Source organism: Nocardia sp. NPDC005745 (assembly GCF_040630775.1).
In the GTDB taxonomy this organism is placed as follows: Bacteria; Actinomycetota; Actinomycetes; order Mycobacteriales; family Mycobacteriaceae; genus Nocardia.
Genome location: NZ_JBEXYF010000003.1, coordinates 173015 through 287070, shown reverse-complemented (window position 1 = coordinate 287070; position 114056 = coordinate 173015). Strand labels below are relative to the sequence as shown.

At 68.2% G+C, this 114056-nt stretch carries 112 protein-coding genes and 2 tRNA genes (2 of these 114 running past the window's edge); 46 read left to right on the top strand and 68 right to left on the bottom strand.

Annotated features, from left to right (window positions below):
- Positions 1-444, top strand: the end of a protein-coding gene (locus ABZ420_RS05675) for a potassium transporter Kup (protein WP_357117437.1). Its footprint begins 1428 nt before the window's first position; the window shows 444 of its 1872 coding nt (coding positions 1429-1872); its start codon lies beyond the left edge, outside the window; it ends in the stop codon at positions 442-444.
- A 186-nt stretch (positions 445-630) separates the two neighbouring features.
- Positions 631-2487, top strand: a complete 1857-nt coding sequence (locus ABZ420_RS05670; protein WP_357117392.1) for a DNA/RNA non-specific endonuclease — start codon at positions 631-633, stop codon at positions 2485-2487.
- A gap of 26 nt (positions 2488-2513) precedes the next feature.
- Here the strand turns inward: ABZ420_RS05670 and ABZ420_RS05665 are convergent, their stop codons facing one another.
- From ABZ420_RS05665 to ABZ420_RS05655, 3 genes are all read right to left on the bottom strand, one after another.
- The gene (locus ABZ420_RS05665) at positions 2514-2972 is read right to left on the bottom strand and encodes an SRPBCC family protein (RefSeq protein ID WP_357117390.1); all 459 of its coding nucleotides are present in this window, start codon (positions 2970-2972) and stop codon (positions 2514-2516) included.
- A 285-nt stretch (positions 2973-3257) separates the two neighbouring features.
- Positions 3258-4484 (bottom strand): cytochrome P450, encoded by a 1227-nt coding sequence (locus ABZ420_RS05660; protein WP_357117388.1) that lies wholly within the window; start codon positions 4482-4484, stop codon positions 3258-3260.
- 40 nt (positions 4485-4524) lie between these two features.
- Positions 4525-4725: a ferredoxin gene (locus ABZ420_RS05655; protein WP_357117386.1), complete on the bottom strand. Its 201-nt coding sequence runs from the start codon at positions 4723-4725 to the stop codon at positions 4525-4527.
- A 233-nt stretch (positions 4726-4958) separates the two neighbouring features.
- Between ABZ420_RS05655 and ABZ420_RS05650 the strand changes: the two genes are divergently transcribed.
- Positions 4959-8132 (top strand): BTAD domain-containing putative transcriptional regulator, encoded by a 3174-nt coding sequence (locus ABZ420_RS05650; protein ID WP_357117384.1) that lies wholly within the window; start codon positions 4959-4961, stop codon positions 8130-8132.
- A 129-nt stretch (positions 8133-8261) separates the two neighbouring features.
- On the opposite strand, the gene ABZ420_RS05645 is transcribed toward ABZ420_RS05650, so the two are convergent.
- The 3 genes from ABZ420_RS05645 to ABZ420_RS05635 all read right to left on the bottom strand — a co-directional run bounded on the left by ABZ420_RS05645 (position 8262) and on the right by ABZ420_RS05635 (position 10719).
- Entirely contained in the window at positions 8262-8906 is a 645-nt protein-coding gene (locus ABZ420_RS05645; protein ID WP_357117381.1) for a DUF4097 family beta strand repeat-containing protein, read from the bottom strand.
- A 110-nt stretch (positions 8907-9016) separates the two neighbouring features.
- Positions 9017-9778 carry an ABC transporter permease gene (locus tag ABZ420_RS05640; RefSeq protein WP_357117379.1) on the bottom strand — a complete coding sequence of 254 codons (762 nt, stop codon included), beginning with the start codon at positions 9776-9778 and terminating at the stop codon, positions 9017-9019.
- Positions 9775-10719, bottom strand: a complete 945-nt coding sequence (locus tag ABZ420_RS05635; RefSeq protein ID WP_357117377.1) for an ATP-binding cassette domain-containing protein — start codon at positions 10717-10719, stop codon at positions 9775-9777. The genes ABZ420_RS05640 and ABZ420_RS05635 overlap by 4 nt, the downstream gene beginning before the upstream one ends.
- Before the next feature lie 300 nt (positions 10720-11019).
- Between ABZ420_RS05635 and ABZ420_RS05630 the strand changes: the two genes are divergently transcribed.
- Positions 11020-11826, top strand: a complete 807-nt coding sequence (locus ABZ420_RS05630) for an LLM class flavin-dependent oxidoreductase (RefSeq protein ID WP_357117375.1) — start codon at positions 11020-11022, stop codon at positions 11824-11826.
- Between the two features lie 128 nt (positions 11827-11954).
- Entirely contained in the window at positions 11955-12179 is a 225-nt protein-coding gene (locus tag ABZ420_RS05625) for a DUF6374 family protein (protein ID WP_357117373.1), read from the top strand.
- A 97-nt stretch (positions 12180-12276) separates the two neighbouring features.
- On the opposite strand, the gene ABZ420_RS05620 is transcribed toward ABZ420_RS05625, so the two are convergent.
- Complete coding sequence (locus tag ABZ420_RS05620; RefSeq protein ID WP_357117371.1) at positions 12277-12570, bottom strand: hypothetical protein; 294 nt, start codon at positions 12568-12570, stop codon at positions 12277-12279.
- A gap of 162 nt (positions 12571-12732) precedes the next feature.
- Here ABZ420_RS05620 and ABZ420_RS05615 point away from each other — a divergent pair, with 162 nt between their 5' ends.
- Positions 12733-13659 (top strand): helix-turn-helix transcriptional regulator, encoded by a 927-nt coding sequence (locus tag ABZ420_RS05615; protein ID WP_357117369.1) that lies wholly within the window; start codon positions 12733-12735, stop codon positions 13657-13659.
- A gap of 116 nt (positions 13660-13775) precedes the next feature.
- Here the strand turns inward: ABZ420_RS05615 and ABZ420_RS05610 are convergent, their stop codons facing one another.
- Positions 13776-14093: a hypothetical protein gene (locus tag ABZ420_RS05610; RefSeq protein ID WP_040865686.1), complete on the bottom strand. Its 318-nt coding sequence runs from the start codon at positions 14091-14093 to the stop codon at positions 13776-13778.
- 617 nt (positions 14094-14710) lie between these two features.
- Positions 14711-14784, bottom strand: a tRNA-Ile gene (locus ABZ420_RS05605).
- Between the two features lie 106 nt (positions 14785-14890).
- Here ABZ420_RS05605 and ABZ420_RS05600 point away from each other — a divergent pair.
- Complete coding sequence (locus ABZ420_RS05600) at positions 14891-15340, top strand: nitroreductase/quinone reductase family protein (protein WP_357117367.1); 450 nt, start codon at positions 14891-14893, stop codon at positions 15338-15340.
- Here the strand turns inward: ABZ420_RS05600 and ABZ420_RS05595 are convergent.
- Positions 15325-15489, bottom strand: coding sequence for a hypothetical protein (locus ABZ420_RS05595; RefSeq protein ID WP_357117365.1), 165 nt, complete (start codon positions 15487-15489; stop codon positions 15325-15327). The two genes, ABZ420_RS05600 and ABZ420_RS05595, sit on opposite strands and share 16 nt — an antisense overlap.
- A 64-nt stretch (positions 15490-15553) precedes the next feature.
- Positions 15554-16549: a zinc-binding dehydrogenase gene (locus tag ABZ420_RS05590; protein ID WP_357117363.1), complete on the bottom strand. Its 996-nt coding sequence runs from the start codon at positions 16547-16549 to the stop codon at positions 15554-15556.
- A 76-nt stretch (positions 16550-16625) separates the two neighbouring features.
- On the opposite strand from ABZ420_RS05590, the gene ABZ420_RS05585 reads away from it, so the two are divergent.
- Both ABZ420_RS05585 and ABZ420_RS05580 read left to right on the top strand, forming a co-directional pair.
- A complete protein-coding gene (locus ABZ420_RS05585) occupies positions 16626-16787 on the top strand; it encodes a hypothetical protein (protein ID WP_357117361.1) in 162 nt (53 codons plus the stop codon).
- Between the two features lie 357 nt (positions 16788-17144).
- On the top strand, positions 17145-17615 hold the full coding sequence (locus tag ABZ420_RS05580) for a hypothetical protein (protein ID WP_357117435.1): 471 nt from the start codon (positions 17145-17147) through the stop codon (positions 17613-17615).
- Here ABZ420_RS05580 and ABZ420_RS05575 read toward each other — a convergent pair whose 3' ends face one another.
- From ABZ420_RS05575 to ABZ420_RS05565, 3 genes are read right to left on the bottom strand one after another with little or no spacing between them, the layout of a single operon-like run.
- Positions 17616-19394 carry an SDR family oxidoreductase gene (locus tag ABZ420_RS05575; protein ID WP_357117359.1) on the bottom strand — a complete coding sequence of 593 codons (1779 nt, stop codon included), beginning with the start codon at positions 19392-19394 and terminating at the stop codon, positions 17616-17618.
- Positions 19395-19423: 29 nt separating this feature from the next.
- A complete protein-coding gene (locus ABZ420_RS05570) occupies positions 19424-20521 on the bottom strand; it encodes a PDR/VanB family oxidoreductase (protein ID WP_357117357.1) in 1098 nt (365 codons plus the stop codon).
- Positions 20518-21420 carry a metal-dependent hydrolase gene (locus ABZ420_RS05565; protein ID WP_357117355.1) on the bottom strand — a complete coding sequence of 301 codons (903 nt, stop codon included), beginning with the start codon at positions 21418-21420 and terminating at the stop codon, positions 20518-20520. Before ABZ420_RS05565 ends, ABZ420_RS05570 begins: the two co-directional genes overlap by 4 nt.
- Positions 21421-21617: 197 nt before the next feature.
- Here ABZ420_RS05565 and ABZ420_RS05560 point away from each other — a divergent pair, with 197 nt between their 5' ends.
- Positions 21618-23009: a wax ester/triacylglycerol synthase family O-acyltransferase gene (locus ABZ420_RS05560; RefSeq protein WP_357117353.1), complete on the top strand. Its 1392-nt coding sequence runs from the start codon at positions 21618-21620 to the stop codon at positions 23007-23009.
- A gap of 47 nt (positions 23010-23056) precedes the next feature.
- Here the strand turns inward: ABZ420_RS05560 and ABZ420_RS05555 are convergent, their stop codons facing one another.
- Positions 23057-23953 (bottom strand): alpha/beta hydrolase, encoded by an 897-nt coding sequence (locus ABZ420_RS05555; protein ID WP_357117351.1) that lies wholly within the window; start codon positions 23951-23953, stop codon positions 23057-23059.
- 174 nt (positions 23954-24127) lie between these two features.
- Here ABZ420_RS05555 and ABZ420_RS05550 point away from each other — a divergent pair, with 174 nt between their 5' ends.
- Positions 24128-24871 carry a glucose 1-dehydrogenase gene (locus ABZ420_RS05550; protein ID WP_357117349.1) on the top strand — a complete coding sequence of 248 codons (744 nt, stop codon included), beginning with the start codon at positions 24128-24130 and terminating at the stop codon, positions 24869-24871.
- Between the two features lies 1 nt (position 24872).
- Here ABZ420_RS05550 and ABZ420_RS05545 read toward each other — a convergent pair whose 3' ends face one another.
- Positions 24873-25871 carry a YdcF family protein gene (locus ABZ420_RS05545; protein WP_357117347.1) on the bottom strand — a complete coding sequence of 333 codons (999 nt, stop codon included), beginning with the start codon at positions 25869-25871 and terminating at the stop codon, positions 24873-24875.
- Between the two features lie 197 nt (positions 25872-26068).
- On the opposite strand from ABZ420_RS05545, the gene ABZ420_RS05540 reads away from it, so the two are divergent.
- The gene (locus ABZ420_RS05540; RefSeq protein WP_357117345.1) at positions 26069-27259 is read left to right on the top strand and encodes a lipase family protein; all 1191 of its coding nucleotides are present in this window, start codon (positions 26069-26071) and stop codon (positions 27257-27259) included.
- A gap of 75 nt (positions 27260-27334) precedes the next feature.
- On the opposite strand, the gene ABZ420_RS05535 is transcribed toward ABZ420_RS05540, so the two are convergent.
- Positions 27335-27586 (bottom strand): CsbD family protein, encoded by a 252-nt coding sequence (locus tag ABZ420_RS05535; RefSeq protein ID WP_062969707.1) that lies wholly within the window; start codon positions 27584-27586, stop codon positions 27335-27337.
- A gap of 242 nt (positions 27587-27828) precedes the next feature.
- On the opposite strand from ABZ420_RS05535, the gene ABZ420_RS05530 reads away from it, so the two are divergent.
- The 3 genes from ABZ420_RS05530 (at position 27829) to ABZ420_RS05520 (ending at position 30952) form a co-directional block, all read left to right on the top strand.
- Positions 27829-28224, top strand: a complete 396-nt coding sequence (locus ABZ420_RS05530) for a DUF6010 family protein (RefSeq protein WP_357117343.1) — start codon at positions 27829-27831, stop codon at positions 28222-28224.
- A gap of 552 nt (positions 28225-28776) precedes the next feature.
- Entirely contained in the window at positions 28777-29685 is a 909-nt protein-coding gene (locus ABZ420_RS05525; RefSeq protein WP_357117341.1) for an SGNH/GDSL hydrolase family protein, read from the top strand.
- A 13-nt stretch (positions 29686-29698) separates the two neighbouring features.
- A complete protein-coding gene (locus ABZ420_RS05520; RefSeq protein ID WP_357117339.1) occupies positions 29699-30952 on the top strand; it encodes an acyltransferase in 1254 nt (417 codons plus the stop codon).
- Here ABZ420_RS05520 and ABZ420_RS05515 read toward each other — a convergent pair.
- The 13 genes from ABZ420_RS05515 to ABZ420_RS05455 all read right to left on the bottom strand — a co-directional run bounded on the left by ABZ420_RS05515 (position 30919) and on the right by ABZ420_RS05455 (position 46191).
- Positions 30919-32160: a serine hydrolase domain-containing protein gene (locus ABZ420_RS05515; protein ID WP_357117337.1), complete on the bottom strand. Its 1242-nt coding sequence runs from the start codon at positions 32158-32160 to the stop codon at positions 30919-30921. The genes ABZ420_RS05520 and ABZ420_RS05515 overlap by 34 nt on opposite strands.
- Positions 32160-34217, bottom strand: a complete 2058-nt coding sequence (locus tag ABZ420_RS05510) for a hypothetical protein (protein ID WP_357117335.1) — start codon at positions 34215-34217, stop codon at positions 32160-32162. Before ABZ420_RS05510 ends, ABZ420_RS05515 begins: the two co-directional genes overlap by 1 nt.
- Before the next feature lie 11 nt (positions 34218-34228).
- The gene (locus ABZ420_RS05505) at positions 34229-35227 is read right to left on the bottom strand and encodes a protein phosphatase 2C domain-containing protein (RefSeq protein WP_357117433.1); all 999 of its coding nucleotides are present in this window, start codon (positions 35225-35227) and stop codon (positions 34229-34231) included.
- The gene (locus ABZ420_RS05500) at positions 35227-35898 is read right to left on the bottom strand and encodes a VWA domain-containing protein (protein WP_040865669.1); all 672 of its coding nucleotides are present in this window, start codon (positions 35896-35898) and stop codon (positions 35227-35229) included. The genes ABZ420_RS05505 and ABZ420_RS05500 overlap by 1 nt, the downstream gene beginning before the upstream one ends.
- 127 nt (positions 35899-36025) lie before the next feature.
- The gene (locus tag ABZ420_RS05495) at positions 36026-36340 is read right to left on the bottom strand and encodes a hypothetical protein (protein ID WP_357117333.1); all 315 of its coding nucleotides are present in this window, start codon (positions 36338-36340) and stop codon (positions 36026-36028) included.
- Between the two features lie 9 nt (positions 36341-36349).
- Positions 36350-37510: a hypothetical protein gene (locus ABZ420_RS05490; protein WP_357117331.1), complete on the bottom strand. Its 1161-nt coding sequence runs from the start codon at positions 37508-37510 to the stop codon at positions 36350-36352.
- 173 nt (positions 37511-37683) lie between these two features.
- A complete protein-coding gene (locus ABZ420_RS05485) occupies positions 37684-39633 on the bottom strand; it encodes a vWA domain-containing protein (RefSeq protein WP_357117329.1) in 1950 nt (649 codons plus the stop codon).
- Positions 39630-40883 carry a KH domain-containing protein gene (locus ABZ420_RS05480; protein WP_357117326.1) on the bottom strand — a complete coding sequence of 418 codons (1254 nt, stop codon included), beginning with the start codon at positions 40881-40883 and terminating at the stop codon, positions 39630-39632. Before ABZ420_RS05480 ends, ABZ420_RS05485 begins: the two co-directional genes overlap by 4 nt.
- Positions 40880-42454 carry a hypothetical protein gene (locus ABZ420_RS05475; RefSeq protein ID WP_357117324.1) on the bottom strand — a complete coding sequence of 525 codons (1575 nt, stop codon included), beginning with the start codon at positions 42452-42454 and terminating at the stop codon, positions 40880-40882. The genes ABZ420_RS05480 and ABZ420_RS05475 overlap by 4 nt, the downstream gene beginning before the upstream one ends.
- Positions 42455-42975: 521 nt before the next feature.
- Positions 42976-43260, bottom strand: a complete 285-nt coding sequence (locus ABZ420_RS05470) for a helix-turn-helix transcriptional regulator (protein WP_357037490.1) — start codon at positions 43258-43260, stop codon at positions 42976-42978.
- 146 nt (positions 43261-43406) lie between these two features.
- Positions 43407-43733: a hypothetical protein gene (locus ABZ420_RS05465; protein WP_357117322.1), complete on the bottom strand. Its 327-nt coding sequence runs from the start codon at positions 43731-43733 to the stop codon at positions 43407-43409.
- A gap of 2 nt (positions 43734-43735) precedes the next feature.
- Positions 43736-44335 (bottom strand): toll/interleukin-1 receptor domain-containing protein, encoded by a 600-nt coding sequence (locus ABZ420_RS05460; protein ID WP_357117320.1) that lies wholly within the window; start codon positions 44333-44335, stop codon positions 43736-43738.
- 605 nt (positions 44336-44940) lie between these two features.
- On the bottom strand, positions 44941-46191 hold the full coding sequence (locus tag ABZ420_RS05455; protein WP_357117318.1) for a helix-turn-helix domain-containing protein: 1251 nt from the start codon (positions 46189-46191) through the stop codon (positions 44941-44943).
- 279 nt (positions 46192-46470) lie between these two features.
- Here ABZ420_RS05455 and ABZ420_RS05450 point away from each other — a divergent pair, with 279 nt between their 5' ends.
- Complete coding sequence (locus tag ABZ420_RS05450) at positions 46471-46902, top strand: hypothetical protein (RefSeq protein ID WP_357117317.1); 432 nt, start codon at positions 46471-46473, stop codon at positions 46900-46902.
- Between the two features lie 106 nt (positions 46903-47008).
- Here the strand turns inward: ABZ420_RS05450 and ABZ420_RS05445 are convergent, their stop codons facing one another.
- From ABZ420_RS05445 to ABZ420_RS05435, 3 genes are all read right to left on the bottom strand, one after another.
- The gene (locus ABZ420_RS05445) at positions 47009-48472 is read right to left on the bottom strand and encodes an MDR family MFS transporter (RefSeq protein ID WP_357117316.1); all 1464 of its coding nucleotides are present in this window, start codon (positions 48470-48472) and stop codon (positions 47009-47011) included.
- 291 nt (positions 48473-48763) lie between these two features.
- The gene (locus ABZ420_RS05440) at positions 48764-48979 is read right to left on the bottom strand and encodes a hypothetical protein (protein ID WP_357117314.1); all 216 of its coding nucleotides are present in this window, start codon (positions 48977-48979) and stop codon (positions 48764-48766) included.
- Positions 48980-49353: 374 nt separating this feature from the next.
- A tRNA-Asn gene (locus tag ABZ420_RS05435) sits at positions 49354-49426 on the bottom strand.
- A gap of 203 nt (positions 49427-49629) precedes the next feature.
- Between ABZ420_RS05435 and ABZ420_RS05430 the strand changes: the two genes are divergently transcribed.
- Complete coding sequence (locus ABZ420_RS05430) at positions 49630-49875, top strand: hypothetical protein (protein ID WP_040865658.1); 246 nt, start codon at positions 49630-49632, stop codon at positions 49873-49875.
- Positions 49876-49945: 70 nt separating this feature from the next.
- Here ABZ420_RS05430 and dnaG read toward each other — a convergent pair whose 3' ends face one another.
- From dnaG to ABZ420_RS05415, 3 genes are all read right to left on the bottom strand, one after another.
- Positions 49946-51865, bottom strand: a complete 1920-nt coding sequence (gene dnaG, locus ABZ420_RS05425; protein WP_357117312.1) for a DNA primase — start codon at positions 51863-51865, stop codon at positions 49946-49948.
- 176 nt (positions 51866-52041) lie between these two features.
- Positions 52042-52791, bottom strand: a complete 750-nt coding sequence (locus tag ABZ420_RS05420; RefSeq protein ID WP_357117310.1) for a Mut7-C RNAse domain-containing protein — start codon at positions 52789-52791, stop codon at positions 52042-52044.
- The gene (locus ABZ420_RS05415) at positions 52788-53942 is read right to left on the bottom strand and encodes an FIST N-terminal domain-containing protein (protein ID WP_357117308.1); all 1155 of its coding nucleotides are present in this window, start codon (positions 53940-53942) and stop codon (positions 52788-52790) included. The genes ABZ420_RS05420 and ABZ420_RS05415 overlap by 4 nt, the downstream gene beginning before the upstream one ends.
- Positions 53943-56834: 2892 nt before the next feature.
- Here ABZ420_RS05415 and ABZ420_RS05410 point away from each other — a divergent pair.
- A complete protein-coding gene (locus tag ABZ420_RS05410; protein WP_357117306.1) occupies positions 56835-57407 on the top strand; it encodes a hypothetical protein in 573 nt (190 codons plus the stop codon).
- A gap of 12 nt (positions 57408-57419) precedes the next feature.
- On the opposite strand, the gene ABZ420_RS05405 is transcribed toward ABZ420_RS05410, so the two are convergent.
- From ABZ420_RS05405 to ABZ420_RS05395, 3 genes are all read right to left on the bottom strand, one after another.
- Positions 57420-58679 carry a deoxyguanosinetriphosphate triphosphohydrolase gene (locus ABZ420_RS05405; RefSeq protein WP_357117304.1) on the bottom strand — a complete coding sequence of 420 codons (1260 nt, stop codon included), beginning with the start codon at positions 58677-58679 and terminating at the stop codon, positions 57420-57422.
- A 4-nt stretch (positions 58680-58683) separates the two neighbouring features.
- A complete protein-coding gene (locus tag ABZ420_RS05400) occupies positions 58684-59364 on the bottom strand; it encodes a YdcF family protein (RefSeq protein ID WP_357117431.1) in 681 nt (226 codons plus the stop codon).
- A 70-nt stretch (positions 59365-59434) separates the two neighbouring features.
- Positions 59435-60112 (bottom strand): MBL fold metallo-hydrolase, encoded by a 678-nt coding sequence (locus tag ABZ420_RS05395; RefSeq protein WP_357117302.1) that lies wholly within the window; start codon positions 60110-60112, stop codon positions 59435-59437.
- A 30-nt stretch (positions 60113-60142) separates the two neighbouring features.
- On the opposite strand from ABZ420_RS05395, the gene ABZ420_RS05390 reads away from it, so the two are divergent.
- Positions 60143-62116 (top strand): TPM domain-containing protein, encoded by a 1974-nt coding sequence (locus ABZ420_RS05390; RefSeq protein WP_357117301.1) that lies wholly within the window; start codon positions 60143-60145, stop codon positions 62114-62116.
- A 196-nt stretch (positions 62117-62312) separates the two neighbouring features.
- On the opposite strand, the gene ABZ420_RS05385 is transcribed toward ABZ420_RS05390, so the two are convergent.
- Positions 62313-63545: an acyltransferase gene (locus tag ABZ420_RS05385; protein ID WP_357117299.1), complete on the bottom strand. Its 1233-nt coding sequence runs from the start codon at positions 63543-63545 to the stop codon at positions 62313-62315.
- A gap of 100 nt (positions 63546-63645) precedes the next feature.
- Here ABZ420_RS05385 and ABZ420_RS05380 point away from each other — a divergent pair, with 100 nt between their 5' ends.
- Positions 63646-64272 (top strand): transcriptional regulator, encoded by a 627-nt coding sequence (locus tag ABZ420_RS05380; protein ID WP_357117297.1) that lies wholly within the window; start codon positions 63646-63648, stop codon positions 64270-64272.
- An 18-nt stretch (positions 64273-64290) separates the two neighbouring features.
- Positions 64291-64680, top strand: coding sequence for a DUF1707 domain-containing protein (locus ABZ420_RS05375; protein WP_357117295.1), 390 nt, complete (start codon positions 64291-64293; stop codon positions 64678-64680).
- Between the two features lie 48 nt (positions 64681-64728).
- Here ABZ420_RS05375 and ABZ420_RS05370 read toward each other — a convergent pair whose 3' ends face one another.
- Positions 64729-66120, bottom strand: a complete 1392-nt coding sequence (locus ABZ420_RS05370; RefSeq protein WP_357117293.1) for a glycine--tRNA ligase — start codon at positions 66118-66120, stop codon at positions 64729-64731.
- Between the two features lie 195 nt (positions 66121-66315).
- Here ABZ420_RS05370 and ABZ420_RS05365 point away from each other — a divergent pair, with 195 nt between their 5' ends.
- The 3 genes from ABZ420_RS05365 (at position 66316) to ABZ420_RS05355 (ending at position 68197) form a co-directional block, all read left to right on the top strand.
- Positions 66316-66666, top strand: coding sequence for a metalloregulator ArsR/SmtB family transcription factor (locus ABZ420_RS05365; protein ID WP_040865632.1), 351 nt, complete (start codon positions 66316-66318; stop codon positions 66664-66666).
- A 3-nt stretch (positions 66667-66669) separates the two neighbouring features.
- The gene (locus tag ABZ420_RS05360; RefSeq protein WP_357117291.1) at positions 66670-67104 is read left to right on the top strand and encodes a Fur family transcriptional regulator; all 435 of its coding nucleotides are present in this window, start codon (positions 66670-66672) and stop codon (positions 67102-67104) included.
- A 127-nt stretch (positions 67105-67231) separates the two neighbouring features.
- Positions 67232-68197, top strand: a complete 966-nt coding sequence (locus ABZ420_RS05355; protein WP_357117289.1) for a hypothetical protein — start codon at positions 67232-67234, stop codon at positions 68195-68197.
- A gap of 325 nt (positions 68198-68522) precedes the next feature.
- Here the strand turns inward: ABZ420_RS05355 and ABZ420_RS05350 are convergent, their stop codons facing one another.
- Positions 68523-69494, bottom strand: a complete 972-nt coding sequence (locus tag ABZ420_RS05350; protein WP_357117287.1) for a hypothetical protein — start codon at positions 69492-69494, stop codon at positions 68523-68525.
- 103 nt (positions 69495-69597) lie between these two features.
- Between ABZ420_RS05350 and ABZ420_RS05345 the strand changes: the two genes are divergently transcribed.
- Positions 69598-70215, top strand: a complete 618-nt coding sequence (locus tag ABZ420_RS05345) for a TetR/AcrR family transcriptional regulator (RefSeq protein WP_357117285.1) — start codon at positions 69598-69600, stop codon at positions 70213-70215.
- A gap of 17 nt (positions 70216-70232) precedes the next feature.
- Here the strand turns inward: ABZ420_RS05345 and ABZ420_RS05340 are convergent, their stop codons facing one another.
- Together ABZ420_RS05340 and ABZ420_RS05335 are read right to left on the bottom strand one after the other, a co-directional pair.
- The gene (locus ABZ420_RS05340) at positions 70233-70643 is read right to left on the bottom strand and encodes a hypothetical protein (RefSeq protein ID WP_062969797.1); all 411 of its coding nucleotides are present in this window, start codon (positions 70641-70643) and stop codon (positions 70233-70235) included.
- Positions 70644-70657: 14 nt separating this feature from the next.
- Positions 70658-71476 carry an isoprenyl transferase gene (locus ABZ420_RS05335; protein WP_357117283.1) on the bottom strand — a complete coding sequence of 273 codons (819 nt, stop codon included), beginning with the start codon at positions 71474-71476 and terminating at the stop codon, positions 70658-70660.
- A 121-nt stretch (positions 71477-71597) separates the two neighbouring features.
- Here ABZ420_RS05335 and ABZ420_RS05330 point away from each other — a divergent pair, with 121 nt between their 5' ends.
- Positions 71598-71978, top strand: a complete 381-nt coding sequence (locus tag ABZ420_RS05330) for a DUF1870 family protein (protein ID WP_051174996.1) — start codon at positions 71598-71600, stop codon at positions 71976-71978.
- On the opposite strand, the gene recO is transcribed toward ABZ420_RS05330, so the two are convergent.
- The 8 genes from recO to ABZ420_RS05290 form a co-directional block, all read right to left on the bottom strand.
- Positions 71935-72705 (bottom strand): DNA repair protein RecO, encoded by a 771-nt coding sequence (gene recO, locus ABZ420_RS05325; protein ID WP_040865627.1) that lies wholly within the window; start codon positions 72703-72705, stop codon positions 71935-71937. The genes ABZ420_RS05330 and recO overlap by 44 nt on opposite strands.
- A 250-nt stretch (positions 72706-72955) precedes the next feature.
- Positions 72956-73156 carry a DUF6186 family protein gene (locus tag ABZ420_RS05320; protein WP_357117281.1) on the bottom strand — a complete coding sequence of 67 codons (201 nt, stop codon included), beginning with the start codon at positions 73154-73156 and terminating at the stop codon, positions 72956-72958.
- Positions 73153-73566 carry a hypothetical protein gene (locus ABZ420_RS05315; RefSeq protein ID WP_357117279.1) on the bottom strand — a complete coding sequence of 138 codons (414 nt, stop codon included), beginning with the start codon at positions 73564-73566 and terminating at the stop codon, positions 73153-73155. The genes ABZ420_RS05320 and ABZ420_RS05315 overlap by 4 nt, the downstream gene beginning before the upstream one ends.
- 50 nt (positions 73567-73616) lie before the next feature.
- On the bottom strand, positions 73617-74222 hold the full coding sequence (locus tag ABZ420_RS05310; protein WP_357117277.1) for a TetR/AcrR family transcriptional regulator: 606 nt from the start codon (positions 74220-74222) through the stop codon (positions 73617-73619).
- The gene (locus tag ABZ420_RS05305) at positions 74209-75075 is read right to left on the bottom strand and encodes an alpha/beta hydrolase (RefSeq protein WP_357117275.1); all 867 of its coding nucleotides are present in this window, start codon (positions 75073-75075) and stop codon (positions 74209-74211) included. The genes ABZ420_RS05310 and ABZ420_RS05305 overlap by 14 nt, the downstream gene beginning before the upstream one ends.
- Positions 75076-75150: 75 nt before the next feature.
- Complete coding sequence (locus ABZ420_RS05300) at positions 75151-75453, bottom strand: hypothetical protein (RefSeq protein WP_357117274.1); 303 nt, start codon at positions 75451-75453, stop codon at positions 75151-75153.
- A 197-nt stretch (positions 75454-75650) separates the two neighbouring features.
- Positions 75651-76781, bottom strand: a complete 1131-nt coding sequence (locus tag ABZ420_RS05295) for a ThiF family adenylyltransferase (RefSeq protein WP_357117272.1) — start codon at positions 76779-76781, stop codon at positions 75651-75653.
- Positions 76778-78217: a phenylacetate--CoA ligase family protein gene (locus ABZ420_RS05290; RefSeq protein ID WP_357117270.1), complete on the bottom strand. Its 1440-nt coding sequence runs from the start codon at positions 78215-78217 to the stop codon at positions 76778-76780. Before ABZ420_RS05290 ends, ABZ420_RS05295 begins: the two co-directional genes overlap by 4 nt.
- Before the next feature lie 160 nt (positions 78218-78377).
- Between ABZ420_RS05290 and ABZ420_RS05285 the strand changes: the two genes are divergently transcribed.
- A complete protein-coding gene (locus ABZ420_RS05285; protein WP_357117268.1) occupies positions 78378-82148 on the top strand; it encodes a hypothetical protein in 3771 nt (1256 codons plus the stop codon).
- A 215-nt stretch (positions 82149-82363) separates the two neighbouring features.
- Positions 82364-83095 carry a response regulator gene (locus tag ABZ420_RS05280; RefSeq protein ID WP_357117266.1) on the top strand — a complete coding sequence of 244 codons (732 nt, stop codon included), beginning with the start codon at positions 82364-82366 and terminating at the stop codon, positions 83093-83095.
- 34 nt (positions 83096-83129) lie between these two features.
- Here the strand turns inward: ABZ420_RS05280 and ABZ420_RS05275 are convergent, their stop codons facing one another.
- Entirely contained in the window at positions 83130-83906 is a 777-nt protein-coding gene (locus ABZ420_RS05275; RefSeq protein ID WP_357117265.1) for a response regulator, read from the bottom strand.
- A 301-nt stretch (positions 83907-84207) separates the two neighbouring features.
- Here ABZ420_RS05275 and ABZ420_RS05270 point away from each other — a divergent pair, with 301 nt between their 5' ends.
- The 8 genes from ABZ420_RS05270 (at position 84208) to ABZ420_RS05235 (ending at position 90787) form a co-directional block, all read left to right on the top strand.
- Entirely contained in the window at positions 84208-84333 is a 126-nt protein-coding gene (locus ABZ420_RS05270) for a hypothetical protein (protein WP_357117263.1), read from the top strand.
- 135 nt (positions 84334-84468) lie between these two features.
- Positions 84469-85983, top strand: coding sequence for an Hsp70 family protein (locus tag ABZ420_RS05265; RefSeq protein WP_357117261.1), 1515 nt, complete (start codon positions 84469-84471; stop codon positions 85981-85983).
- 2 nt (positions 85984-85985) lie between these two features.
- On the top strand, positions 85986-87080 hold the full coding sequence (locus tag ABZ420_RS05260; RefSeq protein WP_357117259.1) for a tetratricopeptide repeat protein: 1095 nt from the start codon (positions 85986-85988) through the stop codon (positions 87078-87080).
- Positions 87077-87301 carry a hypothetical protein gene (locus ABZ420_RS05255; RefSeq protein ID WP_357117257.1) on the top strand — a complete coding sequence of 75 codons (225 nt, stop codon included), beginning with the start codon at positions 87077-87079 and terminating at the stop codon, positions 87299-87301. The genes ABZ420_RS05260 and ABZ420_RS05255 overlap by 4 nt, the downstream gene beginning before the upstream one ends.
- Positions 87274-87588: a nucleotide exchange factor GrpE gene (gene grpE, locus ABZ420_RS05250; RefSeq protein WP_357117255.1), complete on the top strand. Its 315-nt coding sequence runs from the start codon at positions 87274-87276 to the stop codon at positions 87586-87588. The genes ABZ420_RS05255 and grpE overlap by 28 nt, the downstream gene beginning before the upstream one ends.
- Positions 87588-88049: a hypothetical protein gene (locus tag ABZ420_RS05245; protein WP_357117253.1), complete on the top strand. Its 462-nt coding sequence runs from the start codon at positions 87588-87590 to the stop codon at positions 88047-88049. Before grpE ends, ABZ420_RS05245 begins: the two co-directional genes overlap by 1 nt.
- 138 nt (positions 88050-88187) lie before the next feature.
- A complete protein-coding gene (locus ABZ420_RS05240) occupies positions 88188-89609 on the top strand; it encodes an amidase (protein WP_357117251.1) in 1422 nt (473 codons plus the stop codon).
- Between the two features lie 734 nt (positions 89610-90343).
- Positions 90344-90787 (top strand): hypothetical protein, encoded by a 444-nt coding sequence (locus ABZ420_RS05235; protein WP_357117249.1) that lies wholly within the window; start codon positions 90344-90346, stop codon positions 90785-90787.
- Between the two features lie 66 nt (positions 90788-90853).
- Here ABZ420_RS05235 and era read toward each other — a convergent pair whose 3' ends face one another.
- From era to ABZ420_RS05205, 6 genes are all read right to left on the bottom strand, one after another.
- Positions 90854-91762 (bottom strand): GTPase Era, encoded by a 909-nt coding sequence (gene era, locus ABZ420_RS05230; protein ID WP_357117247.1) that lies wholly within the window; start codon positions 91760-91762, stop codon positions 90854-90856.
- On the bottom strand, positions 91755-92141 hold the full coding sequence (locus tag ABZ420_RS05225) for a hypothetical protein (protein WP_040865610.1): 387 nt from the start codon (positions 92139-92141) through the stop codon (positions 91755-91757). The genes era and ABZ420_RS05225 overlap by 8 nt, the downstream gene beginning before the upstream one ends.
- A complete protein-coding gene (locus tag ABZ420_RS05220) occupies positions 92138-93502 on the bottom strand; it encodes a hemolysin family protein (protein WP_357117245.1) in 1365 nt (454 codons plus the stop codon). The genes ABZ420_RS05225 and ABZ420_RS05220 overlap by 4 nt, the downstream gene beginning before the upstream one ends.
- Entirely contained in the window at positions 93499-94053 is a 555-nt protein-coding gene (gene ybeY, locus ABZ420_RS05215; RefSeq protein WP_040865608.1) for an rRNA maturation RNase YbeY, read from the bottom strand. Before ybeY ends, ABZ420_RS05220 begins: the two co-directional genes overlap by 4 nt.
- Before the next feature lie 62 nt (positions 94054-94115).
- The gene (locus ABZ420_RS05210; protein ID WP_357038113.1) at positions 94116-95177 is read right to left on the bottom strand and encodes a PhoH family protein; all 1062 of its coding nucleotides are present in this window, start codon (positions 95175-95177) and stop codon (positions 94116-94118) included.
- 152 nt (positions 95178-95329) lie between these two features.
- Positions 95330-96232, bottom strand: coding sequence for a LysR family transcriptional regulator (locus ABZ420_RS05205; RefSeq protein ID WP_357117242.1), 903 nt, complete (start codon positions 96230-96232; stop codon positions 95330-95332).
- A 100-nt stretch (positions 96233-96332) separates the two neighbouring features.
- Between ABZ420_RS05205 and ABZ420_RS05200 the strand changes: the two genes are divergently transcribed.
- Positions 96333-97574 (top strand): MFS transporter, encoded by a 1242-nt coding sequence (locus ABZ420_RS05200; protein WP_357117240.1) that lies wholly within the window; start codon positions 96333-96335, stop codon positions 97572-97574.
- A 40-nt stretch (positions 97575-97614) separates the two neighbouring features.
- Here the strand turns inward: ABZ420_RS05200 and ABZ420_RS05195 are convergent, their stop codons facing one another.
- The 5 genes from ABZ420_RS05195 to ABZ420_RS05175 all read right to left on the bottom strand — a co-directional run bounded on the left by ABZ420_RS05195 (position 97615) and on the right by ABZ420_RS05175 (position 102480).
- Positions 97615-98355: a 16S rRNA (uracil(1498)-N(3))-methyltransferase gene (locus ABZ420_RS05195; RefSeq protein WP_357117238.1), complete on the bottom strand. Its 741-nt coding sequence runs from the start codon at positions 98353-98355 to the stop codon at positions 97615-97617.
- Positions 98356-99507 carry a molecular chaperone DnaJ gene (gene dnaJ / locus ABZ420_RS05190; protein ID WP_040865605.1) on the bottom strand — a complete coding sequence of 384 codons (1152 nt, stop codon included), beginning with the start codon at positions 99505-99507 and terminating at the stop codon, positions 98356-98358.
- 151 nt (positions 99508-99658) lie between these two features.
- On the bottom strand, positions 99659-100690 hold the full coding sequence (hrcA, locus tag ABZ420_RS05185) for a heat-inducible transcriptional repressor HrcA (protein WP_062969765.1): 1032 nt from the start codon (positions 100688-100690) through the stop codon (positions 99659-99661).
- 150 nt (positions 100691-100840) lie between these two features.
- Complete coding sequence (locus ABZ420_RS05180) at positions 100841-101644, bottom strand: alpha/beta hydrolase (protein WP_357117236.1); 804 nt, start codon at positions 101642-101644, stop codon at positions 100841-100843.
- 14 nt (positions 101645-101658) lie between these two features.
- On the bottom strand, positions 101659-102480 hold the full coding sequence (locus ABZ420_RS05175; protein ID WP_357117234.1) for an alpha/beta hydrolase: 822 nt from the start codon (positions 102478-102480) through the stop codon (positions 101659-101661).
- 242 nt (positions 102481-102722) lie between these two features.
- On the opposite strand from ABZ420_RS05175, the gene ABZ420_RS05170 reads away from it, so the two are divergent.
- Entirely contained in the window at positions 102723-103688 is a 966-nt protein-coding gene (locus tag ABZ420_RS05170; RefSeq protein WP_357117232.1) for a helix-turn-helix domain-containing protein, read from the top strand.
- 3 nt (positions 103689-103691) lie between these two features.
- On the opposite strand, the gene ABZ420_RS05165 is transcribed toward ABZ420_RS05170, so the two are convergent.
- The 3 genes from ABZ420_RS05165 to ABZ420_RS05155 form a co-directional block, all read right to left on the bottom strand.
- On the bottom strand, positions 103692-103907 hold the full coding sequence (locus ABZ420_RS05165) for a hypothetical protein (RefSeq protein WP_357117230.1): 216 nt from the start codon (positions 103905-103907) through the stop codon (positions 103692-103694).
- 107 nt (positions 103908-104014) lie between these two features.
- Positions 104015-105178 carry a radical SAM family heme chaperone HemW gene (gene hemW / locus ABZ420_RS05160; RefSeq protein ID WP_357117429.1) on the bottom strand — a complete coding sequence of 388 codons (1164 nt, stop codon included), beginning with the start codon at positions 105176-105178 and terminating at the stop codon, positions 104015-104017.
- Between the two features lie 249 nt (positions 105179-105427).
- On the bottom strand, positions 105428-105835 hold the full coding sequence (locus ABZ420_RS05155) for an SgcJ/EcaC family oxidoreductase (RefSeq protein WP_357117228.1): 408 nt from the start codon (positions 105833-105835) through the stop codon (positions 105428-105430).
- Positions 105836-106046: 211 nt separating this feature from the next.
- Between ABZ420_RS05155 and ABZ420_RS05150 the strand changes: the two genes are divergently transcribed.
- The 7 genes from ABZ420_RS05150 to ABZ420_RS05120 all read left to right on the top strand — a co-directional run bounded on the left by ABZ420_RS05150 (position 106047) and on the right by ABZ420_RS05120 (position 112730).
- Positions 106047-106139, top strand: coding sequence for an Ms4527A family Cys-rich leader peptide (locus ABZ420_RS05150; RefSeq protein WP_357037344.1), 93 nt, complete (start codon positions 106047-106049; stop codon positions 106137-106139).
- A 125-nt stretch (positions 106140-106264) separates the two neighbouring features.
- On the top strand, positions 106265-108079 hold the full coding sequence (locus ABZ420_RS05145; protein ID WP_357117226.1) for a nitrite/sulfite reductase: 1815 nt from the start codon (positions 106265-106267) through the stop codon (positions 108077-108079).
- A 20-nt stretch (positions 108080-108099) separates the two neighbouring features.
- Positions 108100-108816 (top strand): phosphoadenylyl-sulfate reductase, encoded by a 717-nt coding sequence (locus tag ABZ420_RS05140; RefSeq protein WP_062969769.1) that lies wholly within the window; start codon positions 108100-108102, stop codon positions 108814-108816.
- A 73-nt stretch (positions 108817-108889) separates the two neighbouring features.
- Positions 108890-109816 (top strand): sulfate adenylyltransferase subunit CysD, encoded by a 927-nt coding sequence (cysD, locus tag ABZ420_RS05135; protein ID WP_357117224.1) that lies wholly within the window; start codon positions 108890-108892, stop codon positions 109814-109816.
- Between the two features lies 1 nt (position 109817).
- Positions 109818-111113, top strand: coding sequence for a GTP-binding protein (locus ABZ420_RS05130; protein ID WP_357117222.1), 1296 nt, complete (start codon positions 109818-109820; stop codon positions 111111-111113).
- A 1-nt stretch (position 111114) separates the two neighbouring features.
- The gene (locus tag ABZ420_RS05125) at positions 111115-111945 is read left to right on the top strand and encodes a sirohydrochlorin chelatase (protein ID WP_357117220.1); all 831 of its coding nucleotides are present in this window, start codon (positions 111115-111117) and stop codon (positions 111943-111945) included.
- Between the two features lie 98 nt (positions 111946-112043).
- Positions 112044-112730 carry a hypothetical protein gene (locus ABZ420_RS05120; protein WP_357117218.1) on the top strand — a complete coding sequence of 229 codons (687 nt, stop codon included), beginning with the start codon at positions 112044-112046 and terminating at the stop codon, positions 112728-112730.
- On the opposite strand, the gene ABZ420_RS05115 is transcribed toward ABZ420_RS05120, so the two are convergent.
- On the bottom strand, positions 112727-113359 hold the full coding sequence (locus ABZ420_RS05115; RefSeq protein WP_357117216.1) for a TetR/AcrR family transcriptional regulator: 633 nt from the start codon (positions 113357-113359) through the stop codon (positions 112727-112729). The two genes, ABZ420_RS05120 and ABZ420_RS05115, sit on opposite strands and share 4 nt — an antisense overlap.
- A gap of 102 nt (positions 113360-113461) precedes the next feature.
- On the opposite strand from ABZ420_RS05115, the gene ABZ420_RS05110 reads away from it, so the two are divergent.
- On the top strand, positions 113462-114056 hold the start of the coding sequence (locus ABZ420_RS05110) for an MFS transporter (RefSeq protein ID WP_357117214.1). Its footprint extends 818 nt past the window's final position; the window shows 595 of its 1413 coding nt (coding positions 1-595); its start codon is at positions 113462-113464; its stop codon lies off the right edge, out of view.

The window sequence follows — 114056 nt, the reverse complement described above, 5'->3', positions numbered from 1 at the left end:
AACCGCGGCAAGCGAACCGCGCCGCTGGCCATGCGGGCCAACGCCGAACACAATCACGTACGCCACGCGCACGTCGTGATCATGTCGATCGAGACCGAGCCCGTGCCCCGCGTTCCGGCCGATCAGCGGATCAGCGTCGACTCCCTGGGCTACACCGAAGACGGGATCATCCACGTCCGCGCCCGGTTCGGCTACATGGAGGCCCAGGACGTGCCCGGCGCGCTGGCGCTGCTCGACCCCGCCGTCACCGAGGGGCCCTTGCAGCTGGACCAGGCGTCCTACTTCCTGTCGAAGATCGAGCTGCGCGCCGGCTCCGAGCCGACGATGGCCGCGTGGCGCAAACGCCTGTTCATCGCCACCTCCTACATCACCGCCGACGCCGCCGAGCAGTTCGGCCTGCCCCGCGAACGCACCGTCATCATGGGCGCGCACATCGAGATATAGGCGCTGCGACTGCCGACAGCGAATTCCGCTACATCGGTTACCCGAAGAAACTTTTCCCCAGCACGACGACCGGTAGTTGCGGGTAGTTCGCTACTCGTGTGCTGCGGGCACCGTGACCCGACGATGGCAACAGCCAGGTGCGACGACGACGTCGTCACCCCGCTCACCTCGAACACGGAGTCCCCGATGCCTGCGAAAAAGAACTCACCTTCCCACCGGTCCCACGCCGAAAACGACGATCTGCTCACCGCCCTGCGCACATTCATCCGCGGCAAAGGGGAAAGCTTCCTCGAAGACCCCAATATCTCCTCGATCGGCGTCGGCTACAAGCAAGTCGACGGAAAACCGACGGACGACATCGCGGTGCAGTTCACGGTGAACGAGAAGGTGTCCGAGCCGGAGGAGCTCGAAGCGCTCGGCACGGCGACGATTCCGGAGACGGTCACCGTCGACGGGTTCGAGGTGCCCACCGATGTCCTGCAGCGCAAGTTCGAGCCCGCCTTCCGGCTGGTCACCGAAGCGGTGGCGCCGCAGCGCAAGACGCGCCTGGATCCGATCGTTCCCGGCATCAGCGTCGGCCATCCCGCCACCACGGCCGGAACGATCGGTTGCGTCGTCTACGACCGAGACGACGGGACGCCGTACGTCCTGAGCAATTGGCACGTCCTGCACACCGCGACGGGCACACTCGGCGACGTGGTCGTGCAGCCCGGCCCGCGCGACGACAATCGAATCGACCGCAATCGGCTCGGCAAGCTCGTCAGGTCTCATCTCGGCACGGCGGGCGACTGCGCCGTCGCCGCCATCGAGGACCGGCGGTTCAGCGCCGAGATCACCGGGTTGGACGTCGTTCCGGACCGTCTCGGTGAACCCGAGCTGGGCGACAAGGTGATCAAGAGCGGCCGGACCACCGCGGTCACCCACGGCATCGTGCGGCGCGTCGACGTGATCGCCCGGATCGATTACCGCGGGGTCGGTCCGAAGAGCATCGGCGGCTTCGAGATCGGACCGGATCCGGCCCATCCCGCGTCCGACGGCGAGATCAGCAGCGGCGGCGACTCCGGGTCGGCGTGGCTGTTCGAATCGGCGGACGGCCAGACCAGCACCGTGCTGGCCGGATTGCATTTCGCGGGTGAGACGGGCGCCGACACCGACGAGCACGCGCTGGCCTGCCTGCCGCAATCGGTGTTCGAGAAGCTCGGCATCAGCTTGACCCCGCCGCCTGCGGAGGAAGTCGCGGTGGTGGCCGGATACGATCCGCGGTTCCTCGCGTCGCCGATACCGCTACCCGAGGTGGACGCTCAGCTGCGCCCCGACGTGGCGACCGCCCTCGACGGCGCCGACGTCCTGCACTACACGCACTTCTCCCTCGCGATGCGCCGCTCGCGCCGCTTCGCCATCTGGGTGGCCTGGAACATCGACGGCGCCTCGATCAAGAAGCTCTCACGCAAGAAGATCGACTTCGTCAAGGACCCGCGACTCGACGCGGACGCGCAGGTCGGCAACGAGTTGTACCGCGACAACCGGCTCGATCGCGGCCATCTCGCGCGACGCGCGGATCTGCTGTGGGGCAGCCTGCCCGAAGCGGCGAAAGCCAACAAGGACTCGTTCTTCTACACCAACATCACACCGCAGATGGACGACTTCAATCAAAGCATGCGCGACGGGGTGTGGGGGCGACTCGAGGACGCCGTCTTCGCCGACGCCACCGTCGACGATCTCAAGGTCAGCGCGTTCGGCGGCCCGGTCTTCACCGCGGACGACCGCGAATTCCGGCAGGTCAAGATTCCCCGCGAGTTCTGGAAGGTCATCGCGTTCGAGGAACACGGTGAACTGAAGGCCCGTGGCTTCCTGTTGAGCCAGAGCCTCGACCAGCTCGAGGCCCTCGACCTCGACGAGTTCCGCGTCTTCCAGGTCCCGTTGAACGAGATCGAGCAGCGCGCAGGCTTCCACTTCCCGCAAGCGCTGCGCGACGCGGATCTCCAGTTGGCGCCGGAGGAAGTGGAGGCCCCGTTGAACTCGGTCGCGGACATCCAGTGGTGAGCCCGGACCGGTTCGTCGCGTGACAGCTATACCGCGCGCGATTGCGGAGGCGCGGCGAATCCCTCGGCGAATCGGATGAAGTTGCGCGCGACGGTTTCGCTCTCCCGGCGCACGCTGCGTTTGAGGAGAAGCCCCGGCAACAGCAGGGAGGACTGCAACTCGGTGTGATACCAGACCTGCGCTCCCGCACGGTCCTCGGACACTTCGAACCATCCGCCGCCGCCGAGGCCGACACAGCTGTCCACGACCTGCCACGACACCCGGTCATCGGTCCACTCGTATTCCAGCACCTGCAGATCGGACCTGCCGAGCAGAGTATCGGCGGTCACGTAAACCCGTTGTGGCCGACCGGATTCGCCGCGGGTGGCCACGCGCGCATCCGAATACGTCGACCATTCGGGGAGCATTTCGATGGCCGCGAGGGCATCGAAGACCTGGGCGGGATCGACAGCGACGTCGAAATGTATATCCGTTTTAACGCGCATAACTCCTCCACCCCCTGTTCCGACCCGGCCGATTCTGCCCGTGGCGGTTCACATCGTCAACACGTTGTCGGCCCGCAATCACCGGCTAAGCGCGAATGCCGATGTCAGAAGCTCCCCAGGGTTGAAAATAAGTAGTCAGCTACCTATGAGCTATTGGGAGTTATAACAGTTACCGGCGAGTATCAAAGTGGGCTCCGCAGGTGGCGACGCCGACGCGTCCAGGAGAAATCTCGACCGGCCCCGGGGGCGGGGATCAACCGAATCCCCGCCCCGAGGTTCTTCCGTTTACCGGGCCGTTTCCGTCCAGGTGACCGGAAGTTCGTGGACGCCGTAGATATTCATGTCGGTCCTGAGTTTCACTTCGCCTGCGGGGATGGCCGGCTCGAGGGTCGGGAAGCGGCGAAGCAGACCGGCGAAACCGGCGCGCATCTCGATGCGGGCCAATTGCTGCCCCAGGCATTGATGGATGCCGTGGCCGAAGGACAAATGCCCGCGGGCCGTGCGGTGGATGTCCAGGGTGTCGGGGTTGTCGAAGCGCTGGGGGTCGTGGTTGGCGGCCAGCAACGAGACGACGACGGTCGAGCCCTCGCCGATCGTCTCGCCGCCGAGTTCGATGTCGTCGGTGGCGTAGCGGTAGAAGATGTCGGCGACGGATAGATAGCGCAGCAATTCCTCGACGGCGCCGGGCACCAGATTCGGGTCGGCGCGCAGTTGCGCCAGCTGTTCGGGATGCTCCAGGAGCGCGAAGGTGCCCAAGGCCAGCATGTTGGCGGTGGTCTCGTGGCCCGCGAGCAGCAGCAGGAAGGCGACGCCGGTCAGCTCCTCGATGGTGAGGTCGTCGTGGCGGGCCAGATCGGACAGTATGTCCTCGCCTGGCTCGGCGCGTTTGCGGGTGACCAGTCCGGCCAGGTACGTGGTCATCGCACCGTAGGCGGCCATCTTCTCTTCCAGCGGCTGTTCCTTGACCAGGAATTTGGCGGAGTTGACCTGGAAGGTCTCCCGATCGGCGTAGGGGACGCCGAGCAGCTCGCAGATCACCAGCGAGGGCACCGGCAGCGCGAACGCCTCGACCAGGTCGACCGGCGGGGTCAGCCGCGCCATCTCGTCCAGTTGCCGTTCGGTGATCTCGATGATGCGCTCTTCGAGCTGCTTCATGCGTTTGACGGTGAAGGCGCCGGTCAACTTGCGCCGCAGCCGGGTGTGGTCCGGCGGGTCCATGGCGACGAACAAGCCCGGCACCTGGGGGGACGGTTCGGTAGCGGCGGGCATGCCGGGGGTCTGGTACGGCACGTGGAGAATGCCGATGTCCTGGCGGGAGCTGAACCGGGTGTCGGCCATGAGTTTGCGGACGGCGTCGTAGCCGGTGACGAGCCAGCCCTCGTGACCGTCGGGGAAGATCAAGGGGCAGACCGGGCGGGTCTCGCGCAGCCGGGTGATTTCGCTGGGCGGGTCGAAGGGGCTGGCGTCGCGCTCCATGGGGAGGCCGTTCGGGATGGGAACTGCTCGAGTCATCAGGTTTCCTTCATTGCGGTTGTTGTGCCGGAGCTGTGGACTAGTCGCCGGAGACGAGGGTGATCGCGCCGGACGGGCACACCTGTGCGGCCTCGCGGACCGAAGATCCCTGGTCGGGCGCGGGCTTGCGGTTCAGCAGCACCACCCGGCCGTCCTCGGTGTCCTGGTCGAACACTTCGGGGGCGGTCAGTGCGCACATGCCCGCGCTGATGCAGCGCTCACGGTCCACGCTCAGTTCCACTGGTAACCCCGGGTGAGGGGCAGGGAGCGCATGCCGCCACCTGCAATCGCTGAACTATTCACAGGGGATACTGTCGGCGACCCGGCTGATACCGCCCTGACACCGACCTGACACGTCCGCTGACACCGTGTCCGACGGTCGGGAAAACTGTCCTGGTCGATGTCATCGGACCGGTTATCAGCCCAGGGACGGGCGGCCCGCTGACTGCCGATCGTCCACGGCAGAATGGGCCGGTGCGAATCGGGATGCTTGGACCGCTCGAGATCCGACTGGACGACGGCGGATCGATCGAGGTACCGGGCGCTCGGTTGCGCGGCCTGTTGATCGCTCTCGCCCTCGAACCCGGTCGTGTGGTCGCCAAAACAACGCTGGTCGACTGGATCTGGGGTGCGCAGCCGCCCTCCGACGCCGCGAATGCCTTGCAGGCACTGGCCTCCCGCCTGCGCAGGGTGCTGCCGGACGGGTTGCTCGACGGGCAGGCGGGCGGCTACCGGCTGACGGTGGAACCCGGCGCTGTCGACGCCGTGCGATTCGAACAGCTTCTCGACCAGGCACGCGGCGGTGCGGACGCGCGGCAGGCCGGGCTGCTGCGCGAGGCCATCGACCTGTGGCGGGGTGCGCCGATCCAGGACATCGGTATCCAGGACAGCGAAGCTTTCGACGCGGTTGTCACCCGGCTCGAGGGGCTGCGCCTGGCCGCCATGGAGGATCTGTACGAAGCGGAGATCCGCCTCGGCCGGGGTCAGGAACTGGTGGCCGAACTGACCGAACTGGTGGCCCGCCACTCGGTGCGGGAACGGCTCGTCGCCGCGCTGATGCGCGCGCTCGGCGCCGCGGGTCGCGGCAACGAGGCACTGGTCGTCTACCAGCAGGCGCGGGAGGCACTCGCCGACGAGTTGGGCGTGGACCCCTCGCCGGAACTCTCCGCACTGCACGTCGCGCTGCTGCGCGGCGAAGTGGGCGCGCGGGAAACCGACCGCAAGACGAACCTGCGGGCCGAATTGACCAGGTTCGTCGGCAAATACGCCGACGTCGCCGTCGTGCGCGAACTCATCGCCGACCATCGGCTCACCACGTTGACCGGGCCCGGCGGTTCCGGCAAGACCAGGCTGGCCCTGGAAACCGCGCGGACCATGCTCGACGACCTACCGGACGGGGCATGGCTGGTGGAGCTGGCGTCGGTCGGCGCGAGTGGGGACGTGTCGCAGTCGGCGCTCGCCGCGCTCGGGCTGCGAGACGCACTGCTCGGCGGCGCACCGAACGCGGAGCCGATGGACCGGCTCGTCGCCGCGATCCGCGAGCGCGAAACGCTGCTGATCCTGGACAACTGCGAGCACGTGATCGAGTCCGCGGCGGCGTTCGCGCACCGGCTGCTCGGCGAGTGTCACCGGCTGCGGATCCTTGCGACGAGCAGAGAACCACTCGGCATCACGGGTGAGGCGATATGGCAGGTCGAGCCGCTGGCGTTGCCCACCGAGAACGCGAGCCCGGACGAGATCGAGTCCTCCCCTGCCGTTCAGCTGTTGCGCGACCGGGCAGGTGCGGTGCGCAAGGATCTCGCGGCCGATGCTCGCGCATTGTCGACCATGGCGCGGGTCTGCCGGGCGCTCGACGGAATACCGCTGGCGATCGAACTGGCCGCGGCCAGGCTGCGCACCATGTCCCTCGATCAGCTCGCCACCCGCCTCGACGATCGGTTCCGGCTGTTGACCGGCGGCAGCCGTACCGCGCTTCCGCAGCATCGGACATTGCGCGCGGTGGTCGACTGGAGCTGGGAGCTGCTCACCGACGCCGAACGGATGGTCCTGCGCAGACTCGCGGTGTTCTCCGGCGGCGCGAGTCTGGAAGCGGCCGAGCAGGTTTGCGCGGGCACGGAGGGCGGGCCCGAAGGGCAGGCGGGCGCGAGGAACGTAATGGTCGAGCAATGGGAGATGCTCGAGCTGCTGACCGCGCTGACCGAGAAATCGCTGCTCACCGCCGGGGACGGCGGACCACGCTATCGGATGCTCGACACGATCAAGCAGTACGCCCTCGACCGGCTCGTGGAGGCGGGGGAATCGGACGCGGTGCGCCGGGCGCATCTGGCGTACTTCACCGGACTCGCCGACAGCGCGGAGCCGCACCTGCGCCGCGCCGAGCAGTTGGAGTGGCTCGCCACGCTGGAAGCCGAGCACGACAACATCGCCGTCGCGATGCGTGGCGCGCTGGCGGCGGGCAACGCGGCCGAGGCGATGCGGCTCGCGGCGGCCACGGGCTGGTACTGGTGGCTCAGCGGGCACAAGGCCGAAGGCATGGAGCTGATCACCGCGGCCGCCGAGCTGCCCGGCGAAGTGGACGACGAGATCCGCGCCAGGGTGTACGGACTGGTCGTGCATTTCATGAACTCCGGGCCGACCGACGAGCACCAAGTGGAGGAATGGATCCACCAGGCATACCGATTCAGCCGGCGCAGCAAGAGCCGATACCCCTTGCTGGGGTTCGTCGGCGCGATGGAACGCATGTTGCAGGGGCCCGACGCGCTGCTGCCCGCGTTCGAACCGCTGCTCGCAGACGACGATCCCTGGGTGCGGGCGCTGGCTCGGCTCCAGCTGGGCAAGGCGCGGATCGCGCTCGGCCAGGAGGGCCGGGAGGCGGATACGTATCTGGAGACGGCGCTCGCCGAGTTCCGGGCCATCGGCGAGCGCTGGGGAATTTCGTTCGCGCTGACCGAATTGGCGAATCGAATCGCTATGCGCGGCGAGTTCGCGGCCGCGTGCGAACACCTCGACCAGGCGATCGCGGTGGTCACCGAGGTCGGCGCGATCGAGGACGTTTTCCTGATGCGGGCCAGGCAGGCTCAGTTGTACTGGCTGCTGGGTGATGCGGAGGCGAGCGCGGCCGCCATCGCCGAGGGGCAGCGGTACGCCGACCGGTCCGCCTGGCAGAACGCACTGGCCGAACTCGCCTTCGCGAAGGCGCAACTGGCCCGTTGGAACGGAGACACCGCGCAGGCGCACCGGGAGATCGACCTCGCGACGACCATGCTGGGCAGCGACGCGGAGCAGGTTTACGTCAAGGCGGTGACACACGACCTGCTCGGTTACCTCGCAGACGGTCTCGACGAAGCGCGCGAACAACGTGCCGCGGCCTTCCAGGCGGCGTCCGCGGCGGGCTACGCACCCCTCATCGCCCAAATCCTTGTCGGCGTAGCGGATCTGGCGCTGCGCGACGACCAGGACGAACAGGCCGCGCGACTGCTCGCGGCGAGTGCCGCGGTGCGCGGACTGCCCGATCGTTCTCACCCGGATGTGGCTCGGATCGAGCAGACAGCACGACATCGCCTCGGAGAAGCACGGTTCACCGAGGCGACGACGGAAGGTGCGCAGGCGAATTGGAGTGAGCTGGTCGCGAAGACGCTCGCTTGTTGAGCACGGCGGAAAACGTCCGCACCCCGGTGCACGACTCGACATGGAGTCGTGCACCAGGGTGCGGTGTTCACCACGCTGACGTGAGGTGCGGGTGTCTGTGGAGATGACCGGGCTGCTGAGCTGGATGAGCTAGGCGGCGGTGGCGTGCCGGATGATGATGTTGCCGTGCGAGTTACGTGCGTACACCTCCACAGTGTCCTCCTCGCCTTGCGGCCGGTCGACCGGTCGCATCAGGTTCTGCACGGCGCCGGAGAGGGCGTTGGCTTCGAGCCGCGCCGCGCTGCCCGGGCTGATGCCCACCTCCAGCTCGCCCATGGATGTCTCCAACCGGAGCACGCCGCGGGAGGCTTCGCCGATGCGGATGTCGCCTTTGGCGGTTTTCGCGGTCACCGAACCGCCCGGGCGCTCGACGGTGATGTCGCCGGCGGATACCTCCAGGTCGCACTCGCCGAGTTCGCCGGTGCCCTGCAATCGGCCCACAGCGGCCGTGCCCTTCAGCCGGGAGCCGGTCGGTACCTCGATGGTCACCTCGATCGACGGGTTGCCGCCGAACGGGCTGTAGGTCCGCCAGTCTTTCGGCGTCTTCACGGTCAATGTGCCTGCGGCGTAGGTGACCTCGGTCTGCTCGGCGGCACGCACGTCACCCTTCCTGGCCCCATCGGCCGGCCGGACCTCGACGACGGTGTCGGAACGGTCGGAGGCGATCACAGTGACGTTGCCGGAGAGCACGTCGACGGTGACGACGATCGGTTTCGGTGTCTCGAACGTGGGCATGGCTGTCTCCTCGAAATTGTTCGGTGTGTGAAATGAGTGGCGGACCCGGCCGGTGACGCCGCCTTCGGCGCATCGCGGACGCGCCCCGATCAGCGTGGTCAGCCGGGCGACTACGCGCGCTTGTTGAACGTGGCCCGTGACCACAGGTATCCGACCAGGGCGAACCCGGCGCACCAGGCGAGCGCGGCCGCGGTGTAGCCGCCGGAAGGATGGCCGCCGAGAAACCCACGCAAGGCTTCGATGATCGGCGTGAAGGGCTGATACCGGGCGAACTGCCGGATACCCTGTCCCATCTGGTCGGCGGGCACGATGGCGCTGCTCACGAACGGCAGCATGATCAGCGGCACCACGGTCATGCCCGCGGATTCCGGAGTCTTCGCGGCCATGCCCAGTGCGACCGTGAGCCAGGAGGCCGCGAACGATGTGGCCGCCATGATGCCGATCGCGCCGAGCCAGTGGAGTGCGGTCGCCGACGACCGGAAGCCCAGCAGGAATGCCACACCGAGCACGGCCGCGATGGCTACCACATTGGTCAGAATGGTGGCCGCGACATGGCCGGTCAGTACGGCGCTGCGGGAGACGTCCATGACCTTGAAACGGTTGATGATGCCCTTCGCCATATCGGAACTCACCGATACCGCGGTGCCCGACAACCCGTAACTGATGGCCAGCAGGATCATGCCCGGTGTCGCGTAGTTGATGTACTGTTCGCCGACATCGAACGCGTTGCCGAATACGTACACGAAGATCAGCATCATCACGACCGGCATGAAAGCCGCGTTGAATATGGTGACCGGACTCCGGGCGATGTGCTTGAAGTTGCGACGCAGCATGATCGACGAATCGGCCAGCGGTGCGGAAATGGTGCTCATTGTGCGACAGCCTCCGTGGTGGCGTGACCGGTCAGGGAAAGGAAAACGTCGTCGAGGTCGGGGGTGTGGACGGAGACCTCGTCGGCGTCGATCGAGTGTTCGGCGAGCCGGTCCAGCAGGTCCCGCAGTGATTTCGTGCCGCCGTCGCCCGGGACCCGCAAGGTCAGGGCCTCGTCGTCGCGGGTGGCGCCGGGCAGGATCCGCGCCGCCGCGTCGAGCGCCGTGACGTCGGCGAACCGGAGCCGGATGTGGCTGCCGGGCACGCGGCGCTTGAGTTCCTCGGGTGTGCCTTCGCCGACGATGCGGCCCTGGTCGAGCACCGCGATCCGGTCGGCCAGCTGATCGGCTTCCTCGAGGTACTGGGTGGTGAGGAAGATCGTGACACCGCCGTCCGTCAACTCCCGGACGATTTCCCACATGGTGCGACGGCTGCGCGGATCCAGTCCGGTCGTCGGCTCGTCCAGGAAAACGATGGCCGGCTTGGTGACCAGCGTCATCGCCAGGTCCAATTTCCGGCGCATGCCCCCGGAATAGGCCGAGGCCGGCTTTCGCGCCGATTCCACCAGATCGAACCGTTCCAGCAATTCGGCGACCACCCGCTTGCCCTCGGCGGCCCGCAGATGATGCAGATCCGCCATCAGCCAGAGGTTCTCCTCCCCGGTCAGCAGATCGTCCACCGCCGCGAACTGGCCGGTGACCCCGATCGCCGCGCGCACCGCTTTGGGTTCGGTCGCGATATCGTGCCCGGCCACCCGCGCCGTGCCGCCATCGGCCTTCAGCAGCGTGGTCAGCACGTTCACCGTCGTCGTCTTACCCGCCCCATTCGGACCGAGCAGCGAGAAAATCGTCCCTGCACCGATATTCAGATCGATGCCATCGAGGATCGTCCTGTCCCCGTATGCCTTCCGCAGCCCGGAAGCCGCGATCGCTGTGCTGTTCATGTGGACAACTGTCGCCAGGATGGCTGACACGGGCCTGATACCGGCCTGACACGTCCACTGACACGGTGTTAGACCTGGTCACAGCGGGGATGTCGGCCGAGCGGACACCCGTGTACCGCCGTCTTGCGTCAACCCGTCCGGAAGGATCTTCCTGGTCACAAAGCTGTCACTCACGACCGCTCGGTAGTGCCGAGTTCACGGCGCTCGCAGAAGCGTGCACACGATCTCGGCTGCACCGATTAATTTCGGATGGATCCGTCGTCGATTCCTCTGGAGAGACCGAATGACAGGAGTCCGGACATGACTAGACCGTTTCGATTCGGGGTCGTTGCCCCGCTCAGAACCGACCTGCCGACGTGGCGAGATCGCGTGCGCCGCATCGCCGACAGCGGCTACTCGACGCTGCTGGTGCCCGACTTCCCGCAGATGCAACCGGCGCCCGGCCCCATGCTGGCCACCGCCGCGGCCCTGACCGACCTGCGCGTGGGCACGTGGGTGTACGCCTCTCCGCTACGCCCGGCCTGGCTGACGGCGTGGGAAGCGCATTCGCTGTCGCTACTGACCGACGGCCGCTTCGAGATGGGCATCGGCACCGGCAGACCGGGAATCGAGGACGAACTCCGCGACAAGGGACTGCCCGCCGTACCACCGCCGAACGAGCGGCTGGCACAGGTACGTGAGACGGTCACGAGGCTGCGAGATCTCGACGGCCCCGACCGTCACACGCCCGTGGCGATGGCCGTATACGGTCCGAAGGCCCGGGCGCTGGCGGCCGAGTTCGCCGACACGGTCACCTTCGCGCTGGGGGATCAGCCTCGGGGCGAAGTCGAGCGGCTGGCACGCGACTTCCGCGCCAACGGGGACGTCGAACTCGCGCTCGCCGTCCCGGTTATCGGTGACGCTGTCGCGCCGCACATGGCGCCGCCCGACACCGACCCAGCGGCACTTCGCGCGGCAGACGCGGTGACCGTACTTCCGGATGATCCGGCGGCCGCCGCCGAGGAAATCCAGCGGCGACGGGAGGAGATAGGCTTCTCCTACTTCGTCTTCGGCGCCGACTTCGCCGACAGGTTCGCTCCGATCGTCGCGGAGCTCGCCGGACGTTAGCCGGGCGGTGTGGGACATGCGAGGCGGAGCCCGCCGGTTTCGAGAGCGCTGTGCCCGGCCAGAAAGTCCGACGCCCCGGACCCCACGTGTATCGAAAACATGTTCGACTCGAGGTAGGGTGCCGGAGCATGCCGGACCTCGAGCCCACCCAGTTCGCCTACTCGCAGATCAACGCCGTACGCAGGCAACTGCTCGATGCCGCCGCCTTCGGGAAGCACCTCCGCCCCGAACACCTGGAGAATCTGGCAGGCAAGCTCGCCGAAGGATTGCGCGCCTACACCGAAGCCATGACACCCACTACCCCACCCACCGACGGCCGTGCCTGCCTCGACTACCGAGGACGCAACCACTGACGGTCCGCCGGTCGTCATAGTCGGATGGCCAAGTTCATTGCGACGACGACCGCGAGCGGCATGCCGATATCGAAGACGCGTCCGACTTCTGCCGCGCTCACCGGCGCATCCCGCCCACCGGTGCCCAGCGCCCGAATGACGCTCGCGGCGTCGCGCATTCGACGTCGGCGATCGCCATCAAGCGGTCCAGCACCACGGCGTCCACATGCGCCGACGACGGCAGCAATATCACTTCGGCCTCCGAAGACTCAGCCTGTTCGACCAGACCGAGCACTGAACCAGGGTCGGCCCAGCACAGCTCGTACCCCAGCCGCCGCGCCAAGCGGCGCACCTGCGCGAAGTCCCATTCCGGTGTCGGTGATGTCGGATCAATCCAGCCGAGTGCGTGCATTCCCCTGCCCTTCGTCCCCTGTCGTTGGTGAGCTGCCGCCGCCGAGGAAACTGTCCACTCGGCAGCGGGGCTGCGATCGACGCTATGAGATACAGCTGTGCCGCATACGATTTCGCTGTTCACAGGCGCCCACAGCCCCTCCCGAACCCTTAGGCTGGAGTTATGGAACCGGGTGCGCTCCTGCGCGCCGCACGCGAGTCAGCGGGTATCTCGCTGCGCGCGATGGCCGAGCGGAGCTACTACAGCAAGGCTTACTTGTCGCTGATCGAGAACGGTCGGCGTCCGGTACCTGCCGGTGTCTCCGCCGCCTACGAGAGGGTGCTGGGCGCGGACCTGGAGCGGCTGACGATGGTGGCGCGAAGACCGGCCAGCGTGGACGCCCACGCGCTCTCCGACGTGGCGGTGATGTTGGCGGCTACGCGCCGCATCGAGGACGCGGCCGGGGCGGTCACGGTACTTCCGGCGGTACGAGGCATGTCAGCCATGACCGAGGCATTCGCCCGTGAGGCACGCACGGCGGAGGTCGAGGCGGCGGCTCTCGCGTCGGAGGTCACGCAGTACCGGGGATGGTTGGAACATGCGATCGGCGCCGACGTCGCCGCACGGCGTAGCGTCGGCACAGCAGTGAGCCTGGCGAAGGAGTCCCGCGATCCGGACCGGCTTGCGCACAGCCTGGGGTTCCTCGGCTACGTGACTGTCAGCGCGGGAAACTTCGGGCAGGTCGTCGCTCTGTCGGACGCCGCATTGGCCGTACAGAATGCGCACCCCATCGTCAGCGCTTACGGGCGAATGCGGCGAGCTGAACTGCTGGCTGCGCATGGAGAGAGGCGCGAAGCACAGCGCGCGCTGTCCATGGCCGACGCGGCGACAGAAGCGGCGGACGGCATCGAACCTCCCGCGTCGATGTATTGGTGGAGTACCGGATTCGGGGCCGTGCAGCGCGGGGGCGTCCTGGCTCTGCTGGGGCAAACGGCCGAAGCGGTGGCGGAGGCGACACACGGACTGGCCGCGATGCCGACAGAGCACCGCGAGAGCGAATGGCTGGCCTCCGCGCTACGCCGAATCGACCCGGATATGAGCGGCACATGATGTGCCGGCCCCACGGGGACCTGCTAGCCCGGTTTGCCCCCACAGACTATTCGTGGGGGCAAACGCGGGCATTTGTCGCGGCCGATCTCGAGCCACGACCTGAGACCTGGTCGCGGTCAGGCGCAGACGCGATTGAGTTCGTCGGTGTAGGGGTTGAGATCGGTGACGTTCTCGTCTACCAGCGCGTAGGCATAGGCGGAGATGACATCCTTCTCCGCGCCCTGGGCCAGATCGGCGAGGCCGCTCAGCCTGCCGGACAGCGCTTCCGCCGTCGCCCCGTCCAGGGTGCCGCCGTTCGTGTCGATCGCGATGTTGATCAACTCGATGGCCTTGGCGCACTGCGGGGACTGGGCATGCGCGGGTGCGGCGGGCAGGAAGAACAGAGCGGCAGCGGCCGCGGAGAACACAGCGGCGAAGGCCGTCGACTTGGTCATGATTTCCTCTCAGAAAGTTAGCGTGATCGTAGCGCCACCGCGTCGAACCGCCCCCAACGAGACATCACCACCTATGGCTACAGGGGCACGTAACCCTCGGCGTCGGAGGTGAACTTGAACCGGGCGACGGCGATGTACACCTGAACAGCACGAGCGAAACTGCGGTGATCGCCCTGTGCGCGTACAGCATTGATTCATTCCCCGTCCGATTTCGGGCGGGACGGCACTCGCCTCGGTACTGGCGAGAGGCGAGCGAAACGGCTTGCCCCAGGCCGTGAATGCTTCACAGCACGCGCATAGCCAGGTCGGGATGCTCCGATATAGCGAAGCTCGGTCCATAGTCCGGTGGGACACCCGGCTACCAACGGGGTGTTGGCGCAGAAGGTGCGGCAGTCAACCGGCCGGTTACCGCAGCGAGCCCTCCGGAGTCGCATGCCGGATGCCGCGGATCTTCCTCCGCAGCTCGGTCGCGAAGTCGTCGGCCGGCTCGCGGGTGTCGTCCAGCGAAGCGGTCCCCATGGCCCCAGCGCTACCGCGATAATCCATTGGTGAACGCGAGCGCTGTCCTGGATCGAAACCTCTCGCGAGAAACAAACTCGCTGATCAGAGCCTATTTGTGGGGCGGGCGGGGCTCGAACCCGCGACCAATGGATTATGAGTCCACGGCTCTAACCGACTGAGCTACCGCCCCGTGCCGCGGGAACCGCGAGCGTTGTGGATGCTACCGGGTCCCAAGGGGTGGAAACCAGTCGCCTGGCTTAGGGTGGAGGCTTCGGAAACTTACTGGAGGGTCAGGTATGGCCGGTCTGTTCACGAAAGTGCTGAAGGCGCATCAGTGGGTGTACGAGAACAGTGGTGGGCTCGTGGGGCATCGGCTGCTGCTGGGGAATCCGACGCTGCTGCTGCGGACGGTGGGGCGTAAGTCCGGTGCGCAGCGGACTTCGGCGCTGACGTACGCGCGCGACGGCGGGGACTATCTGGTGACGGCGTCCAACGGCGGGTCGCCGCGGCCGCCGGGGTGGCTGGCGAATCTGAAGGCGCGGCCGGAGTGCGAGATCCAGGTCGGGCGGCGGAAACTGACGGTGCGGGCCCGGGCGACGTCGCCGGATGATCCCGAGTACGCCCGGCGGTGGGCGCTCGTCGACAAGGTGAACAAGGGTCGCTACAGCGCCTATCAGAAGCTGACCAAGCGGCCCATCGCGGTCGTGGTGCTGACCCCGGCGGAGCGGGGTCAGTCGTCGCGATAGTCCTCGTCCCAGCCGTCCTCGTAGTTGTCGGCGTCGTCCCGGTCGTCCCACAGCTCGGCTTCCTTGGGTGGCCGGCTGGCGAACGCCACGACAGCGACGACGAAGCCGAGGACCACGATGACGATACCGACGACGAGCAGAGTCTCCACCCCGGCACCCTAGCGCCGTCGCCGGGACCTCGCACTACGTCAATTGTCCAGTTCGCCGCTTTGTTCACACTGTTAACAAAGTGCGCCCGACGGCCGCTCGGGACTCGATGGCGGCATGCGCCCGATGGGCTTCGTCGAGCGGGAAGGTCTGGCCGATGACGACCTCCAAGCGCCCCGCGGCGACCTCGTCCTGGGCGCGCCGGGCCAGCGCCTGCCAATCGACATCCGAACCGGTGATGTCGAACAGCCCGTAGACGGTGACACCGCGCGCCGCCGCGTCGTCCCGGTCCAGTGTGGCGAATTCACCTGCGGCAGCGCCGTATCCGAGGAAGCGCCCGCCGTCCGCGGCGACCGAGAGGGCGGCTTCGCCGAGCGCGCCGCCCGCGCCGTCGAGCACCACGTGCGCGCCCGCTCCCCCGGTCGCCGCGCGCGCCTCGGCCGCCCAATCGGGCGCGGAGTAGTCGACCACCGCGGTCGCCCCGAGCCGCGCGGCCAGTTCCAGCTTCGTGGCGCCACGCGCGGCGGCGACGACGTTCGCGCCCGCGGCGCGGGCCAGCTGGATCAACAGGACGCCCAGCCCGCCGGCCGCGGCGGTGATCAGCACCCATTCCCCCGGTTGGACAGCGGCGCGGTCGAACACGGCGAGCGCCGTCCTGCCGTCGTGGGTGAGCGCGACGGCCTGCGCCGGGGTCAGCCCCTCGGGCGAAGTCACCAGCGTGTCCGCCTTGGCCAGTGCTTTCTCGGCGTATCCGCCGATCGGCAGGCCTCCGCCGATGCCGCTGGCCGAGGTGGGCGTCGACACTCGCTTGCCGACCCAGGACGGATCGACGCCTGGACCGACCGACGCCACCACACCGGCGATCGCGCCGCCGGGCACGTAGGGCAGCTCGATCGCGAAGAAGTCGATGCCCCAGCCCGAACGCAGCCGAGTGTCCAGGAACATCACATCCGCGGCGGCTACGTCGACGACCACCTCACCCGGCCCGGCCGTAGGATCCGGCAGCTCCCGCACCACGAGCACCTCTGGCCCACCGAACTCACCGGCTTGTACAACCCTCATGACACACCCTTCGCCGTTCCTTGCCGCCTATCGACGAAGATCAGCATGAAACCTCAAGGTGTGTTGAGGTCAAATCGTGCGTCAGGAACCGCCGCCGCAGCTGGAGCTGCTGCCCCCGCCACAGCTGGAGCTACTGCCGCCGCCACAGCTGGAACTGCTGCCGCCGCTGCAACTGGAACTGCTTCCCCCACCGCAACCACTACTGCTTCCCCCGCCGCAACTGCTGCCGTGGTGGTGATGGTCGTGGTGGTGGTGATGTCCGCCCCCGCAGCCGCTCGGCTGATCGAACCCGCCGATCAAACCGGCGCCGCCGGCCGCCCAGAACGGATCCGTGTAACCCCCCTCGTGATATCCCCCGCTTCGATTCCCGACGCCCCACCCACCATAGGGGGGCGGCGGCAGGTACCGGTTGCGCTGCGAGCGGATGACGACGACCACGATGATGATCGGAACCGCCACGAGGAGCAGCACCATCAAAAGAATGAAAAGAAGGATGAGTGCGCTCATGTCAGAACGGTAGCGGCCCATCGACGCGCACGTACAGTGAACTGTGGTGAACTTCAGGTTCCGTAGATCTCCGGCGCGCGAGTTCGACCTGGCGACCGTGCGCGCCGCCGTCGACGCGCTGGAACTGCCCGAGGCCGTCTACAAGACCTGCCCATGGCAGCCGCGGGAATTGGTGGACAAGGGATTGCGGCAGTGGCTGTTGTGCTGCGGCGCGGCCATGCGGGACGACCAGGTGATCGGCATGCCGTCGCACGCGGTGGACGAGGCATGGCACGGGTTCATCCTGTGCACCAAGCGCTACGCGGAGTTCTGCGCGACGGCCTACGGCCGCTTCCTGCACCACTTCCCGGAAGGCGCCGGGCCGCCGGTCGATTCGCACGGCAGCATGGCGGAGCAGCTCGGCCGCACGGTGGTGGCGTGGTCGTTCGTGGCGGCTCCGGGCGAGGAATGCGTGCTGTGGGATCTGGACCGCCGGGTCGGCGTCGAGCAGCCGTGGGGCGTCGAGCCCGAGCGAGTCGTGGCCGTGGAGGCCGAACTCGCCCGTGCCCTCGCCTCCTGATCAGGTCAGCTTCACCCGCGCCGCCAGGAATCGCACGACGGCGGGCGCGAGCCGCCCGAAGTGGTATTGCAGGTGGGCCTCCGGCGTCACCGGCACGACGCTGCGATCGCCCTCGATGGCGCGCACGATCCGCTCGGCCACCTTCTCCGGGCCGTAACGCCGCATCCGATAGAGGCTGTCGTAACGCTCCTGCTTGCGCTGCTCCTCCTCCGCGCTGACACCGGAGAACCGAGTGCGCCGCACGATGTCGGTGTGCACGATGCCAGGGCAGATGGTGTGCACCGAGATCCCGCGCCCGGCCACTTCGGCCCGTAGACAGTCGGAGAACATGAACACCGCCGACTTGCTGGTGGAATAGGCGCTGAACCCTTGTTGCGGACTGTAGGCGGCCATGCTCGAGAGGTTCACGATGTGCCCGCCGAGGCCGCGCTCGGCCATGACCGGGCCGAACGCGCGACAGCCGTTCAGTACGCCGCCGAGATTGATCCGCATCACCCGGTCGAATTCCGCCGCCGACGTCTCGAAGAATCCCCCGGCCTGTCCGATTCCGGCGTTGTTGATCAGGATGTCCGGCACGCCGTGGGTCTCCAGCACGGTCGCTGCGTGCGTCCGCATCTCGTCTTCGTCGGCGACGTCGAGCGGATAGGCATGCGCCACACCGTGTTCGGCGGTGATCAGCTCGGCGGTCTCCTTCGCGGCCGCGAGATCGATGTCGGACACCACGATCTCGGCCCCGCGACGGGCCAGGGCGAGCGCGGTCGCCCGGCCGATACCGCTGCCCGCGCCCGTGATGACCACCAGCTGATCGTCGAACGGCCGCCCGGTGCGACCCACCTCGGCGCGGCGCAGCGTCCGGGGCGCCGCCGAGCCGCCGAGGGTGTCGATCAGTTCGGTGGTCGCGGTGGCCAGTAATTTCGGATGCGAGAACGGCATCCAGTGTCCGGCGGGCACATCCCGCCGCCACAGCCGCCCGGTCCACTTGTGTTCGTCGTCGAATCCCGCGGGCCGCACGGCGACGTCGCGTCCGGCGACGATCAGCTGCACCGGCACCTCGGTGTGCCGCTCGCGCGGGGCGAGCATGCGCTGCACGATGTTCGCGCGATAGATCAACAGGCCGTCGACGATGTCGGCGCGGAAGGTCGGGCCGAGCCGCACGTTCGACGGCGCGGTCTCGTTCATGATCGAAACCACCCGCTGCCACACGCGTTCGGTCCCGGCTAGGCCGAAGGCGGCGCGCGGCAGCCCGGGAGTCATGAAGAAGAAGGTGTAGGCCGACGACAGCAGCTGGGTGAACGGCTGCCAAACGTTGCGCGGGGTCGGACGGGCGAGCCGGTTGCGGATCCACTTGCCGACGTGGTCCAGGTTCGGCCCCGACACCGAGGTGAACGACGCGACCCGAGTGGCGGCGCGCGGCTCGCACACCGCTTCCCACACCTGCACCGAACCCCAGTCGTGGGCGAGCACATGCACGGGCCGGTCGGGGCTCACCGCGTCGGCGACCGCGTAGAAGTCCACGGCTAGGCGATCGAGCCGGAAGTCGGCGGTGCGCCGGGTGCGGGTGGAACGGCCGTGCCCGCGGGTGTCGTAGGCGACGACGTGGAATCGCCGGGCCAGTAGTGGCACGACCGCGTCCCACAGGTGATGGGTATCCGGCCAGCCGTGCACCAGCACGACGGTCTCTGCGGCCGGGTCGCCGTATTCGTAGACGGCGAGGTCGAATTCGCCGCTGCGCACGGTTCGTTCGATCGCGGGGAGTTCGGCGATTTCGGTGGTGGTCATCATTCTCCTTGGCCGATCGGGAGGCCGGATCACAGATCGAGCACGAGGCGTCCGCCATCGGCGCGCGAGACGCAGACGAGCATCGCGCCCGCCGAGCGTTCGGCGGCGGTGAGCACGCTGTCGCGGTGGTCGGGTTCGCCGGCCAGCACCCGGACCTTGCACGTGCGGCAGAAACCCTGCCTGCACGAGTACGGACGGTCCGGCCGGGACGCGAGGATGGCGTCGAGCGCGGTGCGCGTCGCGCCGACCTCGATGACCTCCCCGGTGGAGGCGAATCGGATTTCGAACGGCTTGCCGTTCACGATCGGCGGTGGCGAGAACCGCTCGGAATGCAGTTCCACGGAAGGCATTTCGCGCACGGCGGCGGCGATCACGGCGATCATCGGCGCCGGACCGCAGCTGTAGATCGCGGTATCGGGACCGACGCCGGGCAGTAGGGCGCCCGCGTCGGGAAGCCCGTGCTCGTCGTCGGTGCGCACCACGACGCGGTCGCCGAAGCCCTCGATCTCGTCGAGGAACGGCAGTGTGGCGCGGCTGCGCCCGGTGTACACCATCGACCACTCGATGCCGAGCCGGTGCGCCAGCCTGGCCATGGGCAGGATCGGCGTGACGCCGATGCCGCCCGCGACGAAATGCAGTCGCCTCGCGGGAGATCCGTAGCCGGGCACGGCGAAGGGGAACGCGTTACGTGGACCGCGCACCACGATCGGCGAGCCCACCGGAAGGGAGTCGTGCACCTCCACCGAGCCACCGCCGCCTTCCGGGATCCGGCGCACCGCCACCCGGTAGGCGCGGACGTCGGCCGGATCGCCGCACAGCGAGTACTGGCGCAGGCGGCCGGATGGCAGTTCGAGGTCGAGGTGGGCGCCGGGGCGCCAAGGCGGCAGCGCGCGTCCGTCGGGGGCGGCCAGCCGCAGGCCGACCACGTCTTGGTCGTGCGCCTCGATCCGGCGTTCGGTGACGACCAGCGCCATCCGCCGGTCGTCCACCTTCGGACGGGGATCGCGCCGGTTGACCAGCGTGGTCCAGCGCAATCGCGCCGAGGCGACCGCGTCGAACACCCGCACGGTGCGATCGACGTCGCGCCTGCCGAACAGATCCGCGGGCAGGTGGTCGGGGATGGTCACGAGGCAATCGCCCGCGCCGCAGGGGATTTGGCCAGGTAGGCCACCGCCTGCGCGGTGGAGCCGACCGTCTCCGGGTGGTAGCCCGGCTCGAAGGTGCTCAGTGCGCTGCGCAGCAGCGAGGGGACGCCGGGCAACGCGCCGCGCCACATCGCGCCGAAGACTCTCGCCAGCAACCGGGGGTAACCGAGATCGGGCAGATCGCGGTCCTGGTGGACCAGGAACTTGGTGCCGCGCACCACCAAGGTCAGGAAGATCGGGAACACCAGCAGCATCAGCCCGGCGCGCCGCAGGTAGCCGGCACCGAAGTAGACGGCCACGTCATGCGCGACGTGCCGGTGCTCGACCTCTTCGGCCCCGTGCCAGCGGAACAGGTCGGCCATGCGCGGGTCTGCGCCGAACCGCTCCAGATCCGCGTTGAGCACCCAATCACCGAGGTAGGCGAAGAAGTGCTCCAGGCAGGCGATGAAAGCCAGCCGCTCGACCAGCACCTGCCGTTCGGCCACGCCGTCCACATCACGCGGCCCGAGCGTCCGGCGGAACAGGTACTCGGCCTGCCGCAGATAGGGCTCCGGATCGATGCCGTGCACGGCGAGCACCTCGTACAGCACCTTGTCGTGCGTCTCGGCGTGCATCGATTCCTGACCGATGAATCCGAGCATCGCCTCGCGCAGCTTCTCGTCCCGCACGTACGGCAGCGCTTCGGCGTACGCGGCGCAGAACATGCGCTCGCCTTCGGGCAGCAGCAGATTGAGCGAGTTGATCAGGTGCGAGGCGATGGGTTCGGTGGGCATCCAGCGCAGCGGCGTGTCCGACCAGTCGAAACGCACGTTGCGGGCGTGCAGCGCCACCGCGCCCGGGTCGGTGTCGGGCCGCCGCCCTGCCCTGCGAAGTAGCTTCATCGATACTCCTCGATCCGCACGCGCCCGCACTCGTCGCGCGTTCCTACAAATCCGTAGCAAGCATCATACACATATATGGAACCTTCGGTAACACACAAAACGGCCGGCCGCCGTTGTACGGTGACATCACTTCGCGACAGTCATCACACCGTCCGCGATCGCCACAAAACTAGAACATGTTCTAGTAGGCTTTTGCTATGGAACGATTGACCGGATTGGATGCCAGCTTTCTCTACTTGGAAACCGGGACCCAGCATCTGCACGTGTGCGCGCTGCTGATCCTCGACCCGTCGTCGGGTGACTACTCGTTCGAGGGCTTCAAAGCCGAACTGGCCCGGCGGATTCCGCTGATTCCGCAGATGCGCCGTCGCGTGTACGAGGTGCCGTTGAATCTCGACCATCCCGTCTGGGTGGAGGACGCGAATTTCGACCTCGACTACCACGTGCGCCGGATCGCGATCGCGCCCCCGGCCGGGCGCCGGGAACTCGCCGAACTCGTCGGGGACATCGCCAGCCGCCCCATGGACCGCGATCGGCCGCTGTGGGAGATGTCGGTGGTGGAAGGCCTCGACGACGGGAGGGTCGCGGTGGTCTGGAAATACCACCACGCCGCCGTGGACGGCATCACCGGCGCCAACCTGATGATGCACCTATGCGATCCGGAACCGGGCGCCGCCAAAGAGGTCCCCGACCAGCAGTGGCGCCCCGACCCGAAACCGAACGACTGGCAACTGCTCGCCGAAGCGGTGGTGAAGTTCCCGGCCCGGGCGGGCATCGTCGGCATGCTGCCGAAAACCGTCGGTATCGTCGCGAGCTTCGCCCAGCGCCGCCGCAAGAACAAGGCGGGCATGGCGGTACCGTTCTCCGCTCCCCGCACGCCCTTCAATCTCGCCATCACCCCGCATCGCGCCGTCGCGTTCACCGACGCCGAACTCGACGCCATCAAGGAGATCCGCTCCGCGTTCGGCGTCAAGGTGAACGACGTGGTGCTGACCGTCGTCGCCGGTGCGCTGCGCACCTATCTGGCCGGACGCGGCGAATTGCCGGATCGCTCGCTCATCGCCTCCGTGCCGGTGTCCGTGCACGAGTCGACCCGGCACACCGCGGGCGTCAACAAGGTTTCCGCGCTGTTCGCGACGCTCGGCACCGACATCGCCGACCCGGTGGAACGCTTGCGCGAGGTGGCCGAGGCCAATCGCGGGGCCAAGGAAGAGCACGAGGTGATAGGTGCGGACTTCCTGCAGGACTGGTCGAAATACGCGCCGCCGAACACCTTCCGCCTCGCGGCCCGGATGTACTCGTCGCTCAAGCTGGCGGAGGTGCACCCCGTGGTGCACAACCTGGTGGTGTCCAACGTGCCCGGTCCCCCGATGCCGCTGTACTTCCTCGGCTTCCGGGTGGACGGGATGTACCCGTTCGGGCCGGTGTTCCACGGCGCGGGCCTGACGGTGACCGTGCTGTCGAACAACGACAAGCTGAACTTCGGTTTCATCGCCTGCAAGGAACTGGTGCCGGACATCGGGGCGCTCACCGACGCCGTTCCCGGCGTGGTCTCCGAATTACTCTCCGCGGCGCGGACATCGGGCTGAGTGCCGGTCGACTGTCCGCCATCGCCGCCGGACAGGACCGAGCACCGTCAGATCTTCGCCGTGACGGCCGCACAAGCTTCGAGCAACACCGGGACGAAACGATCGGCCTCGAGCACGCAACACGCGTGCCCGGCCGCGACACGGTGCGTGCTCGCCCCCGGGATCATGGTCGCCATCTCGACCTGGCGGTAGACCGGGACCGCCCGGTCCCGGGTCGTGACGACCACGGCGGCCGGCATCGTCAGGCTCGGCAGCCACGCGGTCGCGTCGAAGCGTCCGACCGCGGCGAGCACCTGGGTGAGCGCCCAACCACTGGTACTGCGGAACTCGCCCAGTGCCCAGCGATCCAATCGCCCCGCCGTCCAGGTGACCACCGGGAGCTCGGGCAGACGCCCCGCGAGCTTCTCGGCCCGGCGGTAGGAGTAGGGCCCCACGGCGGCGGCGAAGGCCGCGAACGTTCGGTGAAAAGCGTGCTCGCGCCATTTCTCGCGGAACCGATAGGGCGTCGCGCAGAGCACCAGTCCGCTCACCCGATCCGGATGGCGATGCGCCGCCAGCAGGCCGACGATCCCGCCCAGCGAGAACCCCGCGCAGATGGCCCGATCCAGTCGCAGCGCGTCGAGCACGGCCACCACGTCGTCGGCGCAGTCCTCCAGGGTGAACCGCTCGGAGCGGATGCCGCGCCCGTGCCAGCGCTGGTCGAACAGGATCACCCGGTACCGCTGCGCCAACGCCGCCAGCGACGGGAACCAGGTGAGGTACGCGGTGCAGGCCGTGGCGTGCAAAAGCACGAGCGCGGGCGCGTCCTCCGGGCCCGGGATGTCGACCACGTAGGTCCGGCCCCGGCCCGGCAGTTCGACCAGGCGGCCACCGGGCACCTCGGCGATGTCGGGCACCCGGAAACGTCCACCGAACCGCGTCGCGCTTCGGCCGGGGTTCGTCATGACGTACCTCCCGAGCGGTCACACCGTGGCAAGTTTTAGAACACGTTCTATACGATCATGACACATCTGCGCGCGACCCCGGAGCGATCACCTGGGCTACTGTCGCGAGACGCGCCGCCCAAGGCGCACTTCTGTAACGTGTTACAGACGGTTCGAGAGACGGAGGTACCCCGGATGGGGCGGTTGACCGGCAAAGTGGCGTTGATCAGCGGCGGAGCGCGCGGCATGGGCGCGGCGCACGCCAGGGCCCTGGTCGCCGAGGACGCGCGCGTGGTGCTGGGCGACGTGCTCGACGACGAGGGCGCCGCGGTCGCCGCGGAACTCGGCGACAACGCCGCCTACGTCCACCTCGACGTGCGCGAGCCGGGCGACTGGCGCAAGGCCGTCGACGAGGCGGTACAGCGGTTCGGGTCGCTGAGCGTCCTGGTGAACAACGCGGGCATCGTGAACGGCAACCTGCTCGTCGCGTTCGAGCTGGCCGAATGGCAGCGGATCATCGACATCAACCTCACCGGCACGTTCCTCGGCATGCAGGCCGCCACACCCGCGATGATCGAGGCGGGCGGCGGCTCGATCATCAACGTCTCCTCCGTCGAGGGCATGCGCGGCAGCCCGGGCCTGCACGGCTACACGGCCACCAAGTTCGCCGTGCGGGGGCTCACCAAGTCCACCGCGCTCGAGCTGGCGCAGTACAAGATCCGGGTGAATTCCGTACATCCCGGCTTGATCCGCACTCCGATGACAGAGAACATCCCCGAGGACTTCCTCCAGATCCCGCTCGGTCGCGCCGCCGACCCGGCCGAGGTCTCCGCACTGGTGACCTACCTGGCCAGCGACGAGTCGTCGTACTCCACCGGCGCCGAGTTCGTCATCGACGGCGGTCTCACCGTGGGCGTTCCGCACAAGAGCTTCGGCTGAGTCATCGGCCGGTGGCCAGCAGCACGAGGGGCGGCAGCGACACCAACGCGAGGCCCATGAGCACATTGCTCCACTTATAGGCCACCAGCAACGCGGCGAATTCGCGCAGGAAAGCGCTCGGCAGGTAGTAGAAGGCGGTCCTGGCGCCCGTCACCTCGGCATCGAGGCGGAGGCGGCGCGCCAGGATCGCCGTGCGCAGCACGTGGAAATTGCTCGTCACCAGCACCATGCGCGTGGTGGCGCCGCGCTCGCCGAGCAGCCGCTTGGTGAAGAGCAGATTCTCCTCGGTGGTTTCCGAGCGATCCTCCAGCACCACGTGGTCTTCGGGCACCCCGTGGCGGATCAGGTAGTCCGCCATCGCCGACGCCTCGGAAACCTCCTCATCGGAACCCCTACCGCCACTGGCGATCAACAGCGGGGCGCGTCCCGCATCGGCTTCGCCGCGGTAGACCTCGATCGCGCGATCCAGGCGCGCGGCCAGCAACGGCGGCACCTCGCCGTCGACCAACCCGGCGCCGTGCACCACGATCGCGTCCATCTCGGGACGATAGGACAGCAGACCGTAGCAGAGCGAATACAACAGGAACGCCGCGAACAGGAACCCGACGTAGCTGATCGCCATCGTCAGCGAGGCCAGCAGGACTACCAGCCAGCGATTTTCGGTCACCAAGGCGAGAGCCAGCACCAGATAGGGCACCAGCAGCCCGAAGCCGAGCCCGAGCGGCAGCAGATGCGGAAGACGCCACCCCTCTCGACGCACCAATTGCGCGCCGTTGGCGATCGACAACCCGGCGAGCACCAGGACCAGCAGCGGCGACAGGAGCACCAGCAGCGGTGCGAGCACCACCGGCAGATCCCCTTCGGCGACCCGGCCCACCGCCCACGCGCCGACGAACCCCGCCCCGAGAAGCAGCAGCACTCCGTGGCCCAGCCTCCTGCGGTCCCTGCCGAATCGCACCGCGAACACACCGAGCAGGACCACACCGACCAGCAGAAGCACCGGGCTACGGTAGCCCACCGGGGGACGGCGCGCGCCTGCGTCCACAAGCGGCGCGGCTACCTCGGCTTTTTCCGACCGTCCCCTACAGTGTGCAGGTCCGGGCATCGGTCAAAGCGACCGGCGGCCGGGAGCATTCGACTTCAGCACACCAGCGTTACGGAACAGCACGTCGTGATGAATGGGAGTCGTCGAAAACCATGCTTCGATTGGTCATCGCCACCGCCGCGGCCGCGCTCTGCGTGATCACACCGCAAGCCGCAGCGCAGCCGATCTATCCCGCACCCGATCCGGATCCGTTCTACGCCACCCCGGCCGGCCTGGACCGCGCCGCACCCGGCGATGTCCTCGCGGTACGGCAGATGCCCGCACTGCCCGTGTTCCCGGGCTCGACTGTCACGATGATCAAGTTCCGCTCCACCAACTCCGTTGGCGACCCGATCGCGGCCACCACTACCGTGCTGACTCCGCCGAATCCCACCCCCGGTAGGCCGCTGCTGTCCTACCAGCACATCATCAACGCACTCGGCACCCAGTGCTCGGTGTCCCGTGTGCTCTACACCAGCGATCCCAACCTGGCGGTGCGCGAAGCACCCGCGCTCAACGCCCTGCTGCTGCGCGGCTGGTCGGTCGCTCTCCCTGATCATCTGGGCCCGACCAGCGCCTACGGTGCCGCGAAACTCGGCGGCATGATCACCCTCGACGGTCTGCGCGCCGCCCGGCGGGTCGCGGAACTGGGGCTGGTGGACAGCCCGATCGCCCTGCTCGGCTACTCCGGCGGCGGCATGGCGAGTTCGTGGGCGGCCGCGCTGGCGCCGACCTACGCGCCGGAACTGCCGCTGGCCGGGGTGGCGGCGGGCGGGGTGCCGATGAATCTGGTCAAGATGATCGAGGGTCTCGGCTACGCGCCGCACGCGGCATTCGGCCTCGCCTTCGCGGCGGCCCTCGGACTGGAGCGGGAATACCCGGCACGGCTGCCGGTGAGCGAGCAACTGAATTCGGTCGGATTGGCGGTCCGCAACCGGATCGCCGACAGTTGCACGAACGAGATCCTCCTGGCAGGCGCCGGGCGCGGCATCGTGGATGTGGCGGCCTCGAATTCGCTGGCCGACGACCCGCGCGCTCGCGGGGTGCTCGAGGAGAACAGTCTGGAACTCTACGACGGTATTCCGGCCGTGCCGCTCTACCAATGGCGCGCGGAGAACGACGCGCTGATCCCGGTGGAGTCGGTCGATGCCACGCTCGGGCGGTATTGCCGTGCGGGCGTGCGCGTGCAATACGAGAAATTCCACAGCCCGGATCATTTGTCCGCCGCCGTACTCGGAATCCCGTCCGCGCTCGATTGGTTGGACGCGCGCCTGCACGACGTGCCCGCACCGAGTAATTGCTGAGGGCGGCCCGGTCGGCGGCAATTCACCGCCGACCGGGAACGGATCGCACCGCCACATCGGATGTCGCGGCGGGAGCTAGACGTCCTTGCCGCTCTCGTACGCGTTCTGCCGCGCCTCGTCGAGATCCGCGTCCGCACGGGCCTTTTCGGCCTCGGCTTCCTTCTGCGCCGCGTCCCGCTGGGACTCGGCCTTGTCCTGCTGGGCGCGACCCTCTTTCTTCAGGTTCTCGTCACCGGTGACGACGCCAGCGGCTTCCTTCGCCTTCCCCTTGATGTCCTCGACGACACCCTCGACAGCTTCCCGGGGTCCGCTCTGATGCTCCGGCATCACATACCTCCCATTGATTAGTCGGCTGACATCCGCCGCATACCCGTCCCCGACCTCATCAATCGTCCTGTGACTCCCACCACCTGCCACCTCCACAACCGGAGACGCCGTCATCCGACGGAGACGACTGCGCCGTTTGGCGAATTCCCGGTGAGACGTGGCTTGAATGCCACTGGGCGGCAACGAGCCTCGCCGATACATTCGATTCGCCGAAGGCCCTGCTCACAAGGAGTCCACCGATAATGAGTTATGTCGCGCCGATACTGATCGGCGTCCTGTACGCGCTGGCCATGTCGGCGATTCCCGAGCCGCATCGCCGCCGTTTCAACGCCGTCATGGTCGCCGGCGCGGGAGCCGCGTACCTCAGCGGAGGCGGATTCGGCGGCTGGGAATTCGTCTTCACCGCCGCCGTCACCTACTGCGCCTACCGGGGACTGGAGTCCTGGACGTTCATCGGCATCGCCTGGCTCCTGCATACCGCCTGGGACCTGCTGCACCACTTCAAGGGCAATCCCATCATCCCGTTCGCGCACGACTCGTCCCTGGGCTGCGCGATCTGCGATCCGGTGATCGCCGCCTGGTGCCTCTACGGCGGTCCCTCGCTGTTCCGTCTGCGGGGCCAGGCCGCCGTTTCCTGACCGCTGCCCCGCTACTACGCGTAATCGCCGGACGAGCGGCCGATCAATACCCAGAACGCGGCTCGAAGCCGGGGTCGGGGAGAGAGGGCGGCTCGGCCTGCGGCGGCTGCACGGGTATCGGCTGCGGCGCGGGCTGCGGGACCCGTACGACTGGGGCTTCGACCGGCGGCGGCGCAGCGGCTTCCGGTACGGCAGCTTCGGATGCGACGACCTCCGGCACCGCGGCTTCCGGCGCGGCGGCTTCCGGCGGCCGGTTCGCGGCTTCCGAAACGATCGGCGGCGCGGGCTCCGCGACCGGCGCCGGATCCGTAACCGACGTCGGCGAGACAGCGCCGACAGGCGACGGCTCGGACGGCTCGCCGCACCCACCGACCGCGAGGGCGGCGATACCGGTCGCGATCAGCAATCGACGAGATCCGAATCGGCTGGTGCGCACGGTGCCAGGCTAATCGCGCACCCCGTCGAGGGCAGTCCACCGTTCGACCGACAGCGGCGCGCGGCGCGGCGCGGCGATACTGGATCCTCCTGTGCCATCAAAAGATTGGGTGTGTGATGAGGTCGCTCCGAGGGAGGTCGACGGTCACCGCGGTGCTCGCGGCGGTGTCGTTGGCCGTCCTGATCCCTGGCACGACCGCCGTGGCCGATCCGGCCGGCGGGACCGCACTGGTCGTTCTGGGCGATTCGTTCACGGCGACCGCCCCCGTCCTGGGCCACGCCGACGACGGATGCACCCGTTCGCCCTCTTCCTGGCCGAACCAACTCGCGGCGGCGACACAGCTGTCCGGGACGGCCCGATTCCTCGACGTGTCCTGCAACGGTGGCACGATCGACACCGGCAACGGCTGGACGCTTGTGCACCAGGCACGGAAGGCGTTCGCGCAGGGTGCTTTCGGGCCCGACACCCGGGTCGTCCTGATCCAAGCGGGACTGAACGACGTGTGGGGCAACTCGACCGGAACGGCGTTCCCCTCGACCGACTGTCTGCTCAATATCGTGGCCGGGTGCGGGTTCGACGCCGCCGATCAGAACCGGCTGCCCGACTACCGCGCGGTGACCGGCTCCGGTTACGCCGATCGGGTACGCGAGGTCGTCACGTTCGTGCGTTACTACGCACCGAAGGCCCGGGTGGCACTCGTGGGGTATCCGGAAGTGTTCCCGCCGGGACAGTCCACCGCGTGCATGGATCTCGCTGTGGCCGGACGGGTCGTCCAGCCGCGCGCGGAAGGCTATATCGCGTACCTCGATCGAGTCCAGGACGCACAGCGGACGGCCGCAGGGCTGTTGGGGATCGAGTTCGTCGACGTGCGCGCCGTCACCGCGGGGCACGCCAGTTGTTCGGACGATCCGTGGATCAGCGGCCTTGCCGGCGCCGACTCACCGTTCGACGGCGCTCCGGTACATCCCAACGCGCGGGGCAACGGCGTCGTCGCCGACCGGATGCGCCAGCAATTCGGGCTCTGAGCAGGCCTCGCCCATGCTGCCCGACCGCCGTCCAGGCGCTGAACTGCCCTCCCTCACCGGCGCTCGATGGTGGGCGGCGTTCGCGGTATTCGTACTGCACGCACTGGTATTCCTTCCGGTCTACCCCTTCCAGAAGTCGCAGCTGTTCCGCACCATCCACGGCTTCGTTCCCATGCAATCGGGCGCGGCGGGGGTGACCTTCTTCTTCGTGCTGTCCGGCTTCGTCATCTACTGGTCGTCCCGCGACGGTAAGTCGGTCCGGCTGTTCTATCGCCGCCGAATCCTGAAGATCTACCCGACCCACCTGGTCGCCGCACTGGTCTTCGTCGTCGCGGCGGGCGTACCGCTGGCCCGTCCGGTGGTGTGGGCGCCGAACCTTCTGCTGGTGCACACCTGGGTGCCGAAGTGGACCACGCTGGGAGGGCTCAATGTGCCGTCCTGGTCGTTGTGTGCGGAACTACTGTTCTACCTCAGTTTTCCCCTTGTCGCACCGGCTGTCGCCCGGATTCCGCGGCACAGACTGTGGTGGGCGGTGGCGGCGCTGCTCGTCCTGATCCTCGCCTTGCACACCGGCTTCTACCTGGGGGCCGACGGGCCCAAGGGAATCGCCAACACCTTCGCTCCGAGGCTGCTCCGGGGTGAGGTCTCCCCCGAGTTCGAAATCCACGCCTCACCACAATGGTTCGCGCAACGCGATATTCCGATACCGCCGTCGTACTGGCTCAGCTACCTTTTCCCGGCATCACGACTGCCCGAGTTCTACTTGGGAGTCCTCGCCGCTCGCCTGGTCGCCGATGGGCTGTGGCGCAACACCCGGCTGACCATGCCGCTGACCGCGCTCGCGCTCGGCTACGCCGCCACCTGGTTCGTTCCGGTGAACTACAAGATGTCGGCGCTGCTGGTGGGTCCGATGGCGGCGGTGGTGGCCACCCTGGCCGCCCGCGACCTCGCGGGCGTCTCGGGTCTCAACGCCCGCCGCCCACTGATCTGGCTCGGTGACATCTCCTACGCGTTCTACATGATCCAGTTCCCGGTCATGGTGATCATCACCCGGCTGTTCATCGGCGGTCGGCGATACTCGATCGGCGGCTGGGCGATGTGGGCGACGGTCACTCTCGTGGCATCCATCCTTGCCGCGGCAGCGATCTATCACGGCATCGACAAGCCGATCATGAACCGTTTCGCCGGACGATCGGCCCGCGAACGCAGACGCTCGGCCATCACGATTCCGAGTCATCCACCGATCAGCGTGCGGACGAAGCCGTAGGCGATCTCGTTCGCGGGCCTTCCACCGGCGGGCCCGTCGCGCAACGTGCACAGCACGATGATGGTGATGTCCGTGACGGGGTCGTAGCCCATGAACGTCTGAAAACCCGGAATGGCCCCGTCGTGGCCCATCATCGGCCCGAACGACTCCAGCCCGAGACCGTAATGGATGCCCGCCGGATCGCTCCGGCTCAGCGGAGCCGCACTGTCGAGGCGCTGTCGCTGGAGCGGGGACCCGAGCAATTCGTCGCCACCTACCAGCTTCCGGACGTAGGCGGCCAGGTCTTCCGCGGTCGAGATCGCCGCTCCCGCGGCCCCGATCCACGAAGGATCGAGATTCGTCACATCGGTCGGCAGCAAGGTGCCCGCTCGGGCCGCCAGGACTTCGTCGTCCGGCAACCGCGGCGACGCGAGCGCCTCGACGTTGGTGCCGTACAGGTATCCATGCGGTGACGGCGCGGGCAGGGACGCGTCACCGGGGGCCGGAAAGGACGTCTTCGCCAGGCCGAGCGGGCGGAAGATCCGATCCACGAGCAACGAGCGGATATCCTCCCCGGTGATCTGCTCGAGCAGCGACGCCAACAGGATCGTATTCGTATTCGAATAGCGGAACTCCGCGTCGGGTTCGAAATACGGCGGCGACGAGAAACCCAGCCGCAAGAGCTCTTCGGGCTGCCATCTGCGCCCGGGATCCTCGTCCATCGCTCGCGCGAGCCGCGGCGCCTCGTTGTAGCTGAACAACCCGCTGCGCATGTTCAGCAGCTCGGTGATCGTGATCTGCGCGCCGTTCGGAACGCCGGGCCGGTACTTCGACACCGGATCGTCCAGTGCCAGCTTGCCTTCCCGGACCAGTTGCAGTGCGACGGTGCCGACCATCGTCTTCGTAGTCGAACCGACCCGGAAGAAATCGTCCACCGTGATCGGGTCGTCCTGCCCGACGGTCCGCGTCCCGAACGCCTGACGCCAGACGGTGTCCGGTGTGCGCACGTAGACCACCGCGCCGGGAACGAGCATCGAATCGAGAACGCCGCGCACGATCGGCTCCAGCCTCCGGCCGAGAGCAGTCGATTCACTCGGTCCCGCGGGCAACTCGTGCGTGCCCGACTCGGTTCCGCTGCCCGCGACGACAACGGTCGCGTACGCGACGACCACCGCCACACCGAGCCGTGACCAGCGCGTTCTCCCCTTGTGGATGTCGTGTATCGGCATCAGTCACCGATCACGGACAGTGTGCCGTCGGTGAAATTCGTGACATAGACGTTTCTGGTGGCGGAATCGACGACGACACCGTGCGGGCGGGCCCCGACCCGGATCGAATCGCCGGCCTCGCCGGTCCGGGTGTCGATCGAAGAAATGGTGTTGCCGGTGCGCGCGTCATCGAGACCGTGGTTGGTGACGTACACCGTCCGTCCGGGTTGATCCACCGCCACACCGACCGGCCCGAGCCCGACGCGCAGCGTCGCGGTGACCGCGCGGGTTCGGATGTCGATCACCGAGACGGTGCCGTCGGCGTGATTGGTGACGTACGCGGTTCGCGTATCGGCGTCGATCGCCACACCCCACGGCTGGTTACCGACATTGATGGTGGCGACCACCGCCGACGCGACGGGGTCGATGACCGACACCGTGTGATCGACCGCGCCGGGCGGGCCCGCGTTGGCGACGAAGACGCCGCGCGTACCGGGATCCACGGCCACGCCATAGGGATGGCTGCCGACCGGGATCGTCGCGGTGACCACCCTGGATCCGGTGTCGATCACCGACACCGTGTTCGCCTCGAAGTTCGTGACGAAGGCGGTGCGCGCGGCGGAGTCGACGGCGATGCCGTACGGCCCCGCCCCGACCGCGATACTTCCGACCACTGCCCGGCTACGCGTATTGATGACGGATACCGAGCCGCTTCCGGCATTGGTGACATAGGCGATGCCCGCTGCCGCGTCGATCGCGACCGCGGCCGGTTTCACCATGCCCGGCGCGGTGACCGACGCGGCGGCGGACGTCCGGGTATTGATCACCGAGACCGAGTTGCCCGCGCTGTTGGTGACGAACACGCTTTCGGTGTTCGGATCGACCGCGACGCCCCACGGTTGCGCCCCCACCGCGATCGTCGAAGTCACCGTCGCCGGGATCGCCGCCACGGCCGGCGCCCGGTTGCCTGCCGGGCTGGGATTGTTGCCGCCCGACGTCTTGCTGGTCAGCAAACCGACGATGACGAGAACGACGGCTATCCCGGCGATCACTTTCACGCGCGGCGAAACGCGCTGGTAGAACGGGCGGCGGCTAGTGGGCCGAGGCGGAACCGCCGGCGCGGGTGGTAGTACCGGCGCACCGACCCCGGCCGGGCCGGGCCACGGTGGTGTGCGCGTTGTTCGGGGTGGTGGCGACGGCGTTCGGGTCGTCGCGAGGGTGGCCGCGTCGGTGAGCGCCGGAAGCCAGTCCGCCGGGCGGGGCCGCTGCCCCGGAGTGGCGGACAGGGCCGCGTCGACCAGCACCCGGACCGGACTCGGCACGGTTGCGGGCAACCGGTGCGGATCGCGGGTGCTCTGGTCTCCGGCCAGCAGCCGCAGGACGAGCAACCCGAACTTGTAGGCATCCGATTGGGCGGTCGCCAGTTCCTCTCCTGGATTGATCACCCGGACCTCCCAGTCCGGAGTCTCGACCTGCGCGGACACCGACCGGGAGCGCAGTCGCATGGCGTCGCAGTCGATGAAGTACACCTTCCGGTCCGGCTGCAACGAGAAGAGCAGGTTCTTCGGCGACAGGTCACCGACCGCGATGTGGTGGCGATGCAGAATCGTCAGCGCCTCAGCGGCGTCCGCCAGCAATTCGTAACGGTGCCGTTCGGTCAAGGGGATGCCCCGCCTCGCGAGGAAGGCGTCACCGTTGAGCAGGTGCTGGAACTCCGCGGTCTTCGACTGCACCGCCGAGGACATGGTCATCTTGATGAAGAACTCGTCTGGGATCGCGGGCATCACGAACCCGGTCACCTGAATGGAGTTGTCCGCCTCCACCAGCCGGCACGGCCACGCCACCCGGGAGAGCAGATCCATGCCCTCGGCGAAGGGCAGCGATTCCAGATAGGCGGGCATCTCGTCCAGCACGTCGACCGAGACGCTGGGCAGCACAGCGGGTTTGTACTCCTTGTACACCACCGCCTTCGCGTATCTCATCCGCGCACCGGGGGCGCTGTAGACCACCCCTTGACCGCCGGAAGCCAGTTTGGTCAAAGGGCCCAGCTGACCGACCTTCACTCGCTGCTGTGTCACTGCCCGTCCCGTCAGTTCTCCCTCGGCCAGATGGCCACCAATGTGCGGTCGTCGTCGAACGTCTCCCGCGAGAAGTCCAGGGCGTGTGCGAATTCCAGCTGCGACGGCACTCGACCGGCGAGCACCGAGGCGAACAACGCGCCGACTTCGCCGTCGCCGCTTCCGAGCGGATCCCCGAATCCGTCGGTCCCCACCAGCAACACCTGACCCGGCTCGACGACCACCGTTATGGGCTCGACTTCGTTCGGAACCCTGGGCAGTCCGCTCACCGCGGACGACGTCAACCCGGAGCCGGAAGCCGGCTTACCGCCGAGCACCGGAATGAAACTCGCGCCCGAGAGCAACCACACACCGGAGTCACCGACCCCGGCCAGCGTCGCCGACAACCCGCCGTCGGCGTGCTGCTCGCACACCACACACGTCAGCGTCGTCGCCAGCGCTTGCTCGGCTTGCTCGGCATCCGCTTGCGGCAGCGACAGGACGGCAGCCGCCCGCTCGGTCAACATCCACGCGGTGTTCTGGAACAGCGAGTGCCAGCCGATGTCGCCGAGTTCCTGCGCGGGCTGCTCTTCCAGCCACTGCGTGGCGTAGCGCACGGCGGTGGTCGAGCCGATGTGCGAATGCCGCGCCGCCGACACTCCGTCGGCTACGGCCACGATCAGTCGTTCCCGATCCGGCGCGGCGGTGACGGCGAAATCGTCCTGGCGCGGAGCACCGTTGTACCGGTGCAGGTATCCGCGCACCGACGCCGCGCGGATCGTGAACGGGCCGCGCGACCATCCGTCGATCATGGTGTCCGCGCGGTAGGGCGTCCTGCCGTATTCGTCGCCGACGGCTTTCGGCTCGAACGCCGGTGTGGGATCACCGACGATGATCGGCGCGCTCGACAACCGGCTCGGTAGGGCCGAGGCGATTTGCTCACTCGCCGGTTCCGGATTCGCGGCATCGACCGTGTCCGCCGGCGAGGAGTCGTCCGGCACTTGCTTGTCTCGCTTGCTCAGAAAGCGCATCACACCGTGTCCACCGCGAGCGAGACGAAATTGTCCGGCTTCTCCACCTGAAGCGTCGCCTGGCCCGTAGCCAACGCCTGGCCCGAATTGATCACCGATTGCGTCAGCGCGGTGATGAATTTCGAGATCGCGACGCCTGTGTCGGTCCCGGCGGCGGTGATGAACGCGTAGTTCGGGCTCGTGGCGACCCGCCTGATAACGTTGGCGTCGGCCTGCCCGATGCCGAACGCGAGAATGTTGGGACGCGCCGCGAAACTCGTCAAACGCGCGTGCTCGCTCTCCCAGCCATCTCCCGGATTAGGCGCACCGTCGGTGAGGAAGAATACCGCAGGCCGGTTCACCAGATAGCCGTCGGATTTCAGCGCTGCGATATCGCGTGGTATCCGGTCGGTCAATTCGGCGAATGCCGCAGCGAACGACGTCGAACCACGAGCCCGCAGTTCCGGCATGGCGTCCAGATGCCGCAGATCGGTGGGCTCCAGATAGCAGACCGCGGTGTCGGAGAACCCCAGCACACAGAAACGTACCTTCGCCGCGGCCATGGATTCACCCTGCAAGGTGTCGAGCAGGCTGGTCAAGCCCGTGTTCAGATCCGCTACGTCGTCGACCATCGAATACGATTCGTCCGCGACGAAATACACCGGAAGAATCGTCGCCTTCGGTTCACTCATTCGGTGCCACTCCCTTTCACCTGCCACCCGGGCGTGCCAATGCTACCTTTTACCGCGAGAATTCACTGTCGGCCGTTCAACCGACAAACACGTTCCGCCGAGAATTTTTCGCACGCGCCGCCGATCGTCACGGGTCGAGCCATCCGACGAGAATCAGCACCACGACTGCGACGGCTATACCGATACCACCGATCCCCATGACGATGTCGCTATTCGTGAGATACCCGATCGCCAGCGCGAGCAAGCCGATGCCACCCGTATATGAAACAATGACATGACCGTACTCGGCCAGCACCAGAAATGCGACGAGTCCGAGAACGCCCAGGAGTAATACAATTCCGATGACCGTGGCGATGGAGACCAACGTTCCCAGTCGATCGCCGAACGAGGCATCGGCGACCCACACGGTATGCACGGCCCGGCCGTAGCGTCCACCGATCATTTCTCACGATCACCGGTCACGCAGGGCCGAGACGGTGACGAGGACCAGAGACAACCCGATGGCCACGGCGATACTCCAAGCGAAGGCGGTCGCGCTCGGATCGGTGAGCACAGCGGCGCCGCTGAAGGTGACGGCGAAGGGTAGGAGCAGAAACGAGATGACAGCGATAGTGGTCTGATTGCGGCGATCGCGGTCCTCGGACACCCGATGACGCTCCTCGCTGCGGCACCTGCGTGCCTGCGCTTCGGCGATCGCCTCGTCTTCCAGTCGAGCGCGACGGGCTTGCAGATACCGCGAGATGTCGTCCAGGTCCGCCACGACCTGTGCGTAGAGGTCGGTCATCCGATGCTGGTTCTGGAAGGCGCGCAGCACGTCCGCGACCTGCGCCCCACGCTCGGAGATGTTGTTCCACCACAGCTTCGCGCGGGTGTCGAGGATCTCGGCTTCCAGCGACTCGACCGGCCCCGCGCCGGTGCGGTCTACCCGGATATCCGCGATCCGATCCGCGATGCGGTGCAGAGCGTTCAGTTGCAGTGAGCCGAGCAGAACGGCGTCCACATGGATCGACCGCACGTAAGCCCTTGCGACGGTGTGGAATTCGGTGGCGTCGGTCGATGTCAGTGCCGTGTAGGTCACACCGTCGCGCAACACCAACGCGCGCCAATCCCCCGACAGATGGACGACCTCAGCGAAAATCCGGGGGTCGCCGGGGTCGGGCAGGCCGTCCGCCACCGACGTGCCAGACGCCAGAAACCACTGCCATCGCTGCGACGTGGACCAGGAACCGAGTGCCGTCGGATCGGAAATCGGCTCCGGCATAAAATCACCCGTCCAGCAGAGGTGGGTGACGACCCGCGGCCGCGCGGACTCGAACGACACGTCGTCGACAAGGGTGGACAGCCATCGGCGGCCCTCCCCTCGCACCTTGGTGAGTTCGGACAACACGTCGACCGGGTGCTTCGACAGCTCCAGGTGCGCGACGGCGTAACCGCCTTCTTCGCCCGACAGCAATTCCCAGCCATGGACGATCGCACCCCGCCAGTCCGGTGGCTCACCGGTCGGCCGTCTGTGCCAACGGCCGGTGGCCGCCACCGAGTCCACCGCGCCGTACAGCGCGTCGTGCACGCGGGCCGAGAAGTACGCGGTCCGGGCGTTTCGGTCGGCGACCACCGCATCGCCCCCGCGGCCGACCGCAGCACCGGCACGCGGGATCGGCACCGGCAGAGGGCCGGGGAGCCAGCCGCAAGTCGATGGCGCTCGATCGGCCTTCCATCGCACCCGAAAGATCAGGCACGCGAATACGTCAGCGGCCACGATTTCTCCTGAGTCCAGTGGTCACGGGCCTAGTAGCCTTCGATGGAGAACGCGTCGGCATATTGCTCGGCTCGCGGAGACAGCGGTGCGTTCTCGAGCACGATCTTCACCTCTCGCAGCACGTCGACCACACCGGCCAGCAAACCGACCTGCAACTTCGTCCACGAGTCGGCGTCGTCGTCGGCGAGGACCTTCCGTCCGGTCAACTTGAGGCAGACCGCACCGAGCAATTCGGCATCACGACTCTCGATGAACGCGTGCCCGTCGCTGTTGCGGAACCGCCGGACCGCGTCCATCCGCCAATCCCGGATCTTCTCGTAGACGCCGTCGACGCCGTACCGGTCCTTGGGCTCCTTGGGCTGCTCGCCTTTGAGCCGCCGGTCCAACGTCTCACCGAACGCCTGATGACAATCCAGGATCCATGACGTGAAATCGCGCGCACCGTGCAGCGGACGCCCCAAATCGAGCAGTTTGCCGTGATGCACCTGGCCGAAGAGATCGCTTTCACCGCATCGGCGCGAGAGGTCGTTCAACTGGGTCCGCAAGTCCAGCAGCTCCTCGGAAAGATCCCCGAGTCTGCGCCGCACTTCGCGGTCGACGCGGCGACCCGCGGGATGGAGCGTGTCGATCGTCGACTGCAACCTGGCGCCGCCGGGACCGGACGGTTTGCCGACATGATGCGCGACACCGGTGCCCAGATCCGCGAAATAGCTGTGCAAGACGTCTACCCCGCCGGTCCGGCTCGGATCGCCACCACCCACCCGCACCAGTTCCCGCAGTAACGCGTGGTTCGGGATCACACTGATATGCGGATCGCGCTCGCCCGGTGGACGGTTCGTCTGCCACCAGCGCATGAACGTGTCGCGATCGCCGATTCCGACGGCATGGAGGTTGATGCTCAGGAATTCGTGCAGTTCCTCGATCAGCGAGACGGGATCGGCGATCGCGACCACGGCCTCGCCCGCGGTTTCCTCGCCCTTCTCTTTCCAGTCGGCCCCGTCACTGACCAGAACGATCAATCGGTCGTTACCCGGTACACCGTGGCGGTGCAGCAGGTCGGACGCGAAATGCAGGGCCTGTCCGATGTCGGTTGCCGCGTTCTCCGGCCGCAGCAGGCCGATGGCGCCCTGGAAGTCCCGCAGTGTCCGCTCGTCGTCGGGGCCCTGGATCTCGGCCATCGAGCCCGACCTCGGGAAGACGCACATCGACGTGGTGGTGAACTTCACCAACGCGATACGGGCCACCCGCCCGGTCACATGCCTGCGGATCTCGACCATATCCATGAGCGAACGCTTCAGGGCATCCATCCGCGATATGTAGGCGGATCTCCGGCGCGATCCGAGACGGACGACGTCGGCGCGGTCCTCGATGTCGTCCCAGCTCATCGAACCGCTGCAATCGGCGAGGATCACGATGTCGACCCCGTTGCGATTGCCGGCCAGGAACACGTCCATTTCGGTCTCGGCGTCGATGTAGCAGAGGTCCGTCCGCTCCCGCCCGGAGCGGTCGAAGACCTGGCGTACCCGGAAGGACTCCCCGTCGGCGTATACCCACGAGTCGCCTCCGCCGAGATGAACCTGCTGGCCCACGATGTCCTTCGCGTTCCGCAACTGCTGGCAGACTTCCTCCAGACGGTTCTCGGTGAGCGGTTCCAGGACGATCCGCGCAGCCGGATCGCACGCCATCGCGCTCAAGCGCCAACCGTGCTCGTCGATCACGCCCAGCCGAAGCTCGTCCACCAGATCCGTACTGACGACGACGGATCCCTCCGCGACCGAAGGCGAGGCGACGATCCGCACCGCCGCCTGCCGCGACGAGTCGGCGCCCACCTCGAAGAGACCGACCCGGGCGGTTTCGACCCGGCCGGACGTACCCTGACGATCCTCGGCGCTTACGGCGACGATATTCGCGGTGACCAGCCCATTTCCCTTGGCGACCTGCAACGTGTGCCGCCTGCTGTCCCATTCGGTCGATGTCATTTCCGCTCCACTTCGACCCTGACCCCCAGGTCGTTCGACGCCGCTCGCTTCTCCGCGCCGCCGCGTCCGATGAATCTGCCCATGTATTCCGGCTCGACGTCGACGAACAGCAGGTTGGACCGAGGCCGGTAGTCCGCGAAGCTGATGTGGTTCGCCACCTCGGCGCGGCCGCGTGCCCGCAACCAAGCGGTGAGCTTGTCGAAGAGTTCGCGACCGCGTTCCTCGTCTCCTTCGAAAACGGCCACGTCCTGTTTGCGTACCTTCTCGTGCTCCTGCAACAGACGGCGCACAGCGTTGTCGGTGCGGCTGTCGTGCTGCAGCTCACCGAACATCCGGTCGATGGAAACCATGTCCAACTTGCGTGAACGAGAATTGATGAAGATATGCCGGACGATCGTCAACCGAGGCAGCCCGATATATGTGCGCCCCGCCTCGGAGCGCTGGCCGCGCCGCCGATTCGCGGTTCCCGCCACGATCTGGAAGACGATCTGGCGGTCCTCCAGCGACTTCAGCCGCCGCGCGTGATCCGGGCACAGCCCGAGCCCTCGTTTATGTGGTCCGAAGATCTGCCAGCGATACGCATGCCTGGCGCATGCCGCGTTTCCGCAAGTCGCGCGCTTGCCATCGACGACGAACTCGCAAGCGATGCTTCCGGTCGAATTGCATCCCGGGCCGGCGCATTCCGGGAATTCCTTTCGATAGCAATCGGGGCAGTACGACATGTCGGCGCCGCCGGGGTGCCCGACCCGGTGCCGGTCGCAGAACGCGTTGCGTCCCCGGCATATCTCCCCGTTGCACCAGAACGTGGCCGCGGCCCCGCACGCGCAGCTGGGCCGGTGGCGCGCACAGGTCGCGGTCATCCGACCTTCGATGACGACGGCGTGCTCGTCGCACACACGTCCCAGCCGATCCCCCTGGCCGCACCCGTTGCACAGGAAGGGCCCGTAGGTGACCCGGCCTTCCGCGGAGCAGGTCGTGCACTTGTGCCGGACCATGGCGGGCTCCAGGACACCCCGGATGGAGAAGGCCGTGGTGTCGTCGACCCGCTCCGGAGCGCGAAGCCGATCCTGTATCCACAGAACGCATGTCCGGTTGTCCCGCAGCGGGACGACGACCTTCTCGGCGTCGCGAAGGCTGGCGCCGTTCAGATGCTGTTCGATCTGCGTCCACAGCGCCCGCAACTCGGCCGCGTCAGTGGGCGGATTGCTCGTCTGCCGGATATCCAGCACGACATTGACGGGCTGATTCACGACCGCGCCCCTTCTGTGGAGCCCAGGATGATCATCTCGATGCTGGCGCGGCGATCGGTTTTGCGTGCGTAGGTTTGGTTGGTGATCAATCCGGCACACGCGCCCCTCGGCAGTCTGCGTGCCAGATCCATCAGCGCGTCCACCGCGGATTTCCGTTCGGCCTCGGCCACATCGAGACGCACGCAAACCCGGTTGTTCCGCGACAACCGGCTGCCCAGCTCGTCCGGTACGCCATCGCCGAGTTCCTCCGGCGCGCTCAGTTCGAGCACCGTGGCGTTCGGCTGCCGCAGCACCCGGCGAATCTCCTTGCTGCGACCGAGGCGCGACAGCGCCGGAGCCAGATTGCGCGGCGGGCGACCAGCCAGCAGAGCGCGCAGCCGTTCATCCATGTCACGCTGCTCGGTCAACTGGTCCAACTCGCGAATGATCTCGTCGTCCGACCGGCGCTGACGAGCGGGGCGAGCCTGCCCCTTGCGCCCGTTCGGCGTCGAACGTCGCGGCCGGGCCGTCAGCTTGGTTCGCCAGGCCGCCTCCAAGGTTCCCAGGCTGCCCGGAGCGACTCGCCTGTTGTGCCTGGTCAGCTGGTCGTCCGCGAGCGTCGCCCGATCCCGCAGCAGTGCCGCGATCTGCTCGACTCCGAATGCGTGCTGCCTGCTCCAGACGGCCAGCAAGTCGTTCTCGGTCTGGGCGTATTCCGGATGCAGCTTCGCGAGTTCCGGAGCGGAGAGCAAGGGCAGGATCTCGCGCGGCTCGATCTGCATCGCGCGCAGTTCGGCATCGAGGTCGTCGAGCAGATCGGACACCGACTCGGCAGCCGAGCGGCGGACGGTCGCCTGTTCCAGCGCCTTCCGCGGGTCGTCCGCCTCACGCTCGAATTCCCCGCCCATACCCCTGGCAATGGCGTTCGATCGGTTTCTATCGAGCATCCGTTGCGGGACGGCGGGCATACGCCGGCCGTCGCGCTCCATCATCCGCGCACGTACCGCGAGTGCTTGCAGCACGACCGCCTGCGCGACGGCCGAACTCGGGAAGATCTGCGCGTCGAGGCATCGAACGCTGACATTCGGGATCTCCAATTCCGTGTCGCCGACCGGATTCACATCCATCACCGCGAAGCCCGATACGCGGTCGTCGCGGCGCAACGCCTGCTCGACCCGCCGCAGGTGCCGGACGGACGCGGATGCGATATAGCGAGTGGAGACTTGGTCTTTCGATTCCGCCAGACGCAGCGAACCACGTCCGTTGACGCGGCCCGCGACGAACAGCGCGCGCCCGCTGAGCGCGACGAGTTCGGGGACGTAGCGCCGGATCAGGTTGCTGAGAATCTCCCGCTGCAAGTCATCGGCGACTTCGACGGAATGCCCGTCCTCGCACAGCCGACGATGCGGCGGGCCGCCCCAGGAGATGCCCGACGGCAACAGCGTCCCACCGGCCTGCCGCACCTGCTCCGCGGCGGCGGACACGACGTCGGCCAAGGCGCAGACGAGCGCGGAGCGCTGCGCGGGATCACTGATCCAGACCGGCCCGGTATCGATCCACAGACAGCCCGGCCGGTTCGCATTGAAACACACTCGCGGGAACCCCCCGCCGGAACCGGACAACGCGCTGGATGACCGTTGCAACTTTCGATGCATTTCGTCGATATCGTCTGCGACGATTACGTAGCCCTTCAGAATTCGATGCCGTAATGGAGCATTTCTGTAGGCGCTTACGAGCACAATATATACCTCATCACCCCGGCGGCGATGCGAACGTTCACGTCCCGTCGCCGATCATACTTCCGATAATGTTACCGCTGAGCTACTCGGAGGGAGGCGCCTGCGAAGAGTCATATATCGCCGACTTCGACGCGTATCGGGCAATATCTTGCCGAGTTCATGCATTTCCCGGCAGAATCCCGACCGGCGTCAGCAGCGTCATACCCGAACACCCACACCCGGGTCCCGGGCGGGCGCGCACGGTCCCGCCGTCCCGGCAGCCTCGGTCGACGCGGTCCGCGAGGGACAGCTGCGGACCCGTCGAGTCGCCCGAACCTTCGGCGCCGCAACGTCCTCCGGACCGTCCAATGGGGACGGCCCGGGACATCCGATGGTCAGAGGTCCTCGATGTCGATCAGCCCATCCTGCAATGCGCGGGCAACGAGGGCGGCCTTCGTCGGCGCGGGCCGGCCGACCGCGGCGTACTTGTCCCTGATCCGAGCCAGATGGGTATTGACCGTTCCCAGCGAGATGTACAGGCGCCGACTGACTTCCAGTTTGGAGTCCGACGCGATCCACGCCAGCAGCACCTCGATCTCCCGACCGCTCAGCGCCGGACGCTCCCGCGCCCCCAGCGCGGCGGGCAGCGGGTCGTTCCTGTGGTCGAACGCGACACTCATGAATTTTCCTTTACAACACTTCGATATTGTTTTCGAGCTACTCGAAGGCGCGCTGCCGATTCCACGGGAACTCGGCGCGTATTCCACGGTTCTTCACCCCTGCTTCGCGGCGAGACCAGCCGAAACATGTCTCGCGAGATGAACGCCTACCGCCGTCCGAACAGGTCGCGCAGACAGACCCGCAACAGGGCAACGGTCCCGACGAACAGCGTGAAGAAGATCAGCGCACGCGATAGATCACCGGAGTTCCCGGCGTTGCCCGTGTAGGCGGACTGGCCGTAGAAGAAGTACGCGATGTCGAGGAGCAACATCCCCGCCAGCACATACCAGGTCCAGAGGCGCCGCCGCGGGCCGTGGTTGATGCTTATCCGCTGTCGGCCACCGTTGTTGGCGAAGATGCTGCCGCCGTTGTTGGCCGTGTTGACTTGATTGTTCGCGTTGGGATTGTTGTTCGATCCCGGCGAAGGGTGCATTTTCATCTCCTGCCGGGGCCGTCCAGCCTGATGCGCTGGGTCCCGTTCTGATTGGCGTTCACGATGCCGCCTTCACTCGCGATATTGACCTGGTTGTTCTGCGTACCCGGCGCGGCCGCCCGCTGCCGATCGTCAGGCCGGCTTTCGACCTGCGGGGCCAGTCGCCCGAGTAGGCCGCGGACGTCTTCTTCGAGCGTCCGGTAGCGAATTCGCCAGTATTGCGAACCGGATAGGGCGCGAATGTCGTTCGGAAGCTGCTCCGGGCTCGGCAGCGGCGTGTCGTCCAGCACCACGGGAACCACACGTATCCCGCGTTCGAATGCGGTGCGCAACTCCAGCCGCACCCAGTCGCGAGGGTTGTCGATCCGACGACGTCCGCGTGCGTCGCGCGCCTCGAGCCAATGCGGGCCGATCACCGACACCATCGTGTCGCACTCCTGGAGTGCCCGGCGTATCCGGCGTGCGTACAACACGCCCAAGGCCAAGGAATCCTCGTCCCGGAAGACGCGCGCCCTGCCGAGATGGTGGGCCATCTGCTTCGATATCTCGTTGACGGCGTAGACACTGTCGACGATGCGGTAGTTCAAGAATATCTCCGTCAACTGGGGCACTCCTCGAGGACGGTTATCAGCGCAGCACGGCGCGATGGTGAAGATTTATGATGCGGAATAGCGGAGACAGGAATTAAACCGACCAGTTCGTTGTACCCCTCGCGTGACATCCTTCCGGATGTCTCGCGGTCACAAATCTCGTCCTCGACCGAAACACCACGGTTTTCGAATATAAGTCTGCACTCGAACCCGGATCCGGGCGACCGGAACAGCAAACGTTCGGTCATATACCCGACCGGGTGCAGCAAACTACCTCGCCGCGAAAGATTCTGGTTGGTTTATTTCCCTATTATGGTCGACTTCCCGCCGCCGGTGCTCGGCAGTCGACCTCACGCTGAGCCACGTGTCGATGTTTCAGTGTAGGTCGGCGTATTCCTTCCCTCGTCGCCGCGACGCATCGAAGCGGCGTTGTCGTCTAATGGTTGCCCCCGACGTATCCGGTCCGAAGACAGTGCCGCCCAGCGCGATATCGCCTGGACCGTTGGCCCAGGATTTCCTGCCCAGGAACTACGGCTCGCCTCCAGCATCCAGCGGGCAGCCGACCGGCAACAGTGGTTGTCCGTTGCCACTGCGAACGGCAACGGACAACCAGGCGTTCAGCGCCTCGAGAGGGCGGACATGAGAGCCGGTTGGATGTCGTGCAGCGCGGAGTGCCCGCGGTAGCGTCCGATCGTGCGAGCGAACTCGCGCAGATCGGCGCGGATGGTCATCGAGTCGACCGCACTGATGATGTCGAGCAACGGCTCGATCAGTGCACACGCTCGGTCCAGCTCACCGAGCGCGGCGTACACCAATGCCCTTCGGGTGCCGAACCGAGCACGGTCACGGTCCGACTGCTCGAAGTTCTGCGACAACGCACGATCGAAGAGAACGGCGGCTTCCCGGAGGTTGCCGAGGTCGTAGTGGCACCAGGCCTCGATGAGCACAGGCCGTTCATGCAGCGCTGACGGCCCCAGCGCGTTGTCCCCGGTGCGGTGTGCCGCGTCGTAAAGACTCGCGGCTTTGTCCAGCGCTCGCATCGAACCCGAATCGTTCAAGCCGATGGCGTACCCCTGCGCGGCTCCGAGCGCGGCCAGCCAGCGGATCCGAGGATGGACGGCGTGGTCGGCGAGCACTTGTTCGGTAAGGCCGGTCGTCGCGGAGGAATCGCCGCGATACAGGCTCAGCACCGCACGGCGGACGAGTGCGTAGCTGGTCATGTGTGCGTCACTGACGGCAGAGGCGTGCAGGACCGCCTGATCGGTCCACCACAGGGCGCCCCGCTCGTCACCGCACTCTTGCGCCATCCATCCGGCGAACTCCGCGGTACGCGCGGCGTGCAGCAGCAGTCGCTGACGTAGCTCGCCGGTGCTCTGCCGCGCTGCGGTGACCGCGGCATGCGTCTGAGTGACGACCATCGGCAGCACGATGCTCGGGCTGCTGGTCCGGCCGAGCTGTCTCGTCTGCTCGAACATCGCGCTCAGGCCGGGTAAGACGATGGCGGAGCCGGTGAGCACCGGAGGGAACGCGGTCACCGGCGGCGCGTGCGACTCCCCGAGGTGGAATGCACCGGAACCATCCACCTGCAATCGGAGGAGCCACTCGGCCTCCGAATAGATGTCGTCATCGATCTCGGGATCGCCATCCGGTTGCGGTTCCGGCGGAGCGAGCATCAGCAGATCGCCGCCGGCGGACAGGACCGTATCGCAGATGCGCGCCAGCGCCGCGGAGGGCGACTTGTGCCCGTTCTCTATTCTGCTCAGGTGGCTCGTGCTGTAGTGCACGCGTTCGGCGAGCTTCCCCAGGGTCATCTTCTGCTCGACTCGGCGTCTGCGCAGCTCCGGACCGAACTCAGCACTTGCCATCATTACCTCGGATCCGTTGCCTGCCGGGGCGTCTCGTCCACGACGAGATACTCCGACGAACCTGCAACTGCCCCTTCGAGCCGGGGCCGACCGGCTACCACACCCCTTGTTGCTGCGAGTCTACCGTCCACCGCTTCTCGGGGTACGCGAATTCGTTGTCGCACAGCTGATGCGCCGATGCCGCGATTTGTCCGTCGCGGCCGTCCCGCTCCTACTGCCGTACCCTGGCGACTCGGACCGGAATACTGAATTGCTCTCCGCCGGACAAGAATTGGGGACGTAATGGATACGGATCATCGAGTCAAGCACCTCGAGATGTTGCAATCCATCATCGCACGGCTGAGTCAGCAGTCGTTCACGGTGCGCGGATGGTCGGTGACTCTGGTCTCGGTGATCTTCGCGCTGCTCACCGCGCAGGCTCGGCAGGGATCGGGCCTGATACTGCTGGCTTTGGCGCCCACCTGGATCTTCTGGGGTCTCGACGGGTACTACCTGAGCCTGGAACGCCGCTACCGTCAGCTGTTCGCCTCCGTCGCCCAGCAGTTGCGAGACCCGGCAGCGACCGGATTGCTTCCGTTCGACATGACCCCCGTTTCCGGCCGTCCGGCTCGCGATTTCGCGCGAGCGATCGTCACCCCCAGCGTGGCCGCGATCCCCGCGGTGCTGACCGTCCTGATCATCGGCTACCGGATAGTCACGTTCATCAACGACTGAGAGGCGGGCGCGCACGGGGACCTACCCCGTCACACCACCGCTCCCGGCCGCATACGGCGAAGCCCTGGCAGTCGATGCTGCCAGGGCTTCGCCGTGCCGGATTCGCTCAGTGCTTGGCGAGTTCGGGAGTCGCGGTCTCGAATTCGTCGGCTTCCGCAGGAGCGGCGGCCCGGCCCGGCAACAGCACGGCCATGACGATCACGAGCAACGCCAGAGCCGCCGACACGAGGAAGGCCAGGCGCATGCCGTCGAGATGGGCGGTGACGAGATCCGCGCCTTCCGCGGCGCGGGTGGTGGCGTGCGCCGACATCACCGTCACCACCAGTGCGGTGCCGAACGCCGCGGCGACCTGCTGCAAGGTGCCGAGCATGGAGCTGCCGTGCGAGTACAGCTGCTGCGGCAACGCACCGAGACCGAGCGTGAACACCGGGGTGAACGCCGCCGCGAGCGACACCATCAGCAGAATGTGCAGGGCCAGCAGCTGCCAGTACGGCATGGTCATCGAGATCTGAGTGAACCCGGCCAGCGACGCGGCGATCCCGATCGAGCCCGGAATCACCAGCAGGCGCCCGCCGAACCGGTCGAACAGGCGGCCGACCGTCGGTCCGAGCAGGCCCATCGCCAATCCGCCCGGCATCACCAGCAAGCCGGTGGCCAAGGGGCTCAGACCACGCAGGTTCTGCAGGTACAACGGCAGCAGGATCATCGATCCGAGCATCGCCATGAACGCCACCGACATCAGGATCAGCGCCTTGGTGTAGGTGCCCGACAGCAGGACCCGCAGATCCAGCAGCGGCGTGCCGGTGCGCTGCAGGCGCAGCTGACGCCACACGAATCCGGCGATCAGCGCCGAGCCCGCGGCGACGATCAGCGCCGGGCCGGTGAGGTTGCCGCTCTCGAACCGGCTGAGCCCGAACACCAGCCCACCGAACCCGAGCGCCGCCAGCGCCACGCTGGACACGTCGATCTGCCCGGCTTGCGGTTCACCGACGTTCTCCAGCTGACGCAGACCCAGCCAGGCGATGATCCCGGCGATCGGCAGCACCAGCACGAAAAGCCAACGCCACGAACCGATTTGCAGCACCGCTCCGGAGATCACCGGACCCATCGCGGGCGCGACCGAAATAGCCAAGGTGACGTTGCCCATCACCCGGCCCCGGTCCTGTTCGGGCACCACCGTCATCAGCGTGGTCATCAACAGCGGCATCATCACGGCAGTGCCGAACGCCTGAACGACTCGCCCGAGCAGCAGCACCGCGAACGACGGGGCGACCGCCGACAGCGCGGTACCGACCAGGAAGACGCCCATCGCGGCGGCGTAGGCGTGCCGGGTGGACACCCGCTGCAAGAACCAGCCGGTGGTCGGGATGACCGCCGCCATCGTCAGCATGAACGCCGTCGACACCCACTGCGCCGCCCGGTCGGTGATCGCGAGGTCTTCCATCAACCGCGGAATCGCGTTGATCATGATGGTCTCGTTCAGGATCACGACGAAAGTCGCGAGTACCAGCACCCGGATGACGGTCGGTGTCCGCCCTCCCGAGGCGGGAGCGGATAATTCGGCGGACATCGGATACCTCCGGGGCAATGGGTCGTTGACAAGAACATGTGGCCCTGCGGCCGCGTCACCGGATCGGGTGCCGGCGCCACAGCTGTAGAGACGGCGTCGATTGCTCGAACTCATCGGGCGCGGGTCAGTATTCCGGTCGGCACCGACAGAAATCACCCGATTTTCCGGCCGACCCACCTCACACGCCTACCAGAAACCGCTGTTCAGCAGCCGCTCCCACCGGGTGCCGAGACCGAATCGTGAGCCTGGTCACTGCCCGCGAACCACTGGTTCCGGGCTCGCCGCCCGCTCCTACGCCGACCTGCGAACGAAGACCGCGATGTCGTCGAGAGCATCCTCGACTCGCCCGGCGATCTCGGGTTCGTTCGATAATCGGCGCAATGCCGGAACAACACGTTCCTCATCGATTGCCCGATCGATTCGGGCGAGATGCCCGAGAGCGGTGACCGCAGCCGCCCGCACGCCGAAGTCAGGACTATCCACCAACCTCAGCGCACGGTCGGTCACCTACGCGGCATCCGGATCATGCAGTGCCACAGACAGAATCGCCTCGCAAACAGCGGTGCCGTCGCCCGAATCGAGCATCGCCGTCGCCTCGCCCCTGGCGATCCGATCCAGCCTCCGGTAGACGCGGTGAACAAGCCGTCTTGCCATGTGTCCCCCTCGGCGGTGCCGGTCGATTGTCGGCGAACAGAACCGTAGCGACAACTTCGCCTGAGCTGAGCTGCCCCACCCCTCGGACAACAGTGTGCACTCACAGAAGACTCTGCTTGTTCATGTTCGTCGAGCGCCGCACGGCCCACAGTTCGCCGGCTGAAACCTGTTGTTCCCCCCGAAACGGAAAAACCAGGGTCGAACTGATACGTTCGCCCTGGTTACAGCTCCCCCATCTGGACTCGAACCAGAAACCTGCCGATTAACAGTCGGCTGCTCTGCCAATTGAGCTATAGGGGATTGCCCTTGGCTCGTCCGGTTGGTATCGGGCGGGCCGAGGAGAAACTCTAGCGTATCGCTGGGCGGGAGCCCAAATCGTGTCGCTACCTGCGACTTGTCCGGGTGGGCTTGGTGCGGAGCTATCGGGTGTCCGGATCGACAGGCGCGTGGGGCGTCGGGCAGGATGGGGGCGGCGAACTGGCAACTGGGAGGAGCACATCGAGATGCTGCGGTTGATCATCGGCGTGGCGGCCGGGTACGTACTCGGCAGCAAGGCCGGGCGGGCTCGCTACGAACAGATCAGCGCCGCGACCCGCGCGCTGACCGAGAGCCCGGTGACTCGCAAGCTCGTGCTCGTCGGCAGGCAGAAATTGTCGGACAAGCTCAGCACCCGTCCCCGCCTGGAGCCGATGGAGCCGCTCGACGAGCGGACCACCGTGCTGGTGCCGCACGACCAGCTCCGCCGCTGACCTGCCGCACACCAGACCTCCCCGCGCTGCGCGAGGAATCCGCGCGTACCTGCACCGACGCGGCCGGACGCTAGGCTCCGGTGGCGAAGTCCCCGTGGCTGCCCATCGCCTGGGTGAGCAGGCTCTTGCGGTACTGCTCCAGGGCGACGAGGTCGCCGAAGAGGGCGAAGTAGGCGTCCGGCTGTTCGGTCGAGGAGACCCGCTGGAGCTTGGACTTCAGCTCGGCGATCTGCCTGCCGACCCAGGCCTCCTGGGTGCGCGCCAGGACACCGGCGACGAAGCGCGGGATGTCGGCTTCCGTTTTCACCGGTAGCGGCTCGTTGGCCAGCTCCGAGAGCAGGGCGCGCACGGTCAGATCGTCGGTGCGGTCGGCGACGGCATTGACCCACTCGGCGCCGCCCAGCCCGATCGCCGTACCGCCCGCCTCGGCGATCAGGGCGCGCAGGACGGCGTAGGCGGGATGAGTGAAGGCTTCGGCCTCGAGCGCGTCGAAACCGGCTCCGGCCATCGCCGGGTACTGCAACGCGGCGGCCAGCACCTGGCGTTGCGGCAAGAGCGTGGGATCGTTCGGATTCGGCCGTGCGGCAGGATGTTCGGCGACCACTTCGCGCGGCGCGGGCGCCCGCCCGACGCCTGCGGTGCCGCCGCCGTTGCGGTGCCGCTTGGCTTCCTCGCCGACGCGGCGCACCACGGTCTGGATGTCGTCCCAGCCGACCCAGCCCGCGAGTTTGGTGGCGTAGGCCTTGCGCAGGGCGTTGTCCTTGATCTGCGCGACCACCGGCACCGCGCGGCGCAGCGCCTCCACCTGGCCCTCGGCGGTGTCCAAGTTGTGGTCGGCGAGCAGGCCGCGAATCACGAACTCGTACAGCGGGGTTCGGCGGGCGACCAGGTCGCGCACGGCGGCGTCGCCGGAGTGCTGCCGCAGCTCGCACGGGTCCTGTCCGTCCGGGGCGATCGCGATGTAGGTCTGACCGGCCAGCTTCTGATCACCTCCGAAGGCTTTCAGGGCCGCCGCTTGGCCCGCCGCGTCGCCGTCGAAGGTGTAGATGATCTCGCCGCGCCAGAAATTGTCGTCCATCATCAAGCGGCGCAGCAGGGCGAGATGCTCGTCACCGAACGCCGTGCCGCACGAGGCGACGGCGGTCTTGACCCCGGCCAGGTGCATCGCCATGACGTCGGTGTAGCCCTCGACCACGACCGCCTGGTGGCCCTTGGCGATCTCGCGCTTGGCCAGGTCCAGGCCGAACAGGACCTGAGATTTCTTGTACAGCACCGTTTCCGGCGTGTTGATGTACTTGCCGGGCATGGTGTCGTCGTCGAAGAGCTTGCGGGCACCGAACCCGATGACATCGCCGGACAGGTTCCGGATCGGCCACAGCAACCGCCGGTGGAACCGGTCGATCGGGCCGCGCTGACCCTGCCGGGACAGTCCGGCCGCCTCCAGCTCCTTGAAGTCGAAGCCCTTGCGAAGCAGGTGCTTGGTGAGGGTGTCCCATCCGGCGGGGGCGTAGCCGCAGCCGAAGGTGTGCGCGGCCGCGGCGTCGAAATTGCGCTCGGTGAGATACTGGCGCGCGGCCTCGGCTCCCGGCTCGCGCAGCTGGGCGACGTAGAACTCGTGCGCGGCCGCGTTCGCCGCGACCAGCCGGGACCGGGTGCCCCGGTCGCGCTGCACCGAGGTACCGCCACCCTCGTAGTTGATCTGGTAACCGATCCGGTCGGCCAATTGCTCGACGGACTCGACGAACCCGACATGCTCGATCTTCTGCATGAAGGCGAACACGTCGCCGCCCTCGCCGCAGCCGAAGCAGTGGAACAGTCCGTGATTGGGCCGCACGTGGAACGACGGCGACTTCTCGTCGTGGAACGGGCACAGGCCCTTCATGGAGTCCGCACCGGCGCGCTTGAGCGCGACGTACTCCCCCACCACGTCTTCGATCCGGACGCGTTCGCGTATTGCCGCGATATCGCGATCTGGAAGTCGTCCGGCCACGGGAGAGAGTCTAGGCGAACGCGAGGCCGACGCGCCCGGGCGGCTCCGCACAGCGAGTTCCGGTCGAACCTGCCGACGAGCGCGTGACCGGGCGGGCCACGGCGGCTCGGGCCGAGGCGGTGTCCGGCCTTCGATGGAGTCATCGCGTGGTCGAACCCGAATCGCTCGCGCGAGTGTCAGGAGCGGTCGAGCTCCGCGCGGATCGCCCCGATCATCTCGGCCAGTCGTGCCTGGTGGGAGCCCTGCCAGTAGATCCGGCCGCAGTCGCGGCACCGCCGGAAGGTGTCGTAGTAACGACGGGTGAGCGGTTGCAGCCGATTCTCGACCTCGGCTTTGGCGACTTCGTCGACGACGCCGCCGCAGCGCAGGCAGCGGGTGAACGGATTCAGGCGCGCGACGAGGTCGAGCCGCCGGATCACCTCGACGACCTGGTCAACCGGCCGATCCGACCGGATGTAGACGCCGTGTGTGACGTTGCGGCGCTTCAACAGGCCGCGGTCGCGGGTGAGCAGGATCCGGTGCTCGGCCGCCGAGAGCTCGGCGAGTTCGGCATCCGCGGCCTCCCACCGGCAGTGCACGTCCAAGCCCATCAGCCGCATCAGCTTGGCGAGGCCGCCGAGATTCACGTCCGCGAGGAACCGCGGCTCGCGCAACGGGTGCGGGCGAACCCTGGTCACGCGGCCGATGTCGAGCGTCTCGAAGACGGGATACGCGGTGACCCGCCCACCGGGACGTGGGTGATGGTCGAAGTGCACCGGTTGTCCGTCGACCAGGACCAGGTCTACCTCGGTGTGCGGGACGCCCGCGGCCTCGATGACGTCCTTGACGGTCTGATGCGGGCGGTAGGGCCGCCGCAGCACGGTGTACCGCTCGCCGGGCCGCAGGAAGTCGTTCAGCTCGGCGTAGACCCGCAGGTCGACGCTCATTCGACGAACAGCGCCATCGACGCCGTGAATCCGTGCAGCGCGTTGCGGCCCGCGATGGGCCCGATCTCGCCGGCGGCGAAGAATCCCGCGAGCGGGATGCCGTCGAGCAGGTCCTCGATCGTCGTGGCGTCGTGATCCGCGACCCCGAACATCCGCCTGCCGCGTCCGTTGCAGGTGAACAGCAGCGCACCGGCCGGACGCCCGGGAAGATCGGTGCGCGCCCGCGCCAGGGCCGCACGCAGGTCCTGGTCGGCGCCGATCGCGTCGCGGACCTGGAATTGGACGGTCGTGCCGACCTCCACGACGTCGCCCACCTCGATCGCCCCGCTGGACGGATCGGCGCCCAGCAGGCCGCGGATCAGGAAGTCGCCCTGACCGGGCTCGGCGAGATGCTCGTCGACGACGAATCCGATCTGGAGGCCGCGCGCGAGCTGTTCCTGCTGGGCGAGCGGCAGCAGGGCCACGATCTCGCGCAACCGCTCGATCGGGGGCAGGCCGCCGAGCCCGGTGATCACCGTGCCGTCCGCGCCGGTGACGGTGTAGGGGTAGCCGATCGGCCTGCAGCCCTGGGACACGATCGGCACGCTGCGCAGGCCGGGAAGGCGCACCCCGACCGCGCCCGAGGTCACCACGGTGTGGTCTCGGAACAGACGGCTTCCTTCCGGGCCCCGTCCGCCGCTGACCAACCCGCCCATCACGACGGTGCCGGGCAGATCCGTGTTCACGTACTCCAGCAGGAGATCGGCCGGGAACGAGTAGGGGTCGGGCAGCAGCAGGTGGAAGTCGCGGGCGGCCTTGTCGAAGCGGTAACCGGCGAGCAACCCGCCGCTCGCCGTACGGAGGAAGTCCAGCTGGAAAGTCTCGGCGGCGGGCAGGCCGGAGGCCAGCCACACCACCACCGCGGGCTCGTCCTCGATCTCGCGACGACCCGCCACGATGGCCTGGGCCACGCATCCGACCAGCGCGGGCACCCGGACCGTCCGGTGGACGCCGTACAGCACCTCCACGGCGTCGTCGGTGTGGACGCGGGAGGCGAGCAGCACAGCGACCGACGGCGCTTCGCCCGCGAGCTGGTCGCGGGCGCGCGCTGCGGCTTCCCGGCCCGCTCGCCGCGCTTCGGACGCGGTGGAGAGCCCTACTCCGATCCGCACTCTTCCATGGTAGCCAACTGGAAGCTGTAACGAATACCTCTGCCGCACAAGGCAGTTCATCGGGACGATGAACAGCACCCGGGCCAGATGGCGGCGAGCGTGAGTCGACCGCCCGGCCCTTCGGCATCGAGAGCAGGGATGCGGGCAGGTTGCGATTCGATAGCTGTTCGGCCGCTCGCGACCCATCATCGATCTTCCCAGCCCCGAGAGGTCCGGCCGGTCTGAGCGACAATGACGCGATCACAGTTTGCTTTACGGTCACGCGAGATCAGCATGTCGGCGCACCGCGGCACGACCTGATGAGGACAAGCGGGAGACATCGTGAGTCAGCCGTCGCGGATCGACACGGGCGAACTGCGGGCGATGGTATCGACACTGGAGCGGCTCATCGCCGATGCCTCCCGGACGGTCGGCGCGTTGAAAGCAGCCATCGCGTCCGCCGAGGCGCAGCTCAGCGACCAACTCGACCATGCGAGCGCACTGTCTGTCCCGGTAGCGGAGTCCCTGGCTCCGGAGTCGACACCCGAAGCATCGGCCGCGCCCGAGCGGCAGGCGATGCCCACCCCGTGGGCCCGAAGAGCCTCGGCGTCGACGCCGTGGTCGAGGCGGGTCGTCCGACCGTGCCCGACGACGCCGAGTGCGCCGGTTCGGGTACCGGCGCCCGGCGATGCGGCGGCAGAAGTGCCCGCGCCTTCACGGCCACCGGCCGCCGCGCGCTACTCGGAATTCGACCCCGCGGCTCGTCTGACGGATACCGTTGACGACCCGATATCCGTCCGGAGCACGGATGTCGCGCACAGCCCTCCCTCCGCCCCGCAGGCCATCACCGTCGATTCGGCGCTGATCCAGAGGCCGGGCCGCGCAGAGCGCTCCGCCCCCGTGCCACGAGCCGACGCCGTGTCCTTCGGCCGGACGAATGCCGTTGACGACTCCACAGCGATCGCGCCAACCGGAGCTGCATCCGCCCCGCCGGTCGGGAACCGCACCCCGGGCTTCCGGCAGGCGAACAGGACCGACGATCCGGCCGGGCGCCCGCAGATCGATGTGGCGGTGCAGAAGCCGCCATCGGTCCCGAAGATAGATTTCTCGCACCACCCTGAGCCCCTTCCCCCGTCCGCGACTACGCACCATCGCGAATCAACCCCGCGAGCAGACAGCGCCGACGGTTTCACGCCTCGCCGACACGTCGACATCCCAGACGACTCGACACCGCTACCGACCCCGGCAGACCCGGCGCCCGGCCCGCCACCGATTCGACAGACCGATCTCGCTGACGCCTCCGCCTCGGCCTATACCGACTCCTCGGACATCCTCGAGCTCGACACCACGTCCGAGACCGAGACGGCGCCGCCCCTCGAGTTCGCCCAGGACGAACCCATACGGCAGACCATCGACGCGCACCCGGCCCCCGCTACGGATTCAGCTGGGACGTCCGCACCGCAGCGAGATATCGCTTCTGACCCTGACTCCGCGTCGACACCGGACATCGCGCCCGCCCGTGAGCCCGCATCCACACCAGACAATGCGCCGACCCCTGATTCCACATTCACACCGGACAACGCACCCACCCCTGACTCCACACCCACACCAGAGCACGCACCCACCCCTGAGCTCGAGTCCGCACCCGCCCTCGCACCACCCGCACCCGCGGAACAAACGACAGACGCGGACCTTCTCCGCCAGATCGACATGCCCGAGGACCTCGGACCCGTCCCGGCGGACGGCGGACAATGTTCCTCCATCGACAGCGGAGACGTCGGGGACATCGAGACGAGCGGAACTCCGTATCCTCCGTCGACCGCCCAGCAGAGCGACTCCACTATCGGCTCCCCCGACGCCCCAGCGTCCGAGATGGCGGGCGAGTCCACCCATTTCCGAAGAAACGACGCCCCCGCCCGGTCGACCGACGCCGCCACCCGGAGCGATCTGCCGAATGGTTGCCCAACCCCCGCCGCACCCAGCCTGCCGATCGAGACCGCGGAGCCGCTCGCCCGTAGGCAGCCGACGACCAGCGCACAGGACGCGGAAGGGACGGCCGCTGCCGAGGATTCGACCTCAGCACCGGAGACCGATGCCGCGCGCCACTCCGCTCATATCCACCCGACCGGCGTGGCGGATCCCAGGGCGGCCGATCCGCGAACAGTCTCCACGCCCATCCTGCGGACGGACCCCGGTGACGAACCTCTATCGCGCGGACGAACCGAGACCACCCCCGCCGCTCTCCCATGGCTCGACACACTGCGCTTTTCCTGGATCGACGCCGCGCGCGGCGCACAAGTCACCCCGCCGAGTGCTGAACCCTCGGTGCACCGCAGGGACCCCGGGCCGCATCCGCCGACCGACGACGCCAGCGACCGCACCCCGGCCCAGCGAACCGACAGTGCATCCATGGAACAAATCGGCCACCGGTCTTCTCCGGAGCCCATCGTGCGGGCCGACGACATCACACCGGGGCAGTCCGGCAGCACACACGACATCGAAGCCAACCGGAAGACCGGCCGCACGACTCGGCAGGCAACCGGCCGTCGGACTGATTCGCCCGACCGCACGGACGCGGCCGGACTCAGCCGACGAACCGACGCCCCGCGACCGCCTGCACCGATCGAAGACACCGCTACAGCGCACCGGGCCGGACATGCTCAGCGGACGACCACCGCCGACGGCTCCGCCGCTGTCGACCCTGCTCGGGAAGGGACACGGCCGCCCCAGGGCCGCGAGGCCGTCCCGCCGATCGCCGGCACCGGTGCTCCTGCCCAACGGACCGGCGACGCCGCGGCCGCCCGGAGAAAAAATCCCGCACATGTCGAGCGGAGCAACGCCACACCACGCCCCGCCGTCGCGGAGCGGACCGAGACCGCTGACGGGCCCGAGGCGCTTCGGATCGTCCGGGAGATGTCGGCGCGGCATGGGGTGGAAGTCGTCGGGTTCGACGCGGCGGACGTGGACGTTCAGGTGGTCCGTGAGATCGCGTCCGCCATCGATGAGTTGCTCGCGAAATACCCGCTGCCGCTGCGGGGCGTCGAGCTGACCGACGGCGCGGAATCTCGCCCGAGGCCGGATCGCACGCCGACGGCGAAGCAGTCGACGGAGTCCGCGATCTGGATCGTCCTGGACCGGGCTGCCCTGAATCCGCCGCGGGCGGCGCCGGTGGAGACGCGAAGAGTGTTTCGTAGACGTGGGCCCGCCGAGCGGCCGGTGTACAAGGCGGTCGTCCGCGAATTCGCGGGGGCATTGGACCTGGCGGGTGGCTTCCGGGCTCGGCAAGAAGCGTTGCGGACGTTGATCAACGAGTCCCTGCGCGGCGGCGGGGGTGGTGCCGGGCTGCTGGATCCCGGCCGGGCCTTGGTCGACGGCTTCACCGAGGTGGTCCTGCGGGGAGAGCGAGCGGGGGCGTCGGCCAAGGAGTTGCACGCGGCGCTGGTCAAGATGGCTCGAGCGGAGTCCACCGACGGCCTGTCGGCATGACGCCGCCCCGGTCTAGACGTTCAGTTCCACCGCGACCCGTTCCAGGCGGCTTTCGGTGTAGGAGGCGATCTGGTCCACAACGACGCGCACGCGAGCGGTGTCGTCGGTCGCGGCGTTCCAGAACGGCAGCAGCAGCGGATCGAGGCTGTGTGGGGCGGTGGCCAGCAAACGATCGGCCACGGCGAGGATGCGTTCGCGCTGCGCGGCCTGCCGTAACCGGTGCGCCGGGTCGGACATGACGTAACGCAACGCGACGGTCTTCAGCAAAGCCACCTCGGCGGCGACGATGCGCGGTACTTGCAGGTCCGCCGCGTAGCGGGACACCGGTTCCGGACCGGCCACCTCCCTCGTCGCCATGATCGCCGCGGTGGCGAAACGGCCGACGAGCTCGCTGGTCAGGCGCTTCAGCGCCACCGAGGCGGTGAACGTGCCGTCGTATGCGGTCACCGCCGCGACCACCGGGAGTTCCGACAGTCGTTGGGCGGCGGCGATCAACTCGTCGGCGGCCAGCGAGTGCTGGAACTGGCCGAGCGCCGCCAGCGCGTCCTGTTCGGCCGGGTCGGCCAGCGCGCGCAGGTCGATTCGGCCCGCGATCACGCCGTCCTCGACGTCGTGCACCGAGTAGGCGACGTCGTCGGACCAGTCCATGATCTGGCATTCGAGGCTGCGGCACCGGTCCGGCGCTCCCTTGCGGATCCATTCCAGACGCTCGGTGTCGACCTCGTAGGCGCCGAACTTGGTGCCGGGACCCGTTCGGCCCCAGGGGTATTTGATCGCGGCGTCGAGCGCGGCGCGGGTGAGGTTGAGGCCCGCGCTGGCACCGTCGAGTTCGAGCACTTTCGGTTCGAGGCGGGTGAGGATGCGCAGGTTCTGCGCGTTGCCTTCGAACCCGCCGAACGCGTCGGCGAAGGTGTCGAGGGCTTTCTCGCCGTTGTGGCCGTAGGGCGGATGGCCGATGTCGTGGGCGAGACCGGCCAGGTCCACCAGGTCCGGATCGCAGCCGAGTCCGTCGGCGATGCTGCGGCCGATCTGGGCGACTTCCAGCGAGTGGGTGAGCCGGGTGCGCGGGGTGTCGGCCTCACGCGGACCCATGACCTGCGTTTTGTCGGCCAGCCTGCGCAACGCCGCGGAGTGCAGCACGCGGGCCCGGTCGCGCGCGAATTCGGTCCGGTGGCCGATCTCGAACTCATCGCGCGGCGGGCCGAGCCCCGCGGTCTTGGCGCGCTCGACGACGAGGCGTTCGGTGTCGTGGTCGGTGTACCGGGCGCTCAAGGTCTCACTGTCCCGCCGTGTAGGAGAAGTCCGCTGCGAAGTGGGTGAGCTGATACCAGAGCAGGGCGCCGGTCTCCCGGGCGATGCCGTGCGCCTGGGATTCGCGGGTGTAGACGGCGGGACCGGTTCTGGTCGGCGCGGTCCACGCCGACAGACCTTCGTCCCTGGCCATGGTGCGGGTGCGCAGCGAGTGCCAGGGATCGCTGACCAGCACCGCCGACGACATATCCCGCGCCCGCATCGCCGTCGCCACCGCTTCGATGCTGCGCAGGGTGTCGGACCCGGTCTCGACGGCGAGGATCTTGTCGCCCGGCACCCCGCGCGCCTGCAAATAGTTCTTGCCCGAGGCGGCCTCGGTGAACAGATCGCCCTCCTGCTTGCCGCCCACGGTGATGACGCGCGGCGCGACACCGGCGCGGAACAGCTTGTACGCCTGATCCAGTCGCGCTTCGAACACCGAGGACGGGGTCCCGGAGTACTGTGCCGCGCCGAGCACGACGATCGCGTCGGCCTTCGTGTAGTCATCGACGCGCGCGACCTGCCACACGCGGAAAGCGGTCCCGCCGACCAGCACCGCGCCCATCACCACCGACCCGATGACCAGCCGCCGCGTCCAGCGCAGCAACCCGGCGCCGAAGCCGTGCGGCCGGGCAGGGTCGGGAGCCGGGAGAGCCCGGGTGCGCATCGTTGGCAAATCCACTCCCCAAGTCTGCCAGGAGCGGCGCCGACCCCGGACCGGCAATCACCAGTGCCGGTTACCAGCCCCGCGCTCGCCAATCCGGAAGACTGGGGCGCTCGGCGCCGAGGGTGGTGTCGTCGCCGTGGCCGGGGTAGACGACGGTGTCGTCGGGGTAGCGATCGAAGAGTTTGGCCGAGACATCGGTGAACAGGGACGTGAAGTCTTCCGGGGCGGTGGTACGCCCGACGCCGCCGGGGAACAGCGAGTCCCCGGTGAACAGGTGGGTGCGTCCCGCCCCGTCGGTGAGCGCGAGGGTGATCGAGCCCGGCGTGTGCCCACGCAGGTGGATGACTTCGAAGACCAGGTCGCCGATCGTGAGGGTATCGCCCTCGTCGAGCAGCCGGTCGGGGCGGACCGGCAGCGGGTCGGCGTCGAGCGGATGCGCCGCGGTGGGCGCTCCGGTGGCGGCGGTGACCTCCCGCAGCGCCATCCAGTGGTCACGATGCTGATGGGTGGTGACGATCAGCCGCACCTGCCCCGGCGCCTCCTGCTCGATGAGCGCCGCGATGCGCGGCGCACCGTTGGCCGCGTCGATGAGCAGGGCTGCGCCGGTGCCGGTGCATTGCACCAGGTAGCAGTTGTTGTCCATGCCGCCGACGGACATCTTGACGATGCGGGCGCCGGGCACGTCGCGCTGCTGCGGATCGGAATCCGGGGACACGTGGCCGCTGTAGGAGCGATCGATGGTGATCACGAAACGATGCTAGCGAGCTAGATTCGTGCCATGTCACTGCCGCCGCGGATCGGCCTCCTCCGCTTGCTCGCGACCAGCGTCCTGTTGGCCGCGATCGCCCTGCTCGGCGTTCCGGAGAGCGCGGCGGAACCGCCGTCGCGGATGAGCACCTACGTGGAGGATTCCGCAGGCGCGCTGGACCAAGGGCAGCTCGATCGGGTGCGCGGTGCGGTGGACCAGCTCTACGCCGACCAGCAGATCCGGTTGTGGGTGGTGTACGTACGCGGCTTCGACGGGCTCGATCCGCAGAAGTGGGCCCAGCGCACGGCTTCGATCTCCGGGTTCGGCGGGCGCGACCTGCTCCTCGCGGTCGCCACCGAGGACCGCGCGTACTGGCTGGAGGGTGAACTGCCCGGCGGCGTCAGCGATTCCGAACTCGACAGCATGCTGATCGGGGAGGTCGAGCCCGCCCTGCGCGACGGGCGGTGGGCCGACGCGGGGATCGCGACGGCCGACGGGCTGGACGCGGCCATGCGCGGCGGCGGGGTGAGCGTGCGCGCCTTGCTCGTCATCGCTGCGCTGGTGATTCTGGTGGCGGCGGGCCTCGTCTGGTACGCGCGCAAACGGCGTCGTGACCGAGCCGAGGCCGAGCTGGCGGCGGCGCGGCAACTGGATCCGGAGAACACGACGGCGCTGGCCGCGCTGCCGCTGGAAGCCCTGCACGCCCGCTCCCGCGAGACGCTGGTGGAGATCGACAACGCGATCCGCACCAGCGGCGAGGAACTCGAACTCGCCACCGGAGAGTTCGGCGCCACCGCCACCACGCCCTTCCGCATCGCGCTCGACAACGCGAAAGCCGCTGCCGCCGAGGCCTTCGCGATCCGGCAGCGCCTCGACGACGCGATCCCGGAGACCCCCGAAGAACAGCGTTCGCTGCTGGTCGAGCTGATCGGCGCGGTGGGGCGCGCCGACCGCGAACTCGACGCGCAGGTAGCCGAATTCGACGCCATGCGTGATCTGCTGCTCGACGCCGCGGGCCGGCTGGACGCGCTGACCCGGGACATCGTCGACGTCACCGCCCGGGCGCCCGGCTCGGAAGCCGAGCTCAACCGGCTCGCCGCCACCCATCCGGCCGGTGTCCTCGCGCCGATCGCGGACAACGTGCGGATGGCGCGGGAGCGCATCGCGTTCGCGGAGCGCAACATCGACGCGGGCCGGTCGGCGCTCGCCGAGCCGGTCGGCGAGCAAGGCGGCGCGGTGGCCGCCATTCGTTCCGCCGAAGCCGCGATCGGGCAGGCCCGCGCGCTGCTCGACGCGGTCGACAACGCCTCGAGCGCCATCCAGCAGGCCCGCGACGGCCTACCGGCTGTGCTGGACGAGCTGCGCCGCGACCTCACCTCCGCCGCTGAACTCTCCGCCTACGGTGGGCCGGAGCTGGCGGATGCCCGCACCGCGGCGCAGTCCGCGCTGGAAAAGGCGACGTCCACGGCGGACACCGATCCGCTCAGCGCCTTCCACGACGCGGTCACCGCCGACGCTGATCTCGACCGCGCCCTCGCCGCCGCCACCGACCGCAAACTCGCCGTCGAGGATCTGCGGCGCAGGCTCGACGGCGCACTCGGCGACGCCAGGGCCCGGATCGGCGCGGCCGCCGACTACGTGACCACTCGGCGCGGCGGCATCGATGCCGAAGCGCGCACCCGCCTCTCCGAAGCACAGCGCAACCTCGACGAGGCGCTGCGGGTGGGCGCGAGCGATCCGGCCCGGGCACTGCGGCACGCGCAGGCGGCGGCGGATCTGGCCGGGCGCGCCCTCCAGGCGGCTCAGGCCAGTGTTCGGGCATGGGAGGCGCGGCAGGCCCCCGCCGGTGGCGCGCAGGCGGGGGCGGTGCTCGGCGGCATCCTGCTCGAAGGATTGCTGCGCGGGGCGGCCGGTGGCGCGCGGCACTCCGGAGGCGGCTGGAGCCCGGGCTCGTTCGGTGGTTCGTCCGGCTCCCGGCGGATCGGTCGCGGCGGAAGATTCTGATCACCGCTCGACCCTGACCTGTCGACGCCGTCGGCGGTTATCGCTTCCACCAGGCGGGACAGATCGGCTCGATCGCATCGTCGCGTACGAGGATCTCGTGTTCACTTCGGAACAGGTGCAGGATCCTCGAGGAGCGGGGCTGCGCGTGCGCGGCATGCTGATGCTCCGCCGCACCGAACCGAGTGGACACGCCGGATCAGCGGGCGCCGACCGCCGCCAAGGCGGTCAGCTCCGCCCGCACCGCCTCGGGCAGGCCCTCGGCGTGCGCGCCGCCGCCGAGCACACCGACGGCCAACTCGCCTGCGAAGGTGTAGGCGAGGAAGGTGACCGCGGCCGACGCGCCCGCGGACGGGCGGGGATGCGCCGAGACGTAGACGATCTCGTAATCGGTGAACTCGAGGCCGGGGGGCATGCGGAACGCCGGGACGACGCCGGTGTTGGTCACCGCGATGTGCCCGGCCAGCGAATGGATCCTGTTCACGCCGTAGTAATCCGGGAAGTGCAGCACGGACTGCTGCACGACGCCGTCGGCCAGGTCACGCGTCAGGCGGGCCGAAATGCGCTGTGCCAGTTCGAGCGGGTTGGCCGCGGGATCCACCTCCGCCGCGAAGGAAGCCAGACCGGCCATGTTGGTGCCCGCCGGCGCGGCCACCGGCGGCTCCAGCCGGGTACGCAGGTCGACGGGATACAGACAGCCCGAATGTGCCGCGCCGCCCACTGTCTCCCGCGCATGAGCGCGTAGCAGAGCGGCGGTGAGCAAGCCGTTCACCGTCACTCCTGCTCTGCGTCCGAGTTCGACGATCCGGGCGGTGGCCTCCCGGTTCAGCCGCACACGTACCGGACGGGCGAGCGTGCTCGGCGCCGGTGGCGCGCTGTCGGGCGGCAGCTCCCGCGCCTGCGGCGGAAGCGGCTTGGTCACGTCCTCGAAGCCGGATGTCGTGGTCCTGGTGATGCCGCGCGCCGCGACATGCCACTCCAATGATTGCGGAATCCCCTGTGGTGCGAACTCTATGGATTGCCGTTCGGTGATGCCGGTATAGCAGTCCCAGAGTCGCGACAACAGCTCGACGCAGTGGCCTGCGTCGGCGACGCTGTGGTGCGCGAACAGCGTGATCCGCCATTCGTCCGCGCCCGAGCCGACGACGTCCAGATAGGCCAATTGCGCCGCCGGATCCACCGCGGGAACGTCGAGCACCGCCACGTCACCCTCGCGCACGGAGACCGGGGTCCACGCCGCCTCGTCCGCGGCGAGCAGATAACCCTGTCCCGCGGCGTCTTCCACGATTCTGCAACCGATCACCGGATACCCGCGCCGCAACGTCGCGAATGCCTCCCGCAGCGCCGTCACGTCGAGCGCTCCCCGCACCGACACCGACCGGCCCGTGTAGGTGCCATGCCGGACGAACCGCTGCTCCGACGGCGCCAGCATCCGAACCAGAGAATCCTCATCCCACAACACATCGCAAGGGTGCGGCACCACCGCCACGGGTGCAAACCGACCGGGCGGACGGATGCGGAAGACTACCGGTATGAGTCTCGCGGCGCGTTTGGAGATCCTCGGCCTGTCCTCGGTGGAGGAACAGCTCAACCATCCCACCGTGGTGGGTATCGCCGAGGGCACCCTGCCCGAACCGGTCTTCCGGTCCTGGCTGGAGCAGGATTTCCTCTTCCTGCTCGACTACGTGCGGGTGTTCGCCCGCCTGGCGTGGCAAGCTCCGCAGGCTCATCTGGGCGACCTGGTCGACTTGGCGCACGCCACCTACCACGAGGAGCTGTCGCTGCACCGCTCGCTGGCCGCCGAGTTCGGCGCGGATCTCGACGGCGCCACCAAAGGCGCGCCGTGCGCGGCGTACACCGCGTTCCTCCTGGACTCCGCCGCGTCCTACGGTGCGGGCCTCGCCGCCCTCTACCCGTGCATGTGGGGGTACTCCACGCTGGGCGGGCGGCTGGCACAGCACCCGCCCGCCGAACCGCGCTACCGCCGCTGGGTCGACACCTACGCCGATCCGGGCTTCGCCGCGCTGACCCGCCGCTGCGCGCAGATGATCGATGAATCCGGAGTCGACCCGGCCCGCGCGGAGGAGCTGTTCCGCGAAGGATTGCGGCACGAACTGGCGTTCTGGGACGTTCCGCTGAATCCATCCGGGCACGGATGAGTGACCTACGCTGGCAACGTGAGTCAGGACCACGTGCGGGCATCCGACGCCGATCGCGAGAAGATCGTCGACCGATTGCGTCAGGCGATGAACGAGGGCAGGCTGTCGCTGCCCGAATTCGACGAACGGTTGCAACAGGTGTATGCCGCCAAGACCTATGGCGAACTGACGCCGTTGCTGTCCGACCTTCCCGCGCAACGGGAATCGCGGCCTGCGCGGGCGACCGGCATCCCGCAGTGGATCACGATCATGTGGACGCCGTGGGTGTTCGTCAACGTGCTGTGCGTGGTGATCTATCTGGCCACCGGCGCGGGCTACCTCTGGCCGTTCTGGGTAGCGGTGCCGTGGGGGCTCGCGCTGCTGATACCCACCACGATCGGCATGGTCACCCGCAAGAAGAGCCGCTGAACGCCGGCGCCCCGTGGCCCGTCACGACCACGGGGCGCCACGGCGGACTCAGGCTCCGATCAGGTGCTGGGCCAGGTAGCCCTCCACCTTGTCCAGCGCGATGCGCTCCTGGGTCATCGTGTCGCGCTCACGGATGGTCACCGCTTGGTCCTCGAGCGTCTCGAAGTCGACGGTGATGCAGAACGGCGTGCCGATCTCGTCCTGGCGGCGGTAGCGGCGGCCGATCGCGCCCGCGTCGTCGAACTCGACGTTCCAGTTCTTGCGCAGTTGCGCGGCCAGGTCTTTCGCCTTCGGCGTGAGGTCGGCGTTGCGCGAGAGCGGCAGCACCGCCGCCTTCACCGGCGCGAGGCGGCGATCCAGGCGCAGCACCGTGCGGGTGTCCACGCCGCCCTTGGCGTTGGGCGCCTCGTCCTCGGCGTAGGCGTCGACCAGGAACGCCATCAGCGAGCGGGTGAGGCCCGCCGCGGGCTCGATGACGTACGGGACGTAGCGCTCGTTGGTGGTCTGGTCGAAGAAGCTCAGCTCGGTTCCGGAGTGCTCCGAGTGCGTCTTGAGGTCGAAGTCGGTGCGGTTGGCGATGCCCTCCAGTTCACCCCACTCGTTGCCCTGGAAGCCGAAGCGGTACTCGATGTCGGTGGTGCCCGCCGAGTAGTGCGAGAGCTTGTCCTTCGGGTGCTCGAACAGCCGCAGGTTCTCCGCGGCGATGCCGAGGCCGGTGTACCAGGAGAACCGCGTCTCGATCCAGTACTTGTGCCACTCCACGTCCTCGCCCGGCTTGACGAAGTACTCCATCTCCATCTGCTCGAACTCGCGGGTGCGGAAGATGAAGTTGCCCGGCGTGATCTCGTTGCGGAAGCTCTTGCCGATCTGCGCGATGCCGAACGGCGGCTTCTTGCGCGCGGTCGTCATCACGTTGGCGAAGTTCACGAAGATGCCCTGGGCGGTTTCCGGGCGCAGGTAGTGCAGGCCCTCCTCGGACTCGATCGGGCCGAGGTAGGTCTTGAGCATCATGTTGAAGTCGCGCGGCTCGGTCCAGCGGCCGACGGTGCCGCAGTTCGGGCACGCGATGAGTTCCATCGAGACCGTGTCCGGATCATCGATCTTGTTCTTGAGCGCGTACGCCTCCTGCAGGTGGTCCTGCCGGAAGCGGTGATGGCAGTTCAGGCACTCGACCAGCGGGTCGTTGAACACGCCCACGTGACCGGAGGCGACCCACACCTGGCGGGGCAGGATCACCGAGGAGTCGAGACCGACGACGTCCTCGCGGCCGGTGACCATGGCGCGCCACCACTGCTTCTTGATGTTCTCCTTGAGTTCGACGCCCAGCGGCCCGTAATCCCATGCCGACTTGGTGCCTCCGTAGATCTCACCGCACGGGTACACCAGACCCCGGCGCTTGGCGAGGTTGGCAACGGTGTCCACCTTCGACTTGGGTGCCACGCGAGAATTCTCCATCCACTGCGAGTCGGAATTTTGCATTGCATGAACACGATAGTTTTGTGTCGATGCTGCGATTGTGCCCAGCCTATCGGCAGGCCCGGTGCCGGTTTCAACCGCACGGTTCGGCGCGCCCGTTTGACATGCGCACCTGTGCATACGCAAACTGGTAATGCTTTCCATTAAGGAGTTGGTGACATGACCGCCGAGACCGCCCCGGCACCGCCGCACAACCCGTATCGGTCGCCCGGCCCGGCACCGGTACCCGCACGATCCGTGCTGGAGGACGCGGGTGAGTTGTTGCGGGCGCTGGCAGCGCCGGTTCGGATTGCTATCGTGCTCCAGTTGCGCGAGTCACCGCGATGTGTGCACGAATTGGTCGACGCGCTCGGTGTCACGCAACCACTGGTCAGTCAGCATCTGCGTATCCTCAAGGCCGCCGGTGTCGTGCACGGTGAGCGTTCGGGTCGCGAGGTGCTCTACGAACTCGTCGACGACCATCTGGCGCACATCGTCGTCGACGCCGTCGCGCACGCCGAGGAAGGGTGATTCGTGCCAGACAACACGACCGTTCCACAGAAGCCGGTCGGTATCCGCAGCACCAGGCAGCGCAGCGCCATCGCCGCGCTGCTCGGTGACATCGATGAGTTCCGCTCCGCCCAGGACCTGCACGACGAGTTGCGCAAGCGCGGCGAGGGCATCGGGCTGACCACGGTCTACCGGACGTTGCAGTCGCTGGCCGACGCGGGCATGGTCGACGTGCTGCGCACCGACTCCGGCGAGTCGGTCTACCGCCAGTGCTCCACCGGCCATCATCACCACCTGGTGTGCCGGCATTGCGGCCACACCGTGGAGGTGGAGGGCCCGACGGTGGAGGCATGGGCCGAGGCCATCGCGAGTCAGCACGGCTTCAGCGAGATCAGCCACACTCTCGAGGTGTTCGGCACCTGCACGACATGCGGGACGGCGCGCCGACGCGACGGCTGATCCACCCGATTCCCGGCGTGTCCGGTTAACGCGGCTTCCACCAGCGGAGATTCACCGGCGAGTTCCTCGAACGCCCGGGCCGAGCCGTGCCCGAAACGGAGGATCCGCCATCTGCTGGGGAGGCAGCGTGTCAACGACCATCGACTCATCCATCCGCCCGGTGCGCCGCCGGGCCGTGACCGTCGCCGGGGCCGCGCTCGTCGTGGTCTCGGCGATGCTCCTCTCGGCGTGCGAGGACAAGGACGGCACGCCGGTGGCCGCCTCCCCGACGCCCACGTCCGTGGTCGCGGGCCGGCCGGGCTCCGACAGCGGGCAGTCGACCGTCCGCACCGTCGGCAAGACCGGCTGGTACGACGGCTTCGCAATCACCGTGGACAAGGCGACCGTCGTGCCCGACGAATACGGCGGTGCGAAGGTGCGCATCGACATCACCTACAAGAACACCACCCTCGACGACCACACCCTGAGCATCACGCCGTCGCTGCTGGTCGGCAGGGAAGTGGACGGCGGGGCGATCTTCGACAGCCCGGCGGTGCCCGGCAACGGCTCGGCAACGGGCACCGCGACGACGTCCGTCGCGTCGGCCAAGGACGCCGAGCACCTCATCGACACGATGACCATCGTGTACGGCAAGGCCGCGGACAACCAGACCAAGATCCCGCTCGCCGCGGCGGGCAAGGTGGACAGCGTCCAGCCGAGGACATTGCCGATCAGCGGCACGCTGGTGCAGGACCAGACGACCATCCGGATCACCGGCGGCAGAATCAGCCCCAGCTACACCGAGAACGAGAACGGCAAATCCGATCTGGCGCTGCGCATCACGCTCGTCGGCGGAGCGGGCATCCCCGCGGGCGGGACGAACATCTACTACGACTACTTCACCGTCCGGACCCCCGACGGCCGGACGGTGGCCGCCGACATCCGCGGCCCGATCAACGAGTTGCTCAACGCCGACGAGACCATCGACAACCCGAAGAACTACGTCGTCTTCGTGGTGCCCTCCCCCGGCACCGGCCCCTACACGCTGACGTACAACGCTCAGAAGGAAGAGGGCGCGGCCGGCGCGCCCACACTGTCGTTCACGGTGGGCTGATCCGGTCGCCCGCCGCCTTTTCGGCGGACCGTTCCCGCGCCCCTCGAGAATCCCGAGGTGCAGTGGGGCAGCTGCGCCGAGACCAAGCGTCCGAGCCGAGCGCATTCACTTGCCGAAGGATTGCCGCAGCGCGAGAGAGGCGATGGGGACAACGACGTGTCACGGGCAACGCCGCAGTGAAAATACCTCGGGACCGCCCGGCCAGCCGCTACGGTCCGAGTTGGGTCAAGGCGCCCACCCCCTGCGGGTGCCCACCCACCCGGGGGGTGGATACTCTCCACCCCCCGGGGCCCCAGGCGCGTGCGCCTCCGCGCCTGTGCTCGGTTCAGCCGACCGGGACCGCGGCCCGAGCCGACGCAGACGTCCGGGCCGGGCGACCGCGCAGCGCGGCCACTCCGAGCAGTGCGAGCGCCAGCGCGCTCCAGACCAGCAGCACCACCAGCGGTCCGGTCGCGGCCGCGCCGTCGAAGAACGCGACCGAACGCAGCAACGACGCGGCGGCGCCCGGCGGCAGCAACTGCCCGACGGCGCCCCACGGCTGCGGCAACAGTTCCGGCGCCGACGTGGCCGCCGAGAACGGATTGCCGATCAGCAGCATGGTGAGCGCGGCGATACCGATTCCGGCACGTCCGAGCACCGCGGCGAGGCCGACGACCGCACCGGCGACCGCGAACGACACCAGCCCTGCGACCGCCGCGAGCACCGGGTACGACCCGGGCACCACCGACATCCAGCCCTGGATGATCGCCATCCCGAGCAGTCCACCCGCGACACCGAAGGTGGCCAGCCCGATCACCTTGCCTCCGATTCCCGGGATCAGCAGTGACAGGAGCACGCCCGCCGCGATGCCGGACATCACCAGCGGCAGCACCATCGCACCGAACGCGGTGCCACGCGGATCGTCCGAATCGGCGGCCACCACGTCCTCGACCCGGGCGGCGGGTGCGCCGGAGAGCTGCTGCCCGATCTGGGTGAGTTGCTGTGCGACAGCGGGACTGGCGCCGGAGGCGACCAGCACGCGCGGCGGTCCGTCGCCGGTGACGATCGCCCCGTAGACCTCCCGGTCCTCGATCGCGGCGCGGGCGGCGGCCTCGTCCGCGGGGGTGGTGATCTCGAAGGCGCCCGGGCTGTGCTCGGCGAGCTTCCCGGTGACCATCGCGGCCTGCGGACCGGTGACGGCCAGCGGCAGGTCACGAGGCGCGATGTTCGCGGCCGGCCAGGCGAAAGCGATCAGCATCAGCGCTTGGAGCAGAGCGGCGCCGATGCCCAGCGCGAACGCCCGCTGCGTGGTGTTCATGACCTTCTCCCTAAAAATCGAATGCTCGTTCTTTTTAGTTGGGCTTACGTTCGCACGGGACCGGAAAGTTGTCAAGAACGGATATTCGTTTTATTTTTGGCGTATGCCCCGAGTCAGCGAAGAGCACATGGAACGCCGCAGGCAGCAGATTCTGGACGCCGCGCGGCTCTGCTTCGCCCGCAAGGGGTTCTACGAGACGTCCATGCAGGACGTGTTCGCGCAGTCGGGGCTCTCGGCCGGTGCGGTCTACCGGTACTTCAAAAGCAAGGACGAGCTGATCACGGCGCTCGCCACGGAGACGACGGTGTCCCTACGCGTGGCGATGGCCGACGCGATCGGCCGTGACCCGCTGCCCACGCCCGCCGAGCTGATCACCGTGATCGCCGAGGAGGTCGTGCGGCGCAGCGGACCCGACGGGCCGGTGCGACTGGCGCCGCAAGCCTGGGCGCTGGCCCTGGTGCATCCGGGGGCGGCGGTGATGGTGCGCGAGACGATGATGTCGATGCGCGCCCTCTGGGTGACCTACGCCGAGCGCATGCGCGACAAGGGCTGGCTACCCGCGGACGCCGACCTCGACGCCGTGGCCAAAGCGATCATCGGACTGCTGCCGGGATTCATCCTCCAGCACCTCATCCTCGAGGACCTCGACCCGCAGACGCTTGCGCGCGGCGTGCGCACCCTGCTGCCCTACGGCGAAACCACCGGCACGAACGCCGGCTGACGGCCGTCGTGCCCTCCTCAGGGCAGCAGACCCTGCCTGGCCCGGCTCGCGTTGGACAGCACGAGCAGCAGCATGGTGGTGAGGGCCTGGTCGTCCAAGCCCGCGGCGGGGAAGGTGTAACGCAGGATGACATCGGCGAGCCCGCCGCGGGCGATCACGGTGAGCGAACCGAATTGCAGCGCGTTGTTGCGCTCGGCGACGCGCTTGTGCAGCTGCGCCTTCAGCGGGCGGTCCCAGGCCAGCACGCAGGTGAGACTCAGCACGTCCAAGCCGGGCGCGAGGGTCACCGCGCGCAGCGAGCACAGCGCGCCCTCGTACTCGAATCCCAGCGACCCTTCGGGGTCGACCCGCACGTCGATGCCGTAACTCGACAGGCAGGCCCCGGCCCGCGCCTGGAGTTCCCGATCCGGCGTCACCGCTGCGTCCATGTCCGACCCGCCGTTCACTTGGTGCCGCCGAAACGGCGGTCCCGGGAAGCGTACTGGAGGCATGCCTCCCACAGGTTGCGCCGATCGAAGTCGGGGAACAACGTGTCCTGGTAGACGAATTCGGCGTAGGCCGACTGCCAGAGGAGGAAGTTCGAGCTGCGGAACTCGCCCGACGGGCGCAGGAACAAGTCCACGTCCGGCATGTCGGGCTCGTCGAGGTATTTCGCCACCGTCGCCTCGGTGACCTTCTCCGGATCGATCTCGCCCGCCGCCACCCGGCGCGCGATCTCCCTTGCCGCATCGGCGATTTCGGCACGGCCGCCGTAGTTGACGCACATGGTCAGCGTCATCACCGTGTTGTGCTTCGTGAGTTCCTCGGCGATCTCCAGTTCCTTGATCACGCTGCGCCACAGGCGCGGTCGCCGACCGGCCCAGCGCACCCGCACACCCATCTCGTGCATTTCGTCCCGGCGCCTGCGGATCACGTCGCGGTTGAAGCCCATGAGGAAGCGCACCTCCTCGGGGCTCCGCCGCCAGTTCTCGGTGGAGAACGCGTAGGCCGACAGCCACTTGACGCCGATCTCGATACAGCCCTCGACGGTGTCCATCAGCACCGCCTCGCCGCGCTCGTGCCCGGCGGTGCGCGGCAGCCCGCGCTCCTGGGCCCAGCGCCCGTTGCCGTCCATGACGAGCGCGACGTGGTTGGGCACCAGTTCCGGCGGCAGTTGCGGCGGCCGAGCTCCCGACGGGTGCGGCGCGGGCGGGCGGACGGCGCCCGCGTGCTCGGGCGCGGTCGCGGTGGCGGAATCTCGGCGGCGGATCACGGCCTCCATCCTGCCTGATCGCTTCCGCCGTCCCTACCGCCGCGTTGCTTCCTGCCGAATTCCGCGGTTCCACCGGCGCCGGTGACTTATTCTTTTCCCTATCGTGATACTGGGGAGGGGTTTCTCGAACGTGACCGATTTACCAGGCACCGCGACCGCGGCGGGTTTCCGGGCCACTCGTGAACTGCTCGGCCTTCCGGTTCCATGGTGTGCACGGTTCTTCGCGGTCGCGGAACGCACCGTCGAGCGGTGGGAGAAGGGGGCCTTCCAGATTCCCGACATAGTGGCCCGGGAACTCGCCTCCATCGCGGACGAGACCGACCAGGTGGTCGAGGCCATGGTCGACGCCATCGACGCCGGGGAGATCTCGCCCCGCCTGCACACCTACCGAACCAACGACGACTACTGCAAGCACGAGCCGGACACCCGTTACCCGGCCACCTGGCATCGCGCCGTGTGCGCCCGCGTCATGATCGAGCTGCCCCAGGTAGAGCTTCAATTCGTGGAGTAGACCGCTCGATCAACGGCAGCGTGCGCAACTGACGTTCCAGATGCCACTGCAAATGCGCCGCGACCAGGCCGCTGGCCTGTCGCCGCACCGCCTCGGGCGTCGCCTCGACCTGCTCCCACTCCCCGCGCAACAACGCGACCAGCAGGTCGAGCACCCCCGGCGCGGGCGTCGCCGCACCCGGGGGACGGCAATGCACACACACGGCGCCTCCGGCCGCGACGTGGAAAGCGCGATGCGGACCCGGTGTCGCGCACTTGGCGCACTCGTCCAGTGCGGGCGCCCAGCCCGCGAAACCCATGGCGCGCAACAGGAACGCGTCCAGGATCAGTTCGTGCGGGCGCTGTTTGGCCGCGATGGCGCGCAGGGCGCTCGCGGTGAGCGCGTGCAGCCGGGGCGCGGGCGCGCGCTCCTCCCCCGCCAGACGCTCGGCGGTCTCCAGTACCGCGCACGCGGTGGTGTAGCGCCCGTAGTCGTCGATGATGTCGGCGGCGAACGCCTCCATCGTGTGCACCTGGGTGACGGTGTCCAACGTGCGCCCGGGATGCAGCTGCACGTCGATGTAGGAGAACGGCTCCAACCGGGCCCCGAACCTCGACTTGGTGCGCCGCACCCCCTTGGCGACGGCGCGAACCAGGCCGTGCTGCCGCGTGAGCAGCGTGACGATGCGGTCCGCCTCACCCAGCTTGTGCTGGCGCACCACAACCGCCTCGTCCCGATACAAACGCACGTGCTCAGCTTAATTGCAGCGCCTGCGGCGCTGCGTGTTCGCGGCCCCTTTATGGCTCGGGCCGCGAACGGAACATGCTCGGTCTCGCTTCGCTCGAAACCGGGAGTTACGGTCAGCCGGGGGCATCGACATGCCACCTCCGGACATCGGGCGCGCGGCCCCAGCCGGACAACCGACAATCCTGAGGACGGTTCGTCGTGCAAGTCCGGCCGCTTTGACGCACGCGCTCAGGCAGTTCCGTGCGTGGTCCTCACCTGGCCAAGAAGTGCCAGCCGAGCCATGCCCAGATGAGCACGGCGGTGATTCTCGTTGTTCGCGTGCCGGTCAGGTACGTGATCGTTTCGCCGAGGGACGCGACCGGATCCCGGCGCAGCCGCGTGAGCAGGATCGCGACGAGTACGGCCGCCGCGATCAGGCCGAATCCGAGGAGGATGACGGCTCGGTCGCTCATCTCGACACCAGCCACCACCCGGCGCCCAGCCACACCAGCCAGCCGGCGAGCCGCAGCGGCCACTGTTCGAGCGCTGGATCCAGCAGCGTGGACAAGGTCGGGTGGTCATCGCTCGGTTGATTCAGGGAGGGCTGCCGCGACAATGCGTAGACCTCCCACGCCAACACCGCGACCAGCAGCGTCGACCACACGGCCACGCCACGTCCGAGTCGGGCGGTGCGCGGAGGCCGCTCGCTTCGCCCGCGGAACGCCAGCACCAGCGCGCCCAGCGCCGCCACCGCCACGATCGCGGTCGCAGGCCAGCTGAACGGCCGGGTCGCGGCACCGACTGCCGCCAGCACGATGCCCACGGTCAGCGCCGTCGCACGCCACGGGAGTCGATATGCCGAGCGCGCCGGTTGCTCAGTCACCTGCGCAGGATAAGGCCGTGCGTGGCCGGATTCGGGGAGGCTGGAGCAATTCAGCCGCTGGTGCGCATGAGTCCGGAGATCAGCAACAGCACCGACTCCTGTGCCTCGGCACGGGCGCGATCGGGGTCTTCGGCGTGCGCGACGATCAAAGAGGCCTCGCTGATCACGCTGACGACGAGCTGGGCCAGTACGGGGATGGGGGCGTCGGCGATCAACCCGGCGGCGCGGGCGCGCTCGAGTTGCCGGGTGATCAGGCCGAGGCCGTGCGCGGATTCGAATTCACGCCAGGCCTGCCAGCCGAGCACGGCGGGGGCGTCGGTGAGGGCGATCCGCAGCATCGCCGGGCGCTGGCAGATCTCCAGGAAAAGCGCGAGCCCCACCGCCATTCCGGCCATCACGTCCTCGGAATCGACCGCCGCGATGGCGTTCTCGATCTCCTCGGTGATCTCGACCTCGATCTGCTCCAGCACCGCGAGGAACAGTCCCCGTTTGTCCCCGTAGTGGTGGTGCAGCGCGCCCCGGGTGACGCCTGCCTCGGTGACCAGCTCTTCGGCCGACGTTCCGGCGAAGCCGCGCTCGGTGAACAGGCGGCGTCCCGCCTGTTCGAGCGCGGCCCTGGTTGCGCGAGACCGGTCTTCCTGGCTACGGCGTGGCATGCAGCCGAGTGAACTCCAGAATCGATTCGGCGAGCAACTCGGGCTGGTCCTCCGACACGAAGGTGTAGGAGTCGTCGATGAGCTTCAGTTGCGCGTCCGGCAGGTCGCGGGCCAGGCGTTCGGCGAATGACACCGGGAACAGCCGGTCCTCGCGCGCCCAGGCCAACAGCACCGGGATGTCGACGTCGGCGAAGTGACGCGCGGCTTCCAGTGTGTAGCGGCGATGCGCCGATTTCAGGAAGCGGCGCAGGTCTTTGCGGATCGCGGCGGAATTGCGGCTCGGCAGCAGATAGGAGTCCACGATCTCGGGCGGAACGGGCCGCTTGGTGACCCATCCGAAGGCCAGCGGCAGGCGGTGCAGCGCCCGGATCCGCAGCGCCTCGGTGAGGGGGCGCAGCGATCCCGGGATCTTCGCCAGCAGCGGAAGCGAGGTGAACGGCTGCGGCAGGAAGCTCTCATAGCTGTCCACCGAGGCGAGCACGACGCGGCCGACGCGGGACCGGTCGCGGGTCAGCAGCACCTGGGTGATCGCTCCGCCGGTGTCGTTGGCGACCAGGGTGACGTCGGTGAGGTCGAGGCGTTCGAGGAACGCGGCGATGAGATCGGCGATGCCGATGGGGGTCAGTTCCGCGTCCGGGACCGCGATCTCGTGCGAGCCCAGCGGCCAGTCCGGCGCCAGGCAGCGGTATCCGGCCGCGGCGACCACGGGCACGACTTTTCGCCAGACGTCCGCGTTGACGAGCAGTCCGTGCACGAAGACCACCGGAGCGCCCTCCCCCGTCTCGTGATAGCGAATGCGGCCGCCGGGCAGATCCACCTCGTGGGTACGGCCGAGAGCTGTGCTGGTTGCCATGGGTCCTCCCAGTGGTCGGGTTCCCGTCCACTGTTACATACATACCGTATGTATGTCTAGATTCGGCTCGATAAATCAGCGGAAGACAGCCTCGACCGCGTCCTTCGAGGCCATCACCGCGGTCGCCAAGGAGGCGACGCCCGCGACGGACTCTCCGACCGCGTACAGGACACCGGTGAGAACGATCCGATTCGGCCGGTCCTTCGCCGCCTCGACCGCCGCGCGCCGAGTCGTCTCCTCGACCAGCTGCCGGTCCTCCAGGTCGATGTCGCACCCACTGATCCGGTCGAGCAGATCGCTCAGCGAAGAACGCAGATCCTCCACCGCCTTCGATGGGGCCGCACCGTCGCTGCCGATCCGCCTCCGGCGGGCACGCACACCACAGTTCCCGCAGAACGGGTAGCCGTCGCGGTTGAAATGCTGACACTCGGCGCATCGCACCTCGCCAGCCAAACATCCGGCTCGGGTCGAGCCGAGCGGAACCCGGAAGCCGTGCCAGGTATGGCCGGACACCGCCGTACCCGGGTTCGTTTCGGCTCGACTCGAATGCTTGTCGGCAAGATCTTGCACAAGCACTAGGGAATGCCGAGCATCGCGCGGAACTCCGCCTCTCCCAGCTCGTTCCACCGCTCCCGCGTACCCCGCAGCAGCGTGTCGAGATCCACTCGATACCTGCCGGAGGACAAGCTGCTACCGCACGCGATCAACCGTGCGGCCAGGCCGGCCAGCGCCCCCGCGAGAGTCACCGCGGTGGCCAACTGCGGCCACGAGGGCAGGCTGCGGCCGACTTCGGTCAGCGAGTAGCGCGTCCGCGGCGTGACGTCGCTGCCGACGATGGCGGTGGCCAGCTCGATCCGTCGCGCCGGATCGCGCAGCTCGGCCACCGTCAGGTCGGTCAGACCGCCGGCCCGGCCGTGCAGGAGCGGATAGTCCGGTTCCAGGTCGTAGCGCTCCACGTCGACGAAGGAGCTGTCGCCGTGATCGGTCGCCATCACCACGGGGATGCCGAGCGCGCGGGCGCGCTTGCGGATGTCCACTTTCAGCGCGAGGTCGTCCATCTCCTCGATGAGGACCGTCAGGGGCGCGGAGCCTCCCGGCCCGCCCAAGTAGTCCAAGGCGTTCTCCGGCCGGTACCCCTGGGGGAAGGCGGCGATCTCGCTATAAGGGTCCAGCTCCAAGGTACGGCGTTGCGCCAGCGTCAGTTTGGGTTCGCCGAGATCGCACACCGAGGCCTGGAGCCTGTTGAGGTTGGTGCATCCGAGAGTGTCGTGCTCGGCGAGCCGGAACCGCCGTGCGCCGGACAACGCGCAGACCGCAAGCGCGGATGCGCCCACGCTGAGCCCGGCCACTCCCACCACGGCGTCCGACCAGGCCCGTTGCTCGTCACCGGTGAGCAGGTGCCGGTTCCTGGCCGTGCGCAACCGCCAGAACTGCTCGCGGTCGGGCAGTTCGACGATGGTCCGGCGCCACGGGTACACGACGTAGCGGCTGATCCGGTCTACGGCCGCACCATCCCGCACCGAGGTCAGGTAGTCCTCCAGCGCTGCCGCCGCGGCCGGGGTCCCCGCGGCGAGTTCGGGCCGCTCGATCAACGCGAGTTCCCTTGCCGCGCCCGCCCAGCCGTCGACCAGCCGGTACCCGGATCCGGGTGCGCAAAGTTCGGCGATGCGCCGCTCGTCGTCTGCCGGATGCAGGATCTCGATCATGACCGCGCTCCCGTCCACTGGTGCTTGACGCCCGTCTCGAAGCCCGCGCTGCCGTGCCGGTGCAAGCTGATCCGCGGCTCGGCGGCCGAGCCGAGCGCCCGGTGCAGGCGGCGGTACTCGCTGTTGGTGCGCAGCAGCGCATCGACCACCTTCCGCTCCAGCAGCGCGGTGAATCCGCCCGCGGGGCAGACGCCGTCGCGGAGCTCGACGCGCAGCCGCAAGGTCTGCTCGAATCGCGCGTCGGTGTCGGTCACCAGCACGAATTTTCCCGTGACCGTCGGACCGACGTCCGGGTCCTCCAGCGCGGCGCGGATGTTCTCCGGGTAGATCTCCAGCGCGTAGAACGACGCGGCGACATCGGTGCGCCGGTGCAGGGCGAGGAATCCGCAGGAGTCGGTGGAGGTGCGCACCGGCAGACGGTGGCCGTGCGCATCGAGGACGGCGGCGAGCTCCGCGGCGGAGAAGATCCGGCCGACATCGTTGATCCGGTAGCGCAGCAACGGGATCGCGGTATCGGCGCTGAACAGGAATCGGCCTTCGGCGTCGACTTCGGTATACCGATATTCCGCGTCGTACTCGACGAAGGTCGGCTGCAGGTGCGCCTCGCCGAACAACGCCTCGCTCAGCGCGGGATCCGCGCCGGCCGCGCGGCGGACGGCGACACTGGTGCGCGTCTCGCAACCCATGATGCCCGCGTCGGCGGTGCCGTAGACGACGCGGATCTCCCCCTGCTGCCCCGGCTTGCCGATCCGGTCGAGCACGTAGTCCCGCCATTCTTCGGTGATGGCCTCGCCTGCCAGCAGAATGCGCAGGTTCTGGCGCAGTACCTCGGCGGGCGCCCGATCCAGCACATCCTTGACGAACGGGGGGTAACCGGCCAGGACGACCTGGTCGTAGTGCGGGCCCAGTTCGGCGATGTCGGCCAGGATCGTCTCCGGTTCGATGCCGGGTGCGATGGTCGAGATGCGGTGCCCGCGCTGACGCATCGCGGTGGCCGCCGCGTAGGTGTAGGTGCCTCCGATCCAATTGCCCATCGCGAAGCCGACGACCAGCAGCGTGGACCGCTGCCGCGTCTGGAAGCTGTCGCGGAACACCCGCGAGTAGAGCTCGATCGCCTCTTCCTGGGCGACGAGGTCCCTCGGCCAATAGCTGGGCCGGCCGGTGGAGCCGGAACTGCACGACCACGTCCCGGCCGAAGCGACGTCGCCGTGCCAGAGCAACATGCGCAACGGGTAGTGCCGCAGGTACTCCGCTTTGGTCATCGGCGGCAGCGCGGCGAAGTCATCGGCGGTTCTGATGTTTGCCGGTTCGATTCCGCGGCGCGCGAGGAAGTCGGCGTAGGCCGGCACATGGATCGCCGCCCGGTGGAAGGTATCGAGGGCGCGGCCGAATCCGGGCCTCGGCCGGGTCGGCAACGACAGTGATGGTGCGGACATGGTGGCTGTTCCTTTCCTCCCACTGCGGCGATGCGCGGCGCACGTTCGCGGCGTGGGTTCAGAAAACAGCCTCTGAGCAGTGCGTACGGTTCAGAAAGAAGTCAATACAAGGTCCATACGACACGCCGCGCCGCCGCCCGGATCTCGCTAGACTCCGGTCATGACCGATGGGGGCGGGAGGCGGGTGGATCCTCGATCCATCTCCACCCGAGAGGAATTCGCGGCGGCCTTCACACGGCTGCGCACGACCGCCGGGTTGACCGTCCGCCAGGTCGTCGATGACTCGGGAGGCCTGCACGGCACGGTTAGCGGATGGTTCGCCGGTCACCATGTGCCGACCGAGCAGAACGAGCGGATGTTCCGGGATGTTCTGAGGGCGTGCGGGGTTCGTGACCAGGAGGGGCAAGAGCGGTGGCTCGCGGCGGTCCGGCAGGTGCGTCCGACGAGCGGACGCAGGCGTAGCCAGGGACCTGTGCCCTACCGGGGCCTGGAACCTTTTCGACCCGATGACGCCGAATGGCTCTTCGGCCGCGCCGAACTCACAGCGGATCTGCGACAGCGCGTTTCGTCGCTCGCCGGATCCGAGCAGCGGATACTCATCGTCACCGGCGCCTCCGGCTCGGGGAAGTCCTCGCTGCTGCGCGCCGGACTGCTACCCGCGCTCCGGCGCGAAGGCCGCACGGCCGCGGTGGTCACGCCGGGCGCGCATCCGGCACAGGTACTCCAGGACCCCGCCGACGTCCTGGTCATCGATCAGTTCGAGGAGACCTGGACACTGTGCCTCGACGACGGCGAGCGAGCCGACTTCCTGGCCGCGCTCGCGGGCGACGCGAGCGGCCGGACCTACGTGCTGGGACTGCGCGCGGATTTCTACCGCCACGCCGCCGAAGAGCCGTTCTTGCACCACGCGCTGGCGCATCATTCGGTCCTGGTCGGACCCCTGAGCAAGCAGGCGCTGTGCGACGTCATCATCGAGCCGGCCCGCAAAGCGAACTGGACCGTGGAAGACGAACTCGTGCAGCTGCTGATCGTGGAACTCGCGCCGCGCGGGTCCGCCGAAGCTCACGACACCGGCGCCCTCCCCTTGCTGTCGCATGCTCTGCTGGAGACCTGGCAGCGGTCCAGCCGCCGGAAGATGACCGTCGCCGACTACAACGCCGTCGGCGGAATCGCGGGCGCCATCGAGCAGACCGCGGAGACCGTGTATCGCGGTCTCACCGAGCCACAGCGGCAGATCACCCGCCGCACGTTCCTGCGACTGCTCAACATCGACGACGATGTCACCACCCGTCGCCGGGTACAACGCCAGGAGCTGTTCTTCGACCACGACTCCGTCGCGAACGTGAACACCGTGATCGAGCGGTTCGCCACGCACCGCCTGCTCACCGTCGAGGAAGAGACCGTCGCGATCACGCACGAGGCGCTGATCGGCGCCTGGTCCCGGATGCACCGGTGGCTCGACGAGGATCGTGAGAGCCTGGCCGTACACCGCAGGCTGACCCAGGCCACCCAGGTCTGGCTCGACAACAACGAGGACCCCAGCGCGCTGCTCGGACCCGCGCGGCTGGAGTTCGTCCAGGAGTGGACGCGCGACGACGGACATCGGCGAGACCTCAACCAGCATGAACGCGACTACATCGCCGCCAGCATCGCCCACCGGGCGGAGATCCGGGCCGGAGAACGCCGCCGCACCCGGATCTTGCAGCGGATGGTCGCCGGCTTGGCGACCGCGCTGATCGCGACGATCGTCTTGACCGGTGTCGCACTGGTGGCCCGGTCGAACGCCGCGCACGCGCGAGACGAGGCGCTGTCGCGCCAGATCGCGCTCCAAGCGGAGCGACTGCGCGGCACCGATCCCGCGCTGTCGGCGCAGCTCGCGCTCGCGGCCTTCCGCATCCAACCCACCCTCGAAGCCCGCTCCGCGCTCTTGGACAGCACCGCGGTGCAGACGCCGACCCGGCTGCTCGGACCCGACGGCGGCACGCTGGTGGCCACCGACCGCTCCGGAGTCGTGCTCGCCGTCGGACGCAGCGACGCCACGATCGACCTGCACCACCTGCGCCGGAGCACCCGTTCCGGACAGCCCGGGTCGGCGGATTTCCGCAGCCGGATTCCCGCGCCCGCGCCCCGGCCGGAAGCGGTTCTCGGCTCCGTGACGATGACCTCCGACGGCGCACTGCTGGCCGCGGCATTCGGCGGCCACATCGATCTCTGGGACATCGCGAACCAGGACGCACCCCGGCCGCTGTCCACCCTCGCCGGAACCGGCGTCCAGTACCGCACCCTCGATCTCGCTCCCGACAAGCGCTCCCTCGCCGCGACGACCACCACATCGGAGATCGTCCGATGGGACATCACCGACGCCAGGCAGCCGATTCCGTTGCCGGCCTGGCAACTTCCCGCGGGAGCTCCCGTCATCGCGTTCGCCCCGAACGGGAAACTTCTCGCCGCCGCGGGAAACGCGGGCGCACTGCGGATCTGGGCCACCGACCGGGACGTTCCGCTGACGGACATTCCGCCCGACGGTTCCACGGCGCAGGCATTGTCGCTGCGATTCAGTCCGGACAGCTCGGTCCTCGCCGTGCCCGGACGTGCCAACGAGGTACGCCGCTGGGATGTGCGCGACCCGGCCGCCCCGGCGCCACTGCCCGCGCTGCGTGGATTCACCAGTTATGTCAACGACGTCGCCTTCAGCCCGGACGGCACACGGCTGGCCGCGGTCAGCTCGGACAACAAGACGCGCGTGTGGCGCCTGGACACCGACCAACTGGAGATGGAACTGCCCAACCCGGTCATCGTGGTGTCGGTGCGCTTCGCCCTCGACGCGCACGCACTGATCACGGGCAGTCTCGACGGCACGGTCCGGATCTGGCCGCTGCCCGGCCCGGTCCTGCGCGGGGCCCAGAGCGTGGTCTTCCAGACACCGATCGATCGCAGCGGGAAGCTCTTGCTCGTCGGCACCGGCGCGAGCGACGGCAGCGCCCACCTGTGGAACCTCGGCGATCCCGCGGCACCCGTCGAGTACGCCGCGCTGCCCGTCGGCGCGGATGAGAAGAGTTGCGGGGCGGTCGCGCTGGCGATGGACGGTTCGACGGCCGCGGTCGGCACCCGTTCCGGGCACGTGCTGCTGTGGGACCTGCGCGATCCGGCGCACCCCCGGCTGACATCGAAGGTGGCCGCCGTCAACGGCATCGTCTCCGCCATGACCTTCACCCCCGACGCCAAGACCTTGGTCGTCGCGGGCCAGGACGATCCGACTGTGACGCTGTGGGACCTCGGCGACCTGGCCGCCCCGCGATCGCTCGGCTCGCTCTCCACCGGTCCCGGGCTGCCGGACATCGCCGCCGTCGACGCCGCGGGCGCCCAACTCGCCATCGCCACGTCCAACGAGTCGGTGTTCCGCTGGGACATCCGCGATCGCGCCCGCCCGCGGGAACTCCCCGAACTCTCCGGATTCACCAACGATCTCGCCGCCGTGGCCTTCAGCCCCACCGCGCCGATCCTCGCCGCGGGCAGCATGGACCACACCGTCAAACTCTTCGACCTGTCCGACCCGGAGGCGCCCCGGCATCTCGCCACGCTGATCGGCGCCGCCGACGCGATCATCGCCGTCAATTTCGGCCCCGACGGCACGCGACTGGTCGGCGGCGCCAGTGACAACGGCATCTGGGTCTGGGACATCACCGACCCGCGCGACCCGCGACGGCTGGCGGTGCTCAATGCCTACACGGGCCGGGTCAACGATGCCGTCTACGCGCTGGGCGGCGATCTGCTGCTCGCGGCGGGACCCGACCGGATCGTGCGCGTCTGGGCGACGGACGTCGACGAGGTCGCCGCCGAACTCTGCGACAGCGGCAGCGGGCCGATCACCGCCACCGAATGGCAGCGCTACCTTCCGACCATCGCCCAGCACGGTCTGTGCCCGCGGTAGCGCACTGCCGGGCAAGATGTTGCAGCCCCTTACCGCACGGACGCAATCATCGACGAAAAGGTCTCGCGGGGCGGCTATTACGGGCCGACAGAGCCGGACGGAGTGCCAGATCCGGCGTCGATGATCTCCCAGTGTGCGTCTGCGCGAGGCCCATACTTATCTTCTCGCCGCGGGACGGAAAGTTTCCATCGGGATAACGAGAGGGGAAACGATTCATGCGACTTCTCGTCGCTTCACCGCTCGGAAACGTCATCGAACCGACGCTGTCGGCGTCCTTCCCGGCGGCGAAGGTCATCGTCGCCCGCGACCGGGCAGAGGTGGTCCACGCTGTCACCGGCATCGAGAAACTCGACGTGGTGATCGCGGACCTGGTATGGAACGACCCCGAGCAAGAGTTCCGCTTCGACGGGTTGGATGTCCTGGAAATTGTGCGCGAAAGCCGGACGGGCACTGCCGTTCTGCTGGCAGGGCAAGGGCACAGCATGGAGCAGGATCACTTGGACGAGGCGTACCACCGGGCGGACGAGATCGCGGGTGTGCATGAGAAAGCCACTGGGATAGCGGCACTGCTCTCGGCGATACGACAAGCGGCCGACGGCGAACGCCTGCCGAATCGGCGCGCGACGAACGGTATTCCGTCGCTCTATGAACTTTTCACCGGACGAGACGGAGTAATCGCGGGCCGGCTCGGCGGGGCGATCGCCTCCGGACGCACGTGGGACCCCGCCTCCCTGGCAGCCGCGGCCGAAGTCGATCTCGACGCGGCCCATTCGCTCGCCGACGGCTATCTCGGACGAATCATCGCGCGACGGCGCGAGAACGAATCCCACGGAGAGCTGACCTCCGCCGTCGTGTACCGGTGGTGTGGATTACACGCGCGCTATCTGATGAGTTGGTGTCGCCGCAACGGGCACACGGAGGTACTGACGCATGGGGACGAGAGCTGATGGCGATCTGCGGACTCCCGCGCGGATCGTGCCGTCACGTGAATCGCGGGCCGAGGACATCGGCATGACCGTTCCGGCGGCACCAACTGATCAGATAATGCGCGTGCTCACCGCACCAGCGGAAGACCGCCCCCTGGGTCAACGGCGTACCCTCCGGCAACTCCTTGCGGGCGAGAATGATCGGCCCGATATAGGTGTTGGTGGCCTTGTTGGCGGTGTTGAGACCCACCCGGGCGACTTGGGCGAGAGAGTTGTAGTCCCAGGCGGATTTGGCCGCGATCGCACCGGCCAACCGGCCCGCCGTCTCACCACGCTGTTCGGTGAACAGCGCGCACAGTGCGGGCGGCCCCTGCCGCGGGAGCGCGATCTGTTCACTGCGGCCGGTCGCGGCGCGCTGGATGGCCGCGAGCAGCGCGGGGACGCCGGATGACTTGTCGTAGAACTCGGCGATCTCGGCCGCGCGCAGCCGGGCCTCGTCGAGGTGATCGCTTTCCATGCTGTGCCCTTGCGCTGCGAGCAGAACCTCGCTCTGCCGTTTGGTGTCACGGAGCAAGTCCAGGACATCCAAACCGTCGAAACGGTACTCCATTTCGGGTTTGTTCCAGATCAGATCCGAGATGACCACGTCGAACCGAAAACGTCCCACGATTCGACTGCGAACCTCGTCGACATCGGAGGCAACCGCGACGGTCGATGCCGGAAAATATTGCGACAGTGTGGGAGCGATGATTCCCCCCAGGGGCGAGGCGACGAGTACTCGTAAGCTCGGTTCCATATCGCGATCTTCATCGCTGGCGATAGGCGTCGGCAAGACGTCGAACGTCTTTCGAACCAGTAGGTTTCATAGCGCGCGGACCGAAGCGAGACCGGCAACCCGAGCAGCAGACCGGGATTCGAACCCCAGTAGCAAGATCTTGCTGAGTACGGGGCACTCCGAGCAATAATCCAGCGACATCATCAGGGAACGGCAACAATTCGGTCCGCCGCCGATAATACGGGCCGGAAATCACTGCGAAGTTCGCTGATTACTTGCCCTTCCCGACTTATATGATTCTAAACCTGTGCACCCCCGATGGCTCTGGAGCACAGTTCCCACAACCGGAAGGCCGATAATGGCTGAAGTGTGTCCGCAATGCAGCAAGAAGACCGGAATGGACATCGGCGAGAAGGATCGTCAGGGCTGGCAGAAATACCAGTGCCAGATGTGCAAATTCGAATGGAAGGCGCCGAATCCCTGACCGTTCCCGCCGACCGTCCGGTGCGTGGCGCGCGTCCGAAGCCGACGCGTGCCACCACAGGGACCGCACAGGTCCGAATAATTCGCAGTATCCGTTTTTCATGCACCGTCACCAGGTGCATCGGGAGGGCAAACAGTGGCACATACCGTCGGTATCGATCTCGGTACCACGTATTCAGCGGTCGCCGTCGTCGGCGCGAGCGGTAGGCCGGAGATCCTGGTCAACCGGGACGGCGAGCGACTCACGCCGTCGGTGGTCTTCTTCGACTCCGACAGCGTGCTGGTCGGCTCGATGGCCAAACGGTCCACGGTGACCGCGCCGCTGGATGTCGCGCAGTTCGTCAAACGGCAGATGGGTAACCCGGACTACCGATTCGTCACCTCCGACGACCGCGCCTACACGGCCGAGGAAGTGTCGGCGATGATCCTCAAACGACTGAAGGAGGACGCCGAACTCGTCCTGGGGCAGGGGCAGGTCACCGACGCGGTGATCACGGTCCCGGCGTTCTTCGACGACGCGCGACGGCGGGCGACCAGGGACGCGGGCACGATCGCCGGTCTCAACGTGCTGCGTGTGGTGAACGAGCCGACAGCGGCCGGATTGGCCTTCGGACTCGACCGCGGCAGCGGCACCGTCATGGTGTACGACCTGGGCGGCGGCACGTTCGACGTCACCGTCATGCGCATCAGCGACGGCGTGTTCGACGTGCTCGGCACCGACGGTTTACACGAACTGGGCGGCTTCGAATGGGACAACCGGCTGATGCAGCACCTCAACGAGGAGTACATGGCCCAGGGGGGCGGCGATCTCACCGACGCGTTCGAGACCGAAGCCGACCTGCGTGAGAAGGCCGAACTCGCCAAACGCACGCTCAGCTCGACCCGGTCCACCCGAGTGGTGCTCAGCCACGACGGCGTCACCCGCACACTGACCGTCACCCGCGAAACGTTCGAAGACCTCACCAGCGACCTGCTCAACCAGTCACGGGATCTGGCCCACTCCCTCGTGGAGGAGTTGAGCCTGCGGTTCGCGGACATCGACCACACCTTGCTCGTCGGCGGGTCCACGCGCATGCCCATGGTGGCGACGATGCTGGAGGAACTGACCGGCAAGCCACCGCTGCGGGCCGGAAACCCCGACGAGCTCGTGGCGCTCGGCGCGGCGCTGCGGGCCGAAGCCGAGACGTCGTCGAGCGCGGCGCGCAAGCCGGTGATCCTCGACGTCACTTCGCAGGCGCTGGGAACGGTCGCGCTGAACGACAGCTCGCAGCCGAGCAACAGCATCGTGATCCCGCGCAACACCAAGATCCCCGCCAAGGCGAGCAAGGTGTTCGGCACCGTCGCCGACGGCCAGACCGAAGTGCGGATCTGCGTCACCCAAGGCGACGACGAGGACATCGACCACGTCCGGTTCGTCACCAAAGGAAAATGGCCCGACGGCGGGCAGCTTTTCGCCATCCCGCCCTATCCGGCGAACGCTCCGGTCCTGATCACCTTCCACTACGACATGGATCAGACCATCCAGGTCGAAATCACCGACCTCACCGCGGACAGATCACTCGGCACGTTCGAGGTCGACAACGTCGCCAATCTCAGCGCCACCGACATCCGTGCCGCCCGCACGAAGAACGAAAATCTCGAGGTGAATTGAGCATGACCACGACAACCGAAGAGTTCGTCAACTACTACGAAATACTCGGCCTCGCCGAGATCGCCGACGAGGATGCCATCAAGACGGCCATCCGCGAACAGCGCAGAATGTGGAACAAGCGCGCGGGCCAGTCGGATCCCGTGAAACGCGCGCAGGCCGAAGCCCGGGTACGCCACCTCGGTCAGGCCGAACGCGTGCTGCTCGACGCGAACCGACGACGGCAATTCGACCAGGAGGCCAGGCAGTATCGGCCGACGAGCAATCAACCGGCGCCGGTGGCGCAGAGCGGCAGGGACTGGCTCAGTCTGGCCCGCGAGTACTTCGAGCGCGGTAACGCGCCCTCCGCGTACTACTGTGCCCGCGAGGCGATCTCGGTCAACGGGGCCAACCACGAGGCGTGGGCGGTGCGCGCGAACTCGTCGTTCGTCATGGGCAACTACAAGGACGCCGGCTTCGAGTTCCGGGAAGCCATCGGTCTCAAGCCCGACAGCCCGGAATACCACTTCGACTACGCCGAAGCGTTCCTGGCCACCGGCGCGTTGAACGAAGCGCTCGGCGAATACGAGACCGCACTGCGTCTCGCGCCCGGCGAGCCGCTCTACCGGACCGCCATCGCCAACGTCTACTTGCAGCAGAACAAGAACGACAAGGCGCTGGAGTTGATGGAGGACGTGGTCCGGCATCATCCGAACGAGCAGATCTTCCAGTACTACCTGGCACTCGCGCTGGAACAGGTCAACCTCGGCATGTGGTCGCAGGTGCGCAGCGGAGCGTACTGCATCACCTCCGAGGCCCAGATCGCCGTCACGCGCGACATGTCCGGCCGCGCGTTGAAACTCCGGTTCGACGACGGTCCGCTGCGCGCCTCGCTGCAAGAGAACATCGAACTCGCCGACAAAGCCGCCGAGGCCAGGTGGTTCCACACCGGTATGGGCCCGTGGGCGGTGGCCCTCATCATCGGCTTGGCCCTGATACCCATGAAGGGCATCGGATTGCTGATCGTCGCCGCCGTCATCGCCGGCTACACGCTCACCCACCGCATGCCGGTCTGGAAGCACAACTCGAAGCGGTACGACATCGTCGAGCGCGGCATATGACGGCCCCGTCCGGTACCGATGATCCGCTGACGACGCTGGCCGGAGAGGTCGCCCAACTGCGCGACCTGTTCCACCGCCGAATGCTCGAGGACAAGGCGAAGAATCGCGCCTTGGACGATCTGCACGAGCAACTCTCCCTCGCCGCGGAGGGTTCGCCGAACAGCTGCTCGCCCCGCTGTTCCGTGAACTGCTCATGCTCGTCGATCGCGTGGCGTCGCTGAACGACGAGCACGACGAGGTGCTCGGCAGCGTCGTCGACGAACTGCACGAGGTTCTCGAACGCCGTGGCGTCCGGCGCGTGCCCGCCAGGGCCGACTTCGATCCCGACATCCATGAAGCGGTCGCCGCCGAGGCTTCCGGCCGATCGCCGGGCTCGGTGCTGCGGGTCGTACGCCCCGGATACGTCATGGGTGCGCGTCTCTTGCGACCGGAACAAGTCGTCGTCGCGGCTCGCTCGGCGCGATCCGAGTCCGTCGAGACGGAATCCCGTATCGAAAGGTTCGAATAATGCGCAAGTCCCTCCGCACGGCCGTTGTGCTCTCCGCTTCGGCGGCATTCCTGGGCCTGGGCCTGCCGAGCGCGTCGGCGGCGCCGACCACCGTGAGCGGCACCGTCGGGTGCATCAACAGTGCCTCGCCGGTCGGGGTCTGGGTCCAGGCCAAGACGTCGAAATCGGGCTGGGCGCAGACCAAGGTCCCGGTCCGGCTCGGCGGCCACTCGAAGGTCGACTATTCCTTCCAGCTCGACAAGGGTGGCGACTACCAGGTGCACGTCGGGTGCGGGGGGACACCGCAGAAGTGGGCGAAATCGCTGAAGTCCAAAGATGTTTCGGGCACCGAGAACGACTTCCTCTGCAACGACATGGAGAGGCTCTCGGTGGCCGCGTTCAACGCGCTGGTCGGCCGGATGTTCGGCAGGCCCGACCTCACCCAGGGCGTGCCCTACGGCGAGTGCAAGCACATTCGCTGAGGCGATCCTCCGGTCGCTCGGCCCGGTGGATTTCCAGAAGACCGGTCGGGCCGAGCGGGTCCCATGGCCGCGCACCGATATGGACGAGTGACCAACTTCGCGCTACCGTCTGGTGGATAACGACGAGACGGAGCGCACATGACGGTGTCCGATTCCGCACCCGGCACGCGGCGGCTGGGGCTGGCCGAACTGGCGGCCGCGATCGCCGGCGGCGCGATCACGTCGACCGAGGCGGTCGGCGAGGCGCTGGATCGGATCGACGCGGCCCAGGGCACGCTCAACGCCTTCCGGATCGTGCGCCGCGAGCGGGCGCAGGCCGAGGCCGCCGACGCCGACCGGCGCTCGGCCGCGGGCGAACGGCTGCCACTGCTGGGGGTGCCCGTCGCGGTGAAGGACGACACAGATGTCGCGGGTGAGCCGACCGCGTTCGGCTGCGGCGGCGATTTCGCGCCGAAGACCGAGGACGCGGAATCGGTCCGCCGCCTGCGCGCCGCGGGCGCGGTGATCGTCGGAAAGACCAATACCTGCGAACTGGGCCAGTGGCCGTTCACCAGCGCCGCTTGGTTCGGGCACACCCGTAACCCCTGGGACCGCACCAGGACACCGGGCGGGTCCTCCGGCGGCGCTTCGGCAGCCGTCGCGGCCGGACTGGTCCCGGCCGCCCTCGGGTCCGACGGCGCGGGCTCGATCCGCATCCCGGCCGCCTGGACGAATCTGGTCGGCATCAAGCCACAGCGCGGACGCATCTCGACTTGGCCGGAGCCCGAATCGTTCTACGGCCTCACCGTGAACGGACCGCTGGCGCGCACCGTCGCGGACGCGGCGCTCCTGCTGGACGCCGCGTCCGGTCCGCACCCGGGAGATTTGCACACGCCGGAGCCGATCAGCGCCTCGGACGCGGTGGGCCGCGATCCCGGCCGGTTGCGCATCGCCCTCTCACTGCGTATTCCGTTCACCGCGACCAGAACCGCTCTGGATCCCGAGGTCGAGCGAGCCGTGCGACGCACCGCCGACACCCTGCGCGAACTCGGGCATACCGTGACCGTGGCCGACCTGCACTACGGCATCCTGATCGGCGCCTCGTTCCTACCGCGTTCACTCGCCGGAATCCGGCGGGTATTCCACCGCATGCCCGGCCTCGAGGTAGACCCGCGCACCGCCGCCAACGCCCGGATCGGGCGCGTACTCGACGGTCCCGCCCTCTATGCGGCACGGCAACTGGAACCCCTGCTGCACAGGCGAATCGGCCACTTCTTCCGCGACTACGACGTCGTCCTCGCACCCACCACCGCGACTCCCCCGCCGCGCGCCGAGGAGATCGACGGCATCGGCGTCAACGCCACCAACAACCTCATCACCGCGGCCTGCCCCTACACCTGGCCCTGGAACGTCCTCGGCTGGCCGAGCGTCAACGTCCCCGCCGGCTTCACCGCCGCCGATCTCCCCGTCGGCGCCCAACTGATGGGCACGGCGAATTCCGAGCCTCTGCTGATCTCGTTGGCCGCCCAGCTCGAATCGGAACTCCGATGGGACCGCCACCGCCCGGACCCGTGGTGGTGATCCGACTCGAATCCGGCTCGGGCCGTGTCGGTTCCGATTGAGCGACGCGCCGAATCAGGCTCGGCATCCAACTGCGCGATGTACCTTGTGGGATGCGCCGAGTCCACGCATGTATCGGTACGGCCGCCGCAGTGCCCTCGCGGGTTCCGAGCGCCGATACCGCGACTCTCGGCCGAACCCGGAAAGCGAGGAGGGCCCCGATGGCCGACCGTCATTCGGTAGCCGCTCATACCCTGGTGGTGCTCGACGAGGAACTACTGCCGCCTCAGCACCGCGGCGACGTATTCGCAGGCCGGTAACGCCTCAGCTGATGCGATCGGGCGGAGGGCGTTGTCTTGCTGAGCAGATCCGACTTGATTGCACGGGCGTATGCTCGCTTCGCCCAACACTTGAGCAACGAGATCGAGAGGCTCGCGAGGGTTGACGCAGAACGCGGCGTCCGGCCCTTCGCTCGGGAAGCCGAGGGTGCGGCTCGAGTACTCTCCGACGCCGACAGAGGTTTTCGCCACGAATTCGGTACCGGCGACCCGTCATTCCCGCATCCCCTGTCGGAACCCGGGTCCAGCCCGCCGGATCGTTTCTACAACGGAGCACGCCTGTGGCAGGTCGATCAGGTGTTTCCCAGGGCTTTTCGCGGACGAGAAGCCGCAGCCGAGGATGGCTATATCCGTACGGCGTCGCACAGCACCGCCGGAGACGTCGTATACCTGACCGACGGCACAGACATCGCCGGAGTGTACGGAACGATCACGAGCTGGACCGATGTCCGCGACGGCACGATGCGGTTCCACCCCGCGGGCATGGTCCTGGGTATCGACGCCAACCGTATCCGGGTGAATCCGATGATCGAAGACGGGCATTCGGCGGCCGACTTCATCGAAGGCGTCAGCGACCGAGTATTCACCACCCCGGGCCGGGTGGACACATCCAAGATCGTCAGCGTCGAATTCCAGACCTACGACGACATCATCAACAACCCCGAGGTAACCCTGGTCGCCGACGGGTTCCCCGGCTTCGAGGGCCTGAGTCGGCAGGCGCTACGCGACCCCGCGGTAGTCGCCGATCGCCTCGCCACCATCGCCGACGCCGTGCGCAGGAACTACCCGACGATCGACGTCACCACCGGCGCCAACCATCTCTCCAGCGACGAAGCGATCAGAACCTTCCTGGCGACATGAGCAGCGACAGCACTGCGCCCGCCATCATCCCCGGAGAGTCTTCATGGCAACCGACGACCGAACCGCTCAGAACCCGAGTTTGCCCAACTGTTTGGGATCCCGCTGCCAGTCCTTGGCCACCTTCACGTGCAGGTTCAAATAGATCCGGGTGCCGAGGATGTGTTCGATCTGCTTGCGGGCGTTGGTGCCGACTTCTTTCAGGCGGGAGCCGCCCTTGCCGATGACGATGGCCTTCTGGCTGGGGCGCTCGACGTAGAGCAGGGCGTGTACGTCGAGCATGTCCTCGCGCTCCTCGTAGGGCAGGACTTCCTCGATGACCACGGCCAGTGAGTGCGGCAGTTCGTCGCGTACGCCTTCGAGCGCGGCCTCGCGGATGAGCTCGGCCATCAGCGTTTCCTCCGGCTCGTCGGTGATTTCGCCGTCGGGGTAGAACGCCGGGCCCTCCGGCATCTTCGAGGCGATGACGTCGACGAGGACCTCCACCTGCTCGCCCTTGACCGCCGACACCGGCACCACGTCGGCATCCGGGCCGAGTAGCTGGGAGACGGCCATCAGTTGTTCGGCGACCTGGTCGCGGCTTACCTTGTCGATCTTGGTGACCACGCCGAGCAGCGTGGTCTTCGGCGCCATCTGCCTGATCTGCTGCACGATCCAGCGGTCGCCCGGACCGATCTTCTCATCGGCCGGGATGCACAGCGCGATCACGTCGACTTCCGAATAGGTATCGCGCACAAGGTCGTTGAGCCGCTGACCGAGCAGGGTGCGTGGGCGGTGCAGGCCGGGGGTGTCGACCAGGATCAACTGCGTATGCTCGCGGTGCACGATGCCGCGAATCGTGTGCCTGGTGGTTTGCGGGCGCGACGAGGTGATCGCGATCTTCGCACCCACCAGCGCGTTGGTCAGCGTCGACTTGCCGGTGTTGGGGCGACCGACGAAACAGACGAATCCGGAACGGAACTCCCGCGCGTCAGCCACCGCGAACCTCGCCGGACTCGGCGCTCACCGCGTCGGCCGCGTCGGCGGAGTCGTCGACGACCTCGAACACCGCGCCGTCGCGGTCGGTGAAGATGATCCGCGCCTCCGCCGACACCTCACGCACCGCGGTCACACCGAAATCGGACAACCGCCCGCCGACCACGACGGCCGCCTCGAATCCCTCCGCGCCGCTGGACAACGCCGCCGCCACGGCGGCTTGCAGCGCCGTCAGTCGCAGTGCGGTCAACGTGACCTCACCGGCGGCGTAGGTGCGGCCGTCGGTATCCCGGATCGCCGCTCCGCTCGCCCCGCCGGTACGGCCGAGCGCGCCCCTGGCCAGCACCACCAGCTTGTTGTCCTCGGCGTCCAGTTCGGTCATTCGCTGTCTCCGTCCTCGTCGCGATCGGCAGGGATCTCCCGCTCCGATCCGTTGGCCTTGCGCTTGCCATTGGCATTGTCCCCGTTGGTCTTCCCCGCGGGGACCTTCTCGCGCGCTTTGCGTACCACTACGGTGTTCACTCGCATCCGGCCCCGCGCGTCCGCGCCGCCTTCGCCGCGCAGCACCAGCCCGTGCGCCTCGATCTTCGACCCGGGCAGCGGCACGCGCCCCAGCTCGTGTGCGAGCAGGCCGCCGACGGTGTCGACGTCCTCCTCGTCGATCTCCAATCCGTACAGCTCGCCGAGGTCCTCCACCGGCAACCGGGCCGAGACGCGGTAGCGGCCGTCACCGAGATCCTCGATGGGCGGGGTCTCGTCGGTGTCGTACTCGTCGGCGATCTCACCCACGATCTCCTCGAGCACGTCCTCGATGGTCACCAGCCCCGCGATGCCGCCGTACTCGTCCACCAGCAACGCCATGTGGTTGCGCCTGCGCTGCATCTCGTCGAGCAAGCTGTCCAGCGGTTTGGAGTCGGGCATGAACACCGCGGGCCGCATCACCTCGCGCACCCGTACCTTGCGGCTGCGATCGGTGTACGGCACCAAATCCTTCAGATAGACCACGCCGAGGATGTCGTCGACGTTCTCGCCGATCACCGGGATCCGCGAATGCCCGGAACGCACCGCCAGCGACATCGCCTGCGCCGCGGTCTTGTCCGCTTCGATCCACACCATCTCGGTGCGCGGCACCATCACCGCGCGCGCCGGTGTGTCGCCGAGTTCGAAGACCGACTGGATCATCCGCCGTTCGTCGTCGGCGACCACGCCGCGCTCACTGGCCATCTCGACCACCTCGCGCAGCTCGATCTCGGAAGCGAAGGGGCCGTTGCGAAAACCTTTACCCGGGGTGATCGCGTTACCGATGAGGATCAGCAGCCTGCTCAGGGGACCGAGCAGCGCGCCGATGAACTGCAGCGGCAAGGCCGCGGCCAGCGCGATGGAGTACGCGTGCTGCCGGCCCAGCGTACGCGGGCCGACGCCGATCACCACGTAGGACACCAGCACCATCACCAGCGCGGTGACCAGCAGCGCCCAGTTCTTCCCCCAGACCGTCATCAGCCCCGCAGCCAGCAGCACCGTGGCGCCGATCTCGCACAGGATGCGCAGCAGCACCATGAGATTCACGTAGCGCGCCCGGTCGGCGACGACCCGGCTCAACCGCACCGCGCCGGGCCGGTCGGCGCGCATCATGTCGTCGACGCGGGCGGGCGAGATCGTGTTCAGGGCGGAATCGACACCGGCGAAGACCCCACCCACCGAGATGAGCAGGACCGCGAGCAGAACGAGGGTCAGCGAATTCACGCTTGACCCGAGGAGTCACCCGGTGTGGTGAAGCCCGCCTTGCCCAGCAACCGCGCGTCGCGTTCGGCCAGCTCGGCGCGCCGCCGAGCTTCCCGCAGGCTCTCGTACCACTCCTCGAGCAGCCGGGCCTGCAACGCGAACATCTCCTTCTCCTCCTCCGGCTCGGCGTGGTCGTAGCCGAGCAGGTGCAGGACGCCGTGCACGGTGAGCAGGGCGAGTTCGTGGTCCAGGGAGTGCCCCGCCTTGCGGGCCTGCCCGGCGGCGAACTCCGGGCACAACACGATGTCGCCGAGCATGGACGGGCCGGGTTCGGGGCTGTCGGGCCGCCCGCCCGGCTCGAGCTCGTCCATCGGGAAGGACATGACGTCGGTCGGGCCGGGTAGGTCCATCCAGCGCATATGCAGATCGGCCATGGTGTCGAGATCGACGAGCACCATCGACAGCTCCGCGGCCGGGTGCACGTCCATCCGGGCGATCACGAACCGCGCGACGCTGACCAGCTCTTCTTCGGGTACGTCGATACCCGACTCGTTGGCGATCTCGATGCTCACCCGAACAGCCTACGATCCCCGCTATCGCGTCGGCGGAGCGGAGCCCCGCCCGGCGAGACGAGTTATCGCCGGTCCGACCGATTCGCCGCGCGGCGCTGCGCCCGGTTGCCCGCGTAATGCGGGGCGACCTGCGGGCGCGTCTGAGCCTCGAAACGGTCGTAGGCGTCGACGATGTCGGAGACCAGCCGGTGGCGGACCACGTCGCTGCTGGTCAGTTCCGCGAAGTGGATGTCTTCGATCTCGGTGAGGATCTCACTGGCGGCGCGCAGGCCGGACCGTGCGCCGGTCGGCAGATCGACCTGGGTCACGTCACCGGTCACCACGATCTTCGAGCCGAAGCCGAGGCGGGTGAGGAACATCTTCATCTGCTCGGCGGTGGTGTTCTGCGCCTCGTCCAGGATGATGAACGAATCGTTCAGTGTGCGTCCGCGCATGTAGGCCAGCGGCGCGACCTCGATGACGCCGGCCGCCATCAGCTTCGGAATGGCCTCCGGATCCATCATGTCGTGCAGCGCGTCGTAGAGCGGGCGCAGATACGGATCGATCTTCTCGTTCAGCGTGCCGGGCAGGAAGCCGAGCCGCTCCCCCGCCTCGACCGCAGGGCGGGTGAGGATGATCCGGTTGACCGACTTGGACTGTAGCGCCTGAACCGCCTTGGCCATGGCCAGATAGGTCTTGCCGGTACCGGCGGGGCCGATGCCGAACACGATGGTGTTGGCGTCGATCGCGTCGACGTAGCGCTTCTGGTTCAGCGTCTTGGGCCGGATGGTCTTGCCCCGCCGGGACAGGATGTCCAGGCTGAGCACTTCCGCCGGGGAGTCGCTGGAGCCCTCGGTGAGCATGGACACGGTGTGCCGAACGGCCTCGGGCGTCACCACGCGGTTGCGGCCGGTGAGCGCGACGAGCTGCTCGATCACCCGCTCGGCGAGCGCGACATCGGCCGCCTTGCCGGTGAGGGTCACGGAATTGCCGCGGACGTGAATGTCCGCGTCGAGCAGCGTTTCCAGTTCACGAAGGTTCTGGTCGGCCGAACCGAGGAAGGGGAACACGGATTCGGGAGCGAGTTCGATACTCGAGCGCACGGTGCGCGCTGCGGGACCCGAACCGTTGTCGCCGGCGCCGATGCCCGCCGCTGGGGTGGCCGGGTCGCCGATCTCGCCTTGTGTTCTCAAAAGTGGCTATAGCCTGCTTTCCGGTCTCGACTGCGGTATGGAGAGAAGTTTAACCCGCCCCACCGACACCGCCCAGTGAATATGCTGCGGGCGCAATCAGGTCCTCACGGGATTCCCCCACGTCGGCGCGCCCAATCCTCGGTGAAGTCACGAAAGCGTCGCACCGCCTCCGGTGGCGTCGCCGCGGCGGACCAGACCAGCCCCACCGCGCGAGCGGCGCCCGCGTCCGCCAGCGGCACCGTGGCCGGGCCCGACAGCGGTCGCGCCGACAGCGGGTCTTCGCCCGGCAGGATGGCCAGCCCCAACCCCGCCGACACCAGCCCGGCCACGGTGACGAGATCACTCGATTCGAACGCGATCCTCGGCCGGATATCCGCGGCGGCGCACAGTTCGTCGAAGATGCGCCGCATCCCGAAGCCGTGGTGCATGGTGACGAACTCCGCGGCGGCCACCTCCGCGAGCCGGACCTGCCGCCGCCCGGCCAACCGATGTTCCGGCGGCACCGCGAGGACCAGCGGCTGGCGCAGCACGGCGCGCCAGCCGATGCCCGCCGCGGCGGGACGTGGCGAGACGATGCCCAGATCGGCTTCGCCCGCGAGCACCCGCTCGGTCACCGCTTCGGCCGCGCCCTGCCACAAGGTGATCGTGATCCGGCCGGAAACGCGCCGGAAACCGCTGATCAGCTGCGGCACCAGCGAGCCGCCGAAAGAGTGCTGAAACGACAGCCGCAGCACGCCCCCGGCCGGATTGGACCGATCGGCGAGCGCCTGTTTCGCGGCGTCGAGTTCGGATTGCGCGCGGCGGGCGTGCTCGTAATAGATCCGCCCGTACTCGTTGAGGGTGATCCGCTTCCCGTGCCGATCGAACAGTTCGACACCCACCCTGCGTTCCAATCGGGCCAGCATGCGCGACAGCGTCGGCTGCGCGAGGTGCAACCGGTCCGCGGCCGCCCCCACCCGCTCCAGTTCGGCGAGTGTCGTGAACCACTCCAGATCCTCACCCAGCACGCTCCGGCCTCCCTATATGCGATCAGCGCATGAACTCGGCTCCCATTATTCATTTCCGTTCTCAACAACGGCTGGTGATGCTGTTCGAAAGGAGGAAGCCATGTCCACGACTTCGAGCGGGGTGGCACGGGACGCCGCCCACGACGGCAGGATCACCACCGCGCTGTTCGCGGCCGGCTTGACGACCTTCGCCTCCATGTACAGCGCCCAGGCGCTGCTTCCGAGCCTTTCGGCCGCGTTCGGCGCGACGCCCGCGCGAGCGGCGCTGGCGGTCTCGCTCACGACCGGATTCCTCGCGCTGACGATCATCCCGGTGAGCGCGCTCTCGTCGCGGATCGGCCGGACCAGGGTGATGACCGGTTCGGCCATCGCGGCGGCGGTGATCGGGCTGCTGCTACCGCTGAGCCCCTCATTGGATGTGCTGCTCGCCGGACGGGCGCTTCAGGGCGTCGCCCTGGCCGGTGTGCCCGCGGTGGCTATGGCATATCTGGCAGAGGAGATCGGCGGGGACGGGTTGGGCGCCGCGATGGGAATCTATGTGGCGGGCACCACGATCGGTGGGCTGGCCGGGCGGTTGATTCCGGCGTTCACCTCGGACCTCGCGTCCTGGCGGTGGGCGTTGGCAGTGGCCTCCCTCGCCGCCACGGCCTGCACGCTGTGGTTCGTCCGGCGGCTGCCGCCGTCTCGCGGCTTCGTCCCGCGGCCCGCCGGAATCCGCACGGTGCTCGGCGACCTGGGCGCCCAGTTGCGGCATCGCGGACTGCTCGCGCTGTTCGGGCTGGCGTTCGTGCTGATGGGCGGGTTCGTCTCGATGTACAACTATCTCGGCTACCGGCTGACCAGGGCGCCGTTCAGCCTGCCGGAAGCGCTGGCCGGGCTGGTGTTCGTGCTGTATCTGGCCGGAACGGCGGCCTCGGCGGCGTCCGGACGGCTGACCGATCGGATCGGCAGGCAGTGGGTGCTCACGATCTCACTGATGGCGATGACAATCGGGCTCGTCCTCACGATTCCCGATCACCTCGGTACCGTGATACTCGGCGTATCGCTCTACACCGCAGGGTTTTTCGGTGCGCATACCGCGGCGAGCGCATGGGTGGGCGCGATGGCCGAAGGCAATCGGGGTGCGGCGTCGTCGCTCTATCTGTTCGCCTACTACCTGGGCAGCGCGCTGGTCGGCGGCGCGGCGGGGATCGCTTACGCCCGAGCCGGATGGCTCGGCCTGACCTGCGGCATCGGCTTCCTGATGGTCCTCGCGGCGTTACTGCTCGGCGTATCGCATCGAGCGCAGCGTGGGGCGATGCGCGCCGCTCCCGCCTTGGAAGCGGCACCTGTCCGGGTCTGACCGAGCACCGCACCGATTGTCGCGCCACACGGGTGGATCGTCACCAGCGCGGTGTCAGCGCACCGAGGGCGCCGAGGGCGACCGCCGCCGCGGTGGAGGTACGCAGAACCGTCGGACCGAGCAAGGTCACGTCCGCGCCCGCCTCGGTCAAAGCGGCGAGTTCCGCGTCGTCCAGCCCGCCTTCCGGACCGACCACGAGGAAGATCTCGGTGGCGCCGGCGAAGGGCAACTCGGTGAAGCGAGCGGTACCGGATTCGTGCAGCGCCGCGACGATCGCACCGGCGGCCTTGGCCTTGCGGACCAGTTCCAGCAGCTCTTTTGTGCGGTGCAGGTCAGCGACTTCCGGGATGTAGGCGCGGCGGGACTGCCGGGCGGCCGCACGCGCCGCGGCCCGCCATTTGTCCACCCCTTTGGCCGCCTTGGCTTCCCAGTTCGCGACGCAGCGCGCGGCCTGCCAGGGGATGACGGCGTCGGCGCCCGCCTCGGTCATCAGCTCGACCGCCAGCTCGGAACGGTCGGATTTCGGCAGCGCCTGCACGACGGTCACCGGCGGCGTCGGCGGGGCCGCGAGCCTCCGGTCGCGCACCGCCAGCTCGAGCCGGTCACGGTGTGCGGCGACGACTTCCGATTCGGCGAGCACGCCGCGCCCATCGGAGAGGGTGATCGGCTCGCCGACCCGGATACGGCGCACCGTGGCGGCGTGCCTGCCCTCCGGTCCGTCGAGCACCGCGACCGCACCCGGCTCGGGCACCTCGTCGAGGTAGAAGACCGTCGCGGCCACCTAGCGCCCGCTGAACGAGGCGCGCAGCCGCGCGAACAGGCCGCTGTTGTGCTCGGACTGCGCCGACATCACCTCGGCGCGTTCGCGCTCGCGCATTCCCTTGTACTTGCGCAGCAGTTCGGTCTGCTTGCTGTCCAGCTTGGCCGGGATCACGATGTCCAGGTGCGCGAGCAGGTCGCCGCGCGCGCCGGAGCGCAGCCGCGGCATGCCGTGCCCGCGCAGCACCGAGATCTCGCCGGGCTGGGTGCCCGCCGGAATGGTCAGCTCGGTGGGGCCGTCGAGGATGGTGTCGATCACGACGGTGGTGCCCAGCGCCGCGTCGACCATCGGCACCCGGATGGTGCAGTGCAGATCGTCGCCGTCCCGGACGAAGACGTCGTGTGGCTGCTCGACGATCTCGACATACAGGTCACCCGCGTGACCGCCGCCCGGGCCGACCTCGCCCTGCGCGGCCAACCGCACCCGCATGCCGTTCGCGACGCCCGCGGGAATCGGGGCGGCGATCTCGCGGCGCGCCCGCACCCGGCCGTCACCACCGCACTTGTGGCAGGGGTCGGGGATGGTCTCACCCGCGCCGCGGCAGGTGGGGCACGGGCGCGAGGTCAGCACCTGGCCGAGGAAGGACCGTTGCACGGACTGGACTTCGCCCGCGCCGCCGCAGGTTTCGCAGCGCACCGGCTTGGAGTTGCCGTTGGTGCCGGAGCCCTGGCAGATGTCGCACAGGATCGCGGTGTCCACGGTGAGGTGCTTGGTCACGCCGACCGCGCATTCGGCCAGGCTGAGCCGGGTGCGGATCAGCGAGTCGGCGCCGGGCTGGACGCGGCCGCGCGGCTTGCGCGCGCCGGCCGATCCGCTCATGCCGCCGAAGAACGCCTCGAACACGTCGCCGAGCCCGCCGAAGCCCGCGCCGTTGAATCCGGCCCCGCCGCCGCCTGATTCCAGCGGGTCGCCGCCCATGTCGACGATGCGCCGCTTCTCCGGGTCCGACAGCACCTCGTAGGCGGTCGACACTTCCTTGAACCTGGCCTGCGCCGCCTCGTCGGGGTTGACGTCGGGGTGGAGCTCACGCGCCAGCTTGCGGTAGGCCCGCTTGATCTCCTGATCGGTCGCGTTCTTCGCGACGCCGAGCAGTCCGTAGTAGTCCCGTGCCACTTGAGTTCTCTAGTCCTTGGTCGTTCTCGACGGTGCCGCCGGTGCCCGCGCCGCGTTCGAAGCGCCCCGGCAACAGCATTAGTCTTGTGCACTCAACTTTATCCGGCCGAAAGGTCGAGCGTAGCAGTGGCGTCTCCCCGCGCTGGTCAGGTCAGCGCTCGGCGAGGACCTCGCCGATGTATCGGGCGACGGCCGCCACCGATGCGATCGTGCCCGGGTAGTCCATCCGGGTCGGGCCGAGCACCCCCATTCCGCCGAGCACCGCTCCCGCCGCGCCGTAGCCGGTGGACACCACCGAGGTGCCGCGCATCTGCTCTACCTGCGTCTCCTCGCCGATCCGCACCGTGACCGTCCCCGGATGCTGGGCTGCGGCGAGCAGCTTGAGCACGATGACCTGTTCTTCCAGCGCCTCCAGGACCGCGCGCAGCGAGCCGGGGAAACCGAAGTCGGCGGCGTTGCGGGTGAGGTTGGCGGTGCCGCCGAGCACCAGTCGCTCCTCCGGGTGCTCCACCAGGGTCTCCACCAGCACCGTGGACACCCGCACCAGCACGTCGCGCAGCCGCACCGGCGCGTGCTCGGGTAGCTCGGCGACCGCCGCCGAGGCCGAGGCCAGGCGTTTGCCGTCCATCGCGCCGCCGAGCATGCCGCGCAGCGCGGCCAGGTCCTCGTCATCGATCAGCGCGCCGAGTTCCACCAGGCGCTGGTCGACCCGGCCGGTGTCGGTGATCACCACCAGCAGCAGGCGCGCGGGATTGAGCGCGACCACCTCGATGTGGCGGACCGTGGACGCCGAGACCGTCGGGTACTGCACGACGGCGACCTGCCTGGTCAGCTGGGCCAGCAAACGCACGCCCCTGCGCAGCACGTCGTCGAGATCGACACCGGATTCCAGGAACTCCATGATCGCCCTGCGCTCCGCCGCCGACAGCGGCTTCACCTCGGAGATCCGATCGACGAACTGCCGATAGCCCTTGTCCGTCGGGATGCGCCCGGAGCTCGTGTGCGGCTGGGTGATGTAACCCTCGGCCTCGAGCACCGCCATGTCGTTGCGCACCGTCGCGCTGGAAACACCCAGGTTATGCCGCTCGACCAGTGTCTTCGACCCGATCGGCTCCTTGGTCGCGACATAGTCCGCGACGATCGCGCGCAGGACCTCGAAGCGCCGATCCTCGGTGCTCGACATCGGCCCCACCTCCTCGCTCTTCGTCTCCGATCACGCCGTACCCGGCGCCGACGCACCGCGGCCACCACGCATCGCAGGCGAATCACGGTTCGTCCGTTCCGTCAGTCTAATTGTCGGTACCCGGAGCGCTCGCCCGCAACGCCTCCTATATCAGCGGGGGACGGCGCCGTCGATCAGCGCGGCCACGGCGTCGGGCCGGGAGACCAGCGAGGCGTGCGAGGCGTCGATCTCACTGGTTCGGGCTCCCATTCGCTGGGCCATGAAGCGCTGGGAGGACGGCGGGATGACCCGGTCCGCCGCCGAGACCAGATACCAGCTCGGGGTGCCCGACCAGGAAGGCGGCCCGGAGGGCTCGAGGTTGGCCTTCACCGCGATGGAGTGCTGATGGGCGATCATGTCGGCCGCGGTCGCCGGCCCGACGTCCTGGGCGAAGACGGCGTTGAAGCTGTCGGGCGCGACATAACCGTCCACATTCTTCCCGGCGACACCCGTGACGTCGTCGACGACCTTCACCTGCAACGCGGGCGGCAGCAACTGGCTGCCCGGGAAGCGGATCGGGTCCAGCGCCGCCTGGGCCACCTCGCCCTGCACCGGTGCGAACGCCGCGATATAGACGAGGGATTCGACCTTCGGATCGCGCACGTTGCTGATCACGAAACCGCCGTAGGAGTGCCCCGCCAGCACGACGGGACCGCTGATCGTGTCCAGCGTGCGCTGCACGGCGGCCGCGTCGTAGGCGGGCCCGCGCAGCGGGTTCTCCGGCGTGACGACGCGATAGCCGCGCTCGCGCAGCACGGCGGCGACGCCGTCCCAGCTGGTGGTGTCGGCGAAGGCGCCGTGCACGAGCACGATGGTGGGCAGCGGCTGCGCCTGCGCGGGCGCGGCGGACACCGTGGCGGCGAGCGCGAGGGCGAGCGCGGCCACGGCGCGGCGCAGGCAATGTTTGCTCGTCATCGGTTCTGTTCTCCTCATTGCTTCAGGAACTCCAGCAGATCGGCGTCGAACGCCTTCTCGTAGTCGCCACACAGGCCGTGCGGGGCGCCCGGATACACCTTCAACCGGGCTCGGGGCAGCAATTTCGCCGTCTTGGCGCCCGCGGCGGCCAACGGCACGATCTGGTCGTCGTCACCGTGCGCCACCAGCACCGGGATGTCGATGCTCGGCAGCTCGGCGGTGAAATCGGTCTCGGAGAACGCCTTCACGCAGTCGAGCGCCCCCTTGAGCCCGACCTGCATGCCCATCAGCCAGAAGTGGTCGCGCAGCCCTTGCGAGACGGTCGATCCCGCGCGGTCGGCGCCGTAGAACGGGACCGACAGGTCCTTCCAGAATTGTGATCGATCGGCGGCCACACCGGCGCGGATGTCGTCGAACGCCGCGAGCGGCGTCCCTTCCGGATTGCCGCCGGTCCGCAGCATCAACGGCGGAACGGCACCGAGCAGCACGGCCTTGGCGACGCGCGAGGTGCCGTGCCTGGACAGGTACCTGGTCACCTCTCCGCCGCCGGTCGAGTGCCCGACCAGAGTCGCGTCCCTGACGTCCAGCTCGTTCAGCACCGCGGCGAGATCGTCGGCGTAGTGGTCCATGTCGTGCCCGTCCCACACGTCGCTGGAGCGGCCGTGCGCGCGCCGGTCGTGCGCGATGGCGCGATAGCCGTTGCTCGCCACCAGGTTCATCTGGTTGTCCCAGGCATCCCCGTTCAGCGGCCAGCCGTGGCTGAACACCACGGGACGTCCCGCTCCCCAGTCCTTGTAGTAGATCTCGACGCCATCGGTGGTGGTGATCGTCGGCATGGCAGTTCCCCTTCGATCTGGCTGGATGGTCGGATTACGCGTCACCGGACTCGTGGCCGCACCGGCGCGCCTCCTTGGCCGAACCGGAGCCGCGCTCGGTCGATCGCCGTTCGACAGCGTATGACGGGCGACCGCCGGAAAAACGACTCTCCGTGCACGATCTTCGGCTCAGAATGCACGGCCGGATCAGGGGTGTCCGTGCGAGGATTGCCGAGTCTGTCTCATTTGCGACGGAGGCTGTGATGACGGTCGTGTTCGATTCGGACACCATCGCGCCGCACGAGCGAATGGCCGCAGTGGCCGCGGCGCTACAGGAGGCATCGGTCCCGTCCCATGTGGTGCTGGACGGGCCGGACGAGCGTGTCCACGCCACGGTCGACCTGTGGCGGTTCGGCGAGGCGAGCATCTTCCGCACCCGTACCTCGGCCGTCCAGCTGGTCCGGACGCCGAAGCAGGTACGGACCTCACCCGCGCCGGTGCTGGCGGTCGCGGTGCAGCAGGCCGGCGAGGGTCGATACGACCAGGGTGACGTCCGGCGCGTGGTGCGACCGGGCGATCTGCACGTCATGGACCTGAACGCGCCCTACGATTTCGGCTGGCGCGGTGAGGGCGCCTCGACCTGCCTGCACGTGCCGCTGGATCGACTCGGCCTGCCCGCCGAGCTGATCGGTCAGGCCGCGACGAGGGTGCAGGACAGCCCGCACTACCGGCTGGTGGCCAACCACATCGTCCAGCTGACCGCCGACGCCGACGCGCTCAGCGCCGACCCGGCGGCCGCGCTGTCCGGCTGCGCCAGCATCGAGTTGATCCGGGGGCTGCTGTTGTCGGCGGGCGGCGACGACGGCAACGGGTCCGTCGTCCCGACCGACATCCTGCTGTCCCGCATCCGCGCCTATGTCCGGCGCAACCTGGCCGATCCCGACCTGGGCGCGCAACAGATCGCCAAGGCACACAACATGTCGGTCCGGCAGCTGTACAAGATCTGCGCGAACGCGGGGTACAGCCTGGAGCAGTGGATCATCAGCCAGCGGCTGGAGCAGGTGCGCGGCGATCTGGCGCGACCGGATCAGAAGCACCGGACGATCGCGATGATCGCGCGGCGCCGGGGTTTTCGCGATCCGAGCCATGTCGCCCGGCGTTTTCGCGCCGCCTACGGGCTCTCGCCTCGGGAATGGCGCAGGATCGCGCTCGTCACGGACGAGCCGTAGCGGTCAGCGGCGATCGGCGACTTTCGCTTGCTTGCCCGCCTCGGCATCGAGGCCGAGCATCGCGAGTAACGACTCGCAGTCGGCGGCGTTCTCCGCGTAGCTGGCGACGGTGCGGGCGGCGACGGCGCACTGGCGCGCATTCGCCGCTTTCTCCGCCGCTCGCGCTTCCGCGAATTCGCCCGGTTCATGGATCAGGGTGATGTGCCGTGCCGACGCCATATGTCTCCTTGGGGGTTACCCGCAGACTACGCGGCCGCTCGGCACCGCGTTACCGCAATGAGACGTAAAGTTCGTCGCCTCGATGAATTCGTGATCTTCCACCGCGATCATTCGAGCAGCTCGCGGACCACACCGTCGGCCAGGAGGCGGCCGCGATCGGTGAGGACGAGCTGGTCGTCGGCGGTGCGCGTAGCCAGGCCGTCGCCGACCACCCGGTCGACGGCGACGAGGGCGGAGGGGGCCAGATCGGCCAGCGGCAGGCCGGTGCGCAGCCGGACGGCGAGCATCACCCGCTCGGTGTACCGCTCGTCCGCGCTGAGGGCTTCCCAGCCCGCGGCGGGCAACGCGCCCGTGGCGGCTCGATCCGCGTACCGCGCGGGGTGCTTCACGTTCCACCACCGCACGCCGCCGACGTGACTGTGCGCGCCCGGACCGGCGCCGAGCCAGTCACCGCCGTCCCAGTAGCCGAGGTTGTGCCTGCAAACCGCGGCGTCGCCAGCGGCCCAGTTCGACACCTCGTACCAGTCGAGCCCCGCCGATCGCAGTCGCGCGTCGATCCGTTCGTAGCGGGCGGCGAGCACGTCGTCGTCCGGCGCGGGCAACTCGCCTCGGCGGACTCGCCGGGCCAGCGCGGTGCCGTCCTCCACGATCAGCGAGTAGGCCGAGACATGATCGACGCCCGCGGCGAGCACCGCGTCCAGGCTGGCGTCGAGATCGGCGTCCCGCTCGCCGGGCGTCCCGTAGATCAGGTCCAGGTTGACGTGCTCGAATCCCGCGGCGCGGGCTTCGCGCGCGGCGGCCACGGCGCGTCCGGGGGTGTGCGTGCGATCGAGCACCTTCAGCACGTGCGCCGCCGCGGACTGCATGCCCAGCGAGACCCTGGTGAACCCGGCCGCCCGGATGCGCTCGAAGAATTCCGGCGAGGTGGATTCCGGATTGGACTCCGTGGTGACCTCGGCACCGGCGGCGAGGGTGAACTCGGCGCGCACGGCGTCCAGCACCGCGGCGAGCCCGTCACCGCCGAGCAGGGAGGGCGTCCCTCCGCCGACGAAGACGGTGCGGACCTCCGGCGTAGGGCTCGGCAGCGCGGCGAAATCCCGCGCTGCGGCGGCCAGCTCCTCCCGCAACGCCGCCGCCCAGGACTGCGGCGACGCGGACGTGCCGAGTTCGCCCGCGGTGTAGGTGTTGAAGTCGCAGTAGCCGCAGCGCGTGGCGCAGAACGGCACGTGCACGTAGATCCCGAACGGCCCGCCGCCGAAATCGCGCAACACCGGCACGGACGTGTCGGTGCTCGCGGACGCGACGGAAGAATTCACCTGTCCAGTGTGAACGTCGCCGGCCGCGCGCCGACGTCCGGGACTCCGCCGCGCGCCGAGCGACCTCGAATTCCGGCTCGGGCCGATCGGCGCGGTGAGGCCCCGGCCGTCGTGCCCGGTGGATCGGGACTCGTCGTGCACCGTTGGATCAGGAGTCGACGACCCCGTCGATCGAGGGAATGACCTGGCCCGATGGTGACCGTCTCAGTCCGGCACGACCGGCGTGTTCTGGTTGGCGGTGAGCAACCAGCGGCCGTCCTCCTTGGACATCACGTACATCGGACTGCCTTCGCTGTCCAGCGCGCCGTCCGGGGTGAAGTAGCGCTGGCGCACCTTGACCGCGGCCACGTCGGGCCGGATGAACAGCACGTGCTCGACCTCGTAGGTCGCCGTGCCGTGCGCGGTGGCCCCCGGCAGCACCCGGGCGGTGAATTCGGCGATGGCGGCGCGGCCGTAGAGTCGGCGGCCGTGTCCGGTGGTCCAGATCGCGTCCTCCCGGAACAGCGCGACGAATTCGTCGACCAGTTCGTTCCGCTGGGCGTGCTGGACGCTCGCGACGACCGCACGGATGGCCTCGGTCTCTGCGGCGGTGTCTACCGCTGGGGTACTCATGGCGGCGAGCGTGCTACCTCGAGCCGACTCGAGGTCAAGCGGCGTGCGCAGCATCACGAACGATGCGGCGGTCGTATCACCCGCCCGGTACGGGCCCGAACTATGACTGCCGTCACAAACCGGGTCGAACGTCCAGGGGATTTCCCGCGAAATGGCGGGAAATACCGGACGGGGGTCGGAAGGCCCTCGCTGACGTGGCACAATAGGCCGCATGCGCGCTTTGGAGATTCGACTTGTGGCACGTCGCCACGTCGATTACAAGCGCGTCTGTAGCGCCTGCTGTCTGCCTCGTTCCCCTCGGTAGTTCAGCGCGCCCCGATCCCGGGTCCCCGGCGATCCCGACTTCATCGGCCCGCTGACACCGCAGGCGTGAGTCAGCCCCTCACGCCCTTCAGCAGGATGTACCACCCACCCCGCAGGAGCGACCCCATGACGTCGAGCACCGACGCCGGTCCGACCGATCAGCCCACGCCCGAATCCCAGCCCGGGCATCGAGCGCGTCCCGACCGCCCGGCCTCCGAACGCCGCGTCCGCCCGGATCGCCCGCGTCCCGAGGCGACCTCCACCGGCCCGCGCGTGCGCACCGGCAAGCCCGTTCGCCGCAAGGCCGAGGGCCAGTGGGCGCTGGGCTACCGCGAACCGCTGAACCCGAACGAACAGTCCAAGAAGGACGACAACCCGCTCAACGTCCGCGCCCGGATCGAGAACATCTACGCCAAGACCGGCTTCGACGGGATCGACAAGGGTGACCTGCGCGGCCGGTTCCGCTGGTGGGGCCTGTACACCCAGCGAGAGCAGGGCTACGACGGCACCTGGACCGGCGACGAGAACATCGATCTGCTCGAAGCCGAGTACTTCATGATGCGCGTGCGCTGTGACGGCGGCGCGCTGAATCTCGCGCAACTGCGCACGCTCGGTCAGATCTCCACCGAGTTCGCCCGCGACACCGCGGATCTGTCCGACCGGGAGAACGTGCAGTACCACTGGATCGAGGTGGAGAACGTCCCCGAGATCTGGAAGCGCATCGAAGCGGTCGGACTGAAGACCACCGAGGCGTGCGGCGACTGCCCGCGCGTGGTGCTCGGGTCCCCGCTGGCGGGCGAGTCGCTGGACGAGGTCATCGACCCGACGCCCGCCATCGAGGAGATCGTGCGCCGCTACATCGGCAAGAAGGAGTACTCCAACCTGCCGCGCAAGTTCAAGACCGCGATCTCCGGCCAGCAGGACGTGGTGCACGAGATCAACGACGTGGCGTTCATCGGTGTCGAGCACCCCGAGCACGGCCCCGGCCTGGATCTGTGGGTCGGCGGCGGCCTGTCCACCAACCCGATGCTCGCCCAGCGGGTGGGCGTGTGGGTGCCGCTGGACGAGGTGCCGGACGTGTGGGAAGCCGTCGTGTCGGTGTTCCGCGACTACGGCTACCGCCGCCTGCGCACCAAGGCGCGCCTGAAGTTCCTGATCAAGGACTGGGGCATCGAGAAGTTCCGCCAGGTGCTCGAGGACGAGTACCTGAAGCGCAAGCTGATCGACGGTCCCGCGCCGCAGCAGCCGACCAAGCCGATCGACCACGTCGGCGTGCAGCGGCTGCGCAACGGGCTCAACGCCGTCGGCTTCTCCCCCATCGCGGGCCGGGTGTCGGGCACCGTCCTGACCAAGGTCGCCGACGCGGTGGAGCGGATCGGCTCCGATCGCGTCCGGTTCACCCCGTATCAAAAGCTGATCGTGCTCGACGTCCCCGACGACAAGGTCGACGCGCTGATCGACGAGCTCGAGCCGCTCGGCCTGCAGGCGCGGCCCTCGCTGTGGCGGCGCAATCTGATGGCCTGCACCGGCATCGAGTTCTGCAAGCTCTCCTTCGCCGAGACCCGCAAGCGCTCCCAGGCGCTGGTGCCGGAGCTGGAGGAACGGCTCGCTGATCTGAACGCGCAGCTGGACGTCCCGATCACGATCAACATCAACGGCTGCCCGAACTCCTGCGCCCGCTCGCAGATCGCCGACATCGGGTTCAAGGGACAGCTGGTCGACGACGGCAACGGGAATCACGTCGAGGGCTTCCAGGTTCACCTCGGTGGCAGCCTCGGCTTCGACAGCGCCTTCGGGCGCAAACTGCGCCAGCACAAGGTGACCACCCAGGAACTGGGCGACTACATCGACCGTGTGGTGCGCAACTTCGTCAAGCAACGTACCGACGGCGAAAGGTTCGCCCAGTGGGCGGTCCGCGCCGACGAGGCCGACCTGAGATAAGTGTCGACGGGAGATCAACTGTGACAACCCAACTCGCGGAAAAACTGTCCGAGGACGAACTCCGCGCCATCGCCGCGCGCGGTGCCGCCGAACTGGACGGCGCCTCGGCGACCGAACTCCTGCAGTGGACCGAGGACACCTTCGGCACGAACTACATCGTGGCCTCCAACATGCAGGACGGAGTGCTGGTGCACCTCGCGGCGGGCATCCGCGCCGGCGTCGACGTGCTGTTCCTGGACACCGGCTACCACTTCGCCGAGACCATCGGCACCCGGGACGCGGTGGAGGCCGTGTACGGGGTGAACGTGATCAACGCGCGGCCGGAACACACGGTGGCCGAACAGGATCAGCTGCTCGGCAAGGATCTGTTCGCCCGAGAGCCGAACGAGTGCTGCCGGTTGCGCAAGGTCGTCCCGTTGCAGAAGTCGCTCGCGGGGTACAACGCCTGGGTCACCGGCATCCGCCGGGTGGAGGCGCCGACCAGGGCGAACGCGCCGCTGGTCTCGTTCGACGAGGCGTTCGGACTGGTGAAGATCAACCCGATCGCGCCGTGGTCCGACGACGAGATGCAGGACTACATCGAGAAGCACGGCATCCTCGTCAACCCCCTGGTGGAGGAGGGGTATCCATCCATCGGCTGCGCTCCGTGCACACGGAAGCCGGAGCCGGGAGCCGATCCGCGAAGCGGCCGTTGGGCCGGCCTCGCCAAGACCGAATGCGGGTTGCACACCGCATGACCGAGTCAGGGCCCGGAGGAGGCAGCCCGCGTAACCACGTAGGGCCCCTCGGGCATGCGAAGAAGGACACAGCATGACCGAAACCATCCAACGTTCGTTCGGCATCACCGATTTCGACACCCTCGCCGCGCTGGAGTCCGAGGCGATCCACATCTTCCGCGAGGTGGGGGGCGAGTTCGAGCGGCCGGTGATCCTGTTCTCCGGCGGCAAGGACTCCACCGTGCTGCTGCATCTGGCGCTCAAGGCGTTCTGGCCGGCGCCGCTGCCGTTCGCGCTGCTGCACGTGGACACCGGGCACAACCTGCCGGAGGTGCTGGAGTTCCGGGACAAGGTGGTCGAGCGCTACGGCCTGCGCCTGCACGTGGCGAAGGTGGAGGACTACCTCGCCGACGGCAGGCTCACCGAGCGCCCGGACGGCATCCGCAATCCCTTGCAGACCGTCCCGCTGCTGGACGCGATCAGCGAGCACCGGTTCGACGCCGTGTTCGGCGGCGGACGCCGCGACGAGGAGCGCTCGCGCGCCAAGGAGCGCATCTTCTCACTGCGCAACGCCTTCGGCCAGTGGGATCCCAAGCGCCAGCGCCCCGAGCTGTGGAACCTGTACAACGGGCGCCACGCGCCGGGCGAGCACGTGCGGGTGTTCCCGCTGAGCAACTGGACCGAGCTGGACATCTGGCGCTACATCGCCCGCGAGGACATCGATCTGGCGAGCATCTACTACGCGCACGAGCGTCCGGTGTACCTGCGCGACGGCATGTGGATGACACCCGGCGTGTGGGGCGGCCCGCGCGAGGGCGAGGTGCTGGAGACCAGGTCGGTGCGCTATCGCACCGTGGGCGACGGCTCCACCACCGGCGCCGTCCTTTCCGACGCGGCCGACAACGAGGCGATCCTCGCCGAGGTCGCCGCGTCCCGACTGACCGAACGTGGTGCGACCCGCGGCGACGACCGGGTTTCCGAAGCCGCGATGGAAGACCGCAAGCGAGAGGGTTATTTCTGACATGTCCGACCTATTGAGGCTGGCCACCGCCGGTTCTGTCGACGACGGCAAGTCCACTCTGGTCGGACGCCTGCTCTACGACACGAAATCCGTTCTGGCCGACCAGATCGACGCCGTCACCCGCGCGTCGGTGGACAAGGGTCTCGCCACACCGGATCTCTCGCTGCTCGTGGACGGGTTGCGCGCGGAACGCGAACAGGGCATCACCATCGATGTCGCCTACCGCTACTTCGCCACTCCCCGCCGCTCTTTCGTGCTCGCGGACACCCCGGGGCACGTGCAGTACACCCGCAACACCGTGTCCGGCGCGTCCACCGCGCAGCTGGTGATCCTGCTCGTGGACGCGCGCAAGGGCGTCATCGAGCAGACCCGCAGGCATGCCGCCGTGCTCGCGCTGCTCGGCGTGCCGAAACTGGTCCTCGCGGTGAACAAGATCGATCTGGTGGACGACGCCGCCGCCGTGTTCGCCGCCATCTCCGCGGAGTTCAACGAACTCACCAGCACGCTGGGCTGGTCGAGCGAGGACGTGCTGGAGATCCCGGTCTCGGCGCTGCACGGCGACAACATCGCCTCCCGGTCGGACAACACCCCGTACTACAACGGCCCCTCGCTGATCGAGCACCTGGAATCGGTGCCGGTGGACGCGGACAGCACCGGCAGTCACGCGCTGGGCCTGCGGTTCCCCGTACAGTACGTGATCCGGCCGCGCACTGCCGAATACCCGGACTATCGCGGGTACGCCGGACAGATCGCGGCGGGCGCGGTGGCTCCGGGCGACGAGGTCGTGGTGCTGCCCTCGGGCATCCGCACGACCGTCGAGCGGATCGACACCCCGGACGGCGAACTCGCGGTGGCGCAGACCGGGCGCAGTGTCACGCTGATCCTGGCCGACGACGTCGACATCTCACGGGGCGACATCATCGCCTCGGCCGCCGACGCGCCGGAACCGGTCGACACCTTCGACGCCACCGTGTGCTGGCTGGGTGACAAGCCGCTGCGGCCGGGTGCGCGACTGCTGCTCAAGCACGGCACCCGCACCACCCAGGCGATCGTCGGCACGCTGCTGGAGCGCTTCGACGAGCAGCGGCTCGCGGCAGATCCGAGCCCGGAGGCATTGGAACTCAACGACATCGGGCGCATCTCGGTGCGGGTCGCCGAGCCCATCCCGGCCGACGACTACCGGGCGAACCGGCACACCGGCAGCTTCCTGCTGATCGACCCGGCCGGTGGCAACACGCTGGCGGCCGGTCTGGTCGGTGACGTGCTGTCCACCGTAGAGGTCGGCACCGGAGCCTGATATGGCAGCGCGGCGAGCACTTTTCGGCACTCCGCCCGCGGGCCGTCCGGGCTGCGCGACGGCCCGGGCCGGGCTCGGCGGGAGCGCACCGCGATCGCCCGCGCTGATCGCGGTGGCCCACGGCAGTCGTGATCCGCGCTCGGCCGCGACGGTCGCGGAGGTGGTCGGCGCGGTTGCGGCCGCGCGGCCGGAGCTCGACGTCCGTACGGCGTTCCTCGATCTCACCGCCCCGTCGGTCGAACAGGTCGTGGATGCCGTTGCCGCCGAAGGTCATACGCATGCAGTGGTGACACCGCTGCTGCTCGGCAGCGCCTTCCACGCCAGGGTCGACCTGCCCGGACTGCTCGCCGCGGCAGGCGCGCGCCATCCCGGACTGCGGTTGACCCAAGCCGACGTGCTCGGCGTGGACGCCGGATTGGTCGGTGCGTTGCGCGACCGGGTCCTCGCCGCTAGTAGCGCCGTGCACGCCTCAGCGGCCCGGCGCCTGGGTGTCGCGGTCGCGGCGGTCGGATCGTCGTCGGCCGCGGCCAATGCCCGGACCGCCGAAGTGGCCGCCCGTTTGGCCGCCCGCACCGGCTGGCCTACCGAGATCTGCTTCGCGACCACCGAACCGTCCGTCTCGGAGGCGGTCTCGCGACTGCACGCCCGCGGCGCGGACCACGTGCTGGTCGCGCCATGGTTCCTCGCACCCGGCCTGCTGACCGATCGCCTGGCCCACGCCGCGCCCCAGGCCACCCACGCCGATGTGCTCGGCGCGCATCCGGCCCTCACTCAGGTCGTCCTGGATCGCTACCACGCGGCGATCGCGGAGACGCGCGCGCTTTCGGCCTGACGGCGTACGCGAGAACGGCCGCGGACGACGGCTCCTGCTCTCTCTCCCGGCGACCATGCCGCCGTTCCGTCGGCGGCGCCGCATGCTAGGAACATGGCATGGCCGAGTCGTTCCGCACCACCTCCTGCGCCAGCCACGGACACCCCGAGTTCACCGTCGTTTTCACCGAGCCGCAGCTGACCGGCATGGAGACCTGGTTGCTGTCCTACTTGGAATCCACTGTCGCGGCGGGCACGCGATACCACCCCGGCGAGACGATCCGCATCGGCTGGAATCTGGTCCGGGTACGCGGCCGCGACGACGGCACACTGGGGCTGGCCGAACGCACCGATGCGCAGAATTGGGTCGAGCAGGTCGATCGCACCCTGCGTGACGTCTGGTTCCAGCGCGAAGTCGCGGCCGGCGTCGGCCTGGCCGACCACCTCGACTTTCCCGGCGAGGATCAGCAGGCGATCGTCTCGTCGTGCGGGCTCGAGTCGCCGGTGCTGGTGCTGGCCCGCACCGCGACGAAGGACCCGGATTCCTCCGGTTGGTCGGTCGAGTGCTTCGAAGACCACGCGCACCGCACGTCGTACTACACCACCCTGCTCGAACTGGCCGCCGCCATGCCGTTCGCGGTGCAGTTCTTCGCCCTTCCGGTCGCGACGACGGTGCTGATCGAAAGCCCCGAGATCACGCCCACCGGCGCCATCCGGCCCCACATCGTGGACGCGGACGGCGTGGAACTGCCCCCGATCCCTGGCTCTTACCTGGACTACCTGGTGAACGGTTCGCCGAACGACTAGCCGGACGTCGCGAGCAGATCCGCCACGACGGCGCGCGCGGTCGCGACCCCCGACTCATCGCCCATCTGACGGGCCGTGTGCGCCGCGCCGATCACCGCGTCCAGTTCGAACGCCACGGCATCGGCCGCCCGGCCACCGAGATGCCCCTGCTCTTGGGCCCGGCGAATCTGCTCCACCAAGAACGCGAGCCAGTCCCGGCGGTCTTCGGCGATGGCATCGCGCACCGGTCCCGGTCTGCTGTCGAACTCGGCGAGGGTCGCTACGCGGAAGCACCCACCGGGAAACGCCGGCTGGACCACCTGACCGATCCAGCGCTCGACCAGGGCGCACAGGCGCGGTAGTCCGGCGGGCTCGCTCAGGCTCGGCGTGATGACCTCGTCGATGAAGACCTGCCGCGCGGACTTCACCGCCGCGAGCTGCAAGCTCTCCTTGCTGCCGAAGAGGGTGGCGATCCCGCTCTTGCTCAGTCCCAGATCTGTGGCCAATCGGCCGATGCTGACGCCGTTCAATCCTTCGACGGACGCCACGTCGGCGGCGCGGCGCGCGATCGACGCCCGCGCCCGAGCGCCTTTCGCCAAGCGCTGATCGGTGCCGCGCGGCGGGTCGCCCGCGGTGACGGACTCGGTCATGACCTCATTCTTCCACTCCCCTGTTGCACATACGAACGTATGGTCGTACTTTAAGTGAACGAACGATCGTGCGTTTTGTTTCCCTGCTTCTAAGGACTTCCCATGACCGACGCGTCTGTGCGGCTCGACAGCCCGCCGACCGCGCCCGCGGCTACCCGCACCTTGCTGGTCGCGTGCGGCGCGGCATTCATCGCTTTCCTCGATCTCTCGGTAGTCAACATCGCCTTCCCCTCGATCGCCCGGGACTACCCCAGCACGGCCACCACCACGCTGACCTGGGTCGTCAGCGGCTACGCGGTCGCCTTCGCCGCGCTGCTCACACCGGCCGGACGCTTCGCCGACGCGCTCGGACGCCGCAGGCTGTTCCTCGGCGCGCTGGCCGGTTTCGCCCTCACCTCCCTGCTCTGCGGGCTCGCGCCGACGGCGGGCTGGCTCATCGCGGGCCGGGTACTGCAAGGCGGCACCGCGGCGCTGATGGTGCCGTCCGCGCTCGGCTTGGTACTGGCCGTCACCCCGCGGGAGAAGATCGGCGCGGCCATCGGAGCCTGGTCGGCCGCGGGCGGGTTCGCCGCGGTGGTCGGCCCCGCGCTCGGTGGCGCGCTGGTCGAAGGATTCGACTGGCGAGCGGTCTTCGTGATCAACGTGCCGGTGGCGCTGCTGCTGATCGCGGCGGCGGCGCGCATTCCGGCCGTGGAGG

Bases quoted from the DNA above. Each gene is read 5' to 3' on its own strand.
- ABZ420_RS05410 (WP_357117306.1), top strand. From the start codon at position 56,835: ATGTCGGCGCGGCATGGGGTGGAAGTCGTCGGGTTCGACGCGGCGGAC.
- ABZ420_RS05630 (WP_357117375.1), top strand. From the start codon at position 11,020: ATGACTAGACCGTTTCGATTCGGGGTCGTTGCCCCGCTCAGAACCGAC.
- ABZ420_RS05400 (WP_357117431.1), bottom strand. From the start codon at position 59,364: ATGCGCACCCGGGCTCTCCCGGCTCCCGACCCTGCCCGGCCGCACGGC.
- ABZ420_RS05245 (WP_357117253.1), top strand. From the start codon at position 87,588: ATGCGCAAGTCCCTCCGCACGGCCGTTGTGCTCTCCGCTTCGGCGGCA.
- ABZ420_RS05165 (WP_357117230.1), bottom strand. From the start codon at position 103,907: ATGGCGTCGGCACGGCACATCACCCTGATCCATGAACCGGGCGAATTC.
- ABZ420_RS05660 (WP_357117388.1), bottom strand. From the start codon at position 4,484: ATGACTCGAGCAGTTCCCATCCCGAACGGCCTCCCCATGGAGCGCGAC.
- ABZ420_RS05145 (WP_357117226.1), top strand. From the start codon at position 106,265: ATGACGTCGAGCACCGACGCCGGTCCGACCGATCAGCCCACGCCCGAA.
- ABZ420_RS05525 (WP_357117341.1), top strand. From the start codon at position 28,777: ATGAGGTCGCTCCGAGGGAGGTCGACGGTCACCGCGGTGCTCGCGGCG.
- ABZ420_RS05225 (WP_040865610.1), bottom strand. From the start codon at position 92,141: ATGACCGAACTGGACGCCGAGGACAACAAGCTGGTGGTGCTGGCCAGG.
- hrcA (WP_062969765.1), bottom strand. From the start codon at position 100,690: ATGTCGAGCACCGAGGATCGGCGCTTCGAGGTCCTGCGCGCGATCGTC.
- ABZ420_RS05260 (WP_357117259.1), top strand. From the start codon at position 85,986: ATGACCACGACAACCGAAGAGTTCGTCAACTACTACGAAATACTCGGC.
- ABZ420_RS05180 (WP_357117236.1), bottom strand. From the start codon at position 101,644: ATGACGAGCAAACATTGCCTGCGCCGCGCCGTGGCCGCGCTCGCCCTC.
- ABZ420_RS05555 (WP_357117351.1), bottom strand. From the start codon at position 23,953: ATGACGAACCCCGGCCGAAGCGCGACGCGGTTCGGTGGACGTTTCCGG.
- ABZ420_RS05295 (WP_357117272.1), bottom strand. From the start codon at position 76,781: ATGATCGAGATCCTGCATCCGGCAGACGACGAGCGGCGCATCGCCGAA.
- ABZ420_RS05620 (WP_357117371.1), bottom strand. From the start codon at position 12,570: ATGCACGCACTCGGCTGGATTGATCCGACATCACCGACACCGGAATGG.
- ABZ420_RS05590 (WP_357117363.1), bottom strand. From the start codon at position 16,549: ATGAGGGTTGTACAAGCCGGTGAGTTCGGTGGGCCAGAGGTGCTCGTG.
- ABZ420_RS05530 (WP_357117343.1), top strand. From the start codon at position 27,829: ATGAGTTATGTCGCGCCGATACTGATCGGCGTCCTGTACGCGCTGGCC.
- ABZ420_RS05535 (WP_062969707.1), bottom strand. From the start codon at position 27,586: ATGCCGGAGCATCAGAGCGGACCCCGGGAAGCTGTCGAGGGTGTCGTC.
- ABZ420_RS05365 (WP_040865632.1), top strand. From the start codon at position 66,316: ATGACCGCCGAGACCGCCCCGGCACCGCCGCACAACCCGTATCGGTCG.
- ABZ420_RS05610 (WP_040865686.1), bottom strand. From the start codon at position 14,093: ATGACCAAGTCGACGGCCTTCGCCGCTGTGTTCTCCGCGGCCGCTGCC.
- ABZ420_RS05120 (WP_357117218.1), top strand. From the start codon at position 112,044: ATGGCCGAGTCGTTCCGCACCACCTCCTGCGCCAGCCACGGACACCCC.
- ABZ420_RS05495 (WP_357117333.1), bottom strand. From the start codon at position 36,340: ATGATCGGTGGACGCTACGGCCGGGCCGTGCATACCGTGTGGGTCGCC.
- ABZ420_RS05540 (WP_357117345.1), top strand. From the start codon at position 26,069: ATGCTTCGATTGGTCATCGCCACCGCCGCGGCCGCGCTCTGCGTGATC.
- ABZ420_RS05450 (WP_357117317.1), top strand. From the start codon at position 46,471: ATGGATACGGATCATCGAGTCAAGCACCTCGAGATGTTGCAATCCATC.
- ABZ420_RS05665 (WP_357117390.1), bottom strand. From the start codon at position 2,972: ATGCGCGTTAAAACGGATATACATTTCGACGTCGCTGTCGATCCCGCC.
- ABZ420_RS05350 (WP_357117287.1), bottom strand. From the start codon at position 69,494: ATGAACACCACGCAGCGGGCGTTCGCGCTGGGCATCGGCGCCGCTCTG.
- ABZ420_RS05125 (WP_357117220.1), top strand. From the start codon at position 111,115: ATGGCAGCGCGGCGAGCACTTTTCGGCACTCCGCCCGCGGGCCGTCCG.
- ABZ420_RS05305 (WP_357117275.1), bottom strand. From the start codon at position 75,075: ATGGCAACCAGCACAGCTCTCGGCCGTACCCACGAGGTGGATCTGCCC.
- ABZ420_RS05115 (WP_357117216.1), bottom strand. From the start codon at position 113,359: ATGACCGAGTCCGTCACCGCGGGCGACCCGCCGCGCGGCACCGATCAG.
- ABZ420_RS05380 (WP_357117297.1), top strand. From the start codon at position 63,646: ATGAGTCTCGCGGCGCGTTTGGAGATCCTCGGCCTGTCCTCGGTGGAG.
- ABZ420_RS05520 (WP_357117339.1), top strand. From the start codon at position 29,699: ATGCTGCCCGACCGCCGTCCAGGCGCTGAACTGCCCTCCCTCACCGGC.
- ABZ420_RS05130 (WP_357117222.1), top strand. From the start codon at position 109,818: ATGTCCGACCTATTGAGGCTGGCCACCGCCGGTTCTGTCGACGACGGC.
- ABZ420_RS05505 (WP_357117433.1), bottom strand. From the start codon at position 35,227: ATGCGCTTTCTGAGCAAGCGAGACAAGCAAGTGCCGGACGACTCCTCG.
- ABZ420_RS05470 (WP_357037490.1), bottom strand. From the start codon at position 43,260: ATGAGTGTCGCGTTCGACCACAGGAACGACCCGCTGCCCGCCGCGCTG.
- ABZ420_RS05280 (WP_357117266.1), top strand. From the start codon at position 82,364: ATGCGACTTCTCGTCGCTTCACCGCTCGGAAACGTCATCGAACCGACG.
- ABZ420_RS05290 (WP_357117270.1), bottom strand. From the start codon at position 78,217: ATGTCCGCACCATCACTGTCGTTGCCGACCCGGCCGAGGCCCGGATTC.
- ABZ420_RS05320 (WP_357117281.1), bottom strand. From the start codon at position 73,156: ATGAGCGACCGAGCCGTCATCCTCCTCGGATTCGGCCTGATCGCGGCG.
- ABZ420_RS05640 (WP_357117379.1), bottom strand. From the start codon at position 9,778: ATGAGCACCATTTCCGCACCGCTGGCCGATTCGTCGATCATGCTGCGT.
- ABZ420_RS05420 (WP_357117310.1), bottom strand. From the start codon at position 52,791: ATGAGCGTCGACCTGCGGGTCTACGCCGAGCTGAACGACTTCCTGCGG.
- ABZ420_RS05500 (WP_040865669.1), bottom strand. From the start codon at position 35,898: ATGAGTGAACCGAAGGCGACGATTCTTCCGGTGTATTTCGTCGCGGAC.
- ABZ420_RS05240 (WP_357117251.1), top strand. From the start codon at position 88,188: ATGACGGTGTCCGATTCCGCACCCGGCACGCGGCGGCTGGGGCTGGCC.
- ABZ420_RS05465 (WP_357117322.1), bottom strand. From the start codon at position 43,733: ATGCACCCTTCGCCGGGATCGAACAACAATCCCAACGCGAACAATCAA.
- ABZ420_RS05430 (WP_040865658.1), top strand. From the start codon at position 49,630: ATGCTGCGGTTGATCATCGGCGTGGCGGCCGGGTACGTACTCGGCAGC.
- ABZ420_RS05310 (WP_357117277.1), bottom strand. From the start codon at position 74,222: ATGCCACGCCGTAGCCAGGAAGACCGGTCTCGCGCAACCAGGGCCGCG.
- ABZ420_RS05170 (WP_357117232.1), top strand. From the start codon at position 102,723: ATGACGGTCGTGTTCGATTCGGACACCATCGCGCCGCACGAGCGAATG.
- ABZ420_RS05385 (WP_357117299.1), bottom strand. From the start codon at position 63,545: ATGCTGGCGCCGTCGGAGCAGCGGTTCGTCCGGCATGGCACCTACACG.
- ABZ420_RS05515 (WP_357117337.1), bottom strand. From the start codon at position 32,160: ATGCCGATACACGACATCCACAAGGGGAGAACGCGCTGGTCACGGCTC.
- ABZ420_RS05645 (WP_357117381.1), bottom strand. From the start codon at position 8,906: ATGCCCACGTTCGAGACACCGAAACCGATCGTCGTCACCGTCGACGTG.
- ABZ420_RS05255 (WP_357117257.1), top strand. From the start codon at position 87,077: ATGACGGCCCCGTCCGGTACCGATGATCCGCTGACGACGCTGGCCGGA.
- ABZ420_RS05625 (WP_357117373.1), top strand. From the start codon at position 11,955: ATGCCGGACCTCGAGCCCACCCAGTTCGCCTACTCGCAGATCAACGCC.
- ABZ420_RS05270 (WP_357117263.1), top strand. From the start codon at position 84,208: ATGGCTGAAGTGTGTCCGCAATGCAGCAAGAAGACCGGAATGGACATC.
- ABZ420_RS05615 (WP_357117369.1), top strand. From the start codon at position 12,733: ATGGAACCGGGTGCGCTCCTGCGCGCCGCACGCGAGTCAGCGGGTATC.
- ABZ420_RS05635 (WP_357117377.1), bottom strand. From the start codon at position 10,719: ATGAACAGCACAGCGATCGCGGCTTCCGGGCTGCGGAAGGCATACGGG.
- ABZ420_RS05575 (WP_357117359.1), bottom strand. From the start codon at position 19,394: ATGACCACCACCGAAATCGCCGAACTCCCCGCGATCGAACGAACCGTG.
- ABZ420_RS05175 (WP_357117234.1), bottom strand. From the start codon at position 102,480: ATGCCGACGATCACCACCACCGATGGCGTCGAGATCTACTACAAGGAC.
- ABZ420_RS05445 (WP_357117316.1), bottom strand. From the start codon at position 48,472: ATGTCCGCCGAATTATCCGCTCCCGCCTCGGGAGGGCGGACACCGACC.
- ABZ420_RS05345 (WP_357117285.1), top strand. From the start codon at position 69,598: ATGCCCCGAGTCAGCGAAGAGCACATGGAACGCCGCAGGCAGCAGATT.
- ABZ420_RS05335 (WP_357117283.1), bottom strand. From the start codon at position 71,476: ATGGAGGCCGTGATCCGCCGCCGAGATTCCGCCACCGCGACCGCGCCC.
- ABZ420_RS05485 (WP_357117329.1), bottom strand. From the start codon at position 39,633: ATGACATCGACCGAATGGGACAGCAGGCGGCACACGTTGCAGGTCGCC.
- ABZ420_RS05560 (WP_357117353.1), top strand. From the start codon at position 21,618: ATGGAACGATTGACCGGATTGGATGCCAGCTTTCTCTACTTGGAAACC.
- ABZ420_RS05550 (WP_357117349.1), top strand. From the start codon at position 24,128: ATGGGGCGGTTGACCGGCAAAGTGGCGTTGATCAGCGGCGGAGCGCGC.
- ABZ420_RS05340 (WP_062969797.1), bottom strand. From the start codon at position 70,643: ATGGACGCAGCGGTGACGCCGGATCGGGAACTCCAGGCGCGGGCCGGG.
- ABZ420_RS05390 (WP_357117301.1), top strand. From the start codon at position 60,143: ATGTCACTGCCGCCGCGGATCGGCCTCCTCCGCTTGCTCGCGACCAGC.
- ABZ420_RS05155 (WP_357117228.1), bottom strand. From the start codon at position 105,835: ATGAGTACCCCAGCGGTAGACACCGCCGCAGAGACCGAGGCCATCCGT.
- ABZ420_RS05600 (WP_357117367.1), top strand. From the start codon at position 14,891: ATGGCCGGTCTGTTCACGAAAGTGCTGAAGGCGCATCAGTGGGTGTAC.
- grpE (WP_357117255.1), top strand. From the start codon at position 87,274: ATGCTCGTCGATCGCGTGGCGTCGCTGAACGACGAGCACGACGAGGTG.
- ABZ420_RS05455 (WP_357117318.1), bottom strand. From the start codon at position 46,191: ATGATGGCAAGTGCTGAGTTCGGTCCGGAGCTGCGCAGACGCCGAGTC.
- ABZ420_RS05150 (WP_357037344.1), top strand. From the start codon at position 106,047: ATGCGCGCTTTGGAGATTCGACTTGTGGCACGTCGCCACGTCGATTAC.
- cysD (WP_357117224.1), top strand. From the start codon at position 108,890: ATGACCGAAACCATCCAACGTTCGTTCGGCATCACCGATTTCGACACC.
- ABZ420_RS05670 (WP_357117392.1), top strand. From the start codon at position 631: ATGCCTGCGAAAAAGAACTCACCTTCCCACCGGTCCCACGCCGAAAAC.
- ABZ420_RS05200 (WP_357117240.1), top strand. From the start codon at position 96,333: ATGTCCACGACTTCGAGCGGGGTGGCACGGGACGCCGCCCACGACGGC.
- ABZ420_RS05285 (WP_357117268.1), top strand. From the start codon at position 78,378: ATGACCGATGGGGGCGGGAGGCGGGTGGATCCTCGATCCATCTCCACC.
- ABZ420_RS05565 (WP_357117355.1), bottom strand. From the start codon at position 21,420: ATGAAGCTACTTCGCAGGGCAGGGCGGCGGCCCGACACCGACCCGGGC.